Annotated in this window: 80 protein-coding genes and 4 pseudogenes (1 of these 84 running past the window's edge); 40 read left to right on the top strand and 44 right to left on the bottom strand. The window is 65.2% G+C overall.

Going from position 1 to position 99,232, the window contains the following annotated elements; all coding sequences use genetic code 11:
• Positions 1-227: 227 nt before the first annotated feature.
• A complete protein-coding gene (locus ACFQ50_RS01680; RefSeq protein ID WP_377993787.1) occupies positions 228-770 on the bottom strand; it encodes a hypothetical protein in 543 nt (180 codons plus the stop codon).
• A gap of 240 nt (positions 771-1,010) precedes the next feature.
• On the opposite strand from ACFQ50_RS01680, the gene ACFQ50_RS01675 reads away from it, so the two are divergent.
• The gene (locus ACFQ50_RS01675) at positions 1,011-2,078 is read left to right on the top strand and encodes a quercetin 2,3-dioxygenase (RefSeq protein WP_377993786.1); all 1,068 of its coding nucleotides are present in this window, start codon (positions 1,011-1,013) and stop codon (positions 2,076-2,078) included.
• A 163-nt stretch (positions 2,079-2,241) separates the two neighbouring features.
• Here ACFQ50_RS01675 and ACFQ50_RS01670 read toward each other — a convergent pair whose 3' ends face one another.
• The 11 genes from ACFQ50_RS01670 to ACFQ50_RS01620 all read right to left on the bottom strand — a co-directional run bounded on the left by ACFQ50_RS01670 (position 2,242) and on the right by ACFQ50_RS01620 (position 17,425).
• Positions 2,242-3,480: a DUF3500 domain-containing protein gene (locus ACFQ50_RS01670; protein ID WP_377993785.1), complete on the bottom strand. Its 1,239-nt coding sequence runs from the start codon at positions 3,478-3,480 to the stop codon at positions 2,242-2,244.
• On the bottom strand, positions 3,458-5,185 hold the full coding sequence (locus ACFQ50_RS01665) for an FAD-dependent monooxygenase (protein WP_377993784.1): 1,728 nt from the start codon (positions 5,183-5,185) through the stop codon (positions 3,458-3,460). The genes ACFQ50_RS01670 and ACFQ50_RS01665 overlap by 23 nt, the downstream gene beginning before the upstream one ends.
• Positions 5,185-6,042 (bottom strand): fumarylacetoacetate hydrolase family protein, encoded by an 858-nt coding sequence (locus ACFQ50_RS01660; protein ID WP_377993783.1) that lies wholly within the window; start codon positions 6,040-6,042, stop codon positions 5,185-5,187. Before ACFQ50_RS01660 ends, ACFQ50_RS01665 begins: the two co-directional genes overlap by 1 nt.
• A gap of 98 nt (positions 6,043-6,140) precedes the next feature.
• Positions 6,141-7,010, bottom strand: coding sequence for an alpha/beta hydrolase fold domain-containing protein (locus ACFQ50_RS01655; protein ID WP_377993782.1), 870 nt, complete (start codon positions 7,008-7,010; stop codon positions 6,141-6,143).
• Positions 7,011-7,107: 97 nt separating this feature from the next.
• Complete coding sequence (locus ACFQ50_RS01650) at positions 7,108-8,112, bottom strand: alpha/beta hydrolase fold domain-containing protein (RefSeq protein ID WP_377993781.1); 1,005 nt, start codon at positions 8,110-8,112, stop codon at positions 7,108-7,110.
• Complete coding sequence (locus ACFQ50_RS01645; RefSeq protein ID WP_377993780.1) at positions 8,109-10,745, bottom strand: glycoside hydrolase family 78 protein; 2,637 nt, start codon at positions 10,743-10,745, stop codon at positions 8,109-8,111. Before ACFQ50_RS01645 ends, ACFQ50_RS01650 begins: the two co-directional genes overlap by 4 nt.
• A 23-nt stretch (positions 10,746-10,768) precedes the next feature.
• Positions 10,769-11,806, bottom strand: a complete 1,038-nt coding sequence (locus tag ACFQ50_RS01640) for an alpha/beta hydrolase fold domain-containing protein (RefSeq protein ID WP_377993779.1) — start codon at positions 11,804-11,806, stop codon at positions 10,769-10,771.
• Between the two features lie 40 nt (positions 11,807-11,846).
• The gene (locus tag ACFQ50_RS01635) at positions 11,847-12,854 is read right to left on the bottom strand and encodes an oligopeptide/dipeptide ABC transporter ATP-binding protein (RefSeq protein WP_377993778.1); all 1,008 of its coding nucleotides are present in this window, start codon (positions 12,852-12,854) and stop codon (positions 11,847-11,849) included.
• The gene (locus ACFQ50_RS01630; RefSeq protein ID WP_377993777.1) at positions 12,851-14,857 is read right to left on the bottom strand and encodes a dipeptide/oligopeptide/nickel ABC transporter permease/ATP-binding protein; all 2,007 of its coding nucleotides are present in this window, start codon (positions 14,855-14,857) and stop codon (positions 12,851-12,853) included. Before ACFQ50_RS01630 ends, ACFQ50_RS01635 begins: the two co-directional genes overlap by 4 nt.
• Complete coding sequence (locus tag ACFQ50_RS01625; RefSeq protein WP_377993776.1) at positions 14,854-15,795, bottom strand: ABC transporter permease; 942 nt, start codon at positions 15,793-15,795, stop codon at positions 14,854-14,856. Before ACFQ50_RS01625 ends, ACFQ50_RS01630 begins: the two co-directional genes overlap by 4 nt.
• A gap of 73 nt (positions 15,796-15,868) precedes the next feature.
• Positions 15,869-17,425 (bottom strand): ABC transporter substrate-binding protein, encoded by a 1,557-nt coding sequence (locus tag ACFQ50_RS01620; protein WP_377993775.1) that lies wholly within the window; start codon positions 17,423-17,425, stop codon positions 15,869-15,871.
• Between the two features lie 233 nt (positions 17,426-17,658).
• On the opposite strand from ACFQ50_RS01620, the gene ACFQ50_RS01615 reads away from it, so the two are divergent.
• Entirely contained in the window at positions 17,659-18,486 is an 828-nt protein-coding gene (locus ACFQ50_RS01615; RefSeq protein ID WP_377993774.1) for an IclR family transcriptional regulator, read from the top strand.
• 78 nt (positions 18,487-18,564) lie between these two features.
• On the opposite strand, the gene ACFQ50_RS01610 is transcribed toward ACFQ50_RS01615, so the two are convergent.
• Positions 18,565-19,827, bottom strand: coding sequence for a glycoside hydrolase family 1 protein (locus ACFQ50_RS01610; protein ID WP_377993773.1), 1,263 nt, complete (start codon positions 19,825-19,827; stop codon positions 18,565-18,567).
• 155 nt (positions 19,828-19,982) lie between these two features.
• Here ACFQ50_RS01610 and ACFQ50_RS01605 point away from each other — a divergent pair, with 155 nt between their 5' ends.
• Positions 19,983-20,606, top strand: a complete 624-nt coding sequence (locus ACFQ50_RS01605; RefSeq protein WP_377993772.1) for a TetR/AcrR family transcriptional regulator — start codon at positions 19,983-19,985, stop codon at positions 20,604-20,606.
• Between the two features lie 12 nt (positions 20,607-20,618).
• Here the strand turns inward: ACFQ50_RS01605 and ACFQ50_RS01600 are convergent, their stop codons facing one another.
• Positions 20,619-21,287: a TetR/AcrR family transcriptional regulator gene (locus ACFQ50_RS01600; RefSeq protein ID WP_377993771.1), complete on the bottom strand. Its 669-nt coding sequence runs from the start codon at positions 21,285-21,287 to the stop codon at positions 20,619-20,621.
• Positions 21,288-21,390: 103 nt separating this feature from the next.
• Here ACFQ50_RS01600 and ACFQ50_RS01595 point away from each other — a divergent pair, with 103 nt between their 5' ends.
• From ACFQ50_RS01595 to ACFQ50_RS01585, 3 genes are all read left to right on the top strand, one after another.
• The gene (locus ACFQ50_RS01595) at positions 21,391-22,395 is read left to right on the top strand and encodes an EAL domain-containing protein (protein WP_377993770.1); all 1,005 of its coding nucleotides are present in this window, start codon (positions 21,391-21,393) and stop codon (positions 22,393-22,395) included.
• 59 nt (positions 22,396-22,454) lie between these two features.
• The gene (locus ACFQ50_RS01590) at positions 22,455-24,926 is read left to right on the top strand and encodes a family 78 glycoside hydrolase catalytic domain (RefSeq protein WP_377993769.1); all 2,472 of its coding nucleotides are present in this window, start codon (positions 22,455-22,457) and stop codon (positions 24,924-24,926) included.
• Positions 24,927-25,034: 108 nt separating this feature from the next.
• The gene (locus tag ACFQ50_RS01585; protein ID WP_377993768.1) at positions 25,035-25,403 is read left to right on the top strand and encodes a hypothetical protein; all 369 of its coding nucleotides are present in this window, start codon (positions 25,035-25,037) and stop codon (positions 25,401-25,403) included.
• Positions 25,404-25,498: 95 nt separating this feature from the next.
• Here the strand turns inward: ACFQ50_RS01585 and hxlA are convergent, their stop codons facing one another.
• Positions 25,499-26,122, bottom strand: coding sequence for a 3-hexulose-6-phosphate synthase (gene hxlA / locus ACFQ50_RS01580; RefSeq protein WP_377993767.1), 624 nt, complete (start codon positions 26,120-26,122; stop codon positions 25,499-25,501).
• Positions 26,123-26,272: 150 nt separating this feature from the next.
• Between hxlA and ACFQ50_RS01575 the strand changes: the two genes are divergently transcribed.
• Positions 26,273-27,610: a LuxR C-terminal-related transcriptional regulator gene (locus ACFQ50_RS01575; protein WP_377993766.1), complete on the top strand. Its 1,338-nt coding sequence runs from the start codon at positions 26,273-26,275 to the stop codon at positions 27,608-27,610.
• Here the strand turns inward: ACFQ50_RS01575 and ACFQ50_RS01570 are convergent.
• A pseudogene (locus ACFQ50_RS01570) lies at positions 27,607-28,035 on the bottom strand (HNH endonuclease); the annotation flags it as partial. The gene ACFQ50_RS01575 and the pseudogene ACFQ50_RS01570 sit on opposite strands and share 4 nt — an antisense overlap.
• Before the next feature lie 210 nt (positions 28,036-28,245).
• Between ACFQ50_RS01570 and ACFQ50_RS01565 the strand changes: the two are divergent.
• Both ACFQ50_RS01565 and ACFQ50_RS01560 read left to right on the top strand, forming a co-directional pair.
• The gene (locus ACFQ50_RS01565) at positions 28,246-28,818 is read left to right on the top strand and encodes a GNAT family N-acetyltransferase (RefSeq protein WP_377993765.1); all 573 of its coding nucleotides are present in this window, start codon (positions 28,246-28,248) and stop codon (positions 28,816-28,818) included.
• A 97-nt stretch (positions 28,819-28,915) separates the two neighbouring features.
• Entirely contained in the window at positions 28,916-29,731 is an 816-nt protein-coding gene (locus ACFQ50_RS01560; RefSeq protein ID WP_377993764.1) for an IclR family transcriptional regulator, read from the top strand.
• Here the strand turns inward: ACFQ50_RS01560 and ACFQ50_RS01555 are convergent.
• Positions 29,728-30,981: a macrolide family glycosyltransferase gene (locus tag ACFQ50_RS01555; protein ID WP_377993763.1), complete on the bottom strand. Its 1,254-nt coding sequence runs from the start codon at positions 30,979-30,981 to the stop codon at positions 29,728-29,730. The two genes, ACFQ50_RS01560 and ACFQ50_RS01555, sit on opposite strands and share 4 nt — an antisense overlap.
• Positions 30,982-31,434: 453 nt before the next feature.
• Here ACFQ50_RS01555 and ACFQ50_RS01550 point away from each other — a divergent pair, with 453 nt between their 5' ends.
• A complete protein-coding gene (locus tag ACFQ50_RS01550; RefSeq protein WP_377993762.1) occupies positions 31,435-33,333 on the top strand; it encodes a BCCT family transporter in 1,899 nt (632 codons plus the stop codon).
• Between the two features lie 89 nt (positions 33,334-33,422).
• Here the strand turns inward: ACFQ50_RS01550 and ACFQ50_RS01545 are convergent, their stop codons facing one another.
• On the bottom strand, positions 33,423-33,746 hold the full coding sequence (locus tag ACFQ50_RS01545; protein ID WP_377993761.1) for a DUF6457 domain-containing protein: 324 nt from the start codon (positions 33,744-33,746) through the stop codon (positions 33,423-33,425).
• A gap of 322 nt (positions 33,747-34,068) precedes the next feature.
• Here ACFQ50_RS01545 and ACFQ50_RS01540 point away from each other — a divergent pair, with 322 nt between their 5' ends.
• The gene (locus ACFQ50_RS01540; RefSeq protein WP_377993760.1) at positions 34,069-35,202 is read left to right on the top strand and encodes an S-(hydroxymethyl)mycothiol dehydrogenase; all 1,134 of its coding nucleotides are present in this window, start codon (positions 34,069-34,071) and stop codon (positions 35,200-35,202) included.
• Entirely contained in the window at positions 35,199-35,819 is a 621-nt protein-coding gene (locus ACFQ50_RS01535) for an MBL fold metallo-hydrolase (RefSeq protein WP_377993759.1), read from the top strand. Before ACFQ50_RS01540 ends, ACFQ50_RS01535 begins: the two co-directional genes overlap by 4 nt.
• A 658-nt stretch (positions 35,820-36,477) precedes the next feature.
• On the opposite strand, the gene ACFQ50_RS01530 is transcribed toward ACFQ50_RS01535, so the two are convergent.
• The 3 genes and pseudogenes from ACFQ50_RS01530 to ACFQ50_RS01520 all read right to left on the bottom strand — a co-directional run bounded on the left by ACFQ50_RS01530 (position 36,478) and on the right by ACFQ50_RS01520 (position 39,175).
• On the bottom strand, positions 36,478-36,858 hold the full coding sequence (locus ACFQ50_RS01530) for an MFS transporter (protein WP_377993793.1): 381 nt from the start codon (positions 36,856-36,858) through the stop codon (positions 36,478-36,480).
• A 66-nt stretch (positions 36,859-36,924) separates the two neighbouring features.
• A pseudogene (locus ACFQ50_RS01525) lies at positions 36,925-37,721 on the bottom strand (MFS transporter); the annotation flags it as partial.
• Between the two features lie 773 nt (positions 37,722-38,494).
• Positions 38,495-39,175 carry a GntR family transcriptional regulator gene (locus ACFQ50_RS01520; RefSeq protein WP_377993758.1) on the bottom strand — a complete coding sequence of 227 codons (681 nt, stop codon included), beginning with the start codon at positions 39,173-39,175 and terminating at the stop codon, positions 38,495-38,497.
• Positions 39,176-39,295: 120 nt separating this feature from the next.
• On the opposite strand from ACFQ50_RS01520, the gene purU (ACFQ50_RS01515) reads away from it, so the two are divergent.
• From purU (ACFQ50_RS01515) to ACFQ50_RS01475, 9 genes and pseudogenes are all read left to right on the top strand, one after another.
• A complete protein-coding gene (gene purU / locus ACFQ50_RS01515) occupies positions 39,296-40,210 on the top strand; it encodes a formyltetrahydrofolate deformylase (RefSeq protein ID WP_377993757.1) in 915 nt (304 codons plus the stop codon).
• A 55-nt stretch (positions 40,211-40,265) separates the two neighbouring features.
• Positions 40,266-42,758 (top strand): FAD-dependent oxidoreductase, encoded by a 2,493-nt coding sequence (locus tag ACFQ50_RS01510; RefSeq protein WP_377993756.1) that lies wholly within the window; start codon positions 40,266-40,268, stop codon positions 42,756-42,758.
• 112 nt (positions 42,759-42,870) lie between these two features.
• Positions 42,871-43,497, top strand: coding sequence for a cyclodeaminase/cyclohydrolase family protein (locus tag ACFQ50_RS01505; protein WP_377993755.1), 627 nt, complete (start codon positions 42,871-42,873; stop codon positions 43,495-43,497).
• On the top strand, positions 43,494-44,372 hold the full coding sequence (locus ACFQ50_RS01500; protein WP_377993754.1) for a bifunctional 5,10-methylenetetrahydrofolate dehydrogenase/5,10-methenyltetrahydrofolate cyclohydrolase: 879 nt from the start codon (positions 43,494-43,496) through the stop codon (positions 44,370-44,372). Before ACFQ50_RS01505 ends, ACFQ50_RS01500 begins: the two co-directional genes overlap by 4 nt.
• Before the next feature lie 11 nt (positions 44,373-44,383).
• Entirely contained in the window at positions 44,384-44,617 is a 234-nt protein-coding gene (locus ACFQ50_RS01495) for a hypothetical protein (RefSeq protein ID WP_377993753.1), read from the top strand.
• 49 nt (positions 44,618-44,666) lie between these two features.
• Positions 44,667-47,033 (top strand): FdhF/YdeP family oxidoreductase, encoded by a 2,367-nt coding sequence (locus ACFQ50_RS01490; RefSeq protein ID WP_377993752.1) that lies wholly within the window; start codon positions 44,667-44,669, stop codon positions 47,031-47,033.
• A gap of 200 nt (positions 47,034-47,233) precedes the next feature.
• Positions 47,234-48,526: a molybdopterin molybdotransferase MoeA gene (locus ACFQ50_RS01485; RefSeq protein ID WP_377993751.1), complete on the top strand. Its 1,293-nt coding sequence runs from the start codon at positions 47,234-47,236 to the stop codon at positions 48,524-48,526.
• Positions 48,527-49,015 (top strand): annotated as a pseudogene (locus tag ACFQ50_RS01480) (formate dehydrogenase accessory sulfurtransferase FdhD); the annotation flags it as partial.
• Between the two features lie 207 nt (positions 49,016-49,222).
• Complete coding sequence (locus tag ACFQ50_RS01475) at positions 49,223-50,029, top strand: IclR family transcriptional regulator (RefSeq protein ID WP_377993750.1); 807 nt, start codon at positions 49,223-49,225, stop codon at positions 50,027-50,029.
• A gap of 84 nt (positions 50,030-50,113) precedes the next feature.
• On the opposite strand, the gene ACFQ50_RS01470 is transcribed toward ACFQ50_RS01475, so the two are convergent.
• On the bottom strand, positions 50,114-51,343 hold the full coding sequence (locus ACFQ50_RS01470; protein WP_377993749.1) for an aromatic ring-hydroxylating dioxygenase subunit alpha: 1,230 nt from the start codon (positions 51,341-51,343) through the stop codon (positions 50,114-50,116).
• Between the two features lie 54 nt (positions 51,344-51,397).
• Complete coding sequence (locus tag ACFQ50_RS01465) at positions 51,398-52,639, bottom strand: NAD(P)/FAD-dependent oxidoreductase (protein ID WP_377993748.1); 1,242 nt, start codon at positions 52,637-52,639, stop codon at positions 51,398-51,400.
• Between the two features lie 251 nt (positions 52,640-52,890).
• Between ACFQ50_RS01465 and ACFQ50_RS01460 the strand changes: the two genes are divergently transcribed.
• Genes ACFQ50_RS01460 through ACFQ50_RS01450 form a run of 3 tightly spaced genes read left to right on the top strand, consistent with a single transcriptional unit; the run spans position 52,891 to position 56,754 of the window.
• Positions 52,891-53,241, top strand: a complete 351-nt coding sequence (locus ACFQ50_RS01460; RefSeq protein ID WP_377993747.1) for a bifunctional 3-phenylpropionate/cinnamic acid dioxygenase ferredoxin subunit — start codon at positions 52,891-52,893, stop codon at positions 53,239-53,241.
• A gap of 52 nt (positions 53,242-53,293) precedes the next feature.
• Positions 53,294-54,211, top strand: coding sequence for a formyltetrahydrofolate deformylase (gene purU / locus ACFQ50_RS01455; protein WP_377993746.1), 918 nt, complete (start codon positions 53,294-53,296; stop codon positions 54,209-54,211).
• Positions 54,212-54,246: 35 nt separating this feature from the next.
• A complete protein-coding gene (locus tag ACFQ50_RS01450) occupies positions 54,247-56,754 on the top strand; it encodes an FAD-dependent oxidoreductase (protein WP_377993745.1) in 2,508 nt (835 codons plus the stop codon).
• A 733-nt stretch (positions 56,755-57,487) separates the two neighbouring features.
• On the opposite strand, the gene ACFQ50_RS01445 is transcribed toward ACFQ50_RS01450, so the two are convergent.
• The 13 genes from ACFQ50_RS01445 to ACFQ50_RS01385 form a co-directional block, all read right to left on the bottom strand.
• On the bottom strand, positions 57,488-57,937 hold the full coding sequence (locus ACFQ50_RS01445) for a Rieske (2Fe-2S) protein (protein WP_377993744.1): 450 nt from the start codon (positions 57,935-57,937) through the stop codon (positions 57,488-57,490).
• A 522-nt stretch (positions 57,938-58,459) separates the two neighbouring features.
• Positions 58,460-60,757: a hypothetical protein gene (locus ACFQ50_RS01440; RefSeq protein ID WP_377993743.1), complete on the bottom strand. Its 2,298-nt coding sequence runs from the start codon at positions 60,755-60,757 to the stop codon at positions 58,460-58,462.
• Between the two features lie 68 nt (positions 60,758-60,825).
• A complete protein-coding gene (locus tag ACFQ50_RS01435; RefSeq protein ID WP_377993742.1) occupies positions 60,826-60,963 on the bottom strand; it encodes a hypothetical protein in 138 nt (45 codons plus the stop codon).
• Complete coding sequence (gene manD / locus ACFQ50_RS01430; protein WP_377993741.1) at positions 60,953-62,182, bottom strand: D-mannonate dehydratase ManD; 1,230 nt, start codon at positions 62,180-62,182, stop codon at positions 60,953-60,955. Before manD ends, ACFQ50_RS01435 begins: the two co-directional genes overlap by 11 nt.
• A gap of 99 nt (positions 62,183-62,281) precedes the next feature.
• Entirely contained in the window at positions 62,282-63,541 is a 1,260-nt protein-coding gene (locus tag ACFQ50_RS01425) for a mannitol dehydrogenase family protein (protein WP_377993792.1), read from the bottom strand.
• Between the two features lie 57 nt (positions 63,542-63,598).
• A complete protein-coding gene (gene uxaC / locus ACFQ50_RS01420) occupies positions 63,599-65,005 on the bottom strand; it encodes a glucuronate isomerase (RefSeq protein WP_377993740.1) in 1,407 nt (468 codons plus the stop codon).
• Between the two features lie 92 nt (positions 65,006-65,097).
• On the bottom strand, positions 65,098-66,135 hold the full coding sequence (locus ACFQ50_RS01415; protein ID WP_377993739.1) for a LacI family DNA-binding transcriptional regulator: 1,038 nt from the start codon (positions 66,133-66,135) through the stop codon (positions 65,098-65,100).
• A 66-nt stretch (positions 66,136-66,201) separates the two neighbouring features.
• Positions 66,202-67,113: a sugar phosphate isomerase/epimerase family protein gene (locus tag ACFQ50_RS01410; protein WP_377993738.1), complete on the bottom strand. Its 912-nt coding sequence runs from the start codon at positions 67,111-67,113 to the stop codon at positions 66,202-66,204.
• Entirely contained in the window at positions 67,110-68,306 is a 1,197-nt protein-coding gene (locus ACFQ50_RS01405; RefSeq protein WP_377993737.1) for a Gfo/Idh/MocA family protein, read from the bottom strand. Before ACFQ50_RS01405 ends, ACFQ50_RS01410 begins: the two co-directional genes overlap by 4 nt.
• On the bottom strand, positions 68,303-69,151 hold the full coding sequence (locus ACFQ50_RS01400) for a sugar phosphate isomerase/epimerase family protein (protein ID WP_377993736.1): 849 nt from the start codon (positions 69,149-69,151) through the stop codon (positions 68,303-68,305). The genes ACFQ50_RS01405 and ACFQ50_RS01400 overlap by 4 nt, the downstream gene beginning before the upstream one ends.
• A gap of 2 nt (positions 69,152-69,153) precedes the next feature.
• Positions 69,154-70,074 (bottom strand): carbohydrate ABC transporter permease, encoded by a 921-nt coding sequence (locus ACFQ50_RS01395; RefSeq protein ID WP_377993735.1) that lies wholly within the window; start codon positions 70,072-70,074, stop codon positions 69,154-69,156.
• Positions 70,071-70,991 carry a carbohydrate ABC transporter permease gene (locus ACFQ50_RS01390; protein ID WP_377993791.1) on the bottom strand — a complete coding sequence of 307 codons (921 nt, stop codon included), beginning with the start codon at positions 70,989-70,991 and terminating at the stop codon, positions 70,071-70,073. Before ACFQ50_RS01390 ends, ACFQ50_RS01395 begins: the two co-directional genes overlap by 4 nt.
• A 125-nt stretch (positions 70,992-71,116) precedes the next feature.
• A complete protein-coding gene (locus ACFQ50_RS01385) occupies positions 71,117-72,466 on the bottom strand; it encodes an ABC transporter substrate-binding protein (RefSeq protein WP_377993734.1) in 1,350 nt (449 codons plus the stop codon).
• A 196-nt stretch (positions 72,467-72,662) separates the two neighbouring features.
• Between ACFQ50_RS01385 and ACFQ50_RS01380 the strand changes: the two are divergent.
• Positions 72,663-72,899, top strand: a pseudogene (locus tag ACFQ50_RS01380) (LacI family DNA-binding transcriptional regulator); the annotation flags it as partial.
• Positions 72,900-72,965: 66 nt separating this feature from the next.
• Entirely contained in the window at positions 72,966-73,274 is a 309-nt protein-coding gene (locus tag ACFQ50_RS01375; RefSeq protein ID WP_377993794.1) for a hypothetical protein, read from the top strand.
• On the opposite strand, the gene ACFQ50_RS01370 is transcribed toward ACFQ50_RS01375, so the two are convergent.
• Complete coding sequence (locus tag ACFQ50_RS01370; protein WP_377993733.1) at positions 73,271-74,275, bottom strand: LacI family DNA-binding transcriptional regulator; 1,005 nt, start codon at positions 74,273-74,275, stop codon at positions 73,271-73,273. The two genes, ACFQ50_RS01375 and ACFQ50_RS01370, sit on opposite strands and share 4 nt — an antisense overlap.
• Before the next feature lie 564 nt (positions 74,276-74,839).
• On the opposite strand from ACFQ50_RS01370, the gene ACFQ50_RS01365 reads away from it, so the two are divergent.
• The 8 genes from ACFQ50_RS01365 (at position 74,840) to ACFQ50_RS01330 (ending at position 85,323) form a co-directional block, all read left to right on the top strand.
• Complete coding sequence (locus tag ACFQ50_RS01365; RefSeq protein WP_377993732.1) at positions 74,840-75,856, top strand: LacI family DNA-binding transcriptional regulator; 1,017 nt, start codon at positions 74,840-74,842, stop codon at positions 75,854-75,856.
• A gap of 145 nt (positions 75,857-76,001) precedes the next feature.
• Positions 76,002-78,182 carry an alpha-galactosidase gene (locus ACFQ50_RS01360; protein ID WP_377993731.1) on the top strand — a complete coding sequence of 727 codons (2,181 nt, stop codon included), beginning with the start codon at positions 76,002-76,004 and terminating at the stop codon, positions 78,180-78,182.
• A 44-nt stretch (positions 78,183-78,226) separates the two neighbouring features.
• Positions 78,227-79,498 carry an ABC transporter substrate-binding protein gene (locus ACFQ50_RS01355; RefSeq protein ID WP_377993730.1) on the top strand — a complete coding sequence of 424 codons (1,272 nt, stop codon included), beginning with the start codon at positions 78,227-78,229 and terminating at the stop codon, positions 79,496-79,498.
• A gap of 96 nt (positions 79,499-79,594) precedes the next feature.
• Positions 79,595-80,530, top strand: a complete 936-nt coding sequence (locus ACFQ50_RS01350) for a carbohydrate ABC transporter permease (RefSeq protein WP_377993729.1) — start codon at positions 79,595-79,597, stop codon at positions 80,528-80,530.
• Positions 80,530-81,399 (top strand): carbohydrate ABC transporter permease, encoded by an 870-nt coding sequence (locus ACFQ50_RS01345; protein ID WP_377993728.1) that lies wholly within the window; start codon positions 80,530-80,532, stop codon positions 81,397-81,399. Before ACFQ50_RS01350 ends, ACFQ50_RS01345 begins: the two co-directional genes overlap by 1 nt.
• Positions 81,400-81,582: 183 nt before the next feature.
• Positions 81,583-81,816, top strand: coding sequence for a GntR family transcriptional regulator (locus ACFQ50_RS01340; protein WP_377993727.1), 234 nt, complete (start codon positions 81,583-81,585; stop codon positions 81,814-81,816).
• Positions 81,817-82,128: 312 nt separating this feature from the next.
• A complete protein-coding gene (locus tag ACFQ50_RS01335; RefSeq protein ID WP_377993726.1) occupies positions 82,129-83,307 on the top strand; it encodes a LacI family DNA-binding transcriptional regulator in 1,179 nt (392 codons plus the stop codon).
• Between the two features lie 453 nt (positions 83,308-83,760).
• Positions 83,761-85,323 (top strand): IclR family transcriptional regulator, encoded by a 1,563-nt coding sequence (locus tag ACFQ50_RS01330; RefSeq protein ID WP_377993725.1) that lies wholly within the window; start codon positions 83,761-83,763, stop codon positions 85,321-85,323.
• Positions 85,324-85,427: 104 nt separating this feature from the next.
• On the opposite strand, the gene ACFQ50_RS01325 is transcribed toward ACFQ50_RS01330, so the two are convergent.
• The 6 genes from ACFQ50_RS01325 to ACFQ50_RS01300 form a co-directional block, all read right to left on the bottom strand.
• The gene (locus tag ACFQ50_RS01325; protein ID WP_377993724.1) at positions 85,428-86,114 is read right to left on the bottom strand and encodes an extracellular solute-binding protein; all 687 of its coding nucleotides are present in this window, start codon (positions 86,112-86,114) and stop codon (positions 85,428-85,430) included.
• A gap of 80 nt (positions 86,115-86,194) precedes the next feature.
• A complete protein-coding gene (locus ACFQ50_RS01320) occupies positions 86,195-86,428 on the bottom strand; it encodes a hypothetical protein (RefSeq protein ID WP_377993723.1) in 234 nt (77 codons plus the stop codon).
• 103 nt (positions 86,429-86,531) lie between these two features.
• Positions 86,532-87,545, bottom strand: coding sequence for an inositol 2-dehydrogenase (gene iolG, locus ACFQ50_RS01315; RefSeq protein WP_377993722.1), 1,014 nt, complete (start codon positions 87,543-87,545; stop codon positions 86,532-86,534).
• A 92-nt stretch (positions 87,546-87,637) separates the two neighbouring features.
• A complete protein-coding gene (locus tag ACFQ50_RS01310; protein WP_377993721.1) occupies positions 87,638-88,519 on the bottom strand; it encodes a sugar phosphate isomerase/epimerase family protein in 882 nt (293 codons plus the stop codon).
• Positions 88,516-89,598, bottom strand: coding sequence for a Gfo/Idh/MocA family protein (locus ACFQ50_RS01305; protein ID WP_377993720.1), 1,083 nt, complete (start codon positions 89,596-89,598; stop codon positions 88,516-88,518). The genes ACFQ50_RS01310 and ACFQ50_RS01305 overlap by 4 nt, the downstream gene beginning before the upstream one ends.
• A gap of 154 nt (positions 89,599-89,752) precedes the next feature.
• Positions 89,753-91,363 (bottom strand): IclR family transcriptional regulator, encoded by a 1,611-nt coding sequence (locus ACFQ50_RS01300; RefSeq protein WP_377993719.1) that lies wholly within the window; start codon positions 91,361-91,363, stop codon positions 89,753-89,755.
• Between the two features lie 307 nt (positions 91,364-91,670).
• On the opposite strand from ACFQ50_RS01300, the gene chvE reads away from it, so the two are divergent.
• The 6 genes from chvE to ACFQ50_RS01270 all read left to right on the top strand — a co-directional run bounded on the left by chvE (position 91,671) and on the right by ACFQ50_RS01270 (position 98,902).
• Positions 91,671-92,831 carry a multiple monosaccharide ABC transporter substrate-binding protein gene (chvE, locus tag ACFQ50_RS01295; protein WP_377993718.1) on the top strand — a complete coding sequence of 387 codons (1,161 nt, stop codon included), beginning with the start codon at positions 91,671-91,673 and terminating at the stop codon, positions 92,829-92,831.
• A 71-nt stretch (positions 92,832-92,902) separates the two neighbouring features.
• The gene (mmsA, locus tag ACFQ50_RS01290) at positions 92,903-94,441 is read left to right on the top strand and encodes a multiple monosaccharide ABC transporter ATP-binding protein (protein WP_377993717.1); all 1,539 of its coding nucleotides are present in this window, start codon (positions 92,903-92,905) and stop codon (positions 94,439-94,441) included.
• Positions 94,438-95,679 carry a multiple monosaccharide ABC transporter permease gene (gene mmsB, locus ACFQ50_RS01285; RefSeq protein ID WP_377993716.1) on the top strand — a complete coding sequence of 414 codons (1,242 nt, stop codon included), beginning with the start codon at positions 94,438-94,440 and terminating at the stop codon, positions 95,677-95,679. The genes mmsA and mmsB overlap by 4 nt, the downstream gene beginning before the upstream one ends.
• 77 nt (positions 95,680-95,756) lie before the next feature.
• Positions 95,757-96,836 (top strand): maleylacetate reductase, encoded by a 1,080-nt coding sequence (locus ACFQ50_RS01280; protein ID WP_377993715.1) that lies wholly within the window; start codon positions 95,757-95,759, stop codon positions 96,834-96,836.
• Between the two features lie 146 nt (positions 96,837-96,982).
• Positions 96,983-97,921 carry an aldo/keto reductase gene (locus ACFQ50_RS01275; protein WP_377993714.1) on the top strand — a complete coding sequence of 313 codons (939 nt, stop codon included), beginning with the start codon at positions 96,983-96,985 and terminating at the stop codon, positions 97,919-97,921.
• Between the two features lie 48 nt (positions 97,922-97,969).
• Positions 97,970-98,902 (top strand): dioxygenase, encoded by a 933-nt coding sequence (locus ACFQ50_RS01270; RefSeq protein ID WP_377993713.1) that lies wholly within the window; start codon positions 97,970-97,972, stop codon positions 98,900-98,902.
• A 261-nt stretch (positions 98,903-99,163) separates the two neighbouring features.
• Here the strand turns inward: ACFQ50_RS01270 and ACFQ50_RS01265 are convergent, their stop codons facing one another.
• Positions 99,164-99,232, bottom strand: the 3' portion of a protein-coding gene (locus tag ACFQ50_RS01265) for an FdhF/YdeP family oxidoreductase (RefSeq protein ID WP_377993712.1). It continues 2,292 nt past the right edge of the window; the window shows 69 of its 2,361 coding nt (coding positions 2,293-2,361); its start codon lies beyond the right edge, outside the window; it ends in the stop codon at positions 99,164-99,166.

The raw sequence follows: 99,232 nt of genomic DNA, 5'->3' as shown, positions 1-99,232 counted from the left end.
TGAACGCCTTCCAGATCACCTTCGACGGACGCCTGTCCGCCAGCAGCAACTAGAACAAGAAACCACCCCAGTTACACCGAATAATTGACAGACCCCGCGGGATGTGCGGGAGCGTTTGACAGGAACGAGAAATCCCCCGGGACTTTCCCGGGGATTCTCAGTTCATGGGTGATTTCAGTTCATGGGTGAATTCAGGGCTGACGGTGTAGCCGCCCTCGGACTGGTTTCTAGTGGCCACCACCTCCGATCACGCCTTTTTCGACGGCCTTCGTGACGGCGTCGGCTTCGGTCTGGGTCAGTGTGCCGTCCTTGACGGCCGTGTCCAGCTTGGTCTTCAGCGCGGCAGCGCGTTCGGCCTGCTCAGCCGTGCGGATTTCCGTCAGGGCCGCGGTGACCTTGGCTTCGTCGACACCGAGTGCCGTGGCCAGGGATTTGGCCAGCGCCGCATCCTGGGCCGTGCGGTCAGGCTTGGTGCCCTCGGTCGGCGCCGTCGTCGGCTTGTTGGCCTCGCGGAACGCCTGGATGGCGTCGCTCACTTTCGTTTCGTCAACACCCAGTTTGGTGGCAAGGTCTGCCGCGATCTGGCCGCGGTCGCCGCCCCTGTGGCCCCCGAAGCCGTCGGTCGATGCGCTGCTGTCCGTCGACGTGCTCGACGTTGCGCTGGGGGTCGGAGTGGTGGCTGCTGAGGCCATTCCGGTAACCCCCAGGCCGGCACCCAGCGCCAGCGCGCCGGCGGTGATGCCGAGGGTGATTCTCTTGGTTCGTGACATGCTGTCTCCTTGATCGGCCGTGCGGTACGGCTTTGAACGGAAGGGCATCTGTCCTAGCCCCTTCCTCAAAGATCCGGCAGCAGGTTAGGGCACCGCTGTTCGGAAACTGTCAGGAGGCTGTGAACCCGGCTGACCGAGGCAACTTTTCAACCAATGAAATCCACGCATACTTGAGTCCGGCAATCCGCCAAGCTTGTCCAAACGACGTCCCCGCGGCGATGCCGAAGAAAGAAGGAAGCCATGACCCTCAGCGTCGAGGAAATGAACAAGCAATTGCCAGTTGCGAATGTGTTGCCCGGCGAGGCCGTGCCTTACTACATGGCCTCCGGCGAGGGTGCCCGGTACGAGATCGACGGGCAGCTGGTGACCGTGATCGCCCGTGCCTCGGACACCGGCGGCATTTTCAGCGCGGCCTACATTTCCGGCGGCATGGGAGCCGAATCCCCGTTCGTCAGCCACAGCGTCGAGCACAAGACCCTCTACGTGTTTGAGGGCATCCTCCACGTGTGGCTCCCGGGTGAAAGCCGCATCCTGACTCCGGGCGACTCCGTCGTGATTCCGCCGGGAACACCTCACGCCTACCGGATGGCCAGCCACTACACCCGCTTCCTGAACTGGATGACTCCGGGCGGCGCCGAGGCGTACTACGAACGGGTCGGCACCCCCATCGATTCGCATGTCCCGCCGGTCCATGCCGGGCACCGGCTGAGCTCCCGGGAGGCGGCGGAAGTCGGTGCCGAATTCGGTATCACCTTCCCCGACGTCGAGAGGGTGGCACCGTCACTGCAGCAGAATGCCGGACTGCCTGCCACACTGAGCCCTTACTTCCTCAGTGCCGGTGAAGGCGAACGCCTGGTCAGCTACCAGACCATGTTCACTTACCTTTCCCGGCCGGAGAACACGGGCTCGAATTACTTCGCCGTCCACACCAAGGGCGCCAGGTCCCCATACATTCCGCTGCATTTCCACTCAGAGCACACGGAGAACTTCCTCTGCACCGAGGGCCGCATGTGGCTCTACGCCAACGGCCGGGAGGTGCTGCTCACCAAGGGCGACTTCCTGCACGCCCCGGCGGGTACCGTCCACTCCTTCGCGTTCGACTCACACAACACCCAGATGGTCGGGTTCCTCACGCCGTCGGTCTTCAACGGCTTCTTCGAATACTTCAATAAGCCCACCGACGACTACATGTACACGGAAGGCGGCGAGCCCTACATGGACATGGAGGGCTTCGGCCGCGCGCAGGCGGAGATGGACCTCACCGTCGTCGGCCCGCCGCCCCAGCGCCGCGCGGCGCTGGACATCTAGCCAGGATCGCCAGCCACGACCACAAAGCCAGAGGCCCGGACTCCCCCATGGAGTCCGGGCCTCTTGGTGTTTAGCGGATTGGCACTCGGCAGACCCATCGACTGCTCCGCAGGTGCCGTTTTCGAGGGTGAAAAGGGCACCTGCGGAGCAACCGATGGGGTTATTAGCGCGCCGCCGCCTGCCGCACCAGCGCGCGCCCGTAGTCGTTGCCGTTGGGTGTGCGGAGCACGGTGTGCATGTGGAACGGGGCAGGGGTGTTGTTGTTGAGGAACACGCCCGTGTGGTGGTCCAGCTCCATGACTGCCACGGGGCTCTGGATGCGGAAGTAGAACGCGTCCTCCCCCTGCCAGCCGCCGATCCACGAGAACCAGGTTTCACCGTAGTGCTCCCGGATTTCCCGCATCCGCGCGGCGCGGGGACCGTCAGGGAGGGCTGCGACGAAGTCCGCCACCAGCCGGTCCAGCAGCGCCAGCGATTCAGGTGGCAGGGAGTCACCGAGGATGCCCTCGTAGGGGATCACGCGGTTGTCCTGGAAGCAGCCCGCGAGGTGGCGTTCGTCGCCCGGGTGCAGCCGGCCCTCGGGCATCGCCGGATCCACCATCTCGGCGAAGGAGAGCGACTCGAGCCGCAGCGGCTCGGGCAGCGATGCCATCACGTCGCGGGCCAGGCTGATGCGTTCCTTGAACACCTTCACGCCCTTGTGCGGCCCGGCGTCGATGGCATCCGGCTCGGCACCAAGGAACATCGGCGACAGGACAAGCTGGGGCCCGGCTACGAGGCAGTTGAGCGCCAGGTGATGGCCGAACAGTTGCCAGCCCCATGGCTCGGTTTCCGAGGGCTCCCCGTAGAGGGCGAAGTTGTAGCTGTATTCGTTCATCAGCTCCGGCAGCTCCACCAGGTCGCCGAGAAAGCCGTTGATCCGCATCAGATTCCGCGCCAGCACGTACCCCTCGGGGCTCAGGCTGGCTTCCACGACGGCGAGTGCGGCATCGCGCACGGCCGGGTCCAGGTCTTCGAGGCGCAGCCCGGTATCGTGCTGCATGAACTCCGGGTTGGCCCAGCTCTGCCAGTCGTGGGCGTCCACCGCGTAGCTCAGCCGGTCCCGCTGCTCCGCGGAAGCAACCGCCAGGAGCTTGCCCGCAGCGGCCACCATCTCCGCCGTCGGCGCTTCTTCCCCGGGGCGTGCCCCGGCGAGGTGAAACAGGCCGGGGCGGACGACGCCGTCGTTCGTCACACCGACGAAAGGTTCCGGGTAGAGCTTCTGCCAGCCCTCGATCATGGGGCCGGCAAATGAGTCGGTCTTGGCCTCCTCGGCGTAGGCGCGCGCGTCCAGGCCGCGCAGGCGCGCCACACGCGGGTGGTGGGGCGCGTACAGGAAATCACGAAACGACGGCGCCGGCATTGGTGCCCTCCTTCAGGTGCTCGAATGAGTTGGTGGTGCTCCAGCCGGCAGCGACTGCCAGGGCTGCGGCCGCCGATTCCGCGGACGACCCGCGCCAGGTGACGTGCTGGTCCGGGCGGACGAGGACGGCATCGGCGGCCCACAGTTCCGCCATTGGCGTCCCGAAGTCGGAAGGCCCGACGGCGGTAACGGTCACCGGGATGCCGTGGCCGGCAGCCGCAGCAAGCACCGGGGCAAAGAGGTGCTCCGGCGGCACACCGCCCGCCTTGTCGAGAACGGCAGCGTCCACGAGCAGCGAAAAGCCCTCCCCGAGGGCGTCGTAGAGGGAGGCGCCGCCGTCCAGCCAGGCGTGCGGCAACAGGGCGCCGGGGCTGGCCGAGGGCACGTAACGGATCGGGTCCTCGGCCGGAACGGGGGCGCCGTCGGGGACCACCAGCGGCGAGGCGGAGTAGCTGTAGCCGAGGACCAGGCCCAGCGAATCGAACTCGCTCTGCTTGACGGCGAGGGCGTCGTGGGCGCCGGCCCGGGCGGCCTCCCCCGCGGCCCCGTCAGCCATCAGGGCGGGGTCGGCGAAGTGGTAGGCGAGCGCCTTTCCGTTGGCCGCAGCGTCGCGGATGGTCCGGTCTGCCACGGGCCGGCGCTCCAGCCCGTAGCTCGCCAGCAGTCCCGGCCCTGCCCAGCCCTCGAAGGCGGCGGCGATTTTCCAGGCCAGGTTGGCGGCGTCACCGATGCACGTGTTGAAGCCGTGGCCGCCCCACGGCGGGTTCTGGTGCGCCGCGTCCCCCACCAGGAACACCGTGTCCGTGCCGTAGGACGGGGCCAGGAGCATGCGGGCTGTCCAGGGATCCGTGGCGATCACGTCGACGTCGACGTCCGTGCCCACGAGGGACCGCACCAGGGCGGCCGGATCAAGATCTGATCCATCGCTGACGCCCTGGATGATGGCCCACCAGGTGTGGTCAAGGTCCATCCGTCCCACCATGCCCGCCGCGTCCGGCCCCAGCACCCAGTACTGGACGGCGGGGTCCAGCGTGATGGCGGAGCCGAGGTCCCGGGAGCGGAAGAGGATGCTGATGTTGGACAGGGCGGCGGACTCCCCTTCGAGCCGGAGGCCCAGGCCGCGGCGGACCGTGGAGGAGCCGCCGTCGGCCCCTGCCAGAAAGGCGCAGTCGACGGCGGTGCGGTGCCCGGAGGCGTCGGCAACCGTCACCCGCTGCCCGCCGTCGGGGCGGGCAGCGAATTCCTCCACCCGCAGTCCGGTGAGCAGGGTGGCATGTGCGGACGCCGCCACGGCTTCCCGGAGCACCGCCTCCAGCACCGGCTGCGGCACCTGCTGGCCGCATTCGGGCTGCGGCCCGTAGCGGCCGGAGTCGAGCTGGAACGCGTTGGGAAAGCGCCGGATCTCGCGCCCCGTCAGCGCCGAGCAGAAGATGACGTCCTGCGCGAAACCCACCGGCAGCGGCGCCGCCTTACGGAGCGTGCCGGCAAGGCCCAGCCGGCGCAGATGCGTCATGGTCCGGGCGTTGGTGGTCTTGGCGCGCGGCCTGTCCGGGTCGATCTGCGTGCGGGGCTCGATGATCGTGCTGCGGATGCCCCGGCCGGCCAGGTCCAGGGCCAGGAAGAGCCCGCTGGGCCCTCCCCCGGAGATCAGGACCGGGACGTGTCCGGGCAGGTCCGCAAGCCCGGCATGATCGACGGCGGTCATCAGGCCCTCGCCCGGAGGGACGGTCCGCCGACGGGAGTGACCAGGGTGCCCAGCCGCTCAATCTCAACTTCAACGGTGTCGCCCGGCTGCAGCAGCCACTGCGGCGTGCGTGCGTAGCCGACGCCCTCGGGGGTACCGGTGGCGATCACGTCGCCGGGGTGCAGCGTAAACGTCTGGCTGATCAGCGAGATGATGGCGGGCACGGAGAAGATCATGTCCCGCGTGTTGCCGTGCTGGACCTCGGTGCCGTTGACCCGGGTGCGGACTTCGAGGCCGTCGCGCAGGTCGCCCACCTCGTCACGGCTGATCAGCGGCCCCAGCGGGCCGGTGAAGTCGCCGTTCTTGCCCAGGGTCCACTGGGACGTCAGCTTCTGGGCGCGCCGGGCCGTGAGGTCGTTGAAGGTGGAGTAGCCGAAGATGGCCTCCGGGGCCTGGTCCTCGGTCACGGACTCCGCACGCTTGCCGATGTAGGCAGCTACTTCGCCCTCCCAGTCCAGGCCTGCCTCGCCGCCGGGCACCGGGACCGGGACGTTGCCGACCGAAAGTGAAGCGGTCCATCGCCCGAACAGGGTAGGGTGCGGCGGCAATTCCTGGTCCTTGTAGCTGCCTTCCGCCGCATGCGCCTTGTAGTTGAGGCCGACGCAGATGACGCGGGCAGACGGCGGAGCCAGGGGAACTTCGGTGACGGTGCTCCGCTCGAAGTACTGACCGCCGTCCGCAGTCAGGGAATGCGCCTTCTCCTGCCACCCATCGGCGTCCGCCCAGAAGTCGGTGACGGGAGCCAGCGGGAACACCATGGTGCCGTTCAGGGCGGCTGCCCACGTGTCGCCGTCGTGATTAATGCCTATGTACTGCATGGAGGGCCTTTCAGGTTCGCCCGGGGCGGGTGTCGGTCGGAGGGCACGGCAAATAAAGCCTCAGGCGAGGCATCACCGTTGCGGGGGGTTGTGAAAACTCAGGGGATGCCGGATTGCCGGCGCAAGAAGCTGACGGTGGCGGCCAGTGCCTTCGCCGCCGCGGCCGGGCTGCCGTCGGGCAGGGACCACATGTGGTCCGCTCCGTCGAGAAGAAGAAGTTCGACGGCGGCCCCGGCCTTTTCCAGTTCGGCGGCCAGGGTTTCGGACTGGGCGGCGGGGACGAACCGGTCCGCTGTGCCGTGAACCAGGAGGAAGGGCGGGGCATGCGGACCGACGTAGCTGACGGGGCTCGCGGCCGCCGCCTTCTGCGGCTCCTCCGCGAGGACGGTGCCGATGAGCTGTTCTTCCCGGGAGCCCGGGTCGCTGGCCCGCGCGACGGCGTCGGGCAGGGCCTGCTCCCCCATCCGGTTCAGGTCCGTGGGCGGGTACCAGGCAGCCACCGCCGCGACGCGGCTGTCACCGCCAATGAGGCCAACCAGGCTGGCCAGGTGGCCGCCGGCGGAGTCGCCCCAGGCGTAGATCCGGTTGGGGTCCACGCCATAGCTGGCCGCGTGGACCCGCAGCCAGCGGACCGCGGCCTGGGCGTCGTGCAGCTGGGCCGGGTAGACCGCCTCAGCGCTCAGCCGGTAGTCCGCCGAGGCGACGACGAAGCCGGCTTCAGTCAGGACCACGAAGGGTGTGAGCCCGAAGCCGTCCGTGACGGGCCCCAGGGAAGACCGCGCACCAACGCGCCAGCCGCCGCCGTGGAAGTGGACGATGGCCGGCCGGAGCGGTTCCGCTGCGCCCGGCCGGTTTTCGGCCCCGCTGCCGGCAGGCTCCGGGAGGTACAGGTCCAGCAGCAGTGGGCGGGAGCCGGGACCATCCGTGCGGGCGAACTCCACGCCTTTCAGCACACGGCCTTCCGTCATCATCGACTCCTTTGCTGCTTCTGCCGGTTCCTCGTTGGCCCGGCCTGTCCCTCCAAGACTGTCGGATCAGGAGTACAGCCTGCAGGGGTCATTTCAATCATTGAAACGGCTTTGCCGACTCCAGTTCGGCGGCCAGGAAGGACAATCCCTGCCGCACCAGGCCGAGCGCCGCGGAATGGTTGAGGTAGCCGTGGAAGGCCCCTTCCTCCAGCCGGTGGCTGACTTCCACGTCCGCGGCACGCAGCCCTTCCACGAAGGCTTCGGCCGAGAAACGGAGGTCGTCGTACTCGCAGGCGAGCACAGCGGCCGGCGGCAGCCCGGCCGGGTCGGCGTGCCCGGGCATGGCGTAAGAGGATGCCATGGCCAAAGGTCCGCCGATGTAGTTCTCCAGCATGTCCCGGCAGTCCTCGTCAGAGAACCGCAGAAACTGAGGCATCCGGTCCATGGCGGGAAGGTCCGGCCAGGGTTCAGCCGGGAGTTCACCGTGCAGGAACGGGTATGCGAGCAGCAGTTTGGCCGGCAGCTGAAGGTCCGCATCCATCAGATACAGAGCCGCGCCAACGGCCAGGTTCCCGCCGACGCTTGCCCCGCCCAGGCAGACCCTGGACGGGTCGACGCCGAGTTCCCGGGCGTGCGCCAGCGTCCAGAACCATGCTGCCAGCACGTCCTCATGCGGAACCGGGAAGTGGACGCCGTCGAGGGCCAAGCGGTACCCGACACAGACCACCACGCCGCCGCTCCGGGCCGCGACTTCCCGCCCCAGCTGGTCGGACTCGCGCATGTCCAGGCCGCCGACCGCGAAGTTCCCGCCGTGCATCCAGACCAGGGCGGGCAACCCGTCGTCGCCCGTGCCGCCGTCGAAAGCCGCGCTTCCGGGCAGTCCGCCCTCCGGGCGCCCGCCATAGATCCGGACCGGGACCGGGCCGTTGGGGCCCGGCACCGCCAGGTGGCGGACCGGAACGTCCGGCGGGCTGTACGGCAGCAGGCCGCCGCAAAACGCGTCGAGGCGCCCCGCCCCGCCCGGCCCGGCGAGGAGACCGGGGACCGATTCCACCCCTGCCATGTGGTGCAGGAGCCCGGCCAGCTCCGGGTCCAGGGTCACGGCAGCACCGACAGTTGCGGGATCCGGGGGGTCCCCGCAACGGGGCCGGGTCCACAGCTGAAGGAGTGCATTCCGGACCCGACTTCCATGACCTCGGAGCCGTCCGGGAGGTACACCGAGGCGGTGCAACCGGCCGGCACCGTGAGCGACAGGACGAACGTCCCGCCGTCGTGCTCCCAGCGCACTGCCGCCTCGCCGTAAGGGGTTTCGTGCCGGGCGGCCGCCCAGGTGAGTCCGCCGCCGGGCAGCGGCCGGACCGCAATTTTCCGGTACGCAAGGTCGGCAGGGGCCAGCCCCGCGACGGTGCGGTGCATCCAGTCGGCCACGGCTCCCAGCGCGTAGTGGTTGAAGGACGTCATCTCGCCGGCGTTGATGGTGCCGTCGGGAAGCATGGAATCCCAGCGCTCCCAGATGGTGGTGGCGCCCATGGTGACGGGGTACAGCCAGGACGGGCACTCCGTCTGGAGCAGCAGGCGGTACGCCGCTTCCACCTGGCCTTCGTCGCTCAGCGCGTCGGTGACCAGCGGCGTGCCGACGAAACCGGTGGCGATCTTGTAACCGTCGGCAGCCACGGTTTCGGCCAGCCGCACGCCGGCGGCGGCCTGCTCCTCCGGCTCGAGCAGCCCGAAGCGCAGCGCCAGCGCGTAGGAGGTCTGCGTGGCAGGCTGGAGAGTGCCGTCGGCGGCGATGTACTCCTTGCGGAAGACGGCCCGGGCCCGGTCCGACAGTCCGCGCAGGCGGGCGGACTCCGTGTCCTCCCCCAGCAGGGCCGCCACCTGCGACGCGATCGACGCCGAGTGGGCCAGGTAGGCCTGGGCCACCAGCTGCCACGGCGTCCTCGCGGCACCGGGCTCGTTCGGCGGCGCCGCCGGGTCCAGCCAGTCGCCGAACTGGAAGCCCTGCTCGAACCGCAGTTCCGGCCCCGCGGCTTCTGCCGCCGCGGCAAGCCACGCCGCCATTCCGGGCAGCTGCCGGCGCAGGAATTCAAGGTCCCCCGTCTGCCGGTACAGCACCCAGGGGACCAGCACTGCGGCGTCGCCCCAGGCTGCCATCACGGGCCGGGTGGGGAACGGCGGCTTGTCGAACGTCACCTCGGGCACCACCAGCGGCGGCGGCCCGTCGGTTCCCTGTTCCACCGCCAGGTCCTTCAGCCAGGACGTCGCGAAGCCCGGAATCCGGTACAGGAAGGCCGCGGTGGAGGCGAAGACCTGGAAGTCCCCGGTCCAGCCCAGCCGCTCGTTGCGCTGCGGGCAGTCGGTGGGCACGTCCACGAAGTTGCCCCGCATGCCCCACACCACGTTGGCGTGCAACTGGTTCAGCATGGGCTCCGAGCATTCGAAGAAGCCGGTGCGCTTGAGTTCGGAATGGACGACGACGGCGGTGAAGGCTTCCGGATCCAGCTCACCCGGCCAGCCGCTTACCTCGACGTAGCGGAACCCATGCACGGTGAATTCGGGTTGCCACTGCTCCTCATCCCCTGACCCACGCTCGCCGGTCCCGCGCAGGATGTAGGTGTCGGTCTGCCTGGCAACCCGCAGCGGGCGCACGCCAAGTTCGCCGTGTTCCAGCACCTCGGCGTGCCGCAGCACCACCTCGGTGCCGGCCGCGCCGCGCACGCGGAAGCGCACGTGCCCCACGAGGTTCTGGCCGAAGTCCAGGATGGTCTGCCCGGACGGGGTGGTCAGGACTTCTTGGACGGCGAGTTCTTCCGTGGCGCGGACCGGCGGCCCGTCGGGGGCCACCAGAAGGGCGGCATCAAAGTCTTCCACGGCGACGGGCTGCAGTTCCCTGTTGCCTCCCGCCCAGCCGGCGTCCGCCAGCCGCGCGTCGTAGGTTTCGCCGTTGTAGAGGTCGGCCGACAGCACGGGACCGCGCCCCGCCAGCCACGATTCATCGGTGCCCACCACGCTGATGTGGCCATCGGCGTCGACGACTTCCAACTGGCCGATCACCGCGGTGCGGTTGCCGTACTTGTTGCGTTTCTCCTGGAAGCCGAGATTGCCGCGCCACCAGCCGTCTGCCACCTCAAAGCCGATCACGTTGGTGCCCGGCAGGAGATAGTCCGCCACGTCGTAGGTCTGGTAGCGCAGGCGGTGGTGGTAGCTCGTCCAGCCGGGTGCCAGCAGGTCCCGTCCCACGCGGCGGCCGTTGATGGACGCGACGTAGATGCCGTGGGCACTGGCGTACAGGCGGGCCGAGGAAACATTGCCGTCCAGCTCGAAGGTGGTGCTGATGCGGGACGCGGGTTCGTCGGATGCGCTGTCCTCGCCCCACGACGGCCGGATCATGGACGCCTGCCAGTCGGCCGCGTCCAGCAACCCTGCCTCGACCCAGGCCACGGGGCTCCATTCGGAGGGGCCGGCGTCGTCATTGCCCCAGACGCGGACTCGGGCAGCAACACGGTCGCGGCTGCCCAGCGGCCGTGCGGGCCAGGGTTGCAGGTGCTGCCCGGCGGAGTTCACGCGGCCATAGCTCACAAGGCTGGACGCGTCCGGGCCCAGCTCCAGTTCGTACGCAGTCTGGGCCCAGCCCGGGGCACCGGTGCGGACCTGCCAGGACAGCCGGGGCCGGTCCTCGCCAATGCCGAACGGCTCCTCGTGGTGCTCGAAACGGAGGGCGGAAGGGGTGGTCATCGGAGCGGCTCCTGAAGTAGATGTCATGGCGTGGTCAGTTCCTTCTTGGCGGTCAGTTCCTGTGCGAAGAAGGACACTGCGGTGCTGAGAAGGCGGTCCACCTGATCCTCGGCGAAGAAGAAGCAGTGGTCGCCGCCTTCGACGGTGATGAGTTCCTGCTGCGCGCCGGCGCCGGCGAGGGCGTCGGCCAGGAGCTCGCTTTGGGACAGCGGGACCAGGCCGTCGCTGTCGCCGTGGATCAGCAGGAACGGCGGCGCGTCCGGAGTGACATAGCCCAGCGGGCTGGCGGCATCCAGCAGGGCCGGATCGTGCGAGTTACCCACCAGCATGGGACCCGGTTCCAGGGACACGCCTTCCGGCACGGCCGCGAGCAGGGCGCTGCTCATAAAGCTGGTGGTCGCCTCCATCGGCGGCATCCGGGTCAGCGAGGAGACGCCGTAGAAATCGACGACGGCGGTCACCGAGCTCGGCTGCCCCTGGACGCCCAGTCCGCCCTCAAGGTCCTCCCGGCTTCCGGTCAGGCCAAGCAGTGCGGCAAGATGGCCGCCGGCCGATTCGCCCCAGGCGCCGATGTGTTCAGGATCGATGCCCAGCACCTCAGCGTGCTCGCGCAGGTACCTGACCGCCGCCTTGATGTCGTGCAGCTGGGCCGGGAAGGGAGCCTCCAGCGCGTGCCGGTAATCCACGGTGGCGCAGGCGATTCCGGCCTCGTTTAGCAGGCGGAAGACCGAATTGGGCTGGAAGGTGGACGGCAGTTCCCGGCGGTCACCCAGCTGGAACGCTCCGCCGTGGATCCAGACCACCAGCGGGACGCGGTCGCCGCCGGGGTTGCGCGGCAGCCAGACGTCCATGGAGAGCCGGCGGAAGCCGACGGCGATCGCGTAGTTCAACTCCCGGTGCAGCAGCGAGTGCTCGGAGACTTCCTCGGGCGTGCCGGGCGTCTGGAAGGCGGGGAACGGCGGCGGGGTGGGCACGCGGCGCGGCAGCATCGCCGCTGTTTTCGGGGCAAAGCCATCGGCGGTGACGGTGCTGTCAGCGGCGGCAAGGGACTCTGGGGTCACGAAGCACTCCTGTCTGGGGGGTGAAACTGCGAACGGCAGGTCAGGCGTAGTGGCACGCGACGTCGGACTCGCCTGCCCGCCGCAGGGCGGGGCGTTCGGCGGTGCAGAGCTCGGTGGCAAGGGGGCAGCGCTGGCTGAAGGGGCAGCCTCCTGCCGATGCAGCCACAGCTGCAGCGGTCCGGACACCGAGGGATTCCCGCAGTTTCCGGCGTTCGGCCTGCTCCGCGGGGCGCGGCACCGGGGACGCCGCCACGAGGGCCTGCGTGAACGGGTGCTTCGGGTTTTCGGTGACGGCTGCGGCCGGTCCGCTCTCCATGACCTGGCCGCGGTAGAGAACCACCACCCGCTGGGCGAGGAACTGGACTACGGAGATGTCGTGGGCGATGAACAGGTAGCTGAGGCCGTGTTCGTCCCGCAGGTCGGCGAGGAGGTTCAGCACCTGGGCCTGGGTGGAGAGGTCCAGGGCGCTCACAGCCTCATCGCACACCACGAGCTTCGGTTCGCAGATCAGGGCACGGGCCACGGAGATGCGCTGGCGCTGGCCGCCGGAGAACTGGCTGGGGTAGCGGTCCACGGCGTCGCGCGGAAGTCCGACCCGTTCCAGCATCTCCTCGGCCCGGGTCCGCGCCTCTGCGGCGGAGATGCCGCGGACGCGCAGCGGTTCGGCCAGCGAGGCGCCGACGGTCTTGCGCGGGTTGAGCGACGAGTTGGGGTCCTGGAACACGGCCCGCAGGTCGCCGCCGAGGTCCTGGCGCCTCGCCGTGCCGGCGTGCGTGATGTCGCTGCCCTGGAAGCTGATGGAGCCGCCGGACACCGTCTGCAGCCCAAGGATGGCCTTGCCGATGGTGGACTTGCCCGATCCGGACTCCCCCACCAGCCCCACGGTTTCGCCGGGGCGGATGGTGAAGCTCACGCCGTCGACGGCGGCGGGTGCCGAGGCCGCCTTACGGCCGCGGCCGTAGCGGACCACCAGGTCCTTGACCTCCAGAATGGCCGGGACTGGCAGGACTGCTTCGGCGTCCTCGCGTTCTACGGTGCTGATGCTCATGCCATGTCCTTTTCAGAGATCTCAAGTACGCGGTGTGTGGGCACTTCGGTGGCGACCCAGGCCAGGCCCCCCACGGCGAGCTCATCCGCCTTGACGCAGCGGACCTCCCCGTTTTCCGAGCCGGAGGGCAGCAGCGGAACGGGGGTGGTGCAGGCGGATCCGGCGAACTGGCAGCGGGCGGCGAAGCGGCAGCCGGTGGGCCAGTCCTTGGGCTGCGGGACCTGTCCCTTGATCGTGGCCAGCCGCTCCGGCATGTCGTCGGCAGTGTTGGCGTGCGGGTCCGCGGCCAGCAGCGCGAGCGTATACGGGTGGCGCGGGTTGTCCAGGATGTTTGGGGTCCGGCCGCTCTCCACCACCTGGCCCGCGTACATGACGGCCACGTTGTCGCAGATGTCCGCGACAACGCCGAGGTCGTGCGTCACCATCACCACGGACATGCCGGTGTCCTTCACCAGCGAGCGCAGCAGTGAGAGGATTTCGGCCTGCACCGTGACGTCGAGGGCGGTGGTGGGCTCGTCGGCCACCAGCAGCCGCGGTTTCCCGGACAGGGCCAGTGCGATGGCCACGCGCTGGGCCATGCCGCCGGAGATCTGGTGGGGATAGGCCTTCAGGATGCGCCGGGCGTCAACGATGCCCACCTTCTCCAGGAGGCTGAGGGCCTCCCCGCGGGCATCAGCTTTGCCCACCGAGCGGAGCCGGCGGATGGCGGCGGTCAGCTGGTAGCCCACCGTGAACATGGGGTCGAGGGCCCGCATGGGCTCCTGCGAGATCAGTGCGATGTCCCGGCCACGGACGGCTTCCAGCTCCTTCTCCGTTGCGGCGGCCAGGTTCCGGCCGTCCCACAGGATCTGTCCGCCGGCGACGGACACACCCGACGGCAGCAGCCCAAGCAGGGACAGCGCGGTCATGGTCTTGCCGCAGCCCGACTCCCCCACCAGTCCGAGGACGGTGCCGGCTTCGACGTCGAAGGAGACGTCCGTGACCAGCGGGGTGCCGCCGTCGACCGCTGCCGAAAGGCCGCGGACGCTGAGCTGGCCGGCGCCGGGCGCATCATCCACCGGAGGCGCGGCGGCAGCGGCTGCTGCCGCATCCGCGGCGCGTTTCCGCCGGATGGCCGCCGAGGGCAGGTGTGATGCGGCAGCGTTCGGGGACTTGCCCAGGGCGTTGCCGATCGCATTGGCGGAAAGGACAGTCAGGGCCAGCACCGCGCCGCTGGGAACCATGAGCCAGGGCGCGTCGTAGACGTGCTGGGAGGCGCTCTGGATCATGCCGCCCCAGCTCGGCTCGGGGATGGGCGGGCCGAAGCCGATGAACGCCAGGCCCGCCTGGATCAGCATGCCAACGGCGAAGATCAGGGCCGACTGCACCACGATGGTGTTGGTCAGGCCAGGGAGCACGTGGCGGACGCTGATGCCCAGTGTGCCGACGCCGTCGACCTTGGCCGCGTCGACATAAAGCTGGGACTGCAGCGACTTGGCCTGGCCCAGCATGACCCGGTAGATGCCGGCGGAAATGAGGACGCCGAGAATGGCCATGATCAGCGGGATGTTTGTCCCGACGGCTCCGATGACGGCCAGGATGATGACGGTGCCGGGCAGCGACATCATGATTTCGGTGACCCGGCTGATGACCCCCTCGGCGCGGTCGCCGGCGGCAGCGGCGGTCATGGCCAGGATGGTTCCAAGCCCGACGCCGACAAGCACCGTGATGAACGACGTCCCCAACGTTCCGGCTGCTGAGGCGAAAATACGGCTGAGCAGGTCCCGGCCCAGTTCGTCCGCGCCCAGCCAGTGGGCGGCGGTGGGGCCGGAGAGGACGGCGGTGAAGTCCTGGTCCTCGGTTTTGTACGGCAGCCACCAGGATGCGGTGAGGGAGGCGGCCACCAGGGCGGCGAGCCAGACCGTACCGGCCAGGCCGCCAGGAGAGGCGAGGAGGCGGTGCCCGGAGAACTTCGCCAGGACGGTCTTCCGCGGGGCTGCAGTGGGCGCAATGGAGGGGATCATGAGGCACGCAACTTCGGGTCAAGGAATTTGGTGGCGAGTTCGAGCACCAGGTTCACGGCAACCACCACGACGGTGGCGATGACCACCACGCCCTGGACCGCCGGGGCGTCATGGGTGTTGACGGAGGACTGGACGGCCTGGCCGAGGCCCGGCATCGCGAACAGCTGCTCCGCAATGACGGAGCCGCCGAACAGGCCAATGAACTGCAGGGCAATGCCGGCAACGATGGGCAGGCTGGCGTAGCGCAGCGCGTGGACGTAGAGGATCTTCCACGTGGGGGTGGCAGTGGCCCGCAGGGTGCGGATGTGTTCCTGCTGCAGTGCCTCGAGCATGGAGGCCCTGGTCTGGCGGGCGATGAAGGCCGCGCCGCCGACGGCCAGGGTGATGACGGGCAGCGCCAGGGACAGCGCCCAGTCCTGCGGCGAAACGTCGAAGGGAACGTAGCCGGTGGCGGGAAACACCGACGACTGGACCGCGAACAGGTAGACGAAGATGATGCCGATCCAGAACGCGGGCAGGGCCACCAGGAGACCGACGAAACCTCCAATCACCTGGTCCAGGAGGCCGCCGCGCACGGCTGCGGTGACGCCCAGTCCGATCCCGAGGACGGCGCTGAGCACCGTGGCGCCGGCGGCAAGTGATGCCGTGACCGGAAGCCGGCTGGCGAGGTCGGCGCTGACGGACCTTCCGTCAATCAGGGAGGTCCCGAGGTTGCCCTGGACGGCGTCGCCGAGCCAGCGGAAGAACTGGACCACGAGGGGATCGTTCCAGCCGAGCCGCTGGTTGACCCCGTCGATGGCGTCCTGCGCCGCGCCTGCACCGAGCGACACGGCGCCCGGGCTGCCGGGCATGGCGTGGACCAGCAGGAATGCCAGCACCGCGACCACCAGCACGGTGGCGAACGCCATCAGCAGGCGCTTGGCGATGAACATTGCCATGGGAAGACCTCCATTGGTCAGGTGTCCGGCCGGACGTCTTCCGTGCGGGGAAGACGTCCGGCCGGTGGATGGATCAGTTGGCGGGGGCGTAGGAGGACAGCAGCGGGTAGGCGTTGGTGCCGGCGAACTTCACCTGCTGGACCTTCTTGGTGTTGTAGCCCTGGTTGGTGAGGGACTCGTAGAGCGGGATCATCCAGCCGGATTCCACCAGACGCGTGTTCAGCTTGGTCAGCGCGGTCTTCCTTGCGGCATCGTCCTTCGCGGCTGCTGCCTCGCCGGTGGCGGCGCTCAGCTGCTCATCGGTGGCCTTCTGCACGTTGGTGAATCCGTTCAGCACGACGCCGTACATCAGGCCCACCGGGTTGTCCCAGCCGAGCGCGGCGTAGCCGAGGGGCGTGGTTGCCACGGCCGCGAAGGCTTCGTCCGTGGAGGTGGCCATCTTGATGTTCATCTTGATTCCGACGGCGGCCAGGTCCTTCTGGACGGCCTGCAGGTCCGTCTGGGTTTCGGCGCTGCCCACAATGGTGAACTCGAAGCCGCTGGCGTAGCCGGCCTCAGCCAGGAGGCTCTTGGCCTTGGCCGGGTCGTAGGCGAACCGGGTGTTCAGTTCCTCGGTGAAGCCGGCCGAGTCCTTGGGCAGGGCGTTCCACGCCGCAATGTCCCCCTTGTGCAGGGCATCCACGAGGGCCTGGCGGTTGATGGCGTACTGGAATGCCTGGCGAACCTTCTCCTGGGCAAAGGCCGGCGCGGTCTTGCCGATCTTGTCGAAGGAGACCATGGTGTGCAGGGTGCCGCCGATCTGGGACACGCCGAGGCCCTTGGACTTTGCGAAGTCCACCGTGGGGGAGGTGAGCATGGCCACGTCGGCCTGCCCGGAGACGAGGGCGTTGGCGCGGGCCTGGGGGTCCTGGATGACGCTGAAGGTGATCTTGGTGTAGGGGTACTTGGCGGCGTCGGCGCTCTTGCCGTTCTTGGTGAAGACGTACTTGTTGCCCTTGACCGTCCCGGTGGCGTCGAGGGTGTAGGGGCCCGAGCCGTCCGGGGTGGTGGCGAGGCTGGCGCTCTTGGCGGCGGCCGTCTTGCCGACGATCATGCCCATGGTGCCGGTGAGGTTCTTTTCGAACCCTGGCTGCGGCTTGGCGAACTTGATGGCCACCTTCGTGGGGCCGGCGACGGTCACCGAGGTCACTTCCTGCGCGCCGCCCTTGGCAATCGCTGAGTAGGCACTCAGTGCCGGGTCGCTGCGTCGGTCGAGGTTCGCCTTGACCAGTGCCGCGTCCAGGGTGGAGCCGTCCGTGAAGGTGACGCCCTCTTTGAGGGTCAGCGTCAGGACCGTGTTGTCCGCGCTGTAGCTGAACTCCTTGGCCAGGCCCGGTGCCACGGACCCGTCCGGCTGCAGGGTCATGAGGTTCTCGTAGAGGCCCTCGAAGAACTGGCGCTGCGCGTCGGCAACACGCAGCGGATCGAAGCCAAAGGAAGCGCTGTCGCTGTCGACCGCGATGGTCAGCGCACTCTTGTCGACGGCGGTTGCGGCCTGGGTTCCGCCGCCGCAGGCGGTCAGCGGGGTGAGGAGGAGCGCACCGGCCAGGACGGCCGCGCTCCGGCGGGCGGGGGTGGAAAGGAGTTTCATGTGTGCGCCTTTGCATTCTCGATGACGAACGGGAATCAACATCTGGGGGGAGCCCGGTGCGGTCTGCATCGACCGCATCGCGGGCCGTTCGGTCGGCGCCCTCTCGTCAGATGGCTTCCGGTGACCGGCTTCTTCAAGAATCGTTGGGACGGCGGCAAGGGCCCCACGGTAATTTCATTGGTTGAAACGCTATTGTGGTGCTGGTCACTCCACGGCTTGACGAAAGGACCCCGGTGACGGCTGAAGCAGGACAGGAAGAAACGGCCCCGCAGCGCGGCAAGCGCCCCAAACAGGGCGAACCGGTGATTGACCGGGCACTGAGCCTGCTCGCCGTCTTTACCGACCGCCGTCGGGCGCTGACGCTGTCAGAAATGGCCCGCCATGCGGGCATGCCGGCTCCGACGGCCCTGCGCCTCATCGCCCGGCTGGTGGCGTGGGGCGCCCTGGAACGGCTCGAGGACGGGCGCTACGTGGTGGGCGTGCGGCTGTGGGAGGTGGCGTCCCTGTCCCCCCGCGGGCACGGCGTCCGGGAGATCGCCCTGCCCTACCTCGAGGACCTCTTTGCCGTCACCCGGCACCACGTGCTGCTGGCCGTTCGGGACAAGAACGAGGCCGTGCTCATCGAGCGCCTGTCCTCAAAGGAGGCCACCGAGGTGGCGTACCGGGTGGGCGGCCGCGCCCCGCTGCGTACGACGGCGGTGGGCCTGGTGCTGCTGGCCGGCGCCGATGCGGGATTCCAGGAAGCGGTCATCCGGCAGCCGCCGGACGCCGAAGCCGGCGTTGACGCCATGCCGGAGGGGCAGCTGCGGCGGACGCTGTCCGACGTCCGGCGCACCGGCGTCGCCATGATCAGGAGGTCCGCGCCGTCCCGGACGGTGTCCGTCGCCTCGCCGATTTTCGACGCCGAGGGGTCCGTCGCCGCGGCGCTGTCCATAGTGGTTCCCGACGGCGCCACTCCCCCGAACGTGCTGGCGCCGGCCGTCCAGGCGACCGCCAGGGCCGTCTCCCGAAACCTGGGCTACAACACGCAGCCCACGGAAGGGATGTCAGCACGGCGTTAACCACGGCCGACGGCGGCCCCCACCATCAGGTGCGGACCGCCGTTGTGCTTCTTTTGGGCTGTTTCAGCCCGGCATGTTTCAGCCCACCGCGGTGAGCCGCTCCTGGGCGGCCCGGGCCACGCCGCCCAGCCAGTGGGCGCTGGGCTTGGGCGTGCGCTCCTGGGTGGTGCGGTCGACGGCGATGAGGCCGAACTTGGGCCGGTAGCCGAAGATCCACTCGAAGTTGTCGAAGGCCGTCCAGGCGATGTAGCCGCGGACGTCGATGCCGTCGGCGAGGCAGGCCGAGACCCCGGCCACGGCAGTGCGGAGGTACTCCACCCGCTGCGTGTCGTCGTCGGTGGCCAATCCGTTTTCGGTGACCATGACCGGGATGCCGGCAATCCGGTCCGCTTCGCGGATGGTCACCTCGAGGGCCTGCGGGTAGATCTCCTCCCCCATGGCGTTGGTGGGCGCGCCTTCGGGAGCCGGGGCCAGGCCGTCGGGGCCGAACACGGTCCGGCCGTAGGTCTGGATGCCCACGAAATCATCGCCGCGCGACGCCTCCAGGAAGCGTTCGTTGACGTCCCGGCGCACCTGGTCCGCCACCTGCTGGCCGCCCTCGGCCGCCTGGATATCGGAGTTGGCGAGGGTCCACCCGACCAGCAGCTCCGGCCGGAGCGCCTTGATGGCGTCCCGCCCGGCACGGTGGGCCGCGAGCTTGATGTCGAAGCCGGCGTCGGACACGGTGAACTGGAACGGCGCAACCTTCGCGGCCTCGATGCCCAGGCGCCCGGCTGCCGCCGACCAGAGCGGAACGTCCGCCCGCCGCTCCGCCGGTTCGCCGCCGATGCCGAGTGCCTTGAGGAGCCATGGCAGGTTGGGTTCATTGAGGGTGCAGGCGACGCCGATCAGGTCACCGAGGTGTTCGGTCACGCGGCTGCAGTAGCGCGCGAAGCGTTCCGGTGTGGCCTCGTCCTCCCAGCCGCCGGCGGCGAGCAGCCAGCGGGGCGAGGTGAAGTGGTGGTAGGTGACCACCGGCGTCAGGCCGTGCTCGTGGCAGGTTTCCAGCACCCGCCGGTAGTGGTCCAGTTCCGCGGCGGAGAAATACCCTTCCTCGGGTTCGATCCGCGCCCACTCCAGCGAAAAACGGTAGGTGGTGAACCCCAGCGAGGCGATGAGGGCGATGTCCTCGCGGTAGCGGTGGTAGTGGTCGATCGCATCCCCGGACGGCTCGGCGAAGATCGTGCCCGGCAGGTGCTCGAGGAGCCAGGTGTCGCTGTTGGTGTTGTTTCCCTCCACCTGGTGCGCCGCGGTGGCCACACCCCAGAGGAAGGTGTCGGGGAAGTGCTGGAGGTCGGTCATGGAGTTCCTTTCTGTGGTTGGGCTTCACTTTAGGCAAACATTTTCCAAGTTGGAATACTTTGGTGTGATTTTCTTGACCAAAGTGGAAAAGAAACTTGGTAACCTCGGGAAGGCAAGACTTCAGCCAAGGCGGCCGCGGCCGCGGGGAGCGCAGCATGACGGAGACAACGGCGGCACGGCAGCCGGCGCGCAGCGGCCGGCGGGCGCCCTACGCCAACGGCGAGCGCAAGCGGGCCGAACTGGTGGACGCGGCCTTTGCGGTGTTCGCGGAGAAGGGGTTCCAGCGCCTGTCGATCCGCCAGATCGCCGAGGAAATCGGGACCAGCCACACCGCACTGCTGCACCATTTCGGGAGCAAGGACGCCCTGCTGGAGGCCGTCCTGGTCCGGCGCGAGGAACAGGAAGGACCGTGGCGGCGCACCCTGCTGGAGCAACTGGGCCTGCTCGAAACAGTGCCGGAAGTCATGCGCCGCAACGCCGGAATCCGCGGCGTGATCCAGCTGGATGCCACCCTGCGCGCCGAAGCCGTCCGGCCCGACCATCCGGCCCACGGCTTCATCCGGCGCCGCGACGGGGACATCATCGGCTCACTGCGTGCAGAAATCGAGCGGGAGGTTGCCGCGGGCCGCATTCTGCCCGGCCTCGATTCCGCCGTGCTGGCACGGCAGATCGCCGCACTCATTGAAGGCGTCCAGCTGGCCTGGCTGTACGACGAGTCCGTGGACATGGCCGCGCACCTTGAAGGGTTTTTGCAGCTGGTCCGGGTGCCCGGCACCTAGGACGTGGCGGACCTAGAGGATCGGCCCGTCCCCGTCCACCAGAACCCCGTCCACCAGAACCCCGCTCACCAGAATCGAGCGGGCCAGCCGGCGGGCGTAGTCGCGGATCCCCCCAACCAGGTCCAGCTTGCCCCCGGAGAGGACCCACTGCAACTGCAGCCCGTCGCTGACGGCAATGATTTCCCGCGCGACGGCCTGGGCATCCGTGTCCGGCCGGAAGTAGCCACTTTCCACCCCGCGGGCAAGGACCTGTGCTGTCTCGTCCACCGCCCGCTCGTACCACTTGCCGTACAGCTGGTGGGCGGGCGTAGCCGGGTCCGCGGCCTCAGCAGAAACCAGCACGAACAGCTCGATGAGGCCCGGCTCAGCCACGATCCTGCGCGTGGACTCGACCATGGAGCGGAACAGCTCGTGCGGATCGTCGCTGCCGTCCGTCTGGACGGAACTCCACCACAGCGCGGTCTGCTCCAGCCGGCGCTCGGCGACCGCCAGCAGGAGATGCCTTTTGGAGCGGAAGTGGTGCAGCAGCCCGCTTTCGCTGAGTCCAACGTCGGCGGCGACCTGCGACAGCGGCACCCGGTGATATCCCGAGGCCGCAAAGAGCCGTATGGCAGCGTCCAGAATTTCGGCACGCTTGGCCCGGCCCACCTCGTAACTGCCTGTTTTCCGCCTCGTCCGCACCGCTTCAGGGTAGCGGCCCCGCACCGTCCCGGAGTAACGGATGGCCCCATCCCCGGCGTTCCCTCAATCGCGGCACCAACTACCGAGGAGTAGTGTGATGGCCATGGACGAGTCGCCTCCGGACGGTGAACATACACCGGAACTGTTCCGCAACGTGGACGGAGAAACGCTCCGGCGCCAGGTGCTGGAGATCATCAGCGATGTGCTGGCAGACTCCGATCCGCAGAAGGCCTGGGCCAGGGAGCAGCTGCTCGACCTGCTGGCGGCCCACATGGATGACCCCGAACAGGCGCTGCTGCACCACCTGATCAGCACCAGGAACGTTCCCGACTCTTCACATGAGGATCCGTCGGAGGATGCTGCCGGGCCGGCCCCGGCCGCACCGGCAAAGAGGATGCTGCTGACGGCCTTCCAGCCCATCAGGCAACTGCCCGGCGGAGGAGTGATCGGGGTTGAGGCGCTGGCACGGTTCGTCAGCCACGAGGGGACCAGCGCAGACGTCTGGTTCCGGGGAGCGGCAGCCATGGGACTGGGCCCGGACCTGGAAATCGCAGCCCTGCACCTCTCCCTTTCCGCAGCGGGAGAGATTCCGCCCCACCTTTTTGCGTCGTTCAACCTCAGCCCCACCGCATGCGCCGATCCGCGCGTTCAGGCGCTGATGCTGGGAGGGACGGTCCACCCGGACCGGATGGTCATCGAAATCATGGGCGACATTGCGGACCGGGAACTCGCGGGCCTCGCCTCGGTCCTGAGCCCCCTGCGCCAGCACGGTGTGCGCCTTGCCGTGGACGGCTCCGGTCCGGCCGCCACCTCGGCGAAGCACATCCTGCACCTGCTGCCCGACATCATCAAAGTGGACCGCGAGTTCCTGGCCGGCGCCGTCGCAACAGGCGACCGGCCGGCTCCGCCCCCCTTCGTTTTTGCCTTGGCCGAACAGACTGGAGCAACGCTGTCCGCGGAGGGTATCGAAAGCCGCGAGGAGCTCGCCGCCGTCGTGGAACTGGGAATCGCCAGAGGCCAGGGCTACCTGCTGGGCAGGCCCTCGGTGGACCCCCGGGACTGGGCGGCCTGGACCGGTGACGCCGATCCCGTGGAGGACCGCAGATAAAAACAGTGCGCACCCGGTTTTTATCCGCTACTCTTTGAGCACACTTTCAAGGAGAAGCCGTGACCGCCGACACCTCGCACCGCTCCGTCCAGAACGGGCTCCGCGACGCCGCCTGGATTTCCCCCGTCGAGACAGGTTCCGCTGAAGCCGGCAACCGGCCCGCCTACTGGCTCCGGGGTTCCTTCAGCTGGACGGCGCCGGGCGCCCAAAACCCGGACGCCCCTGCCAGCGAGCGCGCCGTTGTGCACGCCACCGCCCACGGCATCTACGAGCTTTTCGTCAACGGAACGCGCGTGGGCGAGGACGAGCTGACCCCAGGCTTCACGTCCTACCGGAAGCGCCTCCAGGTGCAGCAGTGGGACATCACGGACTTCCTGGTCGGCGGCGAAAATGTTGTTGCCGCCCTGCTCTCGGACGGCTGGTTCCGGGGCCGGCACGGCTTCGAACGGCGGCCGGACGGCTTCGGCACCGAGACCGCCTTCCTGGCCTCGGTCACCAGCGCCGCCGGCACGCAGACCTTCCTCGCCACCGGCGAAAGCTGGCTCTGCCGGGAAAGCCACATCACCCGCGCCGACCTGATGGACGGGCAGACCACCGATTTCCGCCGCCACGACCCGGCATTGCTCCGCGCCGGTCAGGCCGGGCTAGCCGGTCAAGCCCGGCAGGCCAGTACGACGGCGGATGGCTGGGTTCCGGTGGTTCCGGCCGCGGGTCCCCTGTACGACGACCGCTCCCGGCTGGTCCTGCCGGCCGCGCCGCCGGCGCGGCGCATCGGGGAGCTGGGGCCCGTCCGGATGACAACACCGGCGGCCGGCATCACCGTCGTCGATTTCGGGCAGAACATCAACGGCTGGGTCCGGCTGGGCCGCCTCGGGCCGGAGGGAACGCGCACGGTCCTCCGGCACGGCGAGGTCCTGGACACGGCGGGACTGGTTTCCACGGAGAACATCCGCGCCTTCGACTTCGCCACCAAGACGCCCCTCTCCGCCGGGCAGGTTGACGAGGTGGTGTCTGCTGGCCGGCCGGGCGATGTCTTCGAGCCCCGGCACACCACGCACGGCTTCCGCTACGTCCAGCTCGAGGGCCTGCCCGGGACGCTCGCTGCGGAGGACATCAGCGCCGTTGTGGTGCACACTCCCCTGGACCGCACCGGCTGGTTCGAGTGCAGTGATCCGCGGCTGAACGCCCTGCATGACGCCATTTCCTGGAGCTTCCGCGGCAATGCCTGCGACGTCCCCACCGACTGCCCGCAACGGGAGAGGTCGGGATTCACCGGCGACTGGCAGGTTTTCGTGGACACGGCGGCGCTGATGTTCGATGTTGCAGCGTTCAGCGGCAAGTGGCTCAGCGATCTCGCCGCCGACCAGTGGCTCGACGGGCGGGTGCCCACGGTGGTTCCCAACCCCGCCAGCGACGGCCCCTCCGGCAATGCCTTTGAGGACATGGCCGCGGGCTCGGCCGGCTGGGGTGACGCCGCCGTGCTGGTCCCGTGGTCACTCTGGCGGGCCTACGGGGACAAGCAGGCGCTGGCCCGGACGTTCCCGGCCATGCGCGGCTGGGTTGACTATGCTGCCGCGGCCGCAGCCGGTGCCCGCCACCCCGGACGGTCCGGCAGGCGTCCCGTGCCCCTGGCGCACGAGCGCTTCCTGTGGGACACCGGCTTCCACTTCGGCGAGTGGCTCGAGCCGGACAGCCCGCCCAACCCCGATCCGTCGCGGGACCACGGGATCCTTGCCACCGCCTACCTGTTCCGTTCCGCCAGCGTCCTGGCCCGCACCGCCGAAGTGCTGGCGGACGCGGCCGCGGCAGCAAAGTACGCAGCCCTGGCGGAGGAGGTACTGGCCGCCTGGCGGACGGAATACCTGGACGAAAACGGCGTCCTCGGCGAGGAGTCCCAAGGGCACTATGTGCGCGCCCTGGCTTTTGGACTCGTGCCGGATGAGGTGGCACCGCAAGCCGCGGCCCGGCTGGTGGAACTCATCCGTGCCAACGGGAACCGGCTCGGCACCGGGTTCCTGGCCACGGGGATGCTGCTGCCCGTCCTGGCCGACCACGGCTACCTGGACGTCGCCTACGAACTGCTGCTCTCCACCGGAACGCCCTCCTGGCTGGGAATGCTGGAAGCCGGCGCCACCACCATGTGGGAATGGTGGGACGGGGTGACGGACCACGGCGCCCGCGGCTCCCTGAACCACTACAGCAAAGGCGCGGCGGGATCGTTCCTGTACACCCACCTGGCCGGCATCGGCCTGCCGGAGAATCCGGTGGAGGAGGAAACCGCCTACCGGCGCGTGAGCATCGCCCCGCAGCCCGGCGGCGGAATCACGTCGGCGACCGCCGCCGTCGTAACTTCCCAGGGCCGCATCAGCGTTGCCTGGGCAATTGAGCACGGCCAGTTCACGCTCGAACTGGACCTGCCGGACGGCGTTCAGGCCGCCGTCGAACTCCCGGACGGCAGCAGCAGGCTGGTGGCGGGAGGATCGCACCGGTTCTCTTGTTGGAATCAAACTGTGAGTTCACTCTTAATCTGACCGGCAGGGTTCTTGTCGCGGCCGGGCGGGCGTAACTTTCGAGAAAGGGCCACTTCTCCACGACGTCCGCGCCGGAGATGCAGGCCGCCCGGTCCGGAAGAGGCCAAAATGAAAACACGTACGCGCAATGCCACCATCGTGGCGAGCATCGCCGTCCTCCTGGGGACGGCCAGCGGCGGAGCACTCGCCGCCCAGGGGCAGACGAGGCAACAGGTCTCCAATGACCCTGTGATCCTGGTGTCAGCTACTGCCCTGGACCACCACACCCGCGGGGAACACAGGACCACCCACCGCACCAGGAACAGGTCTGCGCAGGAAACAACGGCGCAGAACCGGTCGGCGGAGGCCGGGGTGGAGGCAGCCGCTGATGTAGAGGCACGGGAGCCGGTTATCAGCCAGCCACCGAGCGGTGCCAACACGGAGGTGGTCCTCAAATCCCTGCCCGGTCTCGATTCAGACGGGGATTCGTGTTCCTAGCAGCCGCAGGAGTTAAACACCGATGGCGGCCCTCACCTGTCGGTGCGGGCCGCCCAGGCGGCGGATGCCGCCGTCGGCCTTGAACCAGGAAAGACCTAGACGATGGCTGCGCGGAGTTCCTTCGCGGCCACTGCGGGGTCGGCTGCACCGTAGATGGCGCCGCCGGCGACGGCGACATCGGCGCCGGCCTTCTGGACGTCACCGATGGTGGCGAGCTTCACGCCGCCGGCTACGGAGAACGGAACGCGGGCTTCGGCGCCGGCGCGGAGCAGACCGTTCAGGTCGAAGCCGGGCTTGGCCTGCTCGTCCAGGCCGGCGTGCATCTCGACGAACTTCGCACCCAGGGCGCGGACTTCCTTGGCACGGGTGACCTTGTCGGCGATGCCGATGAGGTCGACGACGACGCCCTTGTTGTGCGCCTTGGCAGCCGTGACCGCACCGGCGATGGTGGAGTCATCTGCGGCGCCGAGCACGGTGACCAGGTCAGCGCCGGCCTTGAACGCGATGTCGGCTTCAAGCTCACCGGCATCCATCGTCTTCAGGTCAGCGAAAACGATCTTGTCCGGGTGGGCTTCCTTGACCGCGGTGATGACGGAGAGGCCCTCGGCCTTGATCAGCGGCGTGCCGAGTTCGATGATGTCAACGTATTCGGCAACCTTGCCGGCCAGCTCGAGTGCGGCTTCGGTGGTCAGGAGGTCGATAGCAACTTGGAGCTTCATGAGTCTTTCCTTTGTTCGTGAGGTCTTTCAGGATTGGTTTTTCCCTGGTTCCATCCTCGAAGGCGAGGCGGGTGGGCGCCACGACATAATCGGACAGTCTTTCCCATCCAAAGGGATAGGCATACCCTCAGATTTCTATACAATGGACAGGTGTCAGTCACCACCGAAGTCACTGTTCGCCCGACGCCAGACACCGCCGAAGGTGTAAAGCCCCTGCTTGAGGCGATCGCGTCCCTGTCCTCGGCGTCGCTCGGCGAGATTGCCCAGCGGCTGCACCAGGCCACCCTCCCTTACCTGCGCAGCAGCGCCCTCGTTATCTTCACGGAAGACTGCACGGGCCGGCCGCAAAAGAAGTCCGGCGACGAAGCCGTGATCAGCCAGGTTTCCATCGCCGAACTGGACGCCATCAAGGCCACACTGTCCGGGGATGAAACGTGGCAGGGCCGGGCGCCGATCGGCGGGCGGGAGCACCCGGTCCTTGCACTCCCCTCGCCCACGAATGCGCTGCTGGTTTTGGTCGATCCCCGGCCGGTCACCGGAGAAGGCGCCGGAGAAGGCGGCGCTGGCCTTTCCGGTCTGGAGGTTCCGGTGCCGTGGCTGGTCCGTTATCTGTGGACCCTCGCGGCCGAGCGTATCCGCGAAAAGGTGGCGGATGCACCGCCGTCGTACCTCATTGAATCCCGGGCGGCGTCCGCCGAACGGGTCAGGGTCACGGCGGAGCTGGTGGACCGGCACTCAACAACGCTGGAGACCCTGCTTGCGGCGCTGCGCGCTCCCTCGCTCGCCGACGAGGCGGCACGGAAGTCGGCCACCGACGTCGCTGCCAAAGCCTTGGTGGAACTGCGGACGCTCAATGACCGCACCACGGAACTCGTTGAAGAGCCTGTTGCCACGGCGTTCCAGCGCCTCCGCGACGACCTCCGCCCGTTGATGCATTTCAGCGGCATCGACGTCCAGTTCATCGAACCTCCGGTCAACGGCCGGGCCCTTCCCGGGGAAGTGGCCCATGCGGCCCGGGCCATCGTCCGGGGCCTGGTGCTCGCCATGGTTGAGCAGCCGGACGTGCGGCGCATCCGCACCCAGTGGGATTGCGACGGCGAGAACCTCCTCATCAACGTCCGCGACGACGGCCAGGGCAACCTGTCCCGCGAGGCCCCCAGCATTGTCCGCCTGCTGCAACGGGTGGATGTCCTGGACGGCCGGATGACGATTGACCTGATGAAGGGCTGGGGCGCCGACGTCGCCGTCACCCTTCCGCTGGATGCGCCGGAGCGCAAACTGCCCGACGTCGGCGCCTGGAACCTTGGCGACCGTGAACTCGAGGTGCTGCAGCTGCTGGCCGCCGGGCAGCGCAACCGGGCGATCGCGGCCATGCTGCACGTCAGCGAGAACACCGTGAAGTTCCACCTCCGCAACATCTACCGCAAGCTCGGCGCCACCTCGCGCACCGAGGCAATCGCCCTGGCACACAGCAACGGCCTGCGTTAGGACCGACTGGGTAGGGGCGGCCCGGTTCCAGCTTCGCCGGTTCCCGGCTGTGCGACTGTCCGCAGCCTCCTGCCCGGCAACGGTGGTGCGGTGGATTGGTAGGTGTGGTGATTTCCATGGTGTGTCTTGGTCCGGGTCTGGGTTGGGCCGGGTCGAGGTTGGGCTTTCCAGCCGGGGAGTTCTTTGGTGTGGTTGCAGGCTTCGCAGAGGCCTGCGCCGTTGGCAAGGCTGGTTGGGCCGCCGTTGTGCCAGGGGATGATGTGGTCGTGGTGGCGGATTGGGGCGTCGCAGTAGGGTGTGCGGCAGGTGTCGTCGCGGATTTGAATGAAGCGGCGTACCGGGGCCGGGAAGAGTCGCCGTCTCGAGTCCATCGCGACGAGGTCTCCGGTTCCGGGGGCGGTGTAGAGCCGCCGGAACCAGATCTTGAGTTTCTTTAGGCAGGTTGGATCGACCTCGGTTGCCGCGAATTCCGGATGCCTTCCATGAACACAGTCTGCCAAGGGGGTCCGACAATTAAGCGCCGAAAACCAGGTAGCAGCTAAGGGGGTTCCCAGGGCTCAGAACGCCCTGATCTGCTACCCAATTGGGCACCACCGGCGCTTGCCTTCATTCCAGGCCGGTGGCAGGGTGGCGGCATGGCGATCGAAGTCCGTCCGGCGACGCAGTTTGAGGACGTGAAAGCGGCGGTGGGGCCCAAGCGGCCGGACGCAACGGTGTGCTGGTGCCTGAGCTACCGCATCCCCTCCAAACAGAACGCGGAGCTGCGGGGCACTGCCCGCGGGGAGTTGGTCCGGGACCTGCTGACGGAGGATCCGCCGCCCGGGGTTCTGGCGTACGACGGCGGCGAGGTAGTTGGGTGGGCAGGTGTCCATCCGCGCGCCGACACCAGCTTCGCCCGCAACCGCCGCATTCCCCACGTGGACGATCTGGACGTGTGGTCCGTGTGGTGCATCCGGGTCCGGCCGGGGTACCGGGGACGGGGAATTTCCCACCGGCTGCTGCAGGGCGCCGTCGACTTTGCACGTTCCTACGGCGCGCCCGCCATCGAGGGTTATCCGGTGGACAACCAGGGCAAGAAGGTGGACCTCACCATGGCCTACGTGGGCACCCGCAGGCTCTTCGAGGCAGCCGGTTTCACCAGGGCCGCCGGCACCGACTCCGTCCTCAACGGCTTCCCGCGCGTGCTCATGCGCCTTGATCTGCGCTGATTTGGCTGGGCCGGCCGGACCGGGCACGACGCCCGACGGCGTTACCCGGCTTAACGCGATGTCGGCTCCGTCACACTTCCCGGCATAGGATCGGGAGATGGCTTCGAACAATGTCCTTGAATCCGATGCCGACGCCGACGCCGAGGGCGGGCAGCAGGGCGGCGTCCAGTCCGTCGACAGGGCGCTCGCCGTCCTGGAGATCCTGGCCCGCGACGGCCACGCAGGCGTGAGCGAAATCGCCGAGGAGATGGGCATCCACAAGTCCACCGTGTCCAGGCTGCTTGGTTCGCTCGTTGGCAGGGAGATGGTCCACCAGAACAGCGAACGGGGCAAGTACCAGCTGGGCTTTGGCATCCTTCGCCTGGCCAGTTCGATTCCCGGCCGGCTGAGCCTGGTCCGCGAGGCGCGCCCCGTGCTCGAAAGCCTGGCCGAGGAGTTCAAGGAAACCGTCAACCTTGCCGTTCTCCGCTCCAATTACGCCGTCAACGTGGACCAGGCCATGGGGCCATCGACCCTGGCCACCTATGACTGGGTGGGAAGCCTGACTCCCTTGCACGCGACGTCGAGCGGGAAGGTCCTGTTGGCAGCGCTGGCCGCGGATGAACGTGAGCGCATCCTGAAGGAGACAGGGCTGCCGGCCCGGACTCCGCGGACCATCACCAGGCGCGACAAACTCGAAAAGCAGCTGATCGACGTCGCCCACGACGGCTATGCAGTGGTCCTCGAAGAGTTCGAAATCGGGCTGAACTCCATGGCGGTGCCGGTCTACAACCATCTGGGAACGGTCATCGGCGCGGTCAGCATCTCCGGCCCTGCCTTCCGCTTCGACCCGGAAAAAACACCCGGCCTCATCGAGGGCCTGGGCCAGGCCGGCCTGCGGATCAGCGCCAACATGGGCTACACCCGGCGCTAAGCCGGACCGCTCACGTACTGCTCCATGGCATCGGCGGCCGCCGCTGCCCCGCCGGAGTTGCGGACGCGCTGGCTCATCGCCGCAAGGTTGCGCCGAATCTCCCGGTCCTGGCTGACCTCCGCCACGACGTCGCGGATCAGCCCCGGGGTAAGGCCTTCGGCGGGCAGGCGGCGTCCCAGCCCCAGGTCCGCGACGCGGCGGGCGTTGGCTTCCTGTTCCGGCTGCAGCGGAAACGCTACAAGAGGGACGCCCAGGTACAGCGCCTCCATGGTCGAGTTCATTCCTGTGTGCGAGAGAAACACACCGGCATGCCGCAGGACATCCAGCTGCGGAAAGAAGGGCCGGACCTCTACGTTCCGCGGGATCTCCCCCAGTTCGGCCGCCTCCATCCGGTCGCCGATGGCCATGGCCACCTGCCATTGCGTGCCTGCGAACGCTTCCAGGCACATGCGGAAGAAATCCGGCCGGTCGTTCAACGGCGTGGTTCCCAGCGAAATGAACAGCAGCGGCGCGTCCTTTCCACGGGGCTGCCATTCCTCTTCGCCGCCCCTCCGGCCAAGGCTGGGTCCCACGAAATGGAAACGGTCGTCGAAGGTGTCACCTGCGGGCTGGAATTCCCGCGGGATGAAGCAGATGTTCAGGGAAGCCGGAGGTCCTTCCATGAAGTTGAACCCGGGCAGGCCCTGCTCCCTGGCGAAATCCCCGATGAGCTCGCGCGCCTGCTTCCACGCCGCCAGCATGTCTGCTGTTGGGCGCGCCGGCATCAGCTGCCGCATCGAGAAATGGTCATTGGTGGCATAGGTCGGGAGCAATGCGATGTCCGGCAGTTCAAGTTTCATGGCGGCCATCTTCCCGGCGAGAGTCATGGCGTCGTAGCAGACCGCGTCCGGCTGATCGGCGGCCAGGCGGGACACCAAGGCGGGGAATTCTTCCCGCGCCCTCTCCAGCAGCCGCTCCAGAAGTCCCGACATCATGCCTGACCCCAACCCCGCGAGCATGCCCGCCCGAGGCGACCGGCCGGCGTCGTCCTGCCCGGGACTGCCGGGAGCAGCATTACCGAACCGGGGAAACTGCGCGGACAGGTCCTCGCCGTTCTCAAAAAAGACGGCCCCGGCAGATTCGACGGCGGCCGCGTACTTGGCCGACGTGGCGTACGTGACGCGGTGGCCCCTGCGGACCAGCTCTGCGACCACCGGCAGCGTGGGGTTCACGTGTCCCGTGGCCGGAAGGCAAACAAAGGCGAAATGCATGACAGATACTCCTCCGCCGGGCAGCGACAGGAATATCGTACGCGCATAGGCGGTTGCCGTCGCCACGCCGGAAAATCGGTCGAGGTGCCGGACCGGCTGGCTTCCGAAAAATACGGTGGCGTCAGAAAACTGCGCCATACGCAACGACAGTCATGATAAGCAACAGCATCGTGTATGGCATATCCCCTGTCAAGAATGACGGCCGCACCAAAAAAATCCTTGACAACGCGTGTGAGCTGGCGCACTCTGTTGCTGCAGACGAATCGTGTTGATCAGTGCGGAACGGAAGAGTAGCAGGAACCGACGCCCCTCCCCCGGCGGAACCTGTGGTCCGCATACACGTAACCAAGATTGTCGATGGCGACAATCGAATCCGAGGACGAGCCGAAGCTGCCGCCGGCCTAACCGCCGACAGCAGCTGGGCCGCCCCAAATTCAGATAGGGAAACCCCTTATGACAATCAATAGTGACGTCACTATCGATGAAAGCAGTGAAGACGACCGGTCCTCGGGGGTGGACCCGGCGTTGGAAAGAGAGCCTGAACCTCACCAGGAGGATCTGCAAATCCTTCAGGCCCTCCGGGAAACCGAATCAGAACACGAAGAAGCACGGCGCAGCAGCCGGCTGTTCCAAAAGGGGGGCCTCGACAAGGTAGTGTTCGGCGTCGCCGGACTGCTCACGCTGGCCTTCGTTGTATGGGGATTTGTCGGCCGGGAGAACCTGGCCGCCACTTCCCAGGTGGTCCTTGACTGGGTCATGCAAAACACCGGCTGGATGTTCGTTGCCCTCTCCTCCCTGTTCGTGGTCTACGTGCTGTGGCTGGCGGTCAGCCGCTTCGGCAACATTCCGCTGGGGAAAGACTCCGAAAAGCCCGAGTACTCGATGGTCTCGTGGGTCTCGATGATGTTCGCCGCCGGCATGGGCATCGGCCTGATGTTCTACGGCGTGGCCGAGCCGCTTTACCACTACATCTCCCCGCCGCCGGGCACGGTTAATGGGCAGACGCCCGCGGCCGTCCAGACCGCGATGGCAACCTCGATCTTCCACTGGACCCTGCACCCGTGGGCCATGTACGCAGTGGTGGGCGTTGCCATGGCCTACGGCACCTACCGCCTCGGCCGCAAGCAGCTCATTTCCACCGTCTTCACGTCCCTCTTCGGCATCAAGCGGGTGGAAGGTCCCCTCGGCAAGGTCATCAACATGCTGGCCATCTTCGCCACATTGTTCGGAACGGCAGCATCGCTCGGACTCGGGGCTCTCCAGATCGGCAGCGGCATGGCCTCCAACGGCTGGATCGACGGCCAACTGGCCACCCCCGTGCTCGTGGTGATCGTCGCCATTCTCACGGCCTGCTTCGTGGCCTCGGCGGTCTCCGGGATCAGCCGCGGCATCCAATGGCTGTCCAACATCAACATGGTCCTGGCTGCAGTCCTGGCCGTCATCGTGTTCGTTGCCGGCCCAACGCTCTTCATTTTGAACCTGATCCCGGCGGCAGTCGGCGACTATGCCCGGGACCTGGCCGAGATGGCCTCCCGGACCGAGGCTGTCGGCGACGACGCACTCCGCACATGGATGTCCGGCTGGACCATTTTCTACTGGGCCTGGTGGGTCTCCTGGACCCCCTTCGTCGGCCTGTTCATCGCGCGCATCAGCCGCGGCCGCACTATCCGCCAGTTCGTCACCGGTGTCCTGCTGGTCCCCAGCATCGTCAGCGTGATCTGGTTCGGCATCTTCGGCGGCGCCGCCATCAACATCCAGGCCACGGCGGATGCCACCCCGGACACCGGCGATGGCCTGGCCAAGATCGTGGACGGGAAACCTTCGATTTCCTTCGACGGCGCCCTGTTCGACCTGCTTCACCACCTGCCCTTGCCCAACGCCATTGCCGGCGCGGTCGCCGTCCTGGCGATGGTTCTGGTGGCCATCTTCTTCGTCACCGGCGCCGACGCGGCCTCCATCGTGATGGGCTCGCTCAGCTCCAACGGCGTTGAAGAACCGCGCCGCGGCGTCGTGATCTTCTGGGGTGCCCTCACCGGAGCCGTGGCCGCGGTGATGCTCCTCGCCGGCGGTGACAAGCCCGCCGAGGCACTGGCCGGACTGCAACGGATCACCATCGTGTCAGCCCTGCCCTTCGTCGTCGTGATGTTCCTGATGTGCTTCGCCCTCACGAGGGACCTCCGCAGGGACCCACTGTCGCTGCGCAGGCGGCTGGTCACGTCCGTCGTCGAGCGTTCCATCCGCAGTGGCGTCGAACAGCACGGCGGCGTCCAGTTCGACCTCGTGACAAAGCACGAATGTGATGAACGGTGCGCCAAGAATGAGCTTGATCCGAGCGGGGACAAGCGGCACTAAACACAACACGCACTGAGTACGATGCGGCCGGATCCCGGTACCACCGGGGTCCGGCCGCTCTCGCGTTGGTCCCCACTGAGTTCTGCCGGCTACGCCGCCCCGGCCGGACCGCCGCCTCCGCCGCCCTTGTTGTTCGCCCGGTCCTCGCACAGCCGGAACGCAATGTCTGCTGCCCGGGCAGTCGCCTCCTTGGCCCCCGCAGGACCTGGGCCGCCCCTGCCCGCCTCATGACCGGCCACGTAGCCCACCATGTAGGCCGTCACCGGCGCCGCGGCATGAATTACCTGATCCGCAGATTTTCGCGCCAGATCCAGCAGCAGTTCTTGATCGACGTCGAGATCAGGGACCTCCAGCGCCTTCGCCAGCTGCTCGCACCACATCCGCAGGATCTGCATTTCATCGTCGACGGCCATGATCTCTCCTTGTACAGAACACTTCCGTTTATAGCTGGTGCCCCGACCTTACAAGGCGCGGCACCGTAAGTCATGGGCCTCTTTGCATCAGCCCGTCGGGGGCAGGGCACGGCTTTGCGGGGCATCGCCAACACGTTGACTCAGGTCAGTTACGGCGCATACGATCACTCATATATCAGTTGTACATCTCAAACATCACGGCGTATTGGCGGCCCGACCCCAGGGCACCGCGCTCTTCCCTCATCGACAGCATGCAAGCACCTGCTTCGCAAAGTCCGGTCGCGTGTGACAAGTCGCGGAACGCCCGAAAGGAACACAGATCATGGTTCATAAAGTGAAGGCAGTTGTTGTCAGGGCGAAGGATGCTCCGGTGTCGGTGGAGACGATTCTGGTGCCGGATCCGGGTCCGGGTGAGGCTTTGGTTGATGTTCTGACGTGCGGTGTGTGCCATACGGACCTGCATTACAAGCTGGGCGGCATTGGGGATGAGTTCCCGTATCTGCTGGGCCATGAGGCCACGGGTGTGGTGTCCGCTGTTGGCGAGGGCGTCACCGAGGTTGCCCCCGGCGACCGGGTGATCCTGAACTGGCGTGCGGTGTGCGGGCAGTGCCGGGCGTGTGCGAAGGGCCAGCCGCAGTACTGTTTCAACACGGCCAACGCAACGCAGAAGATGACCCTGGAGGACGGCACCGAGCTGTCCCCCGCTCTGGGCATCGGGGCGTTCGCGGAGAAGACCCTGGTGGCTGCGGGCCAGTGCACCAGGGTTGACGAGGACGCGGACCCGGCCGCCGTTGGTTTGCTGGGCTGTGGTGTGATGGCCGGGATCGGGGCGGCGATCAACACCGGTGAGGTCAAGCGCGGCGAGTCGGTGGCCGTGATCGGCTGCGGCGGGGTGGGGATCGCCGCGATCGCCGGCGCCAAACTCGCCGGAGCGACGACGATCATCGCCGTGGACATTGATGAGAACAAGATCGAGATGGCCAGGTCCCTGGGCGCGACGCACGGGGTGAACTCCCGGACCACTGACCCGGTGGAGGCGATCCGGGCCCTGACCGGCGGGAACGGCGCGGACGTGGTGATCGAGGCGGTCGGCCGCCCGGAAACCTACAAGCAGGCGTTCTACGCCCGCGACCTCGCCGGCCGGGTGGTCCTGGTGGGTGTCCCGACCCCGGCGATGGTCCTTGAGTTGCCGCTTTTGGATGTGTTTGGCCGGGGCGGGTCGCTGAAGTCCTCCTGGTACGGGGACTGCCTGCCTTCCCGGGACTTCCCGATGCTCGTGTCCCACTACAAGGCCGGGAACCTGGATCTGGATGCGTTCGTGTCCGAACGGATCACGATCGACCAGGTCGAGGAAGCCTTCGCCAAGATGCACGAGGGCAAGGTCCTCCGCTCAGTTGTTGAAATCCAGCCCGCCACCACAACCCGGCCCGCCGCAACCCAGGGAGCTTCGGCATGAGTGTCACGGTCGAGAACCTGGTCACCTCGGGCACGTTCTCCCTGGACGGCGGGACCTGGGATGTGGACAACAACGTCTGGATCGTCGGGAACGGCACCGAGTGCGTGATCATTGATTCCCCGCACGACGCCGCCGCGATCATCAACCAGGTCCGCGGCCGGAAGGTCCTGGCGATCCTGCTCACGCACGCGCACAACGACCACATCGGCGCCGCCCGCGAACTCGCCGACGCCGTCGGCGCCCCGATCTGGCTGAACCCGGAGGACCAGGTCCTCTGGGAACAGGTCTACCCCGGCACCACCGCCGACCGGGACATCACGGACGGGGACGAGTTCCAGGTCGCCGGGGCGGTGCTGAAGGCGATCCACACCCCCGGCCACTCACCCGGCTCCACCTGCTTCCACCTCGAAACCGAGGGGACCGTGTTCACCGGCGACACCCTGTTCAACGGCGGCCCCGGCGCGACCGGCCGCTCCTACAGCGACTACCCCACCATCCTGACCTCCATCCGTGAGCGCCTCCTGACGCTCCCGGCCGAGACGGTGGTCCGGACCGGTCACGGCGACAACACCACCATCGCCGCCGAACGCGAAACCCTCGCCAAAATAGCCCAGTAAGCAACCGGCAACCGCCGAACGGCCCCCCATCCGCAGATGGGGGGCCGTTCGGCGTGCCGCACCACTTGAACGGCGTCGCGTCAAAACCTGCGAAAGGTGAGGGAGGATCGCGTCAAAACCTGCGAAAGGTGAGGGAGGATCGCGTCAAAACCTGCAGGACGTGAGGAAGGGTTTTTTGCGGTCGAGGTCGCCGCGGGTGAAGGCCCTCGCCGTCGTTCAAAGGGGCCCCGCGGCAAAGACAGGCACGGTCGCCAAGGCCGGATCCTCCACAGCACCCACAGGCCTGGAGTTTCCTTCCAGCCCCGCCTGCATTCTCTCCACCGCATCGTCTCTCCTCCGAGAGCCCATGCGCAGTCACCTATTGCCGGGCTATTGTCCGGCTCTAACGGGCTCGCGCCGCTCACTTGCCGGGCTGCTTGAAGCGGAAAACAGCGCCAAGCCGCCGGGCGGCGCCGGGTGACCCGAGCGCCGCCGCGGCAGCATGCGGAAAGATGTACCCGACATGGGAACAACTCAGGAGAAACTACTCCCCCGCAATCGTCCGAGCCACAGTTTCGGCTCACCCGGCAAATCCGTCCCGGGAATCACAGATCGACGGCTATCAGACAGCAATGCTTCAAACTGGCGGAACGATTTTCGCACCCGTGCAGTCCCGGTGTCAGTGGGAGAAGTTTGCTGAGATTTCGGCGAGGGTGCGCCCCTTCGTCTCAGGCGCGAGCCATTGCGAGAGGACTGCGCCGAGTAATGCGACGGCGGCGGCTACGACCATGCTTGGGCCCAGGCCGATGTTGCTGATCGCCCATGGCAGGGCGAAGGTGCCGAGTGCGGCTCCGATGCGGCTGAAGGCCGCGGCGAAGCCCATGCCGATGCCGCGCAGGTGGCCGGGGAATACCTCGGCCGGATAGACCTGGGTCATCGTGGTGTAGCCGGCATTGAAGAAGGAGAAGGCGAGAAACAGTACGAGCACGAGGATCGCTGGTGCGTTCGCCCAGACTCCGATGATCAGCAGGATGCCTGCACAGAGCCACTGCCCGGGCACGGTGAGGATTCGGCGGCCGAGCTTGTCAATCAGAAGCACGGTGGTGACAACACCCGCGGCCGCAAGTGCGGACAGGCCGACTCCACCGGTCCAGCCGCCGAAGCCGAATTGCTTGAGCACGTCGTCGGCGAAGGTCGCGATCGCGAAGTACGGAGTGACCGCGCAGAACCAAAAACCTGAGGTGAAGAGGGTGGTGCGCCAGTACTGCCTCGAGAACAGCATTCCGAAGGAGGCGCCCTTGATTTTGGTCTTACTCTGCGCGGCTTGGGCCTCCTGGATCATCCTCAGATCGATCTCTCCGGTGATGCTGTCGTGCATCTGGGGCGATTCGACATACTTGCGTGCGATCGCGAGTGCTTCCTCATGCCGTCCCTTCGTAATGAGCCAGCTCGGCGATTCGGGGAGGCCCAAGCGGGCGAGGAACAGGACGAGTGCGAGTATCGTGCTCGTGCCGATTACGAGGCGCCATGGGGTGCCGGCGTCGTGCAGGAGCGTGCCGATGATGAATGCCATCATGAAACCGACGTACCAGGCGATCAGAGTCAGCCCGAGCAATCGGCCGCGGAGCTTTGGGGGGAGAACTCTGATAGCAATGGCCCACCGATTGAGTACTCGCCGCCGATCGCGACGCCCATTAAGAACCGGATGGCGGCCAGCTGGATCACGGCCCCGTCTCCGGAGGTCACGAAGAACTGGGCCGCTGAGGCGACCAGGAACAGGCCCATGTCCACCATGAACATGGGCTTGCGTCCGAACTTGTCAGTAGCCCAGCCGGCCAGTGGGGAGCCGACGAAGATACCAACCAGCGGGCCTGCAGCGATCATGCCCAGAGATAGTGCGTCGAGCTGGAGATCTGACCGCATGAGTCCGCTGACGGGGCCGATAATTCCGAGGATGTAACCGTCGAGGAACATCCCGCCGATGAAGACAGCGACAAGCCGCACCATGAAGCGGCGTTTGAACTTGGAGCTGGTCTCTTTTGATATGGAGGTGTCGACGGAGTCGGGTCTTTCGCTACGTTCATCGGCGCTGACGTCACGTGTGCTTGTCATGAAAGTGTTCCCTTACTGAGTGTTGCGGATGCCTCAGTTTTTGCCTCGACTGACCGGTCCTGGGCTGGCAGGTTCGGTTCGTCAAAACAGGTGCTGCAGTTCCCTGGGCGCGAGGTTCAAAGAGTGGCATTGGTGCATAAAGCACTTCTCTAAAGTTCAGGGACTGATCGCGAAACCGCTGGGCACCGCTTCGATTTGTTCCGTATGGAGCAATGAGCTTCGCAATAAACAACAGAGTGGTGCACGTCACGGATATTGTCAAGGACGCTTTCCGCAGCCTGCTCCACCCTTGACTTTCGCGCCTGAACGCGCTTCTACCTGGCGGCCTACGACAGGTTTGAACGGCTTCCGGCAACGCATGAAGTACCGGGCCTCATGGGATTCCCGTTCACAGCGTGCCCCGGATCGTCGCGAGGGCTGGGGAATCCGCCGATGCCTCCCATGCCCTGGGATGGTGCCATTCTCAGCCGGCCGCCCACTGCCACACAGATGTGTCCCCGTCGTTTGCACGACGGGGACACATCTTTCGCGATTACGACGGCGGGGCAACGTCCCGCCGTCGTCTTGGCTGGGCAGTACCAGCGTTACGCAGCAAACAGCGCCGTGCGCACGGCTTTCTCAAAACCGTCGACGTGGGTACGGGCCAGCTCTGCCGAGCGGGCCTCGTCTCCGTCGATCACCGCTTCAAGCAGCTCGACATGCTCGTGCACATGCCGGGAAAGATTCGGCAGGCGGTCCAGCACCATGCACCAGATGCGCGTTGCCAGATTGTCGTAGCGGATCAGCGCATCTTCAAGGTGCGGATTCGCCGCCGCGGCGTAGATTCCCTGGTGCACCCTGGCGTCCAGGCGCAGCGTCTCCACGACAGAAGCGCTGTCCACGTCGAAGGCCTCCACTTCCTCCACGATGAGGCGGAGGCGGTCCCGGGCAGCGGCGGTGGCCACCCTGGCAGCGCGGGAAGCCGCGAGGGGTTCCAGTTGGGCACGGATTTCCGAGATGAACGCGAGGTCCGTGACCTCCACGCGCGTGGCGAACGTGCCACGCCTCGGATAGGTCACCACGAGCCGGTCCACTTCAAGCCGCTTCAGCGCTTCCCGGACGGGAGTGCGCCCCACGCCGAGTTCCTTGGCAATCCCCTCGTCGTAGAGGGGGTCGCCGGGCCGGATCTCCAGGGTCAGCAGGCTGTCACGTATCCGTTCATAGGCCACATCGGCCAACGACCTCGAACCTCCGGCCGCTGTCGTCGCCAAAGCTTCAAACGCCACCGCTCCGCCTCTCCTGTGGGCCAACATTCGACTATTGACCCCATCCGCACACCAGTATACGCTGGCCATCAGCCCTGATATATCAATAAGGTGATCAACCATATATCTAAAGGATTCGAGATGACCGTTGTGGATACAGCCACAGAAACCAGCCCGGCGGCGCAGACGGCAGCCGCTGGAGAAACCGAGACCGGCAAGTTCGTGCTCACACTGTCGTGTGTCGAACGCGCCGGCATCGTTCAGGCGGTAACCACCTTCCTGTTCGAGCGCGGATTCAACATCGAGGAACACCAGCAGTTCGACGACGGCCTCCGCCAGACCCTGCACCTTCGCACGGCCTTCTCGGGCGCCACGGATTTCGATCTGCAGACGCTCGAAGAGGAATTCCGCCCGATCGCGGAACGCTTTGAGATGACGTTCAACGTCCACGACGAGACCAAGCAGCGCGTTCTGGTCATGGTCTCCAAGTTCGGGCACTGCCTGAACGACCTGATTTTCCGCTGGCGGGGCGGCAGCCTCGGCGGGGATCTGGCCCTGGTGGTTTCCAACCACGAAACGCACCGGGCGATGGCCGAGGCCGCCGGCCTTCCGTTCATTCACATTCCCGTGACGCCGGACACCAAGCAGGATGCCGAGCGGCGCCTGCTCGAGCTCGTGGACGAGTACAACATCGACCTTGTGGTCCTGGCCCGGTACATGCAGGTGCTCTCCGATGATCTGTGCCGGTCCCTCCAGGGCAGGGCCATCAACATCCACCACTCGTTCCTGCCCGGGTTCAAGGGAGCACGCCCCTACCACCAGGCCTACGACCGCGGCGTCAAGCTCGTGGGGGCCACCGCCCACTACGTCACCGCAGACCTTGACGAGGGCCCGATCATCGAGCAGGAAGTCATCCGCGTCGACCACAGCTACGGACCGACCACGCTCTCCACCATCGGGCAGGACGCCGAGGCCCTGGCCCTGTCCCGCGCGGTGCGGTGGCACTGTGAGCACCGCGTGCTGATCGACCAGGCCAGCACCATCGTCTTCCGCTAAAGCAGCCACCCACAGGCCGCAGAAGCCCACTACCTAAATCAGCAGGAGAAACCACATGGCATCCACGCCACGTATTGTCATCATCGGAGCTGGCATCGTCGGCACAAACCTGGCCGACGAGCTGGTCGCCCGGGGCTGGAACAACATCACGGTCCTGGACCAGGGGCCACTGAACATGCCCGGAGGCTCCACCTCCCACGCCCCGGGGCTGGTCTTCCAGACCAATCCGTCCAAGACCATGGCGTCCTTCGCCAAGTACACCGTGGAAAAGCTGCTCTCGCTCACTGAGGACGGCGTCAGCTGCTTCAACCAGGTGGGCGGCCTGGAAGTCGCCACCACCGAGACCCGTCTCGCCGACCTGAAGCGGAAACTCGGTTACGCATCCTCCTGGGGCATCGATGGACGGATCCTGTCGCGTGAAGAATGCAAGGAGCTCTACCCGCTCCTGAACGAGGAGAACATCCTGGGCGGCCTCCACGTCCCCAGCGACGGCCTGGCACTCGCGGCGCGTGCCGTGCAGCTGCTGATCAAACGCACCGAGGCCGCGGGCGTCAAGTACCGCGGTTCCACCACCGTGACAGGAATCGAACAGTCCGGACGGCGGGTCACCGGCGTCGAGACATCCGAGGGAGTCATCCCGGCCGACATCGTCATCTCCTGCGCCGGCTTCTGGGGCGCGAAGATCGGTGCCATGATCGGCATGGCAGTTCCCCTGCTCCCGCTGGCCCACCAGTACGTGAAGACCACACCGGTCCCGGCGCAGCAGGGCAGGAACGAACTGCCCAACGGGGCAACCCTGCCGATCCTGCGCCACCAGGACCAGGACCTCTACTACCGCGAACACGGTGACCGCTACGGGATCGGCTCCTACGCCCACCGGCCCATGCCCGTCGACGTCGACACCCTGGGAACGTACGCCCCCGAGACCGTCAGCGAACACAACATGCCCTCCCGCCTGGACTTCACCCTGGAGGACTTCCTCCCGGTCTGGGAGGCCACGAAGCAGCTCCTGCCCGCACTGGCAGAGGCCGAGATTGAGGATGGCTTCAACGGCATCTTCTCCTTCACCCCCGACGGCGGCCCGCTCCTTGGCGAGTCCAAGGAACTGGACGGCTTCTATGTCGCCGAGGCCGTCTGGGTCACGCACTCCGCCGGCGTTGCCAAAGCCATGGCCGAACTGCTGACCACGGGCAGGTCCGAAACCGACCTGGGCGAATGCGACATCACCCGCTTCGAGGACGTCCAGCTCACCCCCGGGTACGTCAGCGAAACCTCGCAGCAGAACTTCGTGGAGATCTACGACGTCCTGCACCCGCTGCAGCCCAAGCTCTCCCCGCGCAACCTGCGCGTCAGCCCGTTCCACGCCCGCCACAAGGAGCTGGGTGGTTTCTTCCTGGAATCCGGCGGCTGGGAGCGGCCGTACTGGTTCGAAGCCAACGCCGCGCTCCTCAAGGAGATGCCGGCGGAATGGCTGCCGCCGGCCCGGGACGCCTGGTCAGGAATGTTCAGCTCCCCGATTGCCGCCGCCGAAGCGTGGAAAACCCGCACCGCCGTGGCCATGTACGACATGACCCCGCTCAAGCGCCTCGAGATCTCAGGCCCGGGAGCGCTGAAGCTGCTTCAGGAGCTGACGACTGCGGACCTGGACAAGAAGCCCGGCGCGGTCACCTACACCCTCGTGCTCGACCACGCCGGCGGCGTCCGAAGCGACATCACGGTGGCGCGCCTGGCCGAGGACACCTTCCAGCTCGGCGCCAACGGCAGCATCGACACCGCCTACTTTGAACGCGCGGCCCGGCACCAGACGCAAAGCGGCTCCGCCTCTGACTGGGTCCAGGTGCGCGACACCACCGGCGGCACCTGCTGCATCGGCCTGTGGGGTCCCCTGGCCCGCGACCTGGTCAGCAAGGTCAGCGACGATGACTTCACCAACGAAGGCCTGAAGTACTTCCGGGCCAAGAACGTTGTCATCGGTGGGATCCCGGTCACCGCGATGCGGCTCTCCTATGTCGGCGAACTCGGCTGGGAACTCTACACCAGCGCCGACAACGGACAGCGGCTCTGGGATGCGCTCTGGCAGGCAGGCCAGCCCCTCGGGGTCATCGCGGCCGGCCGGGCGGCCTTCAGCTCCCTGCGCCTTGAAAAAGGCTACCGCTCCTGGGGAACGGACATGACCACCGAGCACGACCCCTTCGAGGCAGGCCTCGGCTTCGCCGTCAAGATGGCCAAAGAGAGCTTCATCGGCAAGGGCGCGCTCGAAAGCCGGACCGAGGAAGGCTCCGCCCGCCGGCTGCGGTGCCTGACCGTCGACGACGGCCGGTCCGTCGTCCTCGGCAAGGAACCCGTCTTCTACAAAGAACAGGCCGTCGGCTACATCACCAGCGCCGCCTACGGATACACCGTGGCCAAGCCCATCGCCTACGCCTACCTGCCGGCCACCGTTTCGGTGGGCGACTCCGTCGAAATCGAATACTTTGGACGGCGCATCACGGCCACCGTTTCGGAAGAGCCGCTGTACGACCCCAAAATGACCAGGCTCCGCGGCTAAACAGCCCGCAGGGCCCTCCGGGGGCACGCAGCCCGGCTCATCCTCGCAACGGGAGCCGGGCTGCGTGCAACCCCCTTTCCGCTCCAGCCTCTACCAGCCCAGGAATGGACAAATGATCGGTTCAGAAACAATCAACAACTACCTCGGCAGGCTGGCCGCACGGCAGCCCACCCCTGGTGGCGGCGCGGCCGCGGCACTCCACGCGGCGCAGGGCGCGGCCCTGGTGGCGATGGTGGCAAGATTCAGCACCGGCGCCAAATATGAGCAGCACGCAGAGACCACGTCCAGAATCATTGCCGCCGCCGACCAGCTCATTGGCGAGACACTGGGGCTGGCCGATGCCGACGAAGCCGCCTTCAAAGCCGTGATCGCCTCTTACAAGCTGCCCGCCACAAGCGACGCTGAGCGTGAGGCACGCGCCGCCGCCATCAACGACGCGCTGGGCCAGGCTGCCCAGCCGCCGGCCCGGCTGATCAGCCTGTCGGGCGCCGTGGTGGAGCTCGCGGCCGAACTTCTGGACATCGCGAACCCGAATGTCATCAGCGACATTGCCGCGGCAGCCGACGCGGCCAGGGCAGCCGCGACCACAGCCCGGGTGAATATCGACATCAACGTCGTAGCCATTAAAGACGCCCAGGCCCGCGCCGCGCTGGCGGAACGAACCGACGGGCTTGAAGAAAAAGTCGTTCTGGCGGCTGACTCGCTGTCACGCCAGGTACGGGAAAGGATCCTCCGATGACGGCATCCCAGCTCTCCGGCAAGCCTCTCGCCAAACTGATCCAGCAGCAGGCCCAGACCGAAGCCAAAGCCATTGCCGACGAGGGCGCAAGCCCAACCCTCGCCGTCGTGGTAGCGACGGAGGACAGCTCCACGCACTGGTATGTGCGCTCCATCGAGCGCGCCGCGGAAAACGCCGGCATCGGATGCCGGATCATCGACGTCGGCCACGACGCCACCGAACAGGTGCTCACCGCCGTGCTGCAGGACCTCAGCGCGGAGTCCTCCGTCAATGGCATCATCCTGCAGACTCCCCTGCCTCCGGGCGTCCGAACCCAGGAACTGGTCAAGTACATCGCCCCGGAAAAGGACATCGACGGCGCGAACCCGTTGAGCCTGGGGCTTCTCGCCGTCGGGGAACGCGCCTTCGCCCCGGCCACGGCACGCGCCGTTGTGGAAATGCTGGACCACTTCGAAATTCCGGTGGCTGGCCGCAACGTGGTGGTGGTGGGCCGTTCAACCGTTGTAGGCAAGCCGCTGTCCCTGCTGCTGCTGCAGAAGGACGCCACCACCACCGTCTGCCACTCAAAGTCCGGCCCCCTCGCGAACTACACCAGGGGTGCCGACGTCGTGGTTGTTGCCGCGGGGCAAACCGGGCTGCTCACCGGAACTGATGTTTCCGAACATTCGGTGGTCATCGATGTGGGAACGAATGTACTCTCCGACGGCTCGCTCGTCGGTGACGTCGACGAAGCCAGTGTCCGCCCGGTCGCTGCAGCGCTGACGCCGGTCCCCGGCGGTGTCGGCTCGGTCACCACCGCCCTGCTGCTTCTCCACACCGCCGAAGCGGCGCGCGAACAGTTCCGTGCAGCCCGGACACCGGCCCTCACACGGTGAGTGAGGCGGTGATGGCGCGCACCACCATGCCGCAGCCCTCCAGCACCAAGGTGGTGGCGGATTGGACGGCGCTCATCCCCGGCGACTTCGTCACCGTGCTGGAGTCGTATACGGTCCGCCACAGCGGCTGGATCGATGACCTGACCGAGGATGGCCGCATCCTGTGGCTGGTCCGGGCCTTCGGGGGCGGCCGCCGCATGTTCTTCCGCGAGAACGGCGACATCGTCACCGTCGAAGTTCCCTAGGCAAAGCACACCCCGAAACCGGCCCGGCAAAGATCTAAAGGAAGAACCCATGGCTTCGAAGGCCCCTCGCGAAAACATCGACGAGTCACGACTGACAGTCAGCAAACCGAAAACCAAGGCCGTGGGCATCCCTGCGGTGGCCAACGCCCTGAAAATATCGTTGGAGCAGATGGGTCCGCTGCGCAGCGTCCAGACGCTGATGGCCGTCAACCAGATCGACGGCTTTGACTGCATGGGCTGCGCCTGGCCGGAACATGAGAAGCGCAATGCTGCGGAATTCTGCGAGAACGGCGCCAAGGCGGTGGCGGAGGAGGCTACCCGACGGCGGGTCAGCCCGGAGTTTTTCGCCCGGCATTCGGTCGCCGAGCTCAAAACCCGTGATGACTACTGGCTGGGGCAGCAGGGAAGACTGACCCACCCGATGGTCCTGGATGAGGGTGCAACACACTACAGGCCCATTGGCTGGGACGACGCCCTGGAGCTCATTGCCCAGGAACTCAGGGACATGGATGACCCGGACCAGAGCGTCTTCTACACGTCCGGCAGGACTTCCAACGAGGCGGCGTTCGTGTACCAGTTGCTCGTCCGCGGAGTGGGCACGAACAACCTTCCGGACTGCTCAAACATGTGCCACGAGTCCTCCGGATCGGCGCTGGTGGAAACCATAGGCATCGGCAAGGGTTCCGTCAGCCTCAAGGACCTGGAAACGGCCTCCCTCATCTTCGTGGCGGGCCAGAACCCGGGCACGAACCATCCGCGCATGCTCAGCGCACTGGAGAAGGCCAAGAAAAACGGCGCCGCCATCGTATCCGTCAATCCGCTCCCCGAGGCCGGGCTCCTGCACTTCGAGAACCCGCAGACCATCTCGGGAACGCTGGTGGGCACGCAGCTGACTGATGACTTCCTGCAGATCAGGGCCGGCGGCGACCAGGCACTGTTCCAAGGCCTCGGCAAATACCTGCTCGACGCAGAACGTGCGGGCAGGAACACCCCCGGCTTGTCCACGGTGCTGGACCACGAGTTCATCCGGAGCCACACCGTGGGCCTGGAGTCCTACCTTTCGCAGCTGGAAAAGGTGCAGTGGGACGACATCGTCGAGGCGACCGGCCTGACCATGGAACAGATCAACGCCACCGGTGAACGGCTCCTGGCGTCAGGCTCCACCATCGTCTGCTGGGCGATGGGCCTGACACAGCACAAGCACTCTGTACCCACCCTTCGCGACGTGGTCAATGTCCTGCTGCTGCAGGGCAACATCGGCAAGCCCGGAGCGGGGGTCTGCCCGGTCCGCGGACACTCCAATGTCCAGGGCGACCGGACCATGGGCATCTTCGAACGGATGCCTGAGGGCTTCCACGACCGGCTCGACCAGGAATTCCTGTTCCGTTCGCCCCGGGCACACGGCTACGACACCGTCGCCGCAATCCGGGCGATGCGGGACGGCAAGGTCCGGCTGTTCGTGGGCATGGGCGGGAACTTTGTGCGGGCGGCTCCGGACTCGGATGCCACCGAGAGGGCCTTGGCCAATACCCGGCTGACCGTCCAGATCTCGACGAAACTGAACCATTCGCACCTGTCGACAGGAAAGCGCGCCCTGATTCTCCCCACGCTGGGCCGCACCGAGCGGGATACCCAGCGCTCCGGCGACCAGAGGGTCACCGTGGAGGATTCCATGAGCGCAGTCCACGCATCGCGCGGCCGGCTCAAGCCCGCCAGCGAGCACCTGATGTCTGAGGTGGCCATCGTCTGCAACCTCGCGCACAAGGTGTTCACGGATGCCGCCGGCCAGCCCCGTCCCAACACGCCGGTGGCCGACTGGCTCTCCCTCCGGGATGACTACTCCCTGGTCAGGAAGCACATCGAGGCTGTCATCGACGGCTTCGAGGATTTCGAGGCGCGGATCCAGCACCCCGGCGGCTTCGTCCTGCCCCACCCGCCACGGGACAACCGGGAATTCAAGACCGCCTCGGGCAAAGCGCACTTCACGGCGAACGCCCTGGAGTACCTCCGGGTCCCGCCCGGCCGGCTGATCCTGCAGACCCTGCGTTCCCACGACCAGTACAACACCACCATTTATGGAAAGGACGACCGCTACCGCGGAATCCACGGAGGCCGGCGCGTGGTGCTGGTCAGCGAGGCGGACATCGCCGAGCTGGGCTATGCCGACGGCGACATGGTGGACCTGGTCTCGGAGTTCCGCGGGACAGAACGCCGGGCCGAGAACTTCCGGATCGTGAGCTACTCGACGCCGAAGGGTTGCGCCGCCGCGTATTACCCGGAAACCAACGTGCTGGTGCCGCTGGACTCCGTGGCCGACGACAGCGGCACCCCCACATCCAAGTCCGTCGTGGTGAGGCTGGAACCGGCGAAGGCCAAGACAGAGGAAAATCAAATGCTTGCAGCCCTTCCGCACTGATATATCTTTACGATATATTTGGAATATCAGGGCGGCCGCCGGCGGTGTGCGGCCCAAGCCCGCACCACCAGGGGCGTAGAGCAGCAGTTTCGTTTCCCGTAAACGGTGTTTCGGAGGCCTGAAATACCTGGGGAGGTAAGCGCCGGAACACCGCTTTCGGGAAACGAAACCTGCCAACCATCCAGCGATGGGAACCACCTGTGACAGCTCCAGCCCTTCAGACGGTCGAAAGGCCGGGCACGGCCGGCGGCCCGGTCGCCCACGGTGGGCACACCTGGGCGGAAGCACGCCGTCTGGCTTTCGACTGCGCCAGTCCCCTTGGACCAGAGCATGTCCCGCTTGCGGGGGCGACCGGCAGAACCCTGGCGGCCGACGTCGTCGCGCTTCAGGAGATGCCCCACTACGCCTCATCCGCGATGGACGGCTGGACGGTCAGTGGTGAGGGCCCCTGGGCAATGACGGAACCGGGAAGGGCGCTTCGCAGCGGAGAGGCAAGCCCGGTTGTCACAGGCGGCGTCATCCCTCCGGGCACCCAGTCGGTGCTCCGCGTGGAGAGCGGGCGGGTTGAAACGGGTGCAGACGGCCAGGCCATGCTCATGCTGGGCGATGGGGCATCCCCCGGGGAACCCCGCCCGGGGCAGCACATCCGTAAATCGGGCGAGGAAGCGGCGGCCGGCGAGGTGCTGATCCCCGCCGGGACAACCTTGAACCCCGCGCACATCGCCCTGGCCGCCGTTGCCGGCTTCGACCAGCTGACGGTGCGCGGCAAGCCACTGGTCAAGATGCTGGTCACCGGCTCGGAGGTGGTCACGGCCAGGATCCCGGCACCGGGACAGGTCAGGGATGCCTTCGGGCCCCAGCTCAGCACCGTCATCCAGATGCTTGGGGGCGTCCCGGGGCCACTGGTCCGGATCGGTGACTCCTACGAGGAGTGGCTGACAGCCCTGGGTGCCTCCGAAGCGCCGATGGGACAGTGGCCCGACGTCATCGTGACCACCGGCGGCACCGGGCGCTCAGGCGCTGACCACTTCCGAAACGCCGTGGCCGCCCTCGGCGGCCGGCTCCTCATCGACGGCATCGCCATGCGGCCCGGCCATCCCGCGGCGTTGGCCAAACTGCCCAACGGGCGGTTCGTCGTCGGACTTCCCGGCAATCCGCTCGCCGCCCTCATGGCGCTCTTCACGGTTGGCGGTCCGCTGCTGGCCGCGCTCGGCCACCAGCCGCTGCCCGGCATCAGCCGGGTGCCCTGCGGGACCACCATCGACCCCCACCGCGCGCCCACCCGGCTCATGCCGTTCCGCTGGGTCAACGGCCTGGCAAATCCCGCCCACCACACCGGCCCCGGAATGATGCGCGGACTGGCAACCGCCGACGGCGTCATGGCAGTTCCGTCCCGCGGCGTTCAGCTGGGTGAGCCGGTTCCGGCATTTGCGCTCCCCTGGCGGCCGCAGCTGCAGCCGCCGCTTCCCGGCAATTTGATCCGGGGGGACTAAGGCGTGGCACGCATGACCCAGCGCCGGAAGGTCCACCGCTACCTGATGGACGGTTCCGAGGCCGCCATGGAATACCCCGTGCGGCTGCGCGAGGCCCAGGCCCTGTTCGACAAGACCGGCGGCGTCCACGCGGCAGGGCTGTTCAAGATCGGCGACTCCGGTGAAGCGGAGCTGCTTTGCCTCCGCGAGGACGTGGGCCGGCACAATGCCGTGGACAAGGTGGTCGGCTGGGCGCTGCGTGAAGGGCTTCTGCCGTTGCGCGGAACCGTCCTGCAGGTCTCGGGCAGGGCGTCCTTTGAGCTCGTTCAGAAGGCTGCCCTCGCCGGCATTCCAGTTCTGGCCGCGGTCAGTGCACCCTCAAGCCTGGCGGCGGACCTCGCCGCAGACACCGGTGTAACCCTTGTTGGCTTCAGCCGGGGCAAGAGCCTCAATGCATATGTGGGCCAGGAACGGCTGGCACCAGCGCTAAACAGCCTGAAAATCGGCTGACTACTCCAGAGAAATACATGGGAACCCCGCCACGGCACTGCCGCGGCGGGGCTCCTCGCATTTGGAAGCTATGCGTCCGGGAAATAAACGTTGTGTTCAGGAAAATGACACCGTGGTGTCCGCCGCAGTCTAGGATCGGAATGTGAAGCAGGAGGGATGGCGCATCGCCTGACCGCTGGTCGCGGCGACAACATGGGAGCACCACTGATGGCTGCAAGAGACGAACCAGGGACTGGCAGGGATCCGGACGCCCAAGGCGGAGGCGTCCAGTCCGTGGACCGCGCCATGCAGATCCTGGAGATCCTCGCCAGGGACGGACACGCCGGCGTCAGCGACATCGCCGACGAAATGGGGGTCCACAAGTCCACCGTTTCTCGGCTGCTCGGCTCGCTGGTGGCCAGGGAGATCGTGCGGCAGAACAACGACCGCGGCAAATATCAGCTCGGCTTTGGCATCCTGCGCCTGGCAAGCTCCATTCCCGGCAGGCTGAGCCTGGTCCACGAGGCGCGTCCCATCCTGGAGGCCCTCGCAGACCAATACAAGGAAACCGTCAACCTCGCCGTCCTGCGGTCCAACTACGCAGTGAATGTGGACCAGGCCATGGGCCCGTCAACGCTGGCCACGTCCGACTGGGTGGGCAGCCTCACGCCCCTTCATGCCACCTCCAGCGGCAAAGTGCTGCTGGCGGCGCTGCCGGTGGAGGAACGCTCGCGGATCTTCCAGAAGGTGGGCCTTCCGGCCCGCACGCCGCGGACCATCACGGACCGGGACACCTTGGAAAACCAGCTCCTCGAGGTTTCCCGCGATGGCTATGCCATTGTTCACGAGGAATTTGAGATCGGCCTGACCGCGGTTGCCGTGCCCGTCTACAACCACTTCGGGACGGTCATCGGGTCCGTCAGCATCTCCGGCCCCGCCTTCCGCTTTGACCCGGAAAATACGCCCGGCCTGATCCCGGGCCTCCAGGAGGCCGGCCTGACCATCAGCGGAAAGATGGGCTACACCCACCGCTGACCCCGAGCCGCTTACGGCTGACCCAGGCCGCTTAAATGACTGAACCTGCCGAATTTGATTTCGGCAGGCTCAGTCAGCGGAGCTCTAGGAGGCCGGGGTTGCTTCTGCCTCTTTGCGCTGCAGGGTTACGGCCCGTTCCTCCAGCGGCGGGGTGTCCTCGGTGAGGCCCAGCAGGGCTTCCCCGGTCAGCTGGACGTCGCCGACCTTTTCCTGGACCCAGTCGTGGAATGCGCCGATGTGGTGTTCGCTGGGGACGAGCACGCCGCCCTTTGCGTAGGACTTGGAGGCCATGCCCGGCTGGCAGCGTTCGCATGCGTCGAAGTCCTGCATGTTCACGCGGTGGAACAGTTCCACGGAGGCGCTGACGTCCTTGCCGGACTCCACCACGGAGGGCAGGTACAGCCAGTCGCATTCAACGATCGTGTGGTCTGCGGACATCGGGAACATGCGGTGGATGATCACGTGGTCCGGAACCAGGTTCACGAACACGGTCGGCTTGATCGTGATGGCGTAGTAGCGCCGGTCCTGGTCCTCGCCCACGCCCGGGATGATGTCCAGGCCCTCGGAGCCGTCGACGGTGAAGCCCTTGATGTCTTCACCGAACTCCGCGCCGTGGCCCACGAAGTACTGCGCGGCCAGGCCGTCGGCGAACTCCGGCAGGACCTCGGTCAGCTCCGGGTGGATGGTGGCGCAGTGGTAGCACTCCATGAAGTTCTCAATGATGAGCTTCCAGTTGGCCTTGACGTCGTAGCGGATCCGGCGGCCCACGGACAGGTTTGCCACGTCGTACCCGTCAATGGCGTGCACGTTGCCCAGGCGTTCCTCGATGGCGCCCATCACTTCTTCTTCGAAGGACGGCGGCTCCTCGGCGAGGCAGACCCACACATAGCCGAGGTATTCGCGGATGTGGACCTTGGAGAGGCCGTACTCGTCGCGGTCGATGTCCGGCATCTTGGTCAGGTTGGGGGCCGCGATCAGCTTGCCCTCGAAGTCATAGGTCCAGGCGTGGTACGGGCACTGGAAGTTGCGGGCAGCTTCGCCCTTTTCCTCCATGCACAGCTTCACGCCGCGGTGCCGGCATACGTTGTAGAAGGCGCGGATCTCGCCCTTGCGGGTCCGCGAGATCAGCACGCTTTCCCGGCCAATCTGCACCGTCTGCCACGCCCCGGGCTTGTCCAGGTCCGAGGACCGGATCGCACAGAACCACATCTGCTCGAAAATACGCTCCTGCTCGGCCCGGAAGATAGCCGGATCCGTGTACAGGTGGCCGCCCAGCGTCGGGATCAGGCTCGGGGTGGATACCTCAACAGACAATTTGTTCTCCTAACAAAACAACACAAACAACACGAATGACAAGAAGAGTTGGGGCTAAAGCCCCGCGGCGGCACCGGCAAGGGCGGGTTCGCCCGCCGGCGTCAAAACTGAGGGCACGACGGCGGCTGCCGGCTTGGGCGCCGACGTCGCCAGGCTCCTGCGCCACTTGGTGAACAGCCGTGGCTGGTTCATGCCCAACACGGCGACGGGAACGTCCTGCCGGTAGTACACGGCCAGCAGACTGTGCTCGGCAGCGTCGTCCGCTTCGACGTCGAGGCGGTCGTAGCCGGCTGAGTGGCCGGCGAACTGGATTTTCACCCCGTGCTGGTCCGACCAGAAATACGGCGGCTTCAGCGGCTGCGCCGGGGCGTCGTCATCGAGCAGTGCCTGCACCGCCAGCGCCGCCCGCTCCAGGGCACCCGTCCAGTGCTCCACCCGGCGGTGCCTGTCGACAGCAGCATCAAACCAGGCCGCGCAGTCCCCCACCGCCACGATGCCCGGAACGTTGGTCCGGCCCATCGCATCGCACAGCACACCGCCGTCGACCTCAACGCCCGAACCGGCGAGCCATTCAACGTTGGCTTCGGCTCCGATGCCCACCACCACGACGTCCGCAGCCACGAACGTTCCGTCGGCCAGCCGGAGCCCGGTCACGTTTCCTTCACCGGCGTAGAAGTCCTCGATGACGGCCGAGGAGATGAGCTTGACGCCCTTGGCGGTGTGCAGGCTGGCCACCACGGAGCCCATTTCCATGCCCAGCTGGGCGGCGAACGGCACGGGCTTGGTGTCGACCAAGGTTACGTCCATACCGCGCGAGGCGGCGGAAGAGGCAACCTCGGCGCCGACGAAGCCTGCTCCGATGACCGCCATTTTGCTTCCCGGCACCAGTTCCGGCGCCAGGCTTTGCGCATCCGCGAGGGTGCGCAGGGAGAAGACATTGCTCAGGCCGGCCAGGGCCGGCAGCTGCCGGGCCCGTGCACCGGTGGCGATGACGATGCCGTCCGCCCGGACAACTTCGCCATTGGCCAGGCCGATGATTTTCGAGGACGCATCCAGGGACAGGGCACGTGTACCCAACAGCCATTCGGCGTCGAGGTCGTCAGTTTCGGTCTCCAGGGACAGGTCCTCGGCCGTAATGGATCCCAGCAGGAAGTCTTTGGACAGCGGCGGCCTGTCATACGGACGGTGCTCTTCATCGCCGATGATGACGAGGCGTCCGGTGAAGCCTTGGGCGCGGGCTGCCCGCGCGGCGGAAAGTCCGGCCAGCGAGGCTCCCACGATCGCAAGTGTCTGCATTTCTTCACCCTCTTTCTATTGCTATTAGCGCAACAACAATCGCTATATGCAACAGCGTGATCCATGCCACGGTGACTGTCAAGGGGTTGGGGACTCATTAAAGAGAGGTCGCGTAATCGGAACCCTTAGCCCTTGACAAAACACTGTGACGGGAAGCACTCTGTTGCATATTACGACGGCTGTTGAACTATACGGAACAAATGGCCGCCAGCAGTATCCATATACCTTCCCTACAAGAAAAGAGGCCCCCCATGCACAAGGCATGCCCGCTCAGCGAACTGGCACCAGGGGAAGCCCTGCGTCTGAACACTGCCCCGCCCATCGCCGTCTTTCACACCGAGGACGGCGAGCTCTTCGCCATTGACGACACCTGCACCCACCAGGACGCCTCGCTGACCGACGGCTGGGTGGAGGGCTGCGAGGTCGAGTGCCCGCTGCACGCGTCCAAGTTCAACCTCCGGACCGGCAAGGTCGACGCACCGCCGGCCAAGCTGCCGGTCCGTACGCATGAAGTGACTGTTGTCGACGGCGACATCATGGTCATCGAGTCGGATGAGGCGCCCAACCTGCCCCCCGGGCTCACCGTGAACGGCCACGTCTAAGCCGAACAGCCCTGCCGCTACCCCGCTGCCGCAAACCCCATTGGAGAAAATCTTGTCCACAGTCCTTGAAGGCGCGCCCGCAGCCGGTGCCAGTGCCAAGACCCGTACCGCTGAATTTGTCCTCACCCTGGCGTGCCCGGAACGGCCGGGCATCGTCCGTGCCATCACCACGTTCCTGGCTGACCGCGGTTTCGACATCGTGGAGCACCAGCAGTTCGACGACCACGTCAGCGGCAAGCTCTACCTGCGCACCGCCTTCACGCTGAGCGGCGCCGCCGGCGACGTCAGCCAGCAGACGGCCGAAAGCCTCACCACCGAGTTCGCCCCCGTCGCCGGCGAGTTCGATATGGACTTCAGCATCCACGACGGCCGCCCGCAGCGTTTGCTGGTCATGGTGTCGAAGTTCGGCCACTGCCTGAACGACCTCATCTTCCGGTGGCGGGCCGGCAGCCTGGGTGCGGAGATCGCCGTCGTGGTTTCCAACCACGAGGACCTGCGGCCCATGGCCGAAGCGGCCGGGCTGCCCTTCATCCACGTTCCGGTGACGGCCGGCAACAAGCCGGAGGCCGAGGCCCGCCTGCTGGAGCTGGTGGCCGAATACGATGCAGACCTTGTGGTGCTGGCGCGCTACATGCAGGTGCTGTCCGACGATCTGTGCACGAAGCTGCGCGGACGCGCCATCAACATCCACCACTCGTTCCTGCCCGGGTTCAAGGGCGCGAAGCCGTACCACCAGGCCTACGACCGCGGAGTGAAGATGGTCGGCGCCACGGCCCACTACGTCACCGGCGACCTCGATGAAGGTCCCATCATCGAGCAGGAAGTCTTCCGGGTGGACCACGCCCTCGACCCGGACGCTCTGGTGACAGTGGGCCGGGACGCGGAGACCCAGGCGCTCTCCCGCGCGGTGAAGTGGCACTGCCAGCACCGCGTCCTGCTCAACAAGACCCGCACCGTCGTATTCCGCTAATTTTCCGCTAACGCGAACCAGGAGAACCACACACCATGAGCGCATCACCACGCGTCGTCATCATCGGCGCCGGCATCGTCGGCACCAACCTCGCGGACGAGCTGGCCAGCCGCGGCTGGAAGAACATCACCGTCGTCGAACAGGGCCCGCTGGAACTGGCCGGCGGCTCCACCTCGCACGCCCCCGGCCTGGTGTTCCAGAACAACGCGTCCAAGACCATGACGGAATTCGCCACGTACACGGTCAACAAGCTGCTCTCCCTGAGCAAGGACGGCCAGTCCTGCTTCAACCAGGTGGGGGGCCTGGAGCTGGCAACCACTCCAGAGCGCCTGGCCGACCTCCGGCGCAAAATGGGTGTGATGACCTCCTGGGGCGTCGAAAGCCGGATCGTCGACGCCGATGAATGCGAAAAAATCTACCCGCTGTTGAACACCGGCCAGCTCACCGGCGGCCGTGAGGTTCTGGGCGGCCTGCACATCCCCACCGACGGCCTGGCCCTGGCTGCCCGTGCCGTGCAGCTGCTGATCGAGCGCTCCCGCGGGCGCGGCGTGACCTTCCTCGGCTCCACCACCGTCACCGGCATCAGCCAGTGGGGCGGCAAGGTCACCGGCGTCGAGACGTCCTCCGGCGTGATCCCTGCCGACATCGTGGTGTCCTGCGCAGGCTTCTGGGGCCGTGAGCTCGGCAAGATGATCGGCCTCGAGGTGCCGCTGCTGCCGCTGGCTCACCAGTACGTCAAGACCACGCCGCTCCAGGAGCAGCGCGGCCTCAACGAACTGCCCAACGGCGCCCACCTGCCCATCCTGCGCTACCAGGACCGCGACCTGTACTTCCGCGAGCACGGCGACCGGATCGGCATCGGCAGCTACGCCCACCGGCCCATGCCGGTGGACATGGAGCAGCTGCCCCGGATCGGCGCGGAGGAAATGTCCGACCACCGGATGCCGTCCCGGCTGGACTTCACCCTGGAGGACTTCGCGCCCGCGTGGGAGGACTGCCAGGACCTGCTGCCGGCACTGCGCAGCGCCGCCATCGAGGACGGCTTCAACGGCATCTTCTCCTTCACCCCCGACGGCGGCCCGCTGATCGGCGAAGCCCCGGACCTCTCCGGCTTCTTCGTTGCGGAGGCCGTGTGGGTGACGCACTCCTCAGGCGTGGCCAAGGCCGTGGCCGAGCTGCTCATCGAGGGCCGTTCCCGTACCGACCTGCACGGCACCGAGCTCACCCGCTTCGAGAAGGTGCAGACGTCTGACGAGTACGTCAGCGAGACCTCCCAGCAGAACTTCGTGGAGATCTACGACGTCCTGCACCCGCTGCAGCCCAAGGAATCCCCGCGGGACCTGCGCGTCAGCCCGTTCAACGTCCGGCAGAAGGAACTCGGCGCCTTCTTCCTGGAGTCGGCCGCGTGGGAGCGCCCGCACTGGTTCGAGGCCAACCGCCCCCTGCTGGAGGAACTGCCGGCGGAATGGCAGACGCCGGAGCGCGAACCCTGGGCGGCCATGTTCTCCTCCCCCATTTCGGCGGCCGAAGCGTGGAAGACGCGTACCGCCGTCGCGCTTTACGACATGACGCCGCTGAAGCGGCTGGCCGTCAACGGCCCGGGCGCCCAGGCGCTGCTGCACCGGCTGAGCACCGGTAACATCGCCAAGAAGCCCGGCGCGGTCACCTACTGCCTGCTGCTGGAGCACGACGGCGGCATCCGCAGTGACGTGACCGTGGCCCGGCTCGGGGAGGAAGACTTCCAGCTCGGCGTGAACAGCAATGTTGACTTCGACTACCTGCGCGTTGAGGCCCGTAAGCAGTCCGCCGCCGATCCGACCAAGTGGGTGCACGTCACCGACATCACGGGCAGCACCTGCTGCATCGGCCTGTGGGGCCCGCTGGCCCGCGAAGTCATCGGCAAGGTCAGCAGCGACGACCTCACCAACGACGGCCTGAAGTACTTCCGCACCAAGGAAATTTCCATCGGCGGCATCCCTGTCACGGCCATGCGTCTGTCCTACGTCGGCGAACTCGGCTGGGAGCTCTACACCACCGCCGAATACGGCCTCAAGCTGTGGGACCTGCTGTTCGAGGCCGGACAGGAACACGGCATCATCGCCGCAGGCCGCGGCGCGTTCAACAGCCTCCGCCTGGAGAAGGGCTACCGCCTCTGGGGCACGGACATGAACACCGAGCACCACCCCTACCAGTCCGGCCTCGGCTTCTCGGTGGCGAAGGACAAGGAAGGCTACGTGGGGGCGGAGGCCCTGACTGTGCTCAAGGAACAGCCCGCGGACATCGTGCTGCGCTGCCTGACGGTCGACGACGGCACCTCCATCGTGCTGGGCAAGGAACCTGTGTACGTGGACGGCGTGGCGTCGGGCTACGTCACCAGCGCTGCGTACGGCTACTCGATCGGCAAGCCGATCGCCTACGTCTGGCTGCCTGCCGCGGTTTCCGAGGGCGACGCCGTGGAGATCGGGTACTTCGGCCGCCGCATCCCCGCCACGGTCAGCGCCGAGCCGCTGTTCGACCCCGGCATGGAGCGCCTCCGCGGCTGACGCCCCGCCTCCGTCCCGACCCTCTTTGACTGGGGCCACGACCGCAGGGTTCCGGCCGAGCAGCTTGCGAGGTTAGGGGGCGGTTGGGGACGACGGCGACACACCGGCAAGTCCGGGGTGTCGCCGTCGTTCCTGGTTAAGCCGTTCTTGGTTAGAAGCGGTCCGGAGCAACGCTTTTGGTTGGGCGGGCTTAGCGGCCGCCGCACGTTGCGCCGGTAGACGAGGTATTGCTCCCTACAAGTCGGCTTCGTATGTCTGGCTGACCAGATCAGCGCCAAAGCTTCGCTCGGAGCGTTCCTGGACCGCGGCGTGAAGAGCTGCTCGAGCTTGCGTAAGCGTATGTGCTCAAGCACGGGCGGACAGACTTCTCGCTGCGTCCCTTGGCGGCTGAGGTCGGCTCGAGCCCCCGCGTGCTGCTGTTTCTGTTTGGCAATAAGGACGGTTTGATCCGTGCGCTGTCGGGCCGCGCACGGGCCGAAGAGATGTCGCTACTCGCCAAGCTGGAGGGAACCTCCAGCACCTCCAAAGGCGGACTTCCCGTCGTCGCAGAGGAATTATGGCTCTGGCTTTCTGCGCGGGAGCAGCGTCGAGGTTTGCCGAACGACTCCACGCGCGGGAGTTCGGCAGCCACTTCTACTCCTGCAACGTGCCCTCAGGCGCATCTGGGCTTGGAGCCCCATAGAGCTGACGCCAGTCACGGTGACGAGCCGCGTGCGATTTGGGGTTCAAATTATCAGGCGACGACCGTGATCCAGTCCCCGTCGATGGCGGCGGTAAGAGGCGTGAGAGGGCGGCGGGCCGGCCCGGTGATGACGCTGCCGTCCGACCCGGTGAAGGTGGAGCCGTGACAGGGGCACTCGAAGGTGGTCCCGGCAGGCGCAACCGTGCAGCCGGCGTGCGTGCATGTTGCGTCATAGGCCACGACCTTGCGGTCTTCAGCTCTGAACACAACGACGGTCCTTCCGTTGGCTTTACCGGTGGCAGTGTCGCCCACGTTGATCTCGCTGAGCTTGCCGATCCGGAAGGGGCGGCCGGGCGGTGCTGAAGCGCCGGAAGCCGTCGGGACGGTGGTGCTGCCCGCGGGCGAGACGGAGCAGGAGGACAGCGCCAGCGCGCCGCCCGCCGTTGTGGCAGCCGTACCCAGGAGTAGGAAGCGTCGAGGCAGGGGTTTTCCGGAATTCATGAAGCTATCGTGCCAGCTCCGCCTGAAAGCATGCTGCCTTCCCTACAAAAAACACGCGCCCACGGGCGCCGGGCCACAAGTGAGGCCTAACTGGCCATGATCACGGAAGCGCGAAGCCACTGCTTTTTTGGAATAGTGCTCGCGCTCGACGGGCTCGCAATCAGGTGCGGTGGACGTTCTCAGTTTTGTTGGCAACGCCGACATGGGGTTTTGTCAACATAAGTGAGATTGATCCGGTCAGAGTCGTCTCACTTAACTTGGCAATTCCGTAGGCATCCCGCGTTGAGAACAGGCCGGATTGCCTTGTAGTTACTAGTTTCGGTGATCTCGGCGTTGCCAACTCAATGAAAAAACGGCCTCAACCAGTAGGTTGCCAGGTTAACTGACTGAGACCGGATATGCGGGATTCTCGCACCAACTGAGATCCCGGAAACGCCGATAACCGCCGTTACGTCAAGTAGAACAGTGATTATCGCATCCGATGCAACATCACCGGCCATCCCCTTTAGTGCGGACGTCCTGTTAGGCCTGCTTCGCTTCGAATGGCCCCGCATCGCCGATGTCGCTCACGTCGCCATACTTTCGTGCCGCTGATACATCCAGCGCGCTCTCGCGGTCGGCGCCAACTAAGAACTGCTTGGTGGAATGACTTTTAAGCTGGTCCACCACTTTGGCAATTCTTGCCGATCGGCGGGCATCATCGAGCTGTTCTGCCTCTGCGACCTGCTTCATCACTTCATCGAACGCGCCAGCCTCCATGCGTCTGCCTAGTGATACGCCTAGCAGGCTCGGAAATACGTTCCTGTATGTGGTGCGTACGTCCGCGGCACCTGGAGCCAGGGTCAAGAAGTTCAACAAGAAGTCAGGTCGCATCACATATCTCGAACCATGTTTGGCGACAAGATCCTTTGTGTGGCGCAGTATGGACGTCTCGCCTGTAAGCCACCAGGTACTTAGCCCAAACTCGGTTGAGGCGTGGGTTTCCTTGCGTTGGACCCGACGACCGTATACGGCAGAAGCCAATATGGCGTCGTTCCAGGCTAGGTCTTCATTTCTCTTGTAGGGGGCGAGGGCAGATGCAACTCGTTGCACCTCATCGTTGTCGTAGTGTTCCGCCAAGTCCTCCGTAGATCGGTAAACCATGTTGAATGCGCTGCAGAGGTACTTGCGGAGATCGTCGTAGACAGCGTCCGAATGCAGGTCCACATGGTCACAAAATTGCTGTACGTACCCCTGCCAGCTACGAGGTCGGCGCATTCCCAACTCTTGATTGATATGGGCGTATAGATAAGCACGCAAGAGGATTCTAGGCACGTCGCGAATGATTTCGTACGGCAGATGATCCTGCACCTGCGCTATTTGACTCCTATAATCCCAGTCGCAGCCGCGAAGGTGATGAGCTATTTCTTCGAGTACAGGTCTTGTGAGAACCAGCTTGGCGCCGTGCTGCGCGGCCATGCGTAGCGTATTTCGAGTCATCTGATCTGCATCAGGAAGAAAGTACTCACTGAGGGATCGAATTAGAATATCGCTGCCGACGTATAGGTAGAAATCGCCAGCCAGGTTCTGGAAATATTCAACAAGCCTAGGTTCGGCATTCAAGGTGAAAAGGAGCGAGTAGGTAAGAGACAGCTTGTGAAGGTACTGGCGTTCGTTTTCATGCGACTCGTAGAGGACCCCGCGCAACGCTCCAAGAGCGGCCTCGCCGATGAGCGCACCCCTCTTGCCAGTAAGGCCCAGTTCCACGAGTGCCGTTCGGATGGCTTCCGTTATGGTGGGAAAGGAGCGCGCATCGCCCTCTGTCCTGCTTACAAAGCTAGCGAACTCGAGCCCTTGTGTTTCAAAGGAAAGCTGGATGGCGCGATTTGCTACCTTAGCGGCGTCGCGCGCTCCGGCCGGCCCCAGCCCTTGCTTCGGCGCAACTGCAATGCGGGCTTCGAGGCTTCGCATGAATTGAACCCTAAGTGCCTCATCTGAGGCACTTTCGTCTTCTATTCGTTTGCGTGTTTCAAACGGTAGGCAGTAGAGCCCGTCCTTCTGATGGGCGCGGATAGCCCGGCCGCCTGGATAATGCTTTGAGGAGAGGCTAGTGAGACGCTTTGACAAGCGGCGCTCGACTAGAGGCAGCACTCCTGGGAGTTGCGCCCCGATCCGTTTTAAAACCTCGTTGCTGGTTCTTAACACTCCCCTGTCCGGGTCTGTGTCCTCCAAAGCCCATAGAATTAGGGCGTCCGTCATGGCATTAACTAGCTGGAAGTCACCATCCTGCCTGTGTAGTTCTTGTGCTAGAAAAACATAAACTGCGGGCGACTTGACGTGCTTCGAAACCGGGACAATTGTAGATTTCCCAACCCCCTTCAAGAAATCGGTGTGGTGTCTCAGCTGACCGTCGAAAGCGGCAATTGTCTGCGGGCCGTCGTTCACATGGGACTGAATGTAATTGCCATCACGGATCGTGATGGTAACGTCTAGCTCGTCCGTGAGCTGGCGCTCTACTCGGTCGACGTACCGGACCTCTCTCGGAGACAAGTAGACGAGGCTCTTTGGACTGCGTCCAAACTCGATCAACCTGGCAACTGTCCGCCGTATTTTTCCTTCAACATCGGCTTCTATGCTCGCCTGATAATAACGCTCAGCGGAGCTGACATCCTCATGGATCGGAGTCTCATAGGCGTCCGCCCCGCCATCCTTGAAGCCTCCAAGAGGGACGAAATTCCCTCCGACAATCGCCGGGTAAAAACTGTTGACGAAGCGCTCGAAAGAGCCGCCGTCTGCTCGGTCTAAGGCGATGGGGACAAGATCGGCATGGACAGGCTCCAAGCTCTCCACCTTTCTAATAGGAAGTTTTCGCTGCCAGCCTACCTTCAGCTACCGACAATAAAGGCGGTCTAAATTTGCGAAGGGAGGAATTCTGCTCCGATGCTCTCGGCCAGGGCCGCGCCTACGGTGCTCTTGCCGCAGCCTGCCACGCCCATCACCACAATGTGGTGGCGGGCGTGGCCTGCGGCGATCGGCTCACCAGTCATGGACGGTGCCGTCGACGAGGCGGTTGTAGGGCAGGTAGGCCTGCTGGTACGGGTACGCGGCGGCGGCTTCTTCGTTGAATTTGACGCCGATGCCGGGCTTCTCGCCCGGGTGCAGGTACCCGTCGGTGAACGTCATGGACTGCTCGAAGACCTCGTTGGTCTTGTCCGAGTGCTGCATGTATTCCTGGATGCCGTAGTTGTGGATGGCCAGGCCCACGTGCAGCTGCGCGGCGAAACCGACCGGGGAGATGTCGGTGGGGCCGTGGAAGCCGGACTTGATCTGGTACTGGGCGGCGAAGTCCATGACCTTCTTCAGCGGCGAGATCCCGCCGAAGTGGGTGGAGGCGGCCCGGACGTAGTCGATCAGCTGTTCCTTGATGATGGTCTGGTAGTCATACACGGTGTTGAAGATCTCGCCGATGGCCAGCGGGGTGGTGGTGTGCTGGCGGACCAGGCGGAGCGCCTCCTGGTTCTCGGCCGGGGTGCAGTCCTCCAGCCAGAACAGGTCATAGGGTTCCAGCGCCTTGCCCAGCTTGGCGGCCTGGATCGGAGTCATCCGGTGGTGGCCGTCGTGCAGCAGCGGCAGCTCGGGGCCGAACTCGTTCCGGACCGCTTCGAACACGGTGGGCAGGTGGCGCAGGTAGGCCCGGGTGTCCCAGTCCTCCTCCACCGGGAACGCGCCGCGGCCGGCGGGTTCGTAGTCGTAGCGCTCCCCCGAGGCCTGGGCCTGCGCGGCCACACCGTAGACAGCCTTGATGCCGGGGACGGCGGTCTGGATCCGGACCGACTTGTAACCGAGTTCCAGGTGCTCGCGGACCGAATCAAACAGCGAGGGGATGTCCGAGCCGGAGGCGTGGCCGTAGGCACGCAGCCCGTTGCGGGACGCCCCGCCCAGGAGCTGGTATACCGGCATGCCGGCCAGCTTGCCCTTGATGTCCCACAGCGCCATGTCCACGGCGGCAATCGCTGCCATCGTGACCGGGCCGCGGCGCCAGTACGAGGACCGGTACAGGAACTGCCAGGTGTCCTCGATCCGGTGCGGGTCCTTCCCGATCAGCAGCTGCGCGACGTGCTCTTTCAGGTAGGCGGCCACGGCGAGTTCGCGGCCGTTCAGGGTCGCGTCGCCGATGCCGGTCACACCGTCCTCCGTGGTGATCCGGAGGGTCACGAAGTTGCGGGACGGGCTGGTCACGAAGACTTCCGCGGCAACGATTTTCATGATTGATCCTTTTCTCTGCTGGCGGCTGTGACGCCGCGGCTCTTGGTCTTGGGCGGCACGGAAGCCTTTTCCGTGTCACTGTGAAATGATTTGCCTCGGTCAGGAGTCGCTGATTCCGCCAAGGAGGCTGTCCACGGCGAGGGCGACGGAGTCCTCCGCGAGCCCCGGGTCCACAAGACCCAGTAGGGCCGCCGTCTGCTCGCGGCCGGTGAGAGCGAGTGCCGCCTTGATGTCTTCTTCGAGCGGATCGTGGAACTCGGCCCCGCTGCGGAGGTAGTCGATCCAGGCAGCGATCATCCGGGCGGCTCCGAGCCCGGAACGGCCTTCGGCTCGCTCCGCCAGCAGCACAGGGACAGCCCGCATACGCAGCTTGGTCGAACCGTCCTGGGCGATCTGGGAGAGGAAGTGCGCGATCCGCGGGTTCGTGAAGCGCTCGAGCAACGCGGCACGGTAGTCAGGAACGTCCAGCTCCGGGAGCGTCAGATGCCGGGCGGCCTCATCCCAGAACTCCTCCATTGCCTGCCGGCACACCGTGTCGGCGAGGGCTTCGGCCACGGTCGAGTGGGCGCGCAGTTGGCCGGCGTAGGCGAGCATCGAGTGAGCGCCGTTGAGCAGCCATAATTTTCGGTTCTCGAATGGCTCGATGTCCTGCACAAACAGCGCTCCGCTGTCCTCCCAGGCAGGACGGCCAGCGGGAAAGTCTCCCGAGAGGATCCAGCTTGCGAAAGGTTCGGCGACAACCGGGGCCGCGTCCTGGTAGCCGCAGCTTGCAGCGACCAGGGCAATGTCCTCCGGTGTGGTCCGCGGAGTGATGCGGTCCACGGAGGTGCCCACGAAGCTGACGTTGTCCCGCACCCAGACCGCGAGGTCGTTGTCCTGTTCCTCGGCGATGCGGGTCACCGCGGTCCGGGCGACATTGCCGTTGCCCGCAACGTTGTCACAACTGACGACGGCGATCGGGCCCGCTCCTGCGTCGCGCCGGGCGGCCAGACCGCCCACGAGACGGCCGAGAGGGGTGTCCGGTCCGTCGTCGTCGTACACCTTCTCCGTCACGGTGAGGGTAACGATCGCGGTGCTGGGCGTCGCCAGCAGTTCGTTAAGCCGCGCCGTGTCGGCGCCGTCGACTGCCTCGGCGATGGAGCCGACTACTTCGAAGTGGTCCCCGTCCGCGGAGCGTTCGATCAGCGTAAAGAGTCCGTTCTGGGGTGCCAGGGCGACGGCAGCGTCGGGGCGGCGGCCGGTGAACGCGGCGATGCCCCAGTCTGCGGCGTCGCTGGCCCGGTGCGTATACCAGGCCTGGTGGGACCGGTGGAAGGCTCCGAGTCCGAGGTGCACGATGCGCACGGGCGGAGCCGGCATGTTCTGACGGGCCAGGACGGGCAGGTCGGTGGCGGTGCTTATCACGGGTATTCCTTTCTAGAGTTTGAAGACCCGGCGCGGGGATGAGTCGACGAGGTCGACGATCAGTTCGTGGGCGCGTTCCTCGCTGACGCGGTGCTCGGCAACGAGCCGGGCCAGGAAGGAGGCCTCGATGCGGCGGGAGGCGTCGTGGCGGGCGGGGATGGAGCAGAAGGCGCGGGTGTCGTCGATGAACCCGGACGAGCGGGAGAACCCGGCGGTCTCGGTGACGGCGGAACGGAAGCGCAGCATGGCGTCCGGGGCGTCCAGGAACCACCACGGGGCGCCGAGGTAGACGGACGGATAGAAGCCGGCCAGCGGCGCGAGTTCGCGGGAGAACACGGTCTCGTCCAGGGTGAAGAGCACCAGGTGGAAGTCCTTGGCGGTGCCGAAGTCCTGCAGCAGCGGGCGGATCGCCTCGGTGTAGTTGACGGCGAACGGGATGTCGTGGCCTGTGTCGGCGCCGTACGTGTTGAAGGTGGGCTCGTGGTGGTTGCGGTACGAGCCCGGGTGGATGGTCATGACCAGCCCGTCCGCCACGGACATCCGCGCCATCTGGTACATCATGTGGGCTTCGAACGCGTCGCGGTCCTGCGCGGTGGCCTCGCCGGAACGGGCGCGGTCAAACAGCCGTGCGGCGTCGGCGTCGTCGAGCTTCAGCGTGGCCGGGGTCCGGACACCGTGGTCGGCCGAGACTGCGCCGTGGTCCACGAAATAACGACGCCGGTTCTCCAGGGCGGTGAGGTAACCGGCATAGCCGGTGGCGCCGTCGCCCGCTGCCGCGATCAGCCGGTCAACGTTCGCGGACCAGGTGGGGTGCGCGATGTTCAGGTAGGCATCCGGGCGGAAGGTGGGCAGGACGCGTCCGCTGAAACCCGGGTCCCCGGCGATGGCCTTATGGCTGGCCAGGTCATCGAGGGGATCGTCCGTGGTGGCCAGCACCTCGATGTTGAAGTCCTTGAAGAGCTGGCGCGGGCGGAAGCCGGGTTCCAGCAGCCTGGCGGAAATCGCGTCATAGCTGGCATCCGCAGTCTCGGCGCTGATGTCCTGTTCCAGGCCGAAGACGCTGCTGAACTGGGTGCGGAGCCAGTAGCCGGAGGCGGTGCCCTCGAACAATGGCCAGGCCTGGCAGAACTCGCGCCAGACGGTGCGGGAGTCCGGCTGGGACGCCTCGGAATAGCGCAGCCGGTCCAGCGGGACTCCGCTGGCATGGATCAGGCGGGTGACGTAATGGTCCGGGCTGACCAGCAACGCTGCCGGATCCGGAAACGGCGTGTTCTGCTCGATGACGGCGGCGTCAACGTGCCCGTGCGGGGAAATGATGGGCAGGTCCTGGACGCGCTGCAGGAGGTCACGCGCAATACTGCGCGTTCCCGGGTCCGCGGGCAGGAGCCGGTCTGGGTTGGCGGCAATCGACTGTGACATGGGGTCAGTGTTCAATTCTCTGGCAACGGGTCGTTGACCGATTGGTGGCAGGTTGCCAGAGGCTGCCGAACCGGTTGGTAAAAAGCTTCGATCTATATGGCTGGAGTTAGGAGCCGGCCGCTGGATCCACGGACCACCAGCGTGGTCCTCAGGTCCATGGGTCCCACTGTCCTCACCGGGGCCGGGCCCAGCCCGGCCCCGGGAAGCGCCGCCAGGAGCAGGCCCAGGGCCGCCGCGCCGCAGTCCTTGAACGGGGACGCGATGGTCGTCAGTGCCGGTGTGGTGAAGTCCGAGCCGAAGATGTTGTCGAAGCCGACCACGCTGAACTCATCGGGTAGGTTCACCTTTGCAGCCTGCAGTTCCTGCATGAGGCCGATGGCCAGCAGGTCGTTGTAGCACAGGGCGGCGGTGGCGCCGGAGGCGATCACGTCCCGGGCCGCGAGTCGTCCTCCTTCGGCGGTGGGCGCCGTGGTGGCGATGAGCTGTGCCTCCCGGCCTGTCCAGTCACAGGCCGAACGGAAGCTGTCCCAGCGGCGGGCGGACATCCAGGACTGTGCGGATCCGGACAGGAAGGCGATCTTCTGGTGGCCGTTGGATGCCAGATGGCGGACAGCCTCGCCGATGCCGGGCTGCACGTCCGGGACCACGGAATCGACGCCGTCGACGCACCGGTTGATGACCGCGACTGGCTTGGTTCCGCTGAGTGCGCGGATTTCCGGATCGGACATGCGGGGGGTTGCAAGAATGATGGCATCGGTTGATGACTGCATGCGCCGGGCGACGACCACCTCCGTGGAGCCCGACTCGGACGATTCGGCCAGCACCAGTGTCAGGCCGAGTGCGGCTGCTGCCGACTGGGCGCCGCGGATGATGTCGAAGTAACCGGGGTTGGTGATGTCTGCGACGATGAGTCCGACCATGCCTGTACGGCCGGTGGGCAGCGCCCGGGCCAACGGATTGATGCTGAAGTTGAGCTCCGCGGCGGCATGCTCGACGAGTTTCCGCGTTTTATCGCTGACCCGGCCCGGGTTTCCCAGGGCACGGGACACCGTGGAGGCATTGACGCCCGCCAGTTTCGCGATGTCGTAAATCGTGACCTTGGCGCCGGCCGCACTGGAACTTTTCACCATGTTCTCATTTCCCAATTCTGCGGTGTTGTCGGACGTGTCTAAAGGCACGTCCGACAACATCTGTCGCTAGAGGCGTGCCGTGTCCGTTTTGTGCGGGATCCCGGCCAGTGCGGCCGTCAGGCGCAAGTACGCCAGATTCGCGCTGGTGCGTTCGGCGAGGGGCAGATCGGTGGAGAAGTCCTCGACCGTGACCCAGTCGTCGTACCCGATCTCGGCAAGGGCTTCAAAATAGGCCAGCAGGTTGCCTTGCCCTTCTGAGAGAGGCGCCCATTCGGAGTCCCACACTGCCCCGCCGGCCCTGTCCGGCTCGTTGCGGCGGACCCATCGGGCGTTCTTCACGTGAACGTGCGCCAGATAGGGTCCCAGCAACTGCAGTGCCGGCAGCGGCGATTCCCAGCCCTCAATGACCAGGTTGCCCAGGTCATGGATGACGCCGACGTGCTCCGGGTTCAGTCCCTCGAGCAACCGGCGTGCTGACGACGCCGAGGCCGTGACCGTCCCGTGGTGAAGTTCCACGAGGGCTTTGACGCCGTGGTGCGCTGCCCGGGCGGCCACCCACTCGTAGTGTTCGCGGGTTGCATCGAACAGTTCCGGATAGGGCAAACCGGTCGGCGTGGATACGCCCATGGTGGAGTTCCCCAGCGGCAGGACATTGACCCGTACCTGCCGGGCACCCAATGCTGCAGTCGCAGCGAGCACCCGCTCGACGTCGTCGTGGTTGTCACAGCGCGCGTAGCCGCCGAGCCCCGAGTACTTCAGGCCGGCGCCTTCGGTGATCCGGGCAATGTTCGGCAGGGATTCCTCGAGGCCGGTCATCGGCCAGGTGGCGCGGTTTCCTGCCCAAAAACCGGGAACTGATGCGTCCGCCTGGTCCGTGATGCGCCATTCGATACCGTCCCAGCCCTGCTCCCCCAGGTGTGCCGCTGCCTCCGCCGGGGACCATTCCGGCGTCGACGCTGTGAAGACGGAGAATTTCATGCCGGAACGTCGGTCAGGTGGCTGCTACCGGTCCGGACCTCCACATTGTCGTACTTACCGGCAAGGACGTCGTCGATCAGCACAGGCTTGCTCAGGGTGGCGGAGACATAGAGTGCGCGCACTGTAGCCAACGCGGTGACGGCATCGCGGATGCCGACGCCGGCCGGCCTGCCGGTGTGGATCGCGTCGACGATGTCCTGGTATTGGCGGATGTGACCTGCCGGGTAGACGGTTGGATCGAGTGTTTCCTCCTCCGTCTGGCCGGGGAATTTCGCCAGTTCGTCAGCGGCCTGGTTGCCGCCGCCTAGCAGTCCCATGGTCCCGCCCTCGGCCGCGGGTGCGGCGTCGGCGGCGTGGAAATACTCCAGATGGTCGTTGTCGATGACCGCCGAGCCTTTGCTTCCCATCACCTGGAGCCGGACCGTCAGTCCGGGATACGCCGCGGTAGTGGCGTGCAGGACGGCAAGCGCCCCGGACTCGAAGGTCAGTGTCGCCACTGCAGTGTCTTCGACTTCGACGTTTTCATGGGCCAGCAGGGCAGTCCTGGCGCTGATTTCGACGGGCCGTCCCAGGAACCACAGCAGCAGGTCCACGGTGTGGACGCCCTGGTTCATGACGGCGCCGCCGCCGTCCATGGCCCAGGTGCCGCGCCAGGCGCCGGAGTCATAATAGCTTTGGCTGCGCCACCAGCTCACGGACGCGATGGCGGACGTCAGGCGCCCGAAACGACCCTCGCGCCGGGCTTCGTCAACGGCGATGCTGGCCGGGTCGAAGCGGTGCTGGCTGATGACACTCGCCACAAGGCCCTTCGCTTCGGCCGCCTGCGCGGCGGCGAGGATCTCGCTGGCACGGTCCGTGGAGACGTCCAGGGGCTTTTCGATCACGACGTGCTTGCCGGCATCGAGCACTTCCAGCGCCTGCTGGATGTGGAGCCCGCTGGGGGTTGCGATGATGACCATGTCGATGTCGCTGCCGGTGAACGCTTCTGCGAGGGTGCCGAAGGTGGCAGGGCGGGCCGAGCCGCTGTCCTGGATCGATTGGGCCAGTGATTCTGCTGCCTCTGCGATCTCATCCACGAGGGCCGTTACGTGCAGTTCCGGGATCGCGTGGACGGCATTGGCATGAGTGCGGCCGATGACGCCGCAACCGGCAATGACTACGTTCAGGGTCTTTGGGGCGGCTGCCGTGCTCACTTGGTGTCCACTCCTGCTGCGGTGACGACTTTGGCAAAGGCGCGGGCTGCCAGGCCGAAGGCCGTCGGTCCGGAGTATCCGCCCAGTCCGTGGGCGCCGGTCAGGTGCGGCTCGAGGCTGGCGAAGCCGGTGTAGCCGTCGGCCTTGAGGGCCTCTACCGTGCGGAGCAGGTCGCCGTCGCCTTCGCCGGACGGAACGACGACGCCGTCGCTGGAGCGTGCATCCTTCACCTGGAGGTACTCCAGGTGCGGGCGCAGTTTGGCGTACCCCTCGTCGAAGGGCTTGACGCCCACCTGGACGAAGTTGGCGGCATCCCAGGCGACCTTCAGCGCGGGAGACGCGACGGTTTCCATGATGTCCAGGACACGCTCCGGGATGTCACCGAAGATGTCTTTTTCGTTTTCATGGAGGAGGACAACACCGTTCTCTTCAGCGACCGCGGCCAGCGCCCGCATGCGTTCGATGACGGCGTCGCGGATGCTCTCGACGGCTACGCCCTCGCCGTAGAAGAAGGAGAAGATCCGGATGTAGCGGGCATCGAGTACCTGTGCGGCGTTGGCTGCACGCCGCAGCCGCTCCACTTCGTGCTCCACGGGCAGGGTCACATCGACCTTGCCGATGGGTGAGGCGATGGCCGAGACCTTCATGCCCGCGTTGTCCAGGAGTGCCTTCAGCCGTGCCAGCTGTTCATGGTCGAGGTCCACAATGTTGGTGCCCCAGGCGCTGCGGACTTCGATGTGGTTGGCTCCCAGCGCCTGCAGGACGGCGATCTGGATTACGGGGTCATCGTCGATCTCGTCCCCGAAACCGGACAGTGCCCACTCAACGTTTGGTGCAATGGTCATTGCTATTTGACTCCTCCGGCGGTCAGGCCGCCCACTAGGTACCGCTGGAAAATGAGATAAAGAATGACAACGGGTGCCGCGCAGACAAGCGAGGCCGCCATCATCTGGCCGTAGACGGGGATCGCGCCGCCTTCCTGTGAGGCACCGAAGATCTGCAGCGCGACGGCGGCCGTCTGGCTGTCCGGACGTGTCATCACCGAAGCGAAGAGGACGTCGTTCCAGCCCAGCAGGAACGCGAAGATCCCCGAAACGACAACACCGGGCCAGCTCAGCGGCAGGATGATCTTTACCAGCACGCCCAGGTTGCTGGCCCCGTCGATCCGGGCTGCCTCTTCGAGTTCACGCGGCAGGCCACGCAGGTAGGTGACCATGACCCAGGTGGAGAATGGCAGTGCGAACGTCAGGTAGGTGATGAACAGACCCCACTGCGTGCCGATGACCTGAATGCCGAGGTAGCTCGCCGCCGAGGAAAACAGCACGAACACCGGCAGGACCATGAGCGTTCCGGGCACGGACTGCAGCGCCAGCAGGCCCCGGAGGATGGTCAACCGGCCGAGGAACTGGTACCGGACCAGGACGTACGCGGTGGAAATCGACATCAGCGCCGAAACGATGGCCGTTGACCCGGCAACAAGGACGCTGTTCCACAGGCCCTTGGCCAGGCCGACACTGGACCAGATCTTGGTGTAGTTCTCCAGGGAGAAGCTGGAGGGCAGGAACTCACCCTTGGCCACGCCGATGTCCGAGTTCACCGATGCCAGGAAAATGTAGAGGACCGGGATCAGCACGACGGCACACAGGGTTCCCAGGATCACTGCCAGGAGCGGGCCGGGCAGCAGCCGAGTCACCTCGTGCTGGCGTTTGGAACCGGGGCGGAACCCTGTGTCCGCGCTGCGGCGGACGTTGGTGGCTGTGGTGCTCACTTCTTGCCTCCGGTCTCGGCGTCGTCCAGTTTGACGGCGCGCAGGTAAACGAACAACGGGATTGCGATCAGCACGAGGGAGACGAATGCCATCGCCGCGCTCAGCCCGAACCTGAAGCTTTGGAAGCTTGTGACATAGGTCAGGATGGGCAGGACTTCGACGTCGGCCGGCGCCGGAACACCGAACAGCACGAAGGGCAGCGTGAAGTTGTTGATGTGGTGCAGCATGCCGATCAGGAACGCGAGGGACAGCGGCCCCTTCAGGTAAGGGAAAACCACATAGCGCAGCTTGTTCCACCACAAGGCGCCGTCAAGTGCAGAAGCCTCGTGGACTTCATGGTCAACCGACTGCAGACCGGACAGTGCCAGCAGATAGATGAACGGCCAGGAGGCCCAAATCTGGACCAGGATCAGCGTCCAGTATGTCTGCGGCCCGTTCAACCACAGCCCACCATCGATGCCGACGGACCCCAGCACGGAGTTCACCACGCCGTTGGGCTGGAACATGGTCCGCCACACCGTCGCCACGACAAAACCGGGCAGCACGTACGGGATCAGGAAGATGGAACGGACAAGAGCCCGGCCCTTGAAGGCGTTTTGGGTCGCCACGGCGGCGGCAATGCCCATCGGGACCGTGACGATCATGGCAACTAGGGAATAGCTGACGCTGAGCCATACCGAGTGCAGCAGCGGAGAGGCAGTCAGTGCCTCCACGAAATTCTCCACACCGATGAACGGTGAGCTGACCCATCTGCGGAGCGTGTACTGGTCCAGGTTCAACAGGGACATGTAGATGCCCAGCAGCAGCGGGATGACGATGATGATCGTCATCAGCAGCCCGCCAGGGATCAGCATCCATAGGGGACGGTTGCGTTCACTCAGGCCTTTGCGGCGTCGCGTCTTGGGCGGGCGGGGCACTTTCCGGGCCTCGAGGACCCCGCCCGCACCTGCCCCCTCAGGGAACGGGACGGGGACGGGAGCGCTCTCACTGTTGGCGTTCGCCCGCGTTCGCCGAAAAGATTCTGTAGTCATGACAATCCTGCCTAGGACTTCGCGGCCCGGTCCAGGGATGCCTGGCCCTTGGTCTGGGCGTCTTTGATGCGCGTCTCGAGCGAGGCGTCAGGAACGTTTCCGGAGGCCAGGTCCGGGATGGACTGCACGGTGACGTTCGTCAAAGCCAGCTGGATGTCCGCCCAGGCGCCTGTGAACGGGGTAGCCTTGGCCCTGCCCGCGGCCTCCGCGGACGCCGCAAGGACAGGGTTGTCCAGGGACTTCAGTGCCTCGGCGTTGGCCGGGAGATCGCCGAAGGTCTTCTGGTAGTTCAGCTGCTCGTCCTTGGACGTGATGAGATTGACGTACGCGAAGGCGAGGTCCTTCTGCTGGGAGTAGTCGGCGACCACGACGTTGTCGCCGGACAGGATGCTGGCGGCCTTGTTGGCATCCCCCTTCGCCGACGTTTCGCCTGGCGCCACGGTCGGCATGGGGGTGTAAGCGTACTTTCCTGCGACTGCGGACTTGTCCAGCGTTGGGATGGAGCTGGCTGTCGTCATCATGAGATAACCGGCCTTGCCTGAGGCGAAGGCGGCAACCGCGTTGCTGTTGTTCCAGCCGATCGACGCCGGATCCACGACTTTGTCCTTGGTCAGCCAGCCAAAGTAGGTTTCATAGGCCTTCTTCACAGCGGGGTCATCCAGCTTCAGGGTGCTGCCGTCCACGAGCGGATTACCGGCCTGGACGGACATGGCCCAGATGAACTTCCACGGATCGAAACCGTCCTTGTAACCCGTGGCCAGACCGAACGTGCCGGTGCCCGGGTTGGTCATCTTTTTCGCTTGGGCGGCGAGTTCGTCCCAGCTAGTGGCCGGCTTGTCGATACCGGCAGCGGCCAGAACGTCCTTATTGTAGGCCATCACGAACGGGCGGCTAACAAACGGGATGCCAGCCTGGTGTTGTTCGTCAGGGCCCGAGATGCCCAGCGTCGCCGGATTGAAGCGGTCCTTGCCGCCAACTTTTTTCCAATCGTCATCGGAAAGGGTGACGAAGGCCTTGGTTGCGTAGGCCGTGGGAGTGAACGTGGTGCCCAGGCTGTAGACGTCCGGTCCCTGCCCGGAAACCACGGAAGTCTGGATGCGGGTCAGTTCATCGTTTGCCGACGCAAACGTCTCGAACTCAATGTCGGCTCCGGTTTGGGCCTTGAACTTCGCGCCGATGTCCTTAAACCATTGCTTCTGTGCCTCTGGGTATGCACTGTTCACGCCCACCAGGACATTGAGCTTCTTGCCCGCACCATCGACTGTCCCGCTGCCGCCGGAGCTTCCCCCGGAGCATGCGGTCAACGCCAGTGCGGCGCCAACGACGACGGCCGAAAGCCTGGCCTTAGATGAAAACCTCATTGTTCCTCCTTGGATACCCGCACCTTGGCGGGTTTGTGCACCGACCCCGCTGCGTGGCCGGCGTCACACCGAATGTTTTGTAAGCTTACAATTTGTATCGTTAAAGTGCAATGGCTTTTTTCAGCGCCGGTTCAGAAGCGCCGCGACGTGAGGCCTGCAGCGGGCTTCGACGCCTGCACGTCACCACCCAAGGGGCATGATGAAAACTCCCAATAATGTCGGCACGGGTTCCGCTGGTGGCCCGGTTTCTCTGGCATCGTCATCGACGGCCGGGCTGGTGCGAACCCGGGGCGAACGCACGCCTGCCACTATCCGTGACGTCGCCGCAGTTGCCGGAGTCTCGACGGCTACTGTATCCAGGGCGATCCGAGGGTTACCCAGGGTTTCAGCGGCAACAAGGCAAAGAATCATCCTTGCGGTAGAAAGTCTTGGCTATATTCCGTCTCCTGCAGCCTCTGAACTGGGCCGAAGCCGGAGCACTCGGCGAACACAGTCTCCGATGTCAAAATGCACGGCCGATGTCACAGGGTCGGCCAACGCGGGCGCAACCAACGGCTCGGGGTCGGAGCCCCCGGCGCCGGTGGACGTCAATCCGTTGGCTTCAACGCCGGACACCTGCAAGGGACTCGATGCCGTAGAGACCTTCGCCCGCGACCTTGAACGGATGATCCGCACGGCGGCAGGTGCGGAGGGCTACCTGACCCAGGCATGTCAGACGGAAGCAGGAACGTTTCTCCACGTGGAGATCTCAGGTGTTGGCTCACTCGTCGTCGCCATCCGGCAGACTGGGCACGGGGCCGGCGTTTAGGCTATGTCCGCGTTGCCCGTGGTGCTTCCTCTGACAATGAGCGTCGGCTCCAGCAGGGTGTGCAGCGGCTCTTCCGGCCGGTCGATGAGGACCGAGACAAGGGCGCGGGCAATGCCCAGCGCTGGTTGGCGAACGGAGGTAATACCTGTCCGCCCAAAGCTGGCCACGGGTGAATCGTCGAAACCTGTGACGGCCAAATCTGCGCCCGGGACTATCCCAAGCCCCTCAGCGGCAGAAAGCGCCCCAGCGGCAACACGGTCCGATATGCAAACCAGACCAGTAGGTGGTTTGGGTGACAGCAGCAATTGACGCACGGCCGCCTCTGCAGCCCCAACCTCATCGGGTACCGGTACGACCCGCTGCGGAACCACCGACGCCTCCAGGGAGTACCGCCTGCAGGCGTTGAGGTATCCGTCAAACCGGGCAATGTTGGTCGGCCGGTCCTGTGTGTCGCCGATAAAGGCGAGTTCGCTGTGGCCAAGTCCGACCAAATGGTCGACCCCCAGTTCGATACCGCGGGCAACATCGGTTGCAACCCAGCTCCAGGGCACACGCTCTCCTGCAAATGTGCGACCGTAGGCGACGAAGGGAATGTTGCGTTTGCTGAGTTCGGCCGGCCGGGGATCATCTCCTTTGACATCGGAGATGACAACACCTGAGATCACCCGGCCGTAATACAGATCGTCACAGGACTCGATCTCCGCCTCCTCGGAGGCCTCCGCGATCAAGGTCAAGTTGCGCTTCTTTTCCTGGCTTGCAACCGCGAGCTCATGAAGAAACTCGTCCATGTAGGGGTTGCCCCGATTGTTGTTGAAGGCATACGCGATCTGGCGCGGTTCGGCCAATCGAAGGCTTCGCGCCACAAGGTTGTTCCTGTAGCTCAAGGTGCGCATAGACTCCAGGACTGTCTCGCGGGTCCGGTCCGAAACAATCTCAGGGCGGTTGATGACATTTGATACCGTCATGACGGAAACTCCGGCGTGGGCGGCAACATCGGACATGCTGGCCAACCGTCCGTTCGGGCTGCTTTTCCTCTTAGTCACTCGTACCCGTACCTCTCCCACGACTTCGTTCTACGTGGACGAAGAGAGTACAGCTCAGTCGTGCACGACGCTTCATACATACCCGCCGGCCCGCGCGACTGCAAACGCAGTGAGCGCGCATCATATCCACCGGCAGACATACCTGATTTTAACGTTATATTACAAGGACTTTTTGCACAACCTTCGGGCAGGAGCTATGGGAGGCGCCTTGGGGTGCTCCGGCTGGCGTGATCAAAGGCTCCGAGCCCCGGCTCCTTCCGCAGCTCCGGGCAGTTCGCGCCAGGTGGGATATACATCGCTGCCTTGCAGGCACGGCTTGTGAGTTACCCGCATTTCAATTGCATGGGCGATGATTGGTGTTGTGAATGATCAACGTATTCATTGCCTCTCCGAGAGCCGGTCATGACCGGACATTCTTTTCAAGACCAGCGCAAGGTTGGGTTGCCGCCCGGACAAGAAGCTGGCGCTCCGTCGCCCGACGGATCGACACGACCACTTTTTCAGCGTGACGGCGGAACGGGGATGTCCGGTGAGCGCAAGAGGCCGCCGACGATTGCCGATGTCGCCCGGGTTGCCGGCGTTTCGCAGCCTACGGTCTCCCGCGTCCTCACCGGCAACATTCCGGTGCGCGAGGTGACGAAAGACCGGATCCGGGCTGCGATGAAACAGCTTGGCTACCGGCCGAACGGTGCGGCCCGCGCGCTGGTTCAGGGGCGGCAGCCGATTGTCGGTGTCATCACGCGTGACACGGCCTTGCATGGCTACACCCGGATGCTGGCCAACATTGAAAGCCGGGCGCGCCAGGCCGGCTACCTCGTTGCCATCGTCGCCCTCGACCCCGCAGACCTGCAAAACGCGACCTCTGCTCTGGATCTGCTGCTTGGTCAACCTATCCTCGGCGTCGTCGTCCTGGACTACACCACCTACGATGAGCGTTTGAAGGACAGCCTGGGAACGTTGCCCATCTCCACGGTGATACATGGCGACCAAACCGATATCGATGTACCGCATGTGCGCGTCGATGACAGGCGGGCGGCGTACGAGGTCACGAACCATTTGCTCTCGCTCGGCCACCGGACCGTTCATCATGTCGCCGCGCCAAGCCGCGGCGGGGAACCGCATGTCCGCGAGAAGGCATGGCGTCAGGCGCTGACCGATGCAGGCGCCCGCGTCCCTGACGTCCACCGAACCGACTGGTCAATCACTGCCGCACGCGAGGCGGGCGCAGCCCTGGCGCGCGACCCCGACGTCACGGCGATCTTTTGCGCCAACGACGAACTCGCGTTCGCAGTGATGCGCAGCATCCACGAAGCGGGCAGGCGCGTCCCGCAGGACATCAGCGTCGCAGGAATCGACGACGAGCCCCTTGCTGCGGCCTGGGTTCCTGCCCTCACCACCTACCGGCTTGATTTTGACTGGGCCGGAGTGGCAGCACTGGAACTGCTGATGGAACTCGACGAACCCAACCGCACGGCCGGCATGCCGTCATACGGGCTTGTCATCCGGGAAAGCACGGCTCCTCCCGCCTCCACCGCCTGAGCTTCCGCTCGGGCCAAGCCAGGCCGGAACTCCTGACCTTTTAAAATGATCAACGCTTGCATGCGCGAATGTCAGGACATATGCTTTTCTTCAATCGGAAATGATCAACGCTTTCATTGAGCGGATCGACGCAAAGGAGCATCGTTTGGACACCACGCAGACCTCGCCAACCGCCACCGTTCTGGCAGTGCAGGAAGGGGCAGCATCCGTTGCCCTGCGCCCGTTCCGCTTCGAGTGGAACACGGGCGGTATGCGCCTGGCCTTCACCGCCGATACCGACCTGCCCGTGGTCCTGAGCGGCGTGAGTGACATGGATTCCGCGGCGACGCGTACCCTTCAGCCGATTGTTGAACTCATCTCGACCGGTGACGGCCGTTCCCGGACAACGACGCGCTTCACAAATACGGGGGTAGGTTCCCGTCTTCGCTACGCCAGCCACGCTGAAAGTGTCCGGGACGGAGTTGCCGAGCTGGAGGTTGTGCAGCGGGACGCCCTGACGGGCTTGGAGGTGACGACGACGTTCACCGCGTCACCGGCATTGGCGGCTGCCCGCGTGAAGACGACCGTCGTGAACACGTCGGACACTCCTGTGATCCTTGAGGCAGTCAGTTCCTTCTCGGCCGGGGCATTCGTCTATCCCGGCGAGTCGACGAAGGACCTGCTGCTGCACTCCGGTACCGGCGAGCAGCTGGCAGAATTCCGCTGGACGACCCAGTCGCTGTGGAGCCAGGAGAACCTCGCCGACTTCAACTCGGCCAACATGAACCAGCCCGGCCGCGGCGGTGTTGAGAAGGTCAGCACCTCGACCTGGTCAACGGCGCGTGCCCTGCCGACCGGCGCCCTGGAAAACAAAGTCACGGGACGTTCCTTTGCGTGGCAGATCGAACACAACGGGGGCTGGCGCTGGGAGATTGATAACGTCCGCGAGGGCGAAGACTCCGTGGCCCTCGTCCTGCTCGGCCCGGAGGACCTCGACCATCACTGGTCGCACAAACTTGAGCCCGGCGAGGCATTCACGTCCGTGCCGGTCTCATTCGCCGTCGGTGGAGCCGGGTTCGAGAGCGTCATCGCGGAGCTCACCCGCCATCGCCGGTGGCTGCGCCGCCACCAGACGGCCGATACCGGCTCAATACTGGTCTTCAACGATTACATGAACACGATTAACGGCGACCCGACGACCGAGAAACTGCTCCCTCTCATCCAGGAAGCGGCAGCAGCCGGCGCCGAGTGCTTCTGCATTGACGCCGGCTGGTACGACGACACGGCAGCCGGCGACTGGTGGCCCTCCGTCGGCGAGTGGCTGCCCTCCACCCGGCGCTTTCCCGACGGCGGACTGGCACGGGTGGTGTCGGCGATCCGGGATGCCGGCATGGGAGTCGGGATCTGGCTGGAGCCTGAGGTCATCGGCGTCGACAGCCCGGTCGCGAAGCAGCTCCCGGACGGTGCCTTTCTGCAACGCCACGGACACCGCGTCACGGAGCACCAACGCTATTTCCTTGACCTGCGCCACCCCGCCGCCCGCGCACACCTGGACACGACATTCGATCGGCTCATCACGGCGTTCGGCATCGATTTCTTCAAGCTCGATTACAACGTGACCCCAGGGCCGGGTACGGACTTCGAAGCCTTCTCAACCGGCGCGGGCCTGCTCGGGCACAACCGCGCCCATCTCGACTGGTTCGCCGGGCTCCGCCGCCGGCACCCCAACGTGGTCTTCGAGAACTGCAGTTCCGGGGCCATGCGGGCCGACTTCGCCATGCTGGAACTGTTCGACTTCCAGTCAACCTCTGACCAGGAAGACTTCCGACTGTATCCGGCGATCGCCGCCGGAGCGCCGGTCCAAATGCTCCCCGAGCAGGCGGGCAACTGGGCCTATCCGCAGTCGTGGATGACCCAGGAGGAGATCGCCTTCACCATGGTCACCGGCCTCAGCGGCCGCCTTTACGCTTCCGGCTACCTCAACCGGATGAACCCGGACCAGCTTGAACTCGTGCACGATGCCTACAGGCAGTTCAAAGCGACCCGTGACAACATCGCCGCCTCCACTCCGGGCTGGCCTGCCGGACTTCCCCAGTGGTACGCCGACACCATCGCGCTGACGCTCTCCGGCCCCGAGGCCGACCTGCTCTACGTCTGGAACCGCGGCGATGAAAACTCAGAAATCTCGCTGGACCTCGGCGACAGCGTCAGGGCAGGGCAACTCGTTGAAATATACCCCCGCACCCTTGCCCCCTGGGACGTTACCGACAGCCCGGGCAACACCGTTCTGATGCGACCGGGCATCAGCGGCCCCACCGCACGGGTCTACACGATCCAGCGGGCCTAACTCCTCCACCCCATCCGCAGTAACCCAACCACGAAGGACAAGCAATGAAGCTTTCTAGCAAAACGGCACGGGCAGCTATGGCTGCTTTCGGTGTCGCTACCCTCCTCGTCAGCGCCACCGGATGCGATCGCGGCACCACCGCCTCCAGCAGCAGCGATGAAGTTCAGCTGTTCCTTAACGGTGGCACCGACACCCCCCAGTACAAGGCGATGACGGATCTCATCGCCAAGTTCAAGACGGAGAAAGGCATCTCCGTCAAGATGACCGCGGCGTCAACGGACTACGAGGACCAGATGAAGGTCAAGCTCGCCTCCGGTGACATCCCCGATATCTTCACCACCCACGGCTGGTCCCTCCTTCGCTACAGCAAGTTCCTCGAACCACTCACCGACCGGCCCTGGGCATCCAAGGTCAACAAGGGACTGGATTCCGCAATGCGCGACACTGACGGCAAGATTTACGCCTTCCCCGGCGCCTTCGACACCGCCGGCATCGCCTACAACAAGGATGTCCTGGACAAGGCAGGCATCGACCCGGCCAAAATCACCACTTGGGACGCTTTCGACGCCGCAGCGGCGGCGGTTGCGGCCAAGGGGAGCACCCCCATCTTCTCCAGCGGCAAAGCCCAGGGACCGGCCGGGCACATGGCCGACTACCTGGCCGCGGACTCGTTCACGGACGCCGAACTCACCCAGATGAAGGACGGCACCTTCGTCACCACCGCCTACACCAAGGTCCTGGACAGGGTGAAATCCTGGCAGAGCAAGGGCTGGTTCAACAAGGACTACTCTTCCGCTTCCGAGGATGACATGGCCCGCGCTCTCGCCAACGGAACAGCCGGCTTCGAGATCTACAACAACAACATCCTCGCCACGGCCCGGACCTACAACCCGAACGCCAATGTCGGATTCATCCCGCTGCCGCCCACCAACGGCGATACCCCGTACCTGATCGGGGGCGAAGGCATCGACTCGTTCGGCGTCTCCAAGACCAGCAGCCACAAAGACAACGCCCTGGCGTTCCTTGACTTCCTCGCCCAGCCGGCCAACGCAACTGCCCTCGCCGAAGCAAACGGCGCCGCCGCAGGCCTGACGGACGTCAAGGTCGACTTCGGCAAGCTCACCGCCAGCTACGACAAGTACGTCACCAGCGGAACCACTCCGGTCAAGCCCTACTTCGACCGCGTGTACCTTCCGAACGGCTCATGGAACACGATGGTCGCGACCACCGACTCCGTGATCTCCGGACAGTCCGAGGTGGCTGGCGCCGTCGACCAGATGAAAAACCAGTTCGCCACACTGTACGGCCAGAAATAACCCAAAAAAGGGGGCCCGTCCACGAACCAGCAGACGGGCCCCCATCAGCCTCACCTTCGGCACCGCCGACCCAAAAACCTCGCGAAAGCAAGAGACATGAGCCAACAAACCACCCTCCCCCGGGCAGCCAAGGGGGTCGAATCCCAGACAGAACGCCGGCCGCGGCGGCGCCGCGGCGGGTCCATGAACCTGATGTACGTGCCGGCCATCGCCATGGTTGCCATCTTCATGCTCTACCCCCTCGTCCAGGGCATCGGACTCGCGTTCACGAACTGGGACGGATACTCCCCCACCAAGGCTTTCGTCGGACTCGACAATTTCGCACGGCTCTTCACCGACACGACATTCCAGACCGCGCTGGTTAACACACTCATTTACGGCATCGGCTGCACAGTGCTGCAGCAGGTGCTCGGACTCGGACTCGCCGTCGCCCTCGACGGCGCCGGCCGCAGCAAGGCCTTCGCCCGGGCCCTGATCTACCTGCCCGTGCTCGTCTCGCCCGTCGTGATGAGCATGATGTACTACTTCCTCTTCCAGTACGACCGCGGCGCCCTGAACGACATCCTCGTCTCGATCGGATTCGACCGGATCGCCTGGCTCTCCACCGGCCCCGGAACGGTCACCATCGTCGTACTTATCAACACGCTTCAATTCGTCGGCATCTCAATGGTCATCTACCTCGCCGGCCTCCAGAGCATCGGCCAGGAAATCAACGAGGCCGCCGAAGTGGACGGAGCCCGCGGACTGCGCCTCTTCCGGTCCATCACCTTGCCCCTGTTGCGACCGGCCATCATTTCCAGCGTGATCATCAATCTCATCGGCGGGCTCAAACTCTACGACGTCATCCAGGTCCTCACCGCCGGCGGCCCAGGATACTCCTCACACTCAGTCTCGACCCTGATCGCACGCAGCTACTTCGGCCAGCAGGCCGCCGGCTACGCCTCCGCCATGGGCGTCGCACTCTTCGTACTGATCGCCGTGGTCTCAATCTTCCTGGTCGCGCGCATGGACCGCACCGGAAAGGACCTCTGATGGCCACCACAACCGCACCGAAACGGACCGCTCCCCCACGCGTCAGGCACACCTCCCAAGCCGGACAACTCGGACGCTGGATCTTCATCGCCATCGCCGTCATCACACAGGTGACCCCGTTCTACCTGGCCCTGACCACAGCCTTCAAACCCATCACCGACACCACCTCGCTATGGCTCCCACCCCTCAGCGGCGGAACACTCGATAACTTCGCCACAGCCTGGGACTCCGGACACCTCGAATGGGCCTTGGAGAACGGCCTGATCGTCACCGTCGTCAGCACCGCACTCACCTGCATCGTCGGCGCCATGGCCGCCTACCCCCTCGCGCGCCGCAGCACGAAACTGAACCGTTTCGTCTCACTGGCAATCCTCGGCATGCTCATGGTCCCACCCCTGAGCATCCTCGTTCCCCTCTACACAATGCTCGCCCAGCTCGGCCTCCTGAACACCTACGTCAGCCTGATCCTGGTCCTCACAACCCTGCAGCTGCCCCTCGCGGTGTTCCTGTTCACGCAGTTCATGCGGACACTGCCGCTCTCACTCGAGGAAGCAGCGGCCATCGACGGCGCCGGACTCACCACCACGTTCATACGCATCGTGCTCCCCTCGCTCAAGCCCGTCTTCGCGACCGTCGTGATCCTCACATCAACCAATGTCTGGAATGAGTTCGCCATGAGCTCCTACATCCTGAACAAAGCCGAAGTCCGCACACTCGCCCCCGCCGCAGCCAGCTTCTTCGGAACCCAGGGAAACAACATCGGAGCCGCAGCCGCCGCCGCGCTCATCGGACTCCTCCCAATCCTCATCGCATACCTCTTCCTCCAAAAATACTTCGTCAAGGGTGCGCTGGCAGGCGCAGAGAAGTAGACGTGGGGCTGCACAGGTCACAGCACTCAGGATCACCAGAGGCCCTGCCAGACCGTCCCTTGAAAAGAATTCAAAGACCAGAGTCCCGGCCGCACGGGACTGCAGGCCAGACGGAACCCCCTCAACGATAGCGCCGCGGAGTTCCTCGACATCGGCCCGCAAGATCAAAGGAAGCCCGTAGTGATGGACATACAGATTCTCAAGCACTCTCCCGTACCCCTGTATTTCCAGATAGCCGAAGCAATCCAAGCCGAGGTACGGCGCAACAACCTCGCCAAAGGACACAAACTCATGAGCGAAAGCGAGCTGGCTCAGCAGCTGAAAGTATCGAGGGGCACCATCCGCCATGCCATGCAAATCCTCGCCGATAGGCACATCATTACGCGAACCCAGGGATCCGGAACAAACGTGGCCTAAGGCTGGGCCACATCCGTATCCGTGAAAGCTCCGGGCAATCCAAGGCAACGATCTCATCATGAAGGTTTTCAGTTCCGAGTCAGCCAGGGAAAGATCAAGCTCTTAGCCGTAGGCAGTCCGGCGATGCCGGTGCTCGGCATCGTGGTGATGAACGCGGCGGCCTCTCTTTCAACGCGATTGCAGCGGAACCGCGACCTGATTGCCCCGGCTCGCTCACGGGGACTAATAGCAAACGAATAATCACCGATACCAGGTATTCAACGACGAGATGTTGCAACCATCGGCAGGCGCTTCCAAAGGAGCAGGTGGGTAATGAATAAGAAAAATGTTAGAAATGATTCCCTCTCTAGCTCCACTACGCCCAGCCCCCGCTGCGACCCGCAAACTGTGGGTATTGGGGATCGCCAGCGGGATCGGAATCATCGTGCCTCCGTGGTCGACGTCGCCAAACGAGCCGGAGTGTCCACCCAGACCGTATCCCGCGTGGTCAACGGCGAACGATACGTCCGTGGCAGCACCCGCGACCAGGTGATTGCGGCGATGAACGAGCTGGGGTACCGGCCGAACGGTGCCGCCCGGGCACTCAAACGCGGCAGCTTCCGCACCATCGGGGTGATCACGTTCTCACTGTCGTCGCTGGGGAACATGCGCACACTGGAGGCCATCGCGCTGCATGCAGCACGTCAGGACTTCGCCATCACGCTGATACCGGTCACCGCCCCCACCCGGGCCGGGATCCAGGGCGCGTTCTCCCGGATGGGCGAGCTCGCTGTCGACGCCGTTATCGCCATCATGGAAGTCCACCTCCTGGACGCAGCCACGGTGACGCTGCCGCCGGGAGTGAAGGTGGTCGTCGTCGATTCCGACGCCGGCGAGCAGCACAGTGTGGTGGACACCGACCAGGCCGACGGCGCCCAAAAAGCCGTCAAGCACCTCCTGGATCTCGGCCACCAGACCGTCTGGCACGTCGCCGGCCCCGAGGAATCCTTCGCCAGCGAACGCCGCTCCGCCGCCTGGCGCAGCACCCTTACCGCAGCAGGCAAACCCGTCCCGCCGGTGATCCGTGGCGACTGGTCGGCCGAGTCCGGCTATGCCGCCGGTCTTCGGCTCGCCGACGAACCTGGCTGCACCGCCGTGTTCGCCGCCAACGACCACATGGCCCTCGGCCTGCTGCGGGCCTTCCGCGAAAAAGGAAGATCCGTCCCGGAAGACATCAGCCTGGTGGGTTACGACGACGTCCCGGAAGCCTCCGCCTACGCTCCCCCGCTCACTACCGTCCACCAGAACTTCGCTGACGTCGGCGAACGCTGCGTCGATAACGTCCTCCAACAACTCCGCACCGACACCGCAGAACCCGGCGTGACCCTGGTGCCCACCGAACTCGTCATCCGCCAAAGCACCGCACGCCCAAATCAGGCTCGCAATTCGGTTCGCACACCTTTTTCGGCGCACCGGTTAGGAGACATAGATACGAAACACGGCGAGCCCTGAATCTCTCGGCGGTTTCTGGAAGCTAATAAGAAGTCTCGCAACCATCGGTTTATAAGTCGGGCGTCGGCGGCAGGGTGGGGACGTGACGTATCCAGTTGATGTACACCCCAACCTGATACCCTCGGCCTAGCTCTTGACCTTCTTTTGAGAAGGCCCAGAACTCAAGCTGACAGGTCGATGGTTGGACTAGGTTGCTGGACAGCGGATTGAGTGCGAGTGCCAGCTCGACGGCTTGTCCTGAACCGGTTCTTCACGGCGGCCGACTGCGGCGACTCGTCGCATATACTGGACAGAATGTTCGGGCAATACAATCTGCCTGGGTCGCTGTCATAGAACGGTGCCCGGTCCAACCGCAGTTTCCGCTAGGCGCGAGCCCGAAGGACGCCGTCCGGCCCGGCTCTCCTCGATTCACATCGCCTGCGGCGCGAGGCAGTTCGACACGAGGGGTGCAACATGACGCAACCAGCAAAGATGATTCAGCTGGTGCTTAAAGCAACACAATTGGTGGATCAAGCATCCGCCCTCGGCCCCTCGACTCCGGCGGACCTGGCAAAAGCTGTCGACGAACCGCGGCCTACCGTCTATAGGATCATCAGCTCGCTGGAACAGTCCGGGGTTCTCCGCCGTGAGCCGGGCGGGCTCGTTGAATTGGGCACCGGGATCTTGCGGTTGGCCGAGGCGGCAACCGATGCCCTCCTCGATCATGAAGCCCTTAATGCGTTGCTCGGGGGCATCCAGTCCGAGCTTGGTCTAACGGCCGCATTCTGGATTCCACGCAACGGCACCGCCGTCTGCCTGGAGCAGGTGGACTCCACCGAAGTCGATCTCCACGAGCTTTCATCAGGGCGGATCCTTCCGCTCCACACCGGTGCCGCATCCCATGTCCTCCTGGCATGGCAATCCCCCGAGGTACTTGACACGATCCTCGCTCAAGCCCCCTATCCGAAATTGGCGTCAAGGACGCCCGTTGACGCCGAGACACTCCGCCGACTGGTCGCAGACACCAAACGCGAGGGCTGGAGAATGGAATCCAACGAGGTTGTCGATGGGATCGCAGCGTTGGGATTTCCCGTATTCAACGCGGATGGCAGCATCTTCGGTGCGCTGACAGCAGCGGGTCTGGTCGACCAGGTCGTCAACCAGCAGGAAGAAGCCAAAACCGTTCTTGCGGTAGCCGCGCAGAGCCTGACCGATCTCATGGCGGGGTTCAAACCGGTTCCGACCGCCAATGAGTTTAATGCCCCTGCGTCGAACGAATCGGTACTGGCCAAGGCCAGCTCCATCATGGATGCGCTGGCTGTCGAACGCGTCTCGACCTCCGCGAGACTCGCCGACCTCATAGGCGAACCCATCAGCTCCGTATACCGCATGTTGGGAACCCTTGTTGAGGCGGGTTGGATAGAACAGCTTGGCCACCGCGGTTCCTATCGCATCGGCAGTAAAATGATCTCCCTCGCGGGGAATCTATTGAACCAACTGGACTTGCGACGGGCTGCGCTTCCCGTGCTTCGCGAAATCCACGATGCAACAGGGGAGACGGTATTCCTGTGCATCCGGAGCGGTACCCGGGCCGTATGTATTGAGCGCATAGACGGTAAGCGCGTCAACAGTCGCCGCTTGGCCCTTGGAAGCTCATTGCCCTTGCATATCGGTGCCGCCCCCCGCGCACTGTTGGCTTTCGACACTGCCCCGGCCTGGGAGGAGTACGCTGCGGTCATGAGTCAGAGCTCGGACTTTAGTCTCGGCGCGCGATCCCGAGCGGAATTCTATGGAAAGCTCAAAGAAATCCGCGATGCTGGCTTCGCTCTGAGCGACGACGAAGTCACCATGGGAATGGCCGCCGTCGGTGCCCCAATTTTTGATCACCGTGGCCACGTGATGGCGTCCCTATCGGTCAGCGGCCTCCGCGACGCCATCCTCCACCAACCGGATTCCTCACCCAGCATCATCGACTTGGCCTGCGATGGGGCACGACGGCTTTCAACCTACTTTGGTGCCCCAGGATCCTGCATCTAGCGGTTCAACTTGCCCAAGGCCCCCGAAGGGCAGCGTTGGTGCGGCCCATGTGGGGACCCGCTTCGACAAACCGTCCGGCAGGTCGCGGAGGATGGGGATTGGTCCTAGTGTGCAGGGGTCGTGGGCAGTTCCAGCATGGTTTGCACGTACGCTCCTTGGGCCGTCGTGGAGGTGAGGAAGTTGGCGAACGATTCCGCTTGGGCCGGATCGCTGGATTGGGCGCTGACTGCTGCTGAGAAGTCGGTATAGTGCTGTAGCTCTGCCGGAAGGGGGCCCACGATCTGAGCCTGGGGAACGAACAGCAGTTCGCTAAGCTGTTGGATTGCCACGTCGGCGTTGCCTGTGACGACGGCCTGGGCAACGTAGCCTTTATCGACGATGGTGGCGCTGGCTCCGACGTCTTCTGTCAGGCCGAGTTTGTCCAGGAGCGTCGCGAAGTAAGCGCCGCTTGCTCCGGTGCCGGAGTACGCAACCGACCTGGCGGCTGTAATGGTCCGAACGAAGGACTCGACAGTTGAAATATCGGGCGCCGGCACGTCAGGAGCAACTGCTACACCAATGCCGGCTCGTGCAATGGGCGTGAGGGTGCTTGGATCGATAACAGGGGTCAGGGTCCGGAAGGATTCGGTTACGGCGATCATCACGTCGAACGATTCACCAGCGTCGATGCGTTTAAGCAGTTGGCTTGTTGGCTCGAAGACTGCCTCAACGCTGATCCCCGATTCCTGTTGACAGACGGCGATGACTTCGTCAAGGGCTTTCTTGACGGCCGGGGAGCTAAAGACTTTCACTGGGGTTCTATCTTTCTTGTTGGTCCTTCTCGGCGGGGCGAAGTGCCGGAGCCCCCGATGTCCATTGCCTAAGTGCCCGCTTACGACGCCCTGAACTGAGATAGGGGCACGGCAAGGCCGACGCTTGTCGGGGTGTCTGGGATGAGGTCTTGCATCAGGAGCATGCGGCGCTCACCGTACACGTTGTCTCTGATCCATACGACGCCGATTTCGGGGGAAGCTTCTACGACGGTTCCGCGGATAGGGCCGTTCCGCTCGACGCTTGCGACCACGTCGCCTTCACGGACACTCCATGCCCATTTTCCGGTTGACATTCCGTCTCCTTGAGACCCGGCGCTGGCCGCGCACCACTGCATATTTCATATGGTGGAAGGGAGGCCAGGGCCGATAAAGCTGAAGGGAATTGTGGCGGGGTTGTTAGAACTCGACGACGCTCACGGTCTTGCCGGTTACGGCGGATTCCGCTGCTGCATTGGCCAAGACGAGGGCCGAGACTCCGTCCGCGAAATTCGGTGAGGTGGGTGCTCCGGTGCGGATGGACTGGGCGAAGGCTTCCAGTTCGGCGTAGTAGGCCTGGGGGTAGCGTTCGAGGAAGAACGGCAGGTACGCGTCTGCTTCTTCTGTCCCTGCGGCGCCGGACTTGCGGACTGTCGTGGGAGTAACGTTGCCGGCTGAGAGCATTCCCTGAGGGCCGAAGGCCTCCAGTCGCTGGTCGTAGCCGAAGGCGCAGTGGCGCGAGTTTGTGATGGTGATGAGCTCGCCGTCGCTGCCGCGCAGGGTGACAACGGCGGAGTCGAAGTCGTTGAGCTCTGCAATGTCTTTGCTGAAGACGTTGGATGCCACGGCAGACACCTCGACGATGTTGGGAACGAAGGATCGTGCCATGTCCAGGTCGTGGATCGTCATGTCCCTGAAGATGCCGCCGGAACCGGCGATGTAGTCGCGCGGGGCCGGTTCGGGGTCACGGCTGGTGATGGTGAGCTGTTCGAGCTTGCCGATTTCTCCTGCTTCGACCCTGGTGCGCACTGCGGCGAAGGAGGGATCGAAGCGCCGGTTGAATCCGAGCATGATCGGAACGGCGGAGTCCTTGATCTGTTCGCGGCAGGCGAGGACGGTGTCGATGTCGAGGTCGATGGGCTTTTCGCACAGGACAGCGAGGCCGTGAGCAACCGAACGCGAGATGAGGTCCACGTGGGTGCTGGTGGGTGAGCCGATGATCACGCCGTCGATGCTGGTGTCGGCGAATACTTCTTCGGGGTCCTGCACGGCACGTGCGCCGGTGCTTTCTGCCAGTCGGCGTGCCCCGTCGATGAAGGGGTCTGCGATCAGAACGAGGTCGATGTCCGGGTGGGCGGCGATGTTGCGGGCGTGTACCTGCCCGATGCGGCCGGAGCCAAAAAGGGCCAGTCGGAGGCGTTTGTCATTGGACATGGTGTGTGGCCTTTCAGGGAAGGGAATGTGGGGTGTCCGCGGTGCCGGATGCCGCCCGGACGGTGCTGGTTTTGTGGGTTGTGAGGTTCCGGTCAGCGGGCGAGCGTGATGCCGGGGAAGCAGTTGATCGCTGTCTGGTAGGCGCGCTTGAGGCCCTCGGCGACGGGGAGGCTGCGGTGTTCGGCGGAGATAATCTCCACTCCCCAGGTGCCCTTGTAGCCGGCGTCGAGCGTTCGTTGTATGAACGTGCGGGTGTCGAAGTCGCCCTCACCGCAGTAGGCGCGGTTGTTGATGGTGTCTTCGAAGATGGTGCCAACGACGTCCTTGTAACCGTCGTCGATCTCCACAGCAAAGACCCTGTCCATGGGAACAACGTCCCAGAGGTCATCGTGGGAAAGACCGGACCTGTGGGTGTGCCAGATGTCGATCATCAGGCCCGCGGCGGGGCTGTCTGAGTGGGTCACGACTTTAACCGCTTCCTGCGCGGTACGCAGGTGCGAGAACGGTGTCGCCTCGAGGGCGAGCCTGACGCCGGACTCGGCGGCTTCGTCTGTCAGGTCGGCGAACGCGCTGGCCATCCTCGAGAGCGGGAGGGGGTTCTCCGTCATGCCGGCGCCGACCTTGATGTGCCGGGCACCCAGGGTCTGGGCGGCCTCGAACAGTTCGGCGCGTTGGATATCGGATTCGGCCCGTTCGGATCCGGTGGCCCACCAGCCGTTCAGGAATTCGACTTCAATGATGTCGATGCCTGCGTCGCGGATCATGCGTCCCAGCTCGGGGTAGCCTATGGTCCGGCGTGCCTGCAGCAGATCGTGGTGCACCAGTCCGATGCCTGACCACCCGGTCTGTGCGATGAGGTTGATGCGCTCCTGAATCGGGATGGGGCTGGTTTCGTCCGGGCGTCCGGGGGCGGTATCGCCGGCGCTCACCCAGCAGGTTGCAATCAGCTGCGGGGTTACATTTTCGTTGTTCATGCCGTCTCGACTTCCATGGATGCTCCCTGTTCCTTCTCTGAGCGGTAGCAGGCCTCGACGATCCGTGCGACGGCCAAGGCGTCGGCGACCGGGGCGACGACGGGGGACCCGGTGCGGATGCTGTCGATCCAGCCGCGCATTTCAGGGTGGAAGTTGCTGATGTTTTCCAGTTCGGGCAGTTCGGAGAACTTGTTCACTTCGGTCCGGGCAAAGGGCGGGGTGAAGTGGCTTTGGGTCCATTCGGTCCAGCCGGCGCGCCAGCCGGCCCGGTCCTGGTCCACGTAGACGCGCAGCTTCTGGGGCAGGATCCCGATTTCCAGCATGCCGCCGGTTCCGTAGACGGAGATCCTGGAGCTTTCGAACCACTCGAGGTGGTCGTGTCCGTCAAAGCTGAAGGTCACGGACATGTCCGGGTAGTTCAGCAGGACCGCGGCCGAATCTTCCCGGCTTGTCTCGTCCGACAGGCGGCCGGACTTGTGGACACGGGCGTTGACGGAGTCGGGTGCGCCGAACATGTGCACCAGGGAGTCGAGCATGTGGCATCCGATGATCCACAGGGCGCCTCCCATGTCGGCAGGCTGGTTCAGGTGCGCGGTCAGGTGTTCGCCGACCAGGGCAGCCCCGCGTGCGGAGACGGAAACCACGTCACCAATCACGCCGGCGTCGATAAGTTCCTTGGCCTCTGCGATGGACTGGGCGAGGCGCACGTTGTAGCCGACCTGTACAACCAGTCCGGGAGCGGCCTGGGATTCAGCCTCGGCCAGCTGAAGCAGGTCTTCAACGGTGCCGCCGCCGGGCTTTTCGACGACAACGGACTTGCCGGCGGCCAGTGCCCGCAGCGCATGCGGGACCATGTCCTTGCTCTTGGAGTGGACCATGATCGCGTTGATGCGCTGGTCCTGGAGCAGCGAGTCAATGTCGCGGGCCTCCACGTCATACTTGTCGGTGAAGTACTGCAGCCGGGGATCGTCGTCCGCGGCCGCAACCACTTCCACCCCTTCGATTTGGCGCAGGGCGCGAACCCGTGCAGAGGCGTGCGGGTGGGTGATTCCCAGAAGTCCTACGACAATCGGTTCCAACGCATTGTCTCCTTCGACTGAGCACCTGATTGGTGCGGTGATGTTGCTTGTATTTGCTGAGGCGGGCAGCGGTGCTCCGCCAAACAAGGAAGATTGGATTCAGTGTCACCTAATGGACACTCTGTCCAAAGCATGTCATGGCTGCGGCGTTGGGTCAAGCTATGGCCTGAGGCACATTGGCCCCCTTCTTTGACGGAGTGTGCGGCGCCCCAAGGTAGCCGGACAAGGCCTGGGCTCCCCGGAGCAGGAGATTGACGATGGGCTCTACGCCCTCGGGCGGGTTAAGGATGCCCTGGCGGAGCCCGCTGATCGACAGGGAGGCTGCAACCTCGCCGCGGTGGTCGAAGATGGGCGCTCCGATGGCGGTGATGCCTGGGGTGACGTTGTTGTCGCTGATCACGAAGCCCTGGTCGCGGATGCGCTCCAGGCTGGCGTAGAACTCCGAGCGGGAGCGAACGTCAAGCCATGGTTCGCCGCTGCTGGCGACTATCGCAGCGTATTCGTCCCACGAGGATCGGTCTTCAAAGGCGAGCAGTGCCCGGGGGGCCGCGCCGACATGGAGCTGAAGCGATTCCCCCAGCTTCAGGACGCGGCTGTTGACCCGGATCCCGTCGATGCGCTCGATGCAGACGGCGCGGGGGCCGCGCCGGATGCACAAGAAGGTCGTCTCACCTGTTTTTTCGTGGATTTCGCGCAGGATTGGGGCCGCGGCCCGGCGGATATCCAGGCGTCGTGTGAGTTCGCCCGAGAGGGCAAGCAGCTTGGTTCCCACCCGGTATGCCCCGCGGTGACCGATCTGCTCCACCCATCCGGATTCTGCCAGGGTAGCCAACATCCGGTAGATGGAACTCGGGGGCTCTTCAAGCATCTCGGTCAGCCGGGCGGACGTTGCAATGCGTTCTTCTGCCAGCGCCGACATAAGGGCGCTGGCTTTGGCGATGACGGCGGGCGCGCGTGAAGAGTCCCGCTCGGAGCCCTCCGGAGGGTCAAGGCGGGGCGCGTCCTTGGAGTCGTTCGGGTCTTCCTGGGCCATGGATGCGGTGATGGCATGGGCTGCAGTGTCCAGGATCCGCCGTGCCGTCTCCTCGTGGCCGGGAACGCTTCCGCGGAGCCCCGCGGCAGATATGGCACCCAGCAGGCTCCCATCCTGCCGGAAAACTGGCACCGCGATGGAGGCGACGCCTTCAATCATCTCGCTGTCCTCAACGCTCCAGCCGCGGCCGGCAGTCTGCTCGAGCCTCTCCCTCAGCTGCTCCCCGGTAAGCGGCGTCTGCGACGCGATGCCCGGATACGGCCCTGAGGTCAATACGCCCTCCCGGAATTCCGAGGATCCAAAGGCCAGGAGGGCCTGGGAAGCGGCTCCGGCGTGGAGCGGCAGGATGCGTCCCGGCGCGAGTCCGAGCAGGTCGACGTCGGCGCCCTGGATCTGGTCCAGGCATACCCCACCGTTCTCACGCAGAACGCAGAAGTAGGCGCTCATGCCCAGCTGCCCGCGGATCCAGCGCAACTGCTTCCGCAGCTCGGCGCGGTCCACGAGTGCGTCAGCCGCCGCATCGCCGAGCTCGAATATTCCCGTGCCCAGCTCAAGCTTGCCGTCCCCGGTCAGGCGGACGAGCTTCTCCTTCTCCAGGGCTGCGACGATCCGGTAGACGGTCGGCCGCGGTTCGGACACGACCTTGGCCAGTTCCGCCGGCGTTGAGTGGCCAATCCTGGCCAACTCATCGATCACCTGGCTGGCCTTTTTCAACAGCTGAATGGTGCTCACCAACCGCCTCTTTCCTAACCCCTCGTTGGGCCTCTAAGCACTCGTGTGGCTACCTTCGCGCGGATGCGCTGCACGGGACCTTCGGCCAATGCTGTCCGCCCCGCCCCAGCTCCCCGGAAGACCCGTAGCGCGGTTCCCCAAATGTAATTTGGAACACGACTAGCGCCACCAGCTGGTACTGTGCGAACATGGTGTCCATTGTACGGCACCAAGTGCTCGCAATCACATCTGAATTTCAGGCGCGGCGGTCATGCCGGCGCAGAACTGACGCCTTCAGCGTCACGCGGCTCTCCAAAGGAGGAGAACGGTGTTTAAAAAAATCTTCTTGTTCGCTGCAACAGCAGCCACGTCACTGGTACTTGCTGGTTGTGCGGGCGGGGGTGCAGGCAGCGGCAACGGTGCCGGCGGAGGAACCCAGGCTCCCGCCGACACCCGGATTGGTGTCTCGCTGCCCAGCCAGGACGAAGAGCGGTGGATCACCGACGGCAAGGCCATCAAGGAAGGGCTGGAGAAGGTCGGTTACCAGGTGGACCTCCAGTACGCCAACAACGACATTCCGACCCAGCAGCAGCAGGTAGACCAGATGCTGACCAAGGGAGCAGACCTGCTGATCTTGGCTCCGCTGGACGGAACGGCGTTGGCACCGCAGCTGCAGCAGGCGGCAGGTTTCAACATCCCCATCGTCTCCTACGACCGGTTCGTCAGGAACAGTGCCGACGTTGACGTCTACGTCACCTTCGACAACTTCAAGGTCGGAGCGCAGCAGGCCACATCACTGCTGATCGGGCTGGGTGTCCTGAACAAGGACGGCTCCGAGGGGTCCGCCAAGGGCCCCTTCCAGATCGAACTGTTCGGCGGCTCCCTTGATGACAACAACGCAACGTTCGTCTTCAACGGCGGCATGTCGGTTCTGCAGAAGTACATCGACAACGGCACCCTCGTGGTGAAGTCGGGGCAGAACAAGCTTTCCCAGGTAGCGACGGAGAACTGGTCCCAGCAGAAGGCGCAGGAGCGCATGGATAACCTGCTGACTGCCAGCTACAGCGGCGGAGCAGCCAAGCTCGACGGTGTCCTCACACCCAACGACAGCGTCGCCCGCGGCGTTATCACCTCGCTGAAAAACGCCGGCTACGGGCCCACCCTGTCCTCAAAGCCCAAGCCGATGCCTGTCACGACCGGTCAGGACGCCGAAGTTGCCTCCGTGAAGTTCGTCAATGACGGTGTGCAGTTCTCCACCGTGTTCAAGGACACCCGCGCCTTGGCGGCCCAGGCTGTAAAGGCCGCTCAGGACCTGCTGGCCGGAAAGGACCCGGAAGTCAATGACACCAAGTCCTATGACAACGGGTCGAAGATCGTCCCATCGTTCCTGGTACCGATCCAGCCGATCTACAAGGACAACATCAAGCCCGCGCTAATCGATTCCGGGTACTACACCTCTGAAGAGGTCGCAGCCGGCCGCCTTAAGTAGGCGCCCCCGGGAGGGGCACACAGTGCCCCTCCCACCCTTCTCCCCTACAAGACCGATAGGACGGCGGGCCAATGGCCGACCACATCCTGGAAATGCAATCCATCACCAAGACCTTCCCCGGCGTGAAAGCGCTGTCCGGCGTTTCGCTGGCCGTGGAACGCGGAGAGGTCCACGCCATCTGCGGCGAGAACGGCGCAGGGAAGTCCACCCTCATGAAAATCCTCTCCGGCGTCTACCCCGCCGGAAGCTACGGCGGTGACATCCTGTTCAAGGGGCAGACGTGTTCTTTCTCCGGCATCCGGGATTCCGAGCACGCCGGCATCGTGATCATCCACCAGGAACTGGCCCTCGTGCCGCACCTGTCGATCGCCGAGAACATCTTCCTGGGCAACGAACGCCGCGGAGCATCAGGTCTGATCGACTGGCACAAGACGAACGCCGAGGCCGCCGAACTCCTCGCCTCCGTCGGTCTGCGGGAAGAGCCCACCACCCCGGTGGGGCACCTCGGCGTGGGCAAGCAGCAGTTGGTCGAAATCGCCAAAGCCCTATCCAAGGAAGTGCAGCTGCTCATACTCGACGAGCCGACCGCCGCGCTCAACGACAACGACTCCGCCCACCTGCTCGACCTGGTCCGGGCCCTTCGTGACCGCGGCATCACCTCGATCATCATTTCCCACAAACTCAATGAGATCGAAGCGATTGCCGATCACACCACCGTCGTCCGGGACGGGAAGACCGTGGAAACCCTGGACATGGCAGATCCGGACGTGAACGTCGACCGCATTATCCGCGGGATGGTCGGCAGGGACCTCGAAGCGTTCTACCCCGACCGTGATTCTAACCCGGGCGAGGTCGTTCTCCGGGTGGAGGACTGGACGGTCAAACACCCCACCCAGGACCGCCTGGTCGTCGATGGTGCGAGCTTTGAAGCCCGGGCCGGTGAAGTCATCGGCGTCGCCGGACTCATGGGCGCCGGACGCACCGAATTGATGATGAGCCTGTTCGGCCGCTCCTACGGCAAGTACGTCTCAGGCAAAATTTTCATGCACGGCAAGGAGATCCACACCCGATCCGTCGCCGCAGCCATCGAAGCACGGATCGCCTACGCCACCGAGGACCGCAAAGCCTTTGGCCTCAACCTCATTGATGACATCGCCCGGAACATCTCAGCCGCCGCGCTGGGCAAACTGGCGAGCTGGGGCTTCGTGAACCACCACGAAGAGGCACGGGCGGCCGAGTTCGCGATGAAATCGATGAACATAAAGGCCCCGAACGTGAAGTCGATCGTCGGCAAACTCTCCGGCGGGAACCAGCAGAAAGTCGTGCTCTCGAAGTGGCTGCTCACGGACCCCGAGGTACTGATCCTGGACGAACCCACCCGCGGCATTGATGTCGGCGCAAAATACGAAATCTACACCCTCATTAACAGCTTCGTGGACGCCGGAAAGGCAGTTGTGGTCATCTCCTCTGACCTGCTCGAACTGCTCGGCACCTGCGACCGCATCTACGCGCTTTCTGCAGGCCGGATCACCGGGCAGCTGCCCAAGGCTGAAGCATCCGAGGAACGCCTCATGACACTCATGACCAAAGAGAAGGAACTCACAGCATGACCGTGACAGCCCCCCGGGGATCCCAAAGGAAAGATACGCCGGCCGCAGCAGCGGTCGTCAATACCGGAACCAGCGAAATCCGCGAGCTGTTCACCCGCAACCTGCGTACCAGCGGCATCTACGTCGCCCTGGTGGCGATCGTGGCCCTGTTCGCCGGACTCACCGGCGGCGCCTCACTCGGTCCCGGAAACATCACCAACATCGTCCTGCAGTACTCCTACATCCTGATCCTGGCCATCGGCATGGTCATCGTGATCATTGCAGGGCACATAGACCTGTCTGTGGGTTCCGTCGTCGCTCTGACTGGTGCCGTTTCGGCGGTCGTCGTGATCCAACTCGGCCAACCATGGTGGGTCGGCGTCGTCGCCGCCCTCGCCACCGGCCTGGCCATTGGAGCCTGGCACGGCTACTGGGTCGCCTACGTCGGGATTCCGGCGTTCATCGTCACCCTCGCCGGCATGCTCCTCTTCCGTGGCCTGACCCTGGTCGTACTCAACAACGTCTCCCTCTCCCCCTTCCCGGCCGACTACGGCCAGATCGCATCGGGCTTCCTCAACGGCCTCCTGGGAGGCGCAGGATACGACGTCTTCACGCTCCTCATCTTCGCCATCGCCGTGATCGGCTACGCCTTCAACCAGTACCGGACCCGCAAGACCCTGATCAGCTACAACCAGCTTGTCCCGTCATTCCCGCTGTTCATCGCCAAAATCCTCGTCATCGCCATCGCCGTCATGGTCTTCGCCTGGCAGCTCGCCATCGCCCGCGGTATGCCGCTTGTCCTGATCATGCTTGCCATCCTCATCATGGTCTACAGCGTCCTCATGCAGCGCAGCGTCTTCGGCCGCCAGGTCTACGCCATCGGCGGCAACGTCGTCGCAGCCGCCCTGTCAGGCGTCAAGGTCCGCACCGTCAACTTCTGGATCTTCGTCAACATGGGCTTCCTCTCCGCAGTGGCCGGCATCGTCTTCTCCTCCCGCTCAAACGGAGCCCAGCCCGGCGCCGGCAACATGTTCGAACTCGACGCGATCGCCGCGGCCTTCATCGGCGGCGCGGCCGTCACCGGCGGCGTCGGAAAAGTCGTGGGAGCCATGGCCGGCGGCCTCATCATGGCCGTCATGAGCAACGGCATGCAGCTGATGGGCATCGACCAGTCAGTGCAATCAGTCGTCAAGGGCCTCGTCCTGATGCTGGCCGTCGCCTTCGACATCTACAACAAACGCCGCGCCGGTTCCCGCTAACCGCCTCCCGCACAAAGAAGCCCCGCGTGAAATGAACCATTACGCGGACACCACCCCTTCAAAAAGGAGCCCCTCTGATGACCCACCAGTTTGTATACGAAGCCCTCCCCATGCGGGTGCGCTTCGGCGTCAACTCCCTCACCGCCCTTCCCGAAGAACTCGACCAGATCGGACTCAAGCGCGTCCTGGTCCTCTGCTCGCCCGAACAGGAAGAAACCGGCAACCGGGTAGCCGAGGCCCTGGGTGAGCGCTGCGTTGGCGTCCTCCCGGAAGCCGTCATGCACGTGCCCAACGAAGTTGCACAGCGGGCCAGCGACGAGGCCTCCAGGGTCGGTGCCGACGGCTGCGTCGCCGTCGGCGGCGGTTCAGCAATCGGACTCGGCAAAGCAATCGCCCTCAAGCACGGGCTGCCGATCGTTGCCGTACCCACCACGTACGCCGGATCAGAAATGACCCCCGTATGGGGACTGACGACCGACGGACGCAAGGAAACCGGCAAGGACCCCCGGGTGCTGCCCCGCAGCGTCGTCTACGACCCCGAACTCACCGCGACCTTGCCGGCCGCCATGTCGGTGACCAGCGGCATCAACGCCATCGCCCACGCCGTGGAAGCCCTCTACGCCCCGGACGCTACACCGATCATCTCGCTGATGGCCGAAGAAGGCGTCAGGGCCCTCGCCGCAGCGCTGCCCGCCATCGTGGCCGACAGCTCCGACCCCGAAGCCCGCAGCAACGCCCTCTACGGATCCTGGCTGTGTGGCGCCTGCCTCGGCGCCACCACCATGTCGCTGCACCACAAGCTCTGCCACGCACTCGGCGGAACCCTCAACCTGCCGCACGCCCAAACCCACACCGTTGTCCTGCCCCATGCCCTGGCTTTCAATCAGCCCGCCGCGCCCGAAGCGACGGCTGCCCTGTCACGGGCACTCGGCGGCGCTGCAGATCCCGCCGAGAGGCTGTGGCAGATCGCCGGCGAACTGAATGCCCCCCGGTCCCTGGCCGAGCTGGGCATGAAGGAAGAAGACATCGACCGCATCGCCGAAGAAGCCACCAGCCGCTCCTACGGCAACCCCCGCCCCATCACCTACGACGACGTCCGCGGCATCCTGCACGCGGCATGGGCCGGCAAGCCACCGAGCGCCAACCCCACCGTCTAGCCCCAAAGGTCCACGCTCCGCCATCAGTTCAGGGCGTGGGCCTCGCGGAGCCAGGCGGAGTAGGACCCTCCCTCACGGGTACACCCACAGGAGGGTCCTACTTCCACCCGTCCCACACATTTACAAAACCAACTAGGAGGCAGACCGTGGTCACCAAGCGGACCATCGCCCCAGGAATCACCGTATCCCCGCTAGCACTCGGCACGAACGTCTTTGGCTGGACCGCTGATACCGAGACGTCGCACCGGGTCCTCGACGCCTACGTCCAAGGTGGCGGCAACTTCCTGGACACCGCCGACTCATACTCGTTCTGGGCCGAGGGAAACACAGGCGGAGAGTCGGAAACGATCATCGGCAAATGGCTGGCGGGAAGATCCGACCGCGACGACCTCGTCATCGCTACCAAGGTAAGTCACCACCCGCAATTCGCCGGCATGGCCCCCCAAACGATCCGGGCTGCCATCGACGCCTCGCTGACCCGCCTAGACATCGACGCCGTAGACATCTACTACGCACACTTCGACGACCCCACAACTCCCCTCATCGAGAGCATCGCGACACTGTCCGAACTCGTCGACCAAGGAAAAATCCGCTCAATCGGCATCTCGAACTACACAGCGGAACGAATCAAAGAATGGCTCAACATCACCGCCCGCGAAAGCTTTCACGCGCCCGTCGTCATAGAGCCCCAATACAACCTCGTCGAACGAGGAATTGAAGCCGATATCCTCCCCCTGGCCCGCACCCACGGCCTCGCCGTCGTGCCCTACTACTCCCTCGCCCACGGCTTCCTGACTGGAAAATACGACGACGGCGAGGAAATCGAAAGCCCCCGCGCCCCAGACGCGGCAAAGTACATCAACGCCCACGGCCGGAAAGTCATCGACGCGGTCAAAAGCGTCGCCGATCAGCACTCCACCCAGCCCGCCTCCATCGCACTGGCATGGCTCGCAGCGCAGAACGGTGTCGCGGCCCCCATCGCCAGCGCCCGCACAACCGACCAACTCTCGCCCCTCGTTGAATCAATGCAGATCCAGTTGACCACCAAGGATCTGCAGCTGCTCGACGAGGCATCGCAACTCTGAGTCCCTGCGCGCATTCTCAACATCACAAACAACAGCGAGGAAACGACAATGACCCAGCAGACCCGCGTCCCCGAAACCGAGAACGTTCCCGGCAGCCAGCACGTGTCTGAGGCACAACAAAACGTTGAGGAACAACTGGTTCGCAACGTGCTGCGCTCCTTCGATGACTGCCAGGACCCGCGGCTGAAGCAACTGATGCAGTCACTCGTAACCCACCTGCACAACTTCATCCGCGACGTCCGGCTCACCGAAGCCGAATGGAACAAAGCCATCGAGTTCCTCACCGCCGTCGGCCACATCACCGACGATCGCCGACAGGAATTCATCCTGCTCTCCGACGTCTTCGGCGCCTCAATGCAGACCATCAACGTCAACAACGAAGCCTACGGCGACGCAACCGAAGCCACCGTTTTCGGCCCCTTCTTCGTAGACGACGCCCCGCGAATCGAAAACGGCGGAGACATCGCCGGAGCCGCACCAGGGGAACCCTGCTGGATCGAAGGAAGCGTCAAGGACACGGACGGAAACCCAGTCCCCAACGCGCGAATCGAAGTATGGGAAGCAGACGAAGACGGCTTCTACGACGTGCAATACGACGACGAGCGCGTCTCCGGTCGCGCCCACCTCTACAGCGACAAAGACGGAAACTACCGCTTCTGGGGTCTGACCCCCACCCCCTACCCCATTCCGCATGACGGCCCAGTCGGAAAAATGCTGGAAGCCGTAGGACGCTCGCCCATGCGCGCTTCCCACCTGCACTTCATGGTCACCAAACCCGGACTAAGGACACTGGTCACCCACATCTTCGTCCGCGGGGACGAACTACTGAAATACGACACCGTATTTGGTGTCAAGGAGTCCCTCATCAAGGACTTCGTCCAGCAGGACGCCGGAACCCCTAATCCCGACGGGCGCGACCTCGGGGATCGCACATGGGCCAGGACCCGCTTCGACATCGTTCTGCCGCCCGCCGCGGACTAGGGCGAACTGCCAAACCAGTTCTAAGAGTTTCCGGCGGATGCAATAACTGCATCCGCCGGAAACACTGGCTTTGCAACGATGTCAGATCTAACCACACCCCAACCTGACGTCAGGCGTCGGCGCAAAACGACGTCAGAATAGGGTCCGATTCCCCTTTCCCTGACACCAACTCAAGAAGCTCTTAGATCCCAACCTGACACTTTAGTGTCAGGACAGAACGGGCCCGTTTCCGAAAGGAAGCGGGCCCGTTCTGTACGGAAATCAGCTAGCCGACGCCGTCTCCAGCCCGGCGTCCGCACCGGCAGCGGCAGCCGCGGTCCCGCCGTCGTG

This window comes from Arthrobacter sp. NPDC056493 (assembly GCF_042795115.1).
GTDB lineage: Bacteria > Actinomycetota > Actinomycetes > Actinomycetales > Micrococcaceae > Arthrobacter.
Note: the sequence above shows the minus strand (reverse complement) of the source record. Positions and strands in the feature narration are given on the sequence as shown.

Bases quoted from the DNA above. Each gene is read 5' to 3' on its own strand.
- manD (WP_377993741.1), bottom strand. From the start codon at position 62,182: ATGAAAATCGTTGCCGCGGAAGTCTTCGTGACCAGCCCGTCCCGCAAC.
- mmsA (WP_377993717.1), top strand. From the start codon at position 92,903: ATGGCCGACCACATCCTGGAAATGCAATCCATCACCAAGACCTTCCCC.
- ACFQ50_RS01490 (WP_377993752.1), top strand. From the start codon at position 44,667: ATGGCTTCGAAGGCCCCTCGCGAAAACATCGACGAGTCACGACTGACA.
- ACFQ50_RS01540 (WP_377993760.1), top strand. From the start codon at position 34,069: ATGGTTCATAAAGTGAAGGCAGTTGTTGTCAGGGCGAAGGATGCTCCG.
- ACFQ50_RS01675 (WP_377993786.1), top strand. From the start codon at position 1,011: ATGACCCTCAGCGTCGAGGAAATGAACAAGCAATTGCCAGTTGCGAAT.
- ACFQ50_RS01320 (WP_377993723.1), bottom strand. From the start codon at position 86,428: ATGTCAACCGGAAAATGGGCATGGAGTGTCCGTGAAGGCGACGTGGTC.
- ACFQ50_RS01560 (WP_377993764.1), top strand. From the start codon at position 28,916: ATGGCTTCGAACAATGTCCTTGAATCCGATGCCGACGCCGACGCCGAG.
- ACFQ50_RS01415 (WP_377993739.1), bottom strand. From the start codon at position 66,135: ATGGTGAAAAGTTCCAGTGCGGCCGGCGCCAAGGTCACGATTTACGAC.
- ACFQ50_RS01400 (WP_377993736.1), bottom strand. From the start codon at position 69,151: ATGACCATTGCACCAAACGTTGAGTGGGCACTGTCCGGTTTCGGGGAC.
- ACFQ50_RS01310 (WP_377993721.1), bottom strand. From the start codon at position 88,519: ATGAACAACGAAAATGTAACCCCGCAGCTGATTGCAACCTGCTGGGTG.
- ACFQ50_RS01635 (WP_377993778.1), bottom strand. From the start codon at position 12,854: ATGAGCATCAGCACCGTAGAACGCGAGGACGCCGAAGCAGTCCTGCCA.
- ACFQ50_RS01425 (WP_377993792.1), bottom strand. From the start codon at position 63,541: ATGCCGGCTCCGCCCGTGCGCATCGTGCACCTCGGACTCGGAGCCTTC.
- iolG (WP_377993722.1), bottom strand. From the start codon at position 87,545: ATGTCCAATGACAAACGCCTCCGACTGGCCCTTTTTGGCTCCGGCCGC.
- ACFQ50_RS01385 (WP_377993734.1), bottom strand. From the start codon at position 72,466: ATGAGGTTTTCATCTAAGGCCAGGCTTTCGGCCGTCGTCGTTGGCGCC.
- ACFQ50_RS01565 (WP_377993765.1), top strand. From the start codon at position 28,246: ATGGCGATCGAAGTCCGTCCGGCGACGCAGTTTGAGGACGTGAAAGCG.
- hxlA (WP_377993767.1), bottom strand. From the start codon at position 26,122: ATGAAGCTCCAAGTTGCTATCGACCTCCTGACCACCGAAGCCGCACTC.
- ACFQ50_RS01630 (WP_377993777.1), bottom strand. From the start codon at position 14,857: ATGATCCCCTCCATTGCGCCCACTGCAGCCCCGCGGAAGACCGTCCTG.
- ACFQ50_RS01620 (WP_377993775.1), bottom strand. From the start codon at position 17,425: ATGAAACTCCTTTCCACCCCCGCCCGCCGGAGCGCGGCCGTCCTGGCC.
- ACFQ50_RS01655 (WP_377993782.1), bottom strand. From the start codon at position 7,010: ATGACGGAAGGCCGTGTGCTGAAAGGCGTGGAGTTCGCCCGCACGGAT.
- ACFQ50_RS01350 (WP_377993729.1), top strand. From the start codon at position 79,595: ATGAGCCAACAAACCACCCTCCCCCGGGCAGCCAAGGGGGTCGAATCC.
- ACFQ50_RS01330 (WP_377993725.1), top strand. From the start codon at position 83,761: ATGACGCAACCAGCAAAGATGATTCAGCTGGTGCTTAAAGCAACACAA.
- ACFQ50_RS01410 (WP_377993738.1), bottom strand. From the start codon at position 67,113: ATGAAATTCTCCGTCTTCACAGCGTCGACGCCGGAATGGTCCCCGGCG.
- ACFQ50_RS01665 (WP_377993784.1), bottom strand. From the start codon at position 5,185: ATGACCGCCGTCGATCATGCCGGGCTTGCGGACCTGCCCGGACACGTC.
- ACFQ50_RS01475 (WP_377993750.1), top strand. From the start codon at position 49,223: ATGGCTGCAAGAGACGAACCAGGGACTGGCAGGGATCCGGACGCCCAA.
- ACFQ50_RS01670 (WP_377993785.1), bottom strand. From the start codon at position 3,480: ATGCCGGCGCCGTCGTTTCGTGATTTCCTGTACGCGCCCCACCACCCG.
- ACFQ50_RS01465 (WP_377993748.1), bottom strand. From the start codon at position 52,639: ATGCAGACACTTGCGATCGTGGGAGCCTCGCTGGCCGGACTTTCCGCC.
- ACFQ50_RS01355 (WP_377993730.1), top strand. From the start codon at position 78,227: ATGAAGCTTTCTAGCAAAACGGCACGGGCAGCTATGGCTGCTTTCGGT.
- ACFQ50_RS01270 (WP_377993713.1), top strand. From the start codon at position 97,970: ATGACCCAGCAGACCCGCGTCCCCGAAACCGAGAACGTTCCCGGCAGC.
- mmsB (WP_377993716.1), top strand. From the start codon at position 94,438: ATGACCGTGACAGCCCCCCGGGGATCCCAAAGGAAAGATACGCCGGCC.
- ACFQ50_RS01340 (WP_377993727.1), top strand. From the start codon at position 81,583: ATGGACATACAGATTCTCAAGCACTCTCCCGTACCCCTGTATTTCCAG.
- uxaC (WP_377993740.1), bottom strand. From the start codon at position 65,005: ATGTCACAGTCGATTGCCGCCAACCCAGACCGGCTCCTGCCCGCGGAC.
- ACFQ50_RS01610 (WP_377993773.1), bottom strand. From the start codon at position 19,827: ATGACCGACCTCCAGCACTTCCCCGACACCTTCCTCTGGGGTGTGGCC.
- ACFQ50_RS01555 (WP_377993763.1), bottom strand. From the start codon at position 30,981: ATGCATTTCGCCTTTGTTTGCCTTCCGGCCACGGGACACGTGAACCCC.
- ACFQ50_RS01365 (WP_377993732.1), top strand. From the start codon at position 74,840: ATGTCCGGTGAGCGCAAGAGGCCGCCGACGATTGCCGATGTCGCCCGG.
- ACFQ50_RS01545 (WP_377993761.1), bottom strand. From the start codon at position 33,746: ATGGCCGTCGACGATGAAATGCAGATCCTGCGGATGTGGTGCGAGCAG.
- ACFQ50_RS01680 (WP_377993787.1), bottom strand. From the start codon at position 770: ATGTCACGAACCAAGAGAATCACCCTCGGCATCACCGCCGGCGCGCTG.
- ACFQ50_RS01585 (WP_377993768.1), top strand. From the start codon at position 25,035: ATGAAAACACGTACGCGCAATGCCACCATCGTGGCGAGCATCGCCGTC.
- ACFQ50_RS01370 (WP_377993733.1), bottom strand. From the start codon at position 74,275: ATGTCCGATGTTGCCGCCCACGCCGGAGTTTCCGTCATGACGGTATCA.
- purU (WP_377993757.1), top strand. From the start codon at position 39,296: ATGACCGTTGTGGATACAGCCACAGAAACCAGCCCGGCGGCGCAGACG.
- ACFQ50_RS01510 (WP_377993756.1), top strand. From the start codon at position 40,266: ATGGCATCCACGCCACGTATTGTCATCATCGGAGCTGGCATCGTCGGC.
- ACFQ50_RS01445 (WP_377993744.1), bottom strand. From the start codon at position 57,937: ATGAATTCCGGAAAACCCCTGCCTCGACGCTTCCTACTCCTGGGTACG.
- ACFQ50_RS01535 (WP_377993759.1), top strand. From the start codon at position 35,199: ATGAGTGTCACGGTCGAGAACCTGGTCACCTCGGGCACGTTCTCCCTG.
- ACFQ50_RS01435 (WP_377993742.1), bottom strand. From the start codon at position 60,963: ATGACTGGTGAGCCGATCGCCGCAGGCCACGCCCGCCACCACATTGTG.
- ACFQ50_RS01460 (WP_377993747.1), top strand. From the start codon at position 52,891: ATGCACAAGGCATGCCCGCTCAGCGAACTGGCACCAGGGGAAGCCCTG.
- ACFQ50_RS01605 (WP_377993772.1), top strand. From the start codon at position 19,983: ATGACGGAGACAACGGCGGCACGGCAGCCGGCGCGCAGCGGCCGGCGG.
- ACFQ50_RS01375 (WP_377993794.1), top strand. From the start codon at position 72,966: ATGTCAAAATGCACGGCCGATGTCACAGGGTCGGCCAACGCGGGCGCA.
- ACFQ50_RS01280 (WP_377993715.1), top strand. From the start codon at position 95,757: ATGACCCACCAGTTTGTATACGAAGCCCTCCCCATGCGGGTGCGCTTC.
- ACFQ50_RS01495 (WP_377993753.1), top strand. From the start codon at position 44,384: ATGGCGCGCACCACCATGCCGCAGCCCTCCAGCACCAAGGTGGTGGCG.
- ACFQ50_RS01335 (WP_377993726.1), top strand. From the start codon at position 82,129: ATGAATAAGAAAAATGTTAGAAATGATTCCCTCTCTAGCTCCACTACG.
- ACFQ50_RS01645 (WP_377993780.1), bottom strand. From the start codon at position 10,745: ATGACCACCCCTTCCGCCCTCCGTTTCGAGCACCACGAGGAGCCGTTC.
- ACFQ50_RS01660 (WP_377993783.1), bottom strand. From the start codon at position 6,042: ATGCAGTACATAGGCATTAATCACGACGGCGACACGTGGGCAGCCGCC.
- ACFQ50_RS01505 (WP_377993755.1), top strand. From the start codon at position 42,871: ATGATCGGTTCAGAAACAATCAACAACTACCTCGGCAGGCTGGCCGCA.
- ACFQ50_RS01625 (WP_377993776.1), bottom strand. From the start codon at position 15,795: ATGGCAATGTTCATCGCCAAGCGCCTGCTGATGGCGTTCGCCACCGTG.
- ACFQ50_RS01345 (WP_377993728.1), top strand. From the start codon at position 80,530: ATGGCCACCACAACCGCACCGAAACGGACCGCTCCCCCACGCGTCAGG.
- ACFQ50_RS01550 (WP_377993762.1), top strand. From the start codon at position 31,435: ATGACAATCAATAGTGACGTCACTATCGATGAAAGCAGTGAAGACGAC.
- ACFQ50_RS01450 (WP_377993745.1), top strand. From the start codon at position 54,247: ATGAGCGCATCACCACGCGTCGTCATCATCGGCGCCGGCATCGTCGGC.
- ACFQ50_RS01595 (WP_377993770.1), top strand. From the start codon at position 21,391: ATGGACGAGTCGCCTCCGGACGGTGAACATACACCGGAACTGTTCCGC.
- ACFQ50_RS01500 (WP_377993754.1), top strand. From the start codon at position 43,494: ATGACGGCATCCCAGCTCTCCGGCAAGCCTCTCGCCAAACTGATCCAG.